The 115,343-nt window shown below is 56.4% G+C and carries 97 protein-coding genes, 1 tRNA gene, 12 pseudogenes and 1 CRISPR repeat array; of the genes and pseudogenes, 63 read left to right on the top strand and 47 right to left on the bottom strand.

Annotated features, from left to right (window positions below; translation table 11 throughout):
- Positions 1-32: 32 nt before the first annotated feature.
- A pseudogene (locus DEQ92_RS19330) lies at positions 33-371 on the top strand (site-specific integrase); the annotation flags it as partial.
- A gap of 98 nt (positions 372-469) precedes the next feature.
- Positions 470-1,057 (top strand): isoprenylcysteine carboxylmethyltransferase family protein, encoded by a 588-nt coding sequence (locus DEQ92_RS19325; RefSeq protein ID WP_115821389.1) that lies wholly within the window; start codon positions 470-472, stop codon positions 1,055-1,057.
- 77 nt (positions 1,058-1,134) lie between these two features.
- On the opposite strand, the gene DEQ92_RS19320 is transcribed toward DEQ92_RS19325, so the two are convergent.
- Positions 1,135-1,962 carry a hypothetical protein gene (locus tag DEQ92_RS19320; RefSeq protein WP_115821387.1) on the bottom strand — a complete coding sequence of 276 codons (828 nt, stop codon included), beginning with the start codon at positions 1,960-1,962 and terminating at the stop codon, positions 1,135-1,137.
- A 101-nt stretch (positions 1,963-2,063) separates the two neighbouring features.
- Between DEQ92_RS19320 and DEQ92_RS19315 the strand changes: the two genes are divergently transcribed.
- Both DEQ92_RS19315 and DEQ92_RS19310 read left to right on the top strand, forming a co-directional pair.
- Positions 2,064-2,429: a CopG family ribbon-helix-helix protein gene (locus DEQ92_RS19315; protein WP_115821484.1), complete on the top strand. Its 366-nt coding sequence runs from the start codon at positions 2,064-2,066 to the stop codon at positions 2,427-2,429.
- 12 nt (positions 2,430-2,441) lie between these two features.
- The gene (locus tag DEQ92_RS19310) at positions 2,442-3,263 is read left to right on the top strand and encodes an IS5 family transposase (protein WP_089781030.1); all 822 of its coding nucleotides are present in this window, start codon (positions 2,442-2,444) and stop codon (positions 3,261-3,263) included.
- Between the two features lie 18 nt (positions 3,264-3,281).
- Here DEQ92_RS19310 and DEQ92_RS19305 read toward each other — a convergent pair whose 3' ends face one another.
- Positions 3,282-3,476, bottom strand: a complete 195-nt coding sequence (locus DEQ92_RS19305; RefSeq protein ID WP_089781031.1) for a hypothetical protein — start codon at positions 3,474-3,476, stop codon at positions 3,282-3,284.
- 325 nt (positions 3,477-3,801) lie between these two features.
- Between DEQ92_RS19305 and DEQ92_RS19300 the strand changes: the two genes are divergently transcribed.
- Positions 3,802-6,336, top strand: coding sequence for a cation-translocating P-type ATPase (locus tag DEQ92_RS19300; RefSeq protein ID WP_199522933.1), 2,535 nt, complete (start codon positions 3,802-3,804; stop codon positions 6,334-6,336).
- Between the two features lie 63 nt (positions 6,337-6,399).
- Here the strand turns inward: DEQ92_RS19300 and DEQ92_RS19295 are convergent, their stop codons facing one another.
- The 7 genes from DEQ92_RS19295 to DEQ92_RS19265 form a co-directional block, all read right to left on the bottom strand.
- The gene (locus DEQ92_RS19295) at positions 6,400-6,582 is read right to left on the bottom strand and encodes a hypothetical protein (protein WP_103428022.1); all 183 of its coding nucleotides are present in this window, start codon (positions 6,580-6,582) and stop codon (positions 6,400-6,402) included.
- A 48-nt stretch (positions 6,583-6,630) separates the two neighbouring features.
- On the bottom strand, positions 6,631-7,842 hold the full coding sequence (locus tag DEQ92_RS19290) for a hypothetical protein (protein ID WP_115821385.1): 1,212 nt from the start codon (positions 7,840-7,842) through the stop codon (positions 6,631-6,633).
- A gap of 128 nt (positions 7,843-7,970) precedes the next feature.
- Positions 7,971-8,390 carry a hypothetical protein gene (locus DEQ92_RS19285; protein ID WP_115821383.1) on the bottom strand — a complete coding sequence of 140 codons (420 nt, stop codon included), beginning with the start codon at positions 8,388-8,390 and terminating at the stop codon, positions 7,971-7,973.
- A gap of 40 nt (positions 8,391-8,430) precedes the next feature.
- Positions 8,431-8,505 (bottom strand) — tRNA-Glu (locus DEQ92_RS19280).
- A 70-nt stretch (positions 8,506-8,575) separates the two neighbouring features.
- Positions 8,576-8,806, bottom strand: coding sequence for a hypothetical protein (locus DEQ92_RS19275; protein WP_199522932.1), 231 nt, complete (start codon positions 8,804-8,806; stop codon positions 8,576-8,578).
- 93 nt (positions 8,807-8,899) lie between these two features.
- The gene (gene cydB / locus DEQ92_RS19270; protein ID WP_115821379.1) at positions 8,900-9,904 is read right to left on the bottom strand and encodes a cytochrome d ubiquinol oxidase subunit II; all 1,005 of its coding nucleotides are present in this window, start codon (positions 9,902-9,904) and stop codon (positions 8,900-8,902) included.
- The gene (locus tag DEQ92_RS19265; protein WP_115821377.1) at positions 9,897-11,321 is read right to left on the bottom strand and encodes a cytochrome ubiquinol oxidase subunit I; all 1,425 of its coding nucleotides are present in this window, start codon (positions 11,319-11,321) and stop codon (positions 9,897-9,899) included. The genes cydB and DEQ92_RS19265 overlap by 8 nt, the downstream gene beginning before the upstream one ends.
- 187 nt (positions 11,322-11,508) lie before the next feature.
- Here DEQ92_RS19265 and DEQ92_RS19260 point away from each other — a divergent pair, with 187 nt between their 5' ends.
- From DEQ92_RS19260 to DEQ92_RS19250, 3 genes are all read left to right on the top strand, one after another.
- On the top strand, positions 11,509-12,093 hold the full coding sequence (locus DEQ92_RS19260; protein ID WP_115821375.1) for a plastocyanin/azurin family copper-binding protein: 585 nt from the start codon (positions 11,509-11,511) through the stop codon (positions 12,091-12,093).
- A 343-nt stretch (positions 12,094-12,436) separates the two neighbouring features.
- Positions 12,437-12,949: a hypothetical protein gene (locus tag DEQ92_RS19255; protein WP_199522931.1), complete on the top strand. Its 513-nt coding sequence runs from the start codon at positions 12,437-12,439 to the stop codon at positions 12,947-12,949.
- A 92-nt stretch (positions 12,950-13,041) separates the two neighbouring features.
- A complete protein-coding gene (locus DEQ92_RS19250) occupies positions 13,042-13,227 on the top strand; it encodes a hypothetical protein (RefSeq protein WP_115821371.1) in 186 nt (61 codons plus the stop codon).
- Between the two features lie 206 nt (positions 13,228-13,433).
- Here DEQ92_RS19250 and DEQ92_RS19245 read toward each other — a convergent pair.
- The 3 genes and pseudogenes from DEQ92_RS19245 to DEQ92_RS23265 form a co-directional block, all read right to left on the bottom strand.
- A pseudogene (locus tag DEQ92_RS19245) lies at positions 13,434-14,588 on the bottom strand (multicopper oxidase domain-containing protein).
- A 167-nt stretch (positions 14,589-14,755) separates the two neighbouring features.
- Entirely contained in the window at positions 14,756-15,334 is a 579-nt protein-coding gene (locus tag DEQ92_RS19240; RefSeq protein ID WP_199522930.1) for a CPBP family intramembrane glutamic endopeptidase, read from the bottom strand.
- A gap of 196 nt (positions 15,335-15,530) precedes the next feature.
- Positions 15,531-15,764 (bottom strand): hypothetical protein, encoded by a 234-nt coding sequence (locus tag DEQ92_RS23265; protein ID WP_147299506.1) that lies wholly within the window; start codon positions 15,762-15,764, stop codon positions 15,531-15,533.
- Between the two features lie 204 nt (positions 15,765-15,968).
- Here DEQ92_RS23265 and DEQ92_RS19235 point away from each other — a divergent pair, with 204 nt between their 5' ends.
- From DEQ92_RS19235 to DEQ92_RS19215, 5 genes and pseudogenes are all read left to right on the top strand, one after another.
- The gene (locus tag DEQ92_RS19235) at positions 15,969-16,931 is read left to right on the top strand and encodes a transcription initiation factor IIB family protein (protein WP_115821368.1); all 963 of its coding nucleotides are present in this window, start codon (positions 15,969-15,971) and stop codon (positions 16,929-16,931) included.
- Positions 16,932-16,991: 60 nt separating this feature from the next.
- A complete protein-coding gene (locus tag DEQ92_RS19230; RefSeq protein WP_115821366.1) occupies positions 16,992-17,219 on the top strand; it encodes a transcriptional regulator in 228 nt (75 codons plus the stop codon).
- Positions 17,220-17,370: 151 nt separating this feature from the next.
- Positions 17,371-17,748 carry a helix-turn-helix domain-containing protein gene (locus DEQ92_RS19225; RefSeq protein ID WP_115821365.1) on the top strand — a complete coding sequence of 126 codons (378 nt, stop codon included), beginning with the start codon at positions 17,371-17,373 and terminating at the stop codon, positions 17,746-17,748.
- Positions 17,745-18,023: a hypothetical protein gene (locus tag DEQ92_RS19220; protein ID WP_115821363.1), complete on the top strand. Its 279-nt coding sequence runs from the start codon at positions 17,745-17,747 to the stop codon at positions 18,021-18,023. Before DEQ92_RS19225 ends, DEQ92_RS19220 begins: the two co-directional genes overlap by 4 nt.
- A pseudogene (locus DEQ92_RS19215) lies at positions 18,020-19,342 on the top strand (arylsulfotransferase family protein). The gene DEQ92_RS19220 and the pseudogene DEQ92_RS19215 overlap by 4 nt, the downstream one beginning before the upstream one ends.
- A gap of 1,962 nt (positions 19,343-21,304) precedes the next feature.
- Here DEQ92_RS19215 and DEQ92_RS19200 read toward each other — a convergent pair.
- A complete protein-coding gene (locus DEQ92_RS19200; RefSeq protein ID WP_115821359.1) occupies positions 21,305-21,940 on the bottom strand; it encodes an IS6 family transposase in 636 nt (211 codons plus the stop codon).
- 779 nt (positions 21,941-22,719) lie between these two features.
- Positions 22,720-22,983 (bottom strand): hypothetical protein, encoded by a 264-nt coding sequence (locus DEQ92_RS19195; RefSeq protein WP_115821357.1) that lies wholly within the window; start codon positions 22,981-22,983, stop codon positions 22,720-22,722.
- 180 nt (positions 22,984-23,163) lie between these two features.
- Here DEQ92_RS19195 and DEQ92_RS19190 point away from each other — a divergent pair, with 180 nt between their 5' ends.
- The 4 genes from DEQ92_RS19190 (at position 23,164) to DEQ92_RS19170 (ending at position 29,063) form a co-directional block, all read left to right on the top strand.
- The gene (locus DEQ92_RS19190) at positions 23,164-25,800 is read left to right on the top strand and encodes a heavy metal translocating P-type ATPase (RefSeq protein WP_115821355.1); all 2,637 of its coding nucleotides are present in this window, start codon (positions 23,164-23,166) and stop codon (positions 25,798-25,800) included.
- A gap of 2 nt (positions 25,801-25,802) precedes the next feature.
- Entirely contained in the window at positions 25,803-26,162 is a 360-nt protein-coding gene (locus DEQ92_RS19185; RefSeq protein WP_115821353.1) for a hypothetical protein, read from the top strand.
- A 12-nt stretch (positions 26,163-26,174) separates the two neighbouring features.
- Positions 26,175-27,107 carry a cation diffusion facilitator family transporter gene (locus DEQ92_RS19180; RefSeq protein ID WP_115821351.1) on the top strand — a complete coding sequence of 311 codons (933 nt, stop codon included), beginning with the start codon at positions 26,175-26,177 and terminating at the stop codon, positions 27,105-27,107.
- Between the two features lie 444 nt (positions 27,108-27,551).
- Positions 27,552-29,063: a hypothetical protein gene (locus tag DEQ92_RS19170; protein ID WP_115821349.1), complete on the top strand. Its 1,512-nt coding sequence runs from the start codon at positions 27,552-27,554 to the stop codon at positions 29,061-29,063.
- A 62-nt stretch (positions 29,064-29,125) separates the two neighbouring features.
- Here DEQ92_RS19170 and DEQ92_RS19165 read toward each other — a convergent pair whose 3' ends face one another.
- From DEQ92_RS19165 to DEQ92_RS19155, 3 genes are all read right to left on the bottom strand, one after another.
- On the bottom strand, positions 29,126-30,196 hold the full coding sequence (locus DEQ92_RS19165) for an iron transporter (protein WP_115821347.1): 1,071 nt from the start codon (positions 30,194-30,196) through the stop codon (positions 29,126-29,128).
- Positions 30,197-30,425: 229 nt separating this feature from the next.
- On the bottom strand, positions 30,426-31,487 hold the full coding sequence (locus tag DEQ92_RS19160) for an iron transporter (protein WP_115821345.1): 1,062 nt from the start codon (positions 31,485-31,487) through the stop codon (positions 30,426-30,428).
- The gene (locus tag DEQ92_RS19155) at positions 31,474-32,781 is read right to left on the bottom strand and encodes a Tat pathway signal protein (protein ID WP_115821343.1); all 1,308 of its coding nucleotides are present in this window, start codon (positions 32,779-32,781) and stop codon (positions 31,474-31,476) included. The genes DEQ92_RS19160 and DEQ92_RS19155 overlap by 14 nt, the downstream gene beginning before the upstream one ends.
- Before the next feature lie 862 nt (positions 32,782-33,643).
- Between DEQ92_RS19155 and DEQ92_RS19150 the strand changes: the two genes are divergently transcribed.
- A complete protein-coding gene (locus DEQ92_RS19150; protein WP_115821478.1) occupies positions 33,644-34,843 on the top strand; it encodes a tyrosine-type recombinase/integrase in 1,200 nt (399 codons plus the stop codon).
- A 381-nt stretch (positions 34,844-35,224) separates the two neighbouring features.
- A CRISPR array of direct repeats spans positions 35,225-37,873; the repeat unit is 30 nt; unit sequence GCTTCAACACCAGCTTGGTTCGTCTGAAAC.
- 47 nt (positions 37,874-37,920) lie between these two features.
- Here DEQ92_RS19150 and DEQ92_RS19145 read toward each other — a convergent pair.
- Positions 37,921-38,428: pseudogene (locus DEQ92_RS19145) on the bottom strand (hypothetical protein).
- A 610-nt stretch (positions 38,429-39,038) separates the two neighbouring features.
- Here DEQ92_RS19145 and DEQ92_RS19140 point away from each other — a divergent pair.
- Both DEQ92_RS19140 and DEQ92_RS19135 read left to right on the top strand, forming a co-directional pair.
- Entirely contained in the window at positions 39,039-39,965 is a 927-nt protein-coding gene (locus DEQ92_RS19140; protein ID WP_115821342.1) for an HTH domain-containing protein, read from the top strand.
- Positions 39,962-40,804, top strand: a complete 843-nt coding sequence (locus DEQ92_RS19135; protein WP_115821340.1) for a DUF6036 family nucleotidyltransferase — start codon at positions 39,962-39,964, stop codon at positions 40,802-40,804. Before DEQ92_RS19140 ends, DEQ92_RS19135 begins: the two co-directional genes overlap by 4 nt.
- A 428-nt stretch (positions 40,805-41,232) precedes the next feature.
- Here the strand turns inward: DEQ92_RS19135 and DEQ92_RS19125 are convergent, their stop codons facing one another.
- Positions 41,233-41,553, bottom strand: a complete 321-nt coding sequence (locus tag DEQ92_RS19125) for a hypothetical protein (RefSeq protein ID WP_115821476.1) — start codon at positions 41,551-41,553, stop codon at positions 41,233-41,235.
- A gap of 246 nt (positions 41,554-41,799) precedes the next feature.
- Here DEQ92_RS19125 and DEQ92_RS19120 point away from each other — a divergent pair, with 246 nt between their 5' ends.
- The 3 genes and pseudogenes from DEQ92_RS19120 to DEQ92_RS19105 form a co-directional block, all read left to right on the top strand.
- The gene (locus DEQ92_RS19120) at positions 41,800-42,345 is read left to right on the top strand and encodes a hypothetical protein (RefSeq protein WP_233516896.1); all 546 of its coding nucleotides are present in this window, start codon (positions 41,800-41,802) and stop codon (positions 42,343-42,345) included.
- A gap of 5 nt (positions 42,346-42,350) precedes the next feature.
- Positions 42,351-42,836: a hypothetical protein gene (locus DEQ92_RS19115; protein WP_115821336.1), complete on the top strand. Its 486-nt coding sequence runs from the start codon at positions 42,351-42,353 to the stop codon at positions 42,834-42,836.
- Positions 42,837-43,535: 699 nt separating this feature from the next.
- Positions 43,536-43,819, top strand: a pseudogene (locus DEQ92_RS19105) (restriction endonuclease); the annotation flags it as partial.
- A 100-nt stretch (positions 43,820-43,919) separates the two neighbouring features.
- On the opposite strand, the gene DEQ92_RS19100 reads toward DEQ92_RS19105, so the two are convergent.
- Positions 43,920-44,960, bottom strand: coding sequence for an NAD(P)-dependent alcohol dehydrogenase (locus DEQ92_RS19100; protein ID WP_115821334.1), 1,041 nt, complete (start codon positions 44,958-44,960; stop codon positions 43,920-43,922).
- A 183-nt stretch (positions 44,961-45,143) separates the two neighbouring features.
- On the opposite strand from DEQ92_RS19100, the gene DEQ92_RS19095 reads away from it, so the two are divergent.
- The 6 genes and pseudogenes from DEQ92_RS19095 to DEQ92_RS19065 form a co-directional block, all read left to right on the top strand.
- The gene (locus tag DEQ92_RS19095) at positions 45,144-46,205 is read left to right on the top strand and encodes an amidohydrolase family protein (protein ID WP_115821332.1); all 1,062 of its coding nucleotides are present in this window, start codon (positions 45,144-45,146) and stop codon (positions 46,203-46,205) included.
- Positions 46,205-47,053 carry an iron-sulfur cluster assembly protein gene (locus DEQ92_RS19090; RefSeq protein ID WP_115821330.1) on the top strand — a complete coding sequence of 283 codons (849 nt, stop codon included), beginning with the start codon at positions 46,205-46,207 and terminating at the stop codon, positions 47,051-47,053. Before DEQ92_RS19095 ends, DEQ92_RS19090 begins: the two co-directional genes overlap by 1 nt.
- A 410-nt stretch (positions 47,054-47,463) precedes the next feature.
- A pseudogene (locus DEQ92_RS19080) lies at positions 47,464-47,582 on the top strand (IS1595 family transposase); the annotation flags it as partial.
- Between the two features lie 536 nt (positions 47,583-48,118).
- Positions 48,119-48,994: a ParA family protein gene (locus DEQ92_RS19075; RefSeq protein ID WP_115821326.1), complete on the top strand. Its 876-nt coding sequence runs from the start codon at positions 48,119-48,121 to the stop codon at positions 48,992-48,994.
- Positions 48,991-49,401 carry a hypothetical protein gene (locus DEQ92_RS19070; protein ID WP_115821324.1) on the top strand — a complete coding sequence of 137 codons (411 nt, stop codon included), beginning with the start codon at positions 48,991-48,993 and terminating at the stop codon, positions 49,399-49,401. The genes DEQ92_RS19075 and DEQ92_RS19070 overlap by 4 nt, the downstream gene beginning before the upstream one ends.
- 527 nt (positions 49,402-49,928) lie before the next feature.
- Positions 49,929-50,366, top strand: a pseudogene (locus DEQ92_RS19065) (aldo/keto reductase); the annotation flags it as partial.
- Between the two features lie 20 nt (positions 50,367-50,386).
- Here DEQ92_RS19065 and DEQ92_RS19060 read toward each other — a convergent pair.
- The 4 genes from DEQ92_RS19060 to DEQ92_RS19045 form a co-directional block, all read right to left on the bottom strand.
- Positions 50,387-51,361 carry a DUF2255 family protein gene (locus DEQ92_RS19060; protein WP_233516895.1) on the bottom strand — a complete coding sequence of 325 codons (975 nt, stop codon included), beginning with the start codon at positions 51,359-51,361 and terminating at the stop codon, positions 50,387-50,389.
- Positions 51,362-51,426: 65 nt separating this feature from the next.
- On the bottom strand, positions 51,427-52,470 hold the full coding sequence (locus DEQ92_RS19055; RefSeq protein WP_115821320.1) for a zinc-dependent alcohol dehydrogenase family protein: 1,044 nt from the start codon (positions 52,468-52,470) through the stop codon (positions 51,427-51,429).
- 549 nt (positions 52,471-53,019) lie between these two features.
- On the bottom strand, positions 53,020-55,023 hold the full coding sequence (locus DEQ92_RS19050; RefSeq protein WP_115821318.1) for a beta-galactosidase: 2,004 nt from the start codon (positions 55,021-55,023) through the stop codon (positions 53,020-53,022).
- Between the two features lie 163 nt (positions 55,024-55,186).
- On the bottom strand, positions 55,187-55,936 hold the full coding sequence (locus tag DEQ92_RS19045) for a hydroxypyruvate isomerase family protein (RefSeq protein WP_115821316.1): 750 nt from the start codon (positions 55,934-55,936) through the stop codon (positions 55,187-55,189).
- 461 nt (positions 55,937-56,397) lie between these two features.
- Here DEQ92_RS19045 and DEQ92_RS19040 point away from each other — a divergent pair, with 461 nt between their 5' ends.
- A complete protein-coding gene (locus DEQ92_RS19040) occupies positions 56,398-57,036 on the top strand; it encodes a bifunctional 4-hydroxy-2-oxoglutarate aldolase/2-dehydro-3-deoxy-phosphogluconate aldolase (RefSeq protein WP_115821314.1) in 639 nt (212 codons plus the stop codon).
- On the top strand, positions 57,033-57,989 hold the full coding sequence (gene kdgK1 / locus DEQ92_RS19035) for a bifunctional 2-dehydro-3-deoxygluconokinase/2-dehydro-3-deoxygalactonokinase (protein ID WP_115821312.1): 957 nt from the start codon (positions 57,033-57,035) through the stop codon (positions 57,987-57,989). The genes DEQ92_RS19040 and kdgK1 overlap by 4 nt, the downstream gene beginning before the upstream one ends.
- A 22-nt stretch (positions 57,990-58,011) precedes the next feature.
- Here kdgK1 and DEQ92_RS19030 read toward each other — a convergent pair whose 3' ends face one another.
- From DEQ92_RS19030 to DEQ92_RS18995, 8 genes are all read right to left on the bottom strand, one after another.
- Positions 58,012-58,803 (bottom strand): SDR family NAD(P)-dependent oxidoreductase, encoded by a 792-nt coding sequence (locus DEQ92_RS19030; RefSeq protein ID WP_115821310.1) that lies wholly within the window; start codon positions 58,801-58,803, stop codon positions 58,012-58,014.
- On the bottom strand, positions 58,797-59,951 hold the full coding sequence (dgoD, locus tag DEQ92_RS19025; protein WP_115821308.1) for a galactonate dehydratase: 1,155 nt from the start codon (positions 59,949-59,951) through the stop codon (positions 58,797-58,799). The genes DEQ92_RS19030 and dgoD overlap by 7 nt, the downstream gene beginning before the upstream one ends.
- A gap of 60 nt (positions 59,952-60,011) precedes the next feature.
- Positions 60,012-60,917 carry a carbohydrate ABC transporter permease gene (locus DEQ92_RS19020; RefSeq protein ID WP_233516894.1) on the bottom strand — a complete coding sequence of 302 codons (906 nt, stop codon included), beginning with the start codon at positions 60,915-60,917 and terminating at the stop codon, positions 60,012-60,014.
- Positions 60,918-60,929: 12 nt separating this feature from the next.
- The gene (locus DEQ92_RS19015) at positions 60,930-61,850 is read right to left on the bottom strand and encodes a carbohydrate ABC transporter permease (RefSeq protein WP_008572640.1); all 921 of its coding nucleotides are present in this window, start codon (positions 61,848-61,850) and stop codon (positions 60,930-60,932) included.
- Between the two features lie 6 nt (positions 61,851-61,856).
- A complete protein-coding gene (locus DEQ92_RS19010; protein ID WP_233516893.1) occupies positions 61,857-63,254 on the bottom strand; it encodes an extracellular solute-binding protein in 1,398 nt (465 codons plus the stop codon).
- A 160-nt stretch (positions 63,255-63,414) separates the two neighbouring features.
- The gene (locus tag DEQ92_RS19005; RefSeq protein ID WP_115821304.1) at positions 63,415-64,599 is read right to left on the bottom strand and encodes an ABC transporter ATP-binding protein; all 1,185 of its coding nucleotides are present in this window, start codon (positions 64,597-64,599) and stop codon (positions 63,415-63,417) included.
- A gap of 356 nt (positions 64,600-64,955) precedes the next feature.
- Complete coding sequence (locus DEQ92_RS19000) at positions 64,956-66,293, bottom strand: sulfatase-like hydrolase/transferase (protein ID WP_233516892.1); 1,338 nt, start codon at positions 66,291-66,293, stop codon at positions 64,956-64,958.
- Between the two features lie 97 nt (positions 66,294-66,390).
- A complete protein-coding gene (locus DEQ92_RS18995) occupies positions 66,391-67,176 on the bottom strand; it encodes an IclR family transcriptional regulator (RefSeq protein WP_115821465.1) in 786 nt (261 codons plus the stop codon).
- A 323-nt stretch (positions 67,177-67,499) separates the two neighbouring features.
- On the opposite strand from DEQ92_RS18995, the gene melA reads away from it, so the two are divergent.
- Complete coding sequence (gene melA, locus DEQ92_RS18990) at positions 67,500-68,852, top strand: alpha-galactosidase (protein WP_115821302.1); 1,353 nt, start codon at positions 67,500-67,502, stop codon at positions 68,850-68,852.
- 997 nt (positions 68,853-69,849) lie between these two features.
- Here melA and DEQ92_RS18985 read toward each other — a convergent pair.
- The 3 genes from DEQ92_RS18985 to DEQ92_RS18975 form a co-directional block, all read right to left on the bottom strand.
- Positions 69,850-71,106 (bottom strand): Cdc6/Cdc18 family protein, encoded by a 1,257-nt coding sequence (locus tag DEQ92_RS18985; RefSeq protein WP_115821300.1) that lies wholly within the window; start codon positions 71,104-71,106, stop codon positions 69,850-69,852.
- A 988-nt stretch (positions 71,107-72,094) separates the two neighbouring features.
- Positions 72,095-72,364: a hypothetical protein gene (locus DEQ92_RS18980; RefSeq protein WP_115821298.1), complete on the bottom strand. Its 270-nt coding sequence runs from the start codon at positions 72,362-72,364 to the stop codon at positions 72,095-72,097.
- Between the two features lie 253 nt (positions 72,365-72,617).
- Entirely contained in the window at positions 72,618-74,003 is a 1,386-nt protein-coding gene (locus DEQ92_RS18975; protein WP_115821463.1) for an ATP-binding protein, read from the bottom strand.
- Between the two features lie 337 nt (positions 74,004-74,340).
- Here DEQ92_RS18975 and DEQ92_RS18970 point away from each other — a divergent pair, with 337 nt between their 5' ends.
- On the top strand, positions 74,341-74,754 hold the full coding sequence (locus DEQ92_RS18970; RefSeq protein ID WP_115803475.1) for a MarR family transcriptional regulator: 414 nt from the start codon (positions 74,341-74,343) through the stop codon (positions 74,752-74,754).
- A 5-nt stretch (positions 74,755-74,759) separates the two neighbouring features.
- Here DEQ92_RS18970 and DEQ92_RS18965 read toward each other — a convergent pair whose 3' ends face one another.
- On the bottom strand, positions 74,760-75,164 hold the full coding sequence (locus tag DEQ92_RS18965) for a winged helix DNA-binding protein (RefSeq protein ID WP_115821297.1): 405 nt from the start codon (positions 75,162-75,164) through the stop codon (positions 74,760-74,762).
- Between the two features lie 403 nt (positions 75,165-75,567).
- Between DEQ92_RS18965 and DEQ92_RS18960 the strand changes: the two genes are divergently transcribed.
- The 14 genes from DEQ92_RS18960 (at position 75,568) to DEQ92_RS18895 (ending at position 92,513) form a co-directional block, all read left to right on the top strand.
- Entirely contained in the window at positions 75,568-75,942 is a 375-nt protein-coding gene (locus DEQ92_RS18960; RefSeq protein WP_115821295.1) for a helix-turn-helix domain-containing protein, read from the top strand.
- A 165-nt stretch (positions 75,943-76,107) separates the two neighbouring features.
- Positions 76,108-76,644: a helix-turn-helix domain-containing protein gene (locus tag DEQ92_RS18955; protein ID WP_115821293.1), complete on the top strand. Its 537-nt coding sequence runs from the start codon at positions 76,108-76,110 to the stop codon at positions 76,642-76,644.
- The gene (locus DEQ92_RS23485) at positions 76,641-77,168 is read left to right on the top strand and encodes a hypothetical protein (RefSeq protein WP_158547634.1); all 528 of its coding nucleotides are present in this window, start codon (positions 76,641-76,643) and stop codon (positions 77,166-77,168) included. The genes DEQ92_RS18955 and DEQ92_RS23485 overlap by 4 nt, the downstream gene beginning before the upstream one ends.
- Before the next feature lie 462 nt (positions 77,169-77,630).
- The gene (locus tag DEQ92_RS18945) at positions 77,631-77,879 is read left to right on the top strand and encodes a hypothetical protein (protein WP_004967632.1); all 249 of its coding nucleotides are present in this window, start codon (positions 77,631-77,633) and stop codon (positions 77,877-77,879) included.
- A gap of 4 nt (positions 77,880-77,883) precedes the next feature.
- Positions 77,884-78,297 (top strand): hypothetical protein, encoded by a 414-nt coding sequence (locus DEQ92_RS18940; RefSeq protein WP_115821292.1) that lies wholly within the window; start codon positions 77,884-77,886, stop codon positions 78,295-78,297.
- Positions 78,298-78,321: 24 nt separating this feature from the next.
- On the top strand, positions 78,322-80,058 hold the full coding sequence (locus tag DEQ92_RS18935; RefSeq protein WP_115821290.1) for a hypothetical protein: 1,737 nt from the start codon (positions 78,322-78,324) through the stop codon (positions 80,056-80,058).
- The gene (locus tag DEQ92_RS18930) at positions 80,055-80,921 is read left to right on the top strand and encodes a hypothetical protein (RefSeq protein WP_115821288.1); all 867 of its coding nucleotides are present in this window, start codon (positions 80,055-80,057) and stop codon (positions 80,919-80,921) included. The genes DEQ92_RS18935 and DEQ92_RS18930 overlap by 4 nt, the downstream gene beginning before the upstream one ends.
- A gap of 2 nt (positions 80,922-80,923) precedes the next feature.
- A complete protein-coding gene (locus DEQ92_RS18925; protein ID WP_115821286.1) occupies positions 80,924-81,985 on the top strand; it encodes a hypothetical protein in 1,062 nt (353 codons plus the stop codon).
- Between the two features lie 2 nt (positions 81,986-81,987).
- Positions 81,988-83,109: a hypothetical protein gene (locus DEQ92_RS18920; protein WP_115821284.1), complete on the top strand. Its 1,122-nt coding sequence runs from the start codon at positions 81,988-81,990 to the stop codon at positions 83,107-83,109.
- On the top strand, positions 83,102-85,306 hold the full coding sequence (locus DEQ92_RS18915; RefSeq protein WP_115821282.1) for a VirB4 family type IV secretion system protein: 2,205 nt from the start codon (positions 83,102-83,104) through the stop codon (positions 85,304-85,306). The genes DEQ92_RS18920 and DEQ92_RS18915 overlap by 8 nt, the downstream gene beginning before the upstream one ends.
- Positions 85,299-89,132 carry an ATP-binding protein gene (locus DEQ92_RS18910; RefSeq protein ID WP_115821281.1) on the top strand — a complete coding sequence of 1,278 codons (3,834 nt, stop codon included), beginning with the start codon at positions 85,299-85,301 and terminating at the stop codon, positions 89,130-89,132. The genes DEQ92_RS18915 and DEQ92_RS18910 overlap by 8 nt, the downstream gene beginning before the upstream one ends.
- Complete coding sequence (locus DEQ92_RS18905; RefSeq protein WP_115821279.1) at positions 89,129-90,010, top strand: DNA primase; 882 nt, start codon at positions 89,129-89,131, stop codon at positions 90,008-90,010. Before DEQ92_RS18910 ends, DEQ92_RS18905 begins: the two co-directional genes overlap by 4 nt.
- On the top strand, positions 90,007-91,530 hold the full coding sequence (locus DEQ92_RS18900) for a primase-associated protein (RefSeq protein WP_115821277.1): 1,524 nt from the start codon (positions 90,007-90,009) through the stop codon (positions 91,528-91,530). Before DEQ92_RS18905 ends, DEQ92_RS18900 begins: the two co-directional genes overlap by 4 nt.
- 542 nt (positions 91,531-92,072) lie before the next feature.
- A complete protein-coding gene (locus DEQ92_RS18895) occupies positions 92,073-92,513 on the top strand; it encodes a hypothetical protein (RefSeq protein WP_115821275.1) in 441 nt (146 codons plus the stop codon).
- Positions 92,514-92,868: 355 nt separating this feature from the next.
- Here the strand turns inward: DEQ92_RS18895 and DEQ92_RS18890 are convergent, their stop codons facing one another.
- Positions 92,869-94,164, bottom strand: coding sequence for a DUF4365 domain-containing protein (locus DEQ92_RS18890; RefSeq protein ID WP_115821273.1), 1,296 nt, complete (start codon positions 94,162-94,164; stop codon positions 92,869-92,871).
- 227 nt (positions 94,165-94,391) lie between these two features.
- Between DEQ92_RS18890 and DEQ92_RS18885 the strand changes: the two genes are divergently transcribed.
- The 6 genes and pseudogenes from DEQ92_RS18885 to DEQ92_RS18865 all read left to right on the top strand — a co-directional run bounded on the left by DEQ92_RS18885 (position 94,392) and on the right by DEQ92_RS18865 (position 96,887).
- Positions 94,392-94,682, top strand: a complete 291-nt coding sequence (locus DEQ92_RS18885; protein WP_115821271.1) for a hypothetical protein — start codon at positions 94,392-94,394, stop codon at positions 94,680-94,682.
- A pseudogene (locus tag DEQ92_RS24145) lies at positions 94,682-95,016 on the top strand (hypothetical protein). The gene DEQ92_RS18885 and the pseudogene DEQ92_RS24145 overlap by 1 nt, the downstream one beginning before the upstream one ends.
- Before the next feature lie 50 nt (positions 95,017-95,066).
- Positions 95,067-95,660, top strand: a complete 594-nt coding sequence (locus tag DEQ92_RS18875) for a helix-turn-helix domain-containing protein (RefSeq protein WP_115821270.1) — start codon at positions 95,067-95,069, stop codon at positions 95,658-95,660.
- Positions 95,657-95,800: a hypothetical protein gene (locus tag DEQ92_RS23480; RefSeq protein ID WP_158547633.1), complete on the top strand. Its 144-nt coding sequence runs from the start codon at positions 95,657-95,659 to the stop codon at positions 95,798-95,800. Before DEQ92_RS18875 ends, DEQ92_RS23480 begins: the two co-directional genes overlap by 4 nt.
- Positions 95,801-95,868: 68 nt before the next feature.
- Complete coding sequence (locus tag DEQ92_RS18870; RefSeq protein ID WP_115821268.1) at positions 95,869-96,129, top strand: HalOD1 output domain-containing protein; 261 nt, start codon at positions 95,869-95,871, stop codon at positions 96,127-96,129.
- A gap of 509 nt (positions 96,130-96,638) precedes the next feature.
- Positions 96,639-96,887: a hypothetical protein gene (locus DEQ92_RS18865; protein WP_115821266.1), complete on the top strand. Its 249-nt coding sequence runs from the start codon at positions 96,639-96,641 to the stop codon at positions 96,885-96,887.
- An 82-nt stretch (positions 96,888-96,969) separates the two neighbouring features.
- Here DEQ92_RS18865 and DEQ92_RS18860 read toward each other — a convergent pair whose 3' ends face one another.
- Positions 96,970-97,782, bottom strand: a complete 813-nt coding sequence (locus tag DEQ92_RS18860) for a DUF6036 family nucleotidyltransferase (protein WP_115821264.1) — start codon at positions 97,780-97,782, stop codon at positions 96,970-96,972.
- Positions 97,779-98,702, bottom strand: a complete 924-nt coding sequence (locus tag DEQ92_RS18855) for an ArsR family transcriptional regulator (protein WP_115821262.1) — start codon at positions 98,700-98,702, stop codon at positions 97,779-97,781. The genes DEQ92_RS18860 and DEQ92_RS18855 overlap by 4 nt, the downstream gene beginning before the upstream one ends.
- A 140-nt stretch (positions 98,703-98,842) precedes the next feature.
- Between DEQ92_RS18855 and DEQ92_RS18850 the strand changes: the two genes are divergently transcribed.
- The 4 genes and pseudogenes from DEQ92_RS18850 (at position 98,843) to DEQ92_RS18835 (ending at position 100,436) form a co-directional block, all read left to right on the top strand.
- Positions 98,843-99,202: a helix-turn-helix domain-containing protein gene (locus DEQ92_RS18850; RefSeq protein ID WP_004061479.1), complete on the top strand. Its 360-nt coding sequence runs from the start codon at positions 98,843-98,845 to the stop codon at positions 99,200-99,202.
- A pseudogene (locus tag DEQ92_RS18845) lies at positions 99,199-99,539 on the top strand (PemK-like protein). Before DEQ92_RS18850 ends, DEQ92_RS18845 begins: the two are co-directional and overlap by 4 nt.
- Before the next feature lie 81 nt (positions 99,540-99,620).
- Positions 99,621-99,923 (top strand): hypothetical protein, encoded by a 303-nt coding sequence (locus DEQ92_RS18840; RefSeq protein ID WP_115821259.1) that lies wholly within the window; start codon positions 99,621-99,623, stop codon positions 99,921-99,923.
- Entirely contained in the window at positions 99,924-100,436 is a 513-nt protein-coding gene (locus tag DEQ92_RS18835) for a hypothetical protein (protein WP_115821257.1), read from the top strand.
- A 54-nt stretch (positions 100,437-100,490) separates the two neighbouring features.
- Here the strand turns inward: DEQ92_RS18835 and DEQ92_RS18830 are convergent, their stop codons facing one another.
- Together DEQ92_RS18830 and DEQ92_RS18825 are read right to left on the bottom strand one after the other, a co-directional pair.
- A complete protein-coding gene (locus tag DEQ92_RS18830) occupies positions 100,491-101,696 on the bottom strand; it encodes a pyridoxal-phosphate dependent enzyme (protein ID WP_394338714.1) in 1,206 nt (401 codons plus the stop codon).
- A 554-nt stretch (positions 101,697-102,250) separates the two neighbouring features.
- Positions 102,251-103,642, bottom strand: a complete 1,392-nt coding sequence (locus tag DEQ92_RS18825) for a PAS domain S-box protein (RefSeq protein ID WP_115821253.1) — start codon at positions 103,640-103,642, stop codon at positions 102,251-102,253.
- A 139-nt stretch (positions 103,643-103,781) separates the two neighbouring features.
- On the opposite strand from DEQ92_RS18825, the pseudogene DEQ92_RS24470 reads away from it, so the two are divergent.
- The 4 genes and pseudogenes from DEQ92_RS24470 to gdhB all read left to right on the top strand — a co-directional run.
- Positions 103,782-104,187 (top strand): annotated as a pseudogene (locus tag DEQ92_RS24470) (hypothetical protein); the annotation flags it as partial.
- Between the two features lie 200 nt (positions 104,188-104,387).
- Positions 104,388-107,267, top strand: coding sequence for a bacterio-opsin activator domain-containing protein (locus tag DEQ92_RS18815; protein ID WP_115821252.1), 2,880 nt, complete (start codon positions 104,388-104,390; stop codon positions 107,265-107,267).
- Between the two features lie 117 nt (positions 107,268-107,384).
- Complete coding sequence (locus DEQ92_RS18810) at positions 107,385-107,528, top strand: rubrerythrin-like domain-containing protein (protein ID WP_115821250.1); 144 nt, start codon at positions 107,385-107,387, stop codon at positions 107,526-107,528.
- Positions 107,525-108,832, top strand: coding sequence for a glutamate dehydrogenase GdhB (gene gdhB, locus DEQ92_RS18805; protein ID WP_115821248.1), 1,308 nt, complete (start codon positions 107,525-107,527; stop codon positions 108,830-108,832). The genes DEQ92_RS18810 and gdhB overlap by 4 nt, the downstream gene beginning before the upstream one ends.
- 162 nt (positions 108,833-108,994) lie before the next feature.
- Here gdhB and DEQ92_RS23975 read toward each other — a convergent pair whose 3' ends face one another.
- The 3 genes and pseudogenes from DEQ92_RS23975 to DEQ92_RS24545 form a co-directional block, all read right to left on the bottom strand.
- Complete coding sequence (locus DEQ92_RS23975; RefSeq protein WP_199522928.1) at positions 108,995-109,189, bottom strand: hypothetical protein; 195 nt, start codon at positions 109,187-109,189, stop codon at positions 108,995-108,997.
- 621 nt (positions 109,190-109,810) lie between these two features.
- Positions 109,811-110,086: pseudogene (locus tag DEQ92_RS18790) on the bottom strand (MFS transporter); the annotation flags it as partial.
- Positions 110,087-110,123: 37 nt separating this feature from the next.
- A pseudogene (locus DEQ92_RS24545) lies at positions 110,124-110,283 on the bottom strand (sulfurtransferase); the annotation flags it as partial.
- A gap of 88 nt (positions 110,284-110,371) precedes the next feature.
- Here DEQ92_RS24545 and DEQ92_RS18780 point away from each other — a divergent pair.
- Positions 110,372-110,836 carry a nucleoside deaminase gene (locus tag DEQ92_RS18780; RefSeq protein ID WP_115821244.1) on the top strand — a complete coding sequence of 155 codons (465 nt, stop codon included), beginning with the start codon at positions 110,372-110,374 and terminating at the stop codon, positions 110,834-110,836.
- Positions 110,837-111,361: 525 nt separating this feature from the next.
- Positions 111,362-112,390 carry a nitrogen regulation protein NR(II) gene (locus DEQ92_RS18775; protein ID WP_115821242.1) on the top strand — a complete coding sequence of 343 codons (1,029 nt, stop codon included), beginning with the start codon at positions 111,362-111,364 and terminating at the stop codon, positions 112,388-112,390.
- 471 nt (positions 112,391-112,861) lie between these two features.
- Here the strand turns inward: DEQ92_RS18775 and DEQ92_RS18770 are convergent, their stop codons facing one another.
- The 3 genes from DEQ92_RS18770 to DEQ92_RS18760 all read right to left on the bottom strand — a co-directional run.
- Positions 112,862-114,040 carry an ABC transporter ATP-binding protein gene (locus tag DEQ92_RS18770; protein ID WP_115821240.1) on the bottom strand — a complete coding sequence of 393 codons (1,179 nt, stop codon included), beginning with the start codon at positions 114,038-114,040 and terminating at the stop codon, positions 112,862-112,864.
- 2 nt (positions 114,041-114,042) lie between these two features.
- Entirely contained in the window at positions 114,043-115,041 is a 999-nt protein-coding gene (locus DEQ92_RS18765) for a carbohydrate ABC transporter permease (RefSeq protein ID WP_115821238.1), read from the bottom strand.
- The coding region (locus tag DEQ92_RS18760; protein WP_147299504.1) for an ABC transporter permease subunit at positions 115,041-115,343 on the bottom strand (303 nt) is incomplete at its 5' end. The genes DEQ92_RS18760 and DEQ92_RS18765, both read right to left, overlap by 1 nt.

Here is a 115,343-nt window from a genome sequence, read left to right as displayed (position 1 = left end):
AACCGCTTTTTCACCATGTCGTAGGCGAACACGAGCGCCGAGATGAGTTCGCTCGCGACCTCCTGCTGGCACTTGAAGAGGACATCCGACCGCCGTCAATCACGACAGATGGGGCACGGTCAATTCTGCAACGCCTCTCTGAAAACGGAGAGATCGACATCGACCACCCGAAACACGACTATCTCGCTCCTCACGGTGGTCGACGAGGCATGGGAGTGGTCCTCGTCAGAGCGTTCGGCTACACGGTTGCAGCTCGATATCTCGACAACTCGGAGGAAATGGTTCACGAGCGGTACTCACATATTGAGGCTGGGGAACTCGGGGATGTGGCGACTGAGGCCCTCCAAGATGTGGATCGTATCGTCGATTAATGCCGTTGGGAGCCGTAGCCCGCTAGTGAGCTGCCGGGAACTGCGTTGTTCTCATCATCTGGGTGGGATTTATCTGACTCTTTGCAAAACAATTGACTATGTCCTCGCGTGCAGATCGCGCTCTCCTCGCGACCGTCATCGCGGATGTCAGCTTAATCGTCGGATATATCGTGAGTGCCCTCCGTCCCGACTACCGCGTGTGGCCGATCGGTGAGCATTCGTGGAGGTGGTGGTTCAATTGGTCTGCACTCTCGGTCGTGTTTGCTGGGTTCCCTGTGCTGGCTACACTTGACCGCGATCCGTTCGTGTTCGATAGTCTTCGAAGCAAGCTTGCTGGAGGTGTTATCGCAACGCTTGGGATGGGATTTGCCCTTTCCGCGCTCTTCGAACTCGGATGGATGGAGAGCAGCGGGCGAGAAGGTGAGCTCCGTACTGACGGCATTTATGAGTACACCCGAAATCCGCAGAGTGTGGGATTCATCCCGTTCGTCGTCGGCACAATTCTCGCGACGAACTCGTGGAAACTCGCCATCCACGGCATATTGACCATCGTCATCTACGTATTGTTCCCGTACGCTGAAGAGCCATGGCTGCGTGACCAATACGGCGAGACCTATGTCGAATACTGTGAACAGACGCCTCGATTCTTCAGCCTGGAGTCGCTGAAAGATCTCCTTCGCTCGTAGGGACCGTTAGTGTATGGAGAGATCTATCCTCGACGTGAGAAATCTGGCCTCCCAATACCGGGAAAGCTCTCAGCTGGTTAGAAGATGCCCAGGATGAACCCGAATCCCATAACGATGAGAATTGTGGCGGTGAACGCTGGCAGGTATTCTGCGTAGTCTTCGAGGCGGTCTTCGTATCGCTGGTAACCAGCCACGAGTACCAGCGTCACACCGACGAGTGACGTGATGACGGCCAGCGAGTAGAGGAGCATCAGCTCGAGACAATAGGTCGAACCGGTGCAAATCGCGATGATATCGAACTCCTCGTTGTGCGTGAACCCGAGGGCGAACGCGAGAGCTGCCATTCCGTAGAGCCCACGATCTGCCGTCTCATCGATGTGATCGTGGGAATGTGAATGGTCGGAGTGGCCCACGAACGGAACTATTCGCCGGACTCGAGCAATCCATCCTTGGCTCTCGTCGCCGTGGTCGTGATGGTGGTCGGAGGCGTGAGAATCGTTGTGACTGTGATGGGTGTGATCGTGGTCGTGGCCCTCGTGAGCGTGATCATTGTGGTCGTGATGGCCACTGTGGTCGTCACCGTGATCCGGGGCAGCATGGTCGTGTCCATTGAAGTATTGCCAGATCCCGAGGGCGATGAGTAACGTCCCGGCGACGTAGTTCATCCAGGGAATCTGGGTGAGGCCGAAATACGAGAGTGCCCAGAAGTACACGAGCACCATCGCGATGCTACTGATGAGATGTCCGATACCGAGAATGAGGCTCGATGCGGCCGCGTAGAACCATTTGTTCGGCTTGTCGAGCGCGTAACTCGCCGCGATCGCCCATCCGTGGCCCGGGGCGAGTCCGTGAGTGAGACCGAGAGCACTTGCCCCGAGTGCGAGTCCGAGAACTCCGTTCGCCATATACTCGATAAGGGTACTGACTGATTCATACAGGTTGTTATGGTCCGATCCGGGTGTGCGTAATAATGATACTCTTGAGGAGCGCCGTCTATGGCTTCCGTATGAGAACGAGTCTGAATATCCCTCAAGAGGTTCTCGAGTCGTTCGATGCGACGTGGCAAGAGGAAGAATTAGAATCGCGCTCCCGTGCCGTCCGCGAGGCGATTCACGAATACATCGAGCGCCATACGGAGCTCGAAGGCTTAGAAGGCCCCGCAGTCGCGGCACTGGCGTTCGATTACGAGCACACTCTCGTCATCGGCAAACTCCATACCGTCCAGCACGAATTCGAGGATATCATCAGCACAACGCAACACATGCACCAGGGGGAGTGGTGTCTCGAGACGATCTTCTGTCAAGGTTCAGCAGCACGAATCCGGGAATTAGTGGCTCTGTTGAAATCCTCAGAGAGTTACAGGTTCGTCTAGTAGTCTGAACGGATGGAGGCCCTCCCGAAGTCGCGGTTACTCCGGTTCGTTGAGCAAGCGATGCACTTGGCTAGGCGAGCGGTCACTCGATACTCCTCAAAGTTCTCGAAACGGCGGTACACACTTCATCAACACATCGTCTTGCTCTGTCTCAAGGTTCGGAAGAATACGACGTACCGGACGCTTCTGGACGAACTTATCGAGATGCCTCGGGTTCGGAGCGCTCTCGATCTTGAGGAGCTCCCCACTCCTTCGACGTTGTGTAAAGCGTTTGAACGGCTCGATATGGCCGTTTGGCGGGTTCTTCTCAATCTCTCAGTCACGCTTCTCCCGACCAACGGTGTCGTCGGGATCGACGCCTCCGGGTTCGACCGGAGTCACGCCTCAAAACATTACACGAAACGAACGAAGCTGACGATTCAGCAGTTGAAAGTCACACTTCTCGTGGACACGAGGGTGAACGCAATCATCGACTTACACGTGACGACGACCAGAAAACACGACTCGAAAATCGCGCCGTCGCTCATCGAGCGGAATACCGGTAAAGTAGCGATTCTCCTCGGCGACAAGGGATACGACGACCAGAAGATTCGCGCGTTAGCCCGTGAAGATGGCATTCGTCCCCTGATCAAGCACCGAGAATTTTCGCCGCTCCACAAGGCGTGGAACGCTCGGTTGGACGCCGACCTCTACGGGCAACGTAGTCAGAACGAGACGGTGAACTCTCGCCTGAAACGGAAATATGGCACATTCGTCCGCTCACGACGCTGGTGGAAGCAGTTTCGTGAACTCGTTGTTTGCTGTCTCACTCACAACATCGACAAGGCATTCTGAACGTTCGATATAGGGGACTCAGTTATCGACCAGTTCTACCACAATATCTGCGATAATATATGCCGGTGCGAGAATCATCACAGCAAAGGAGACAATAAATGCTATAGAACCAAATATGCTGGCTGGGAACGTGAGCGACGAGAGATCACTCGTTAGCGTCATCATCGCCAAAAGAAATAGTCCGATGACGTGGTAAAGTTCAGTTCTATCCACAGGCGAACTCGAACGGATTTACCGAAGACTGTTTCGATAAGTTCGCATATCTACCTAGCGCCTGTTGCAGCGAGAAAGTTGTCGAATCAATAGGATTTCAACAGAGCCGAATTAGTGTATCGACTCCGGGATTTCGATGCGGTCGGCCGCGTGAACGTCATGTTCCTCCAACCGGAACTCTCCGAGAAGTCTCTGGATTGAAGCGGCTTCTCCGAACAGCATTAATATCGATGCATCTGTACCGCCAGTAATGGCCGTTCGACTGAGGTCGGTACCCATGTTCCGCGGTCGATGCTGTACCTCTTCTCGCCGGTGGTGATCAGCTATGCCTCCATCTCATTCTTCACCTACCACGTGCACGCTCTGTGGTGGCGTCGTCCCCAATGATCGAGTCGCGGCTGAAGACGGCGGCGTCTATTGTTCTACGGGGTGTCGGGATGTCCAACGCGTCCTCGGTGACAGGGAGTATTCCAGTCGCTCGGAGACGATACACGGACCCACGGGCGGAATCGACACTGACGGTGACGCTGGTGAACGCGAACCAAACACACTCGGAGAGCGGGCCGAGTCACGGGTCTTTCTCCAGGTAGATGGGATGCACTGTGCGACGTGTGAAGCCTTTCTGGAATCGATTGCCGAAGACCGTGCGGGCGTCACCCACGCTGCAGCGAGCTACGTAACCGAGACGATCCGCGTCGAGTACGATCCCACGAGCATCTCGGTGGACGACCTCTGTAACGCGCTGAGCCCGCTGGGCTATACGGCGACGCGTCGTGACGGTGGTCGTGATAGTCCGATAACTGCTGTTGGCCAGTCGCGGCAGCAAGACGAGACAGGTGGCCGAGACATCGACGAAGTGCTCGGGTTTCGCTACGCAGCGGGCGTTATTTTCGGGACGTTCATGCTCCTGCCGTACGCGGTGCTCCTCTATCCAGCGCAGCTCTCGTCGTTCTTCGGCGATGGGACGCTAGACATATACGCGAGTGCATCCGGGATTGGCGGTGGAGATGGCCTGTTGATCTTGCCGCTCTTTCTTGTCCTGACGGGTGTGGTCCTAGTGTTCACCGGCCTTCCGCTTTTACAGGGTGCGTATGTCAGTCTAAAGATGCGACAGCCGAATACGGATCTGCTCGTCGCACTCCCCGTCGTGAGTGCCTACGTGTACAGCACGATCGCGTTTCTCCTCGGGCGGATCGACGTCTTCTACGACCTGACGATCGTGGTTGCCGCGAGTGTGGTCGCTGCGATCTTCTACGAATCACTGAGCAAGCAGCGGGCGATGGACTGCCTGACGGACCTCACCATCTCGCGGGTTACTGACGCCCGACGATATGACGCCGATGGGACCACGACGACGGTCGGTGTGAGCGATCTCGAACCAGGAGAGAGTGTGCTCGTCCGTGAGGGCGAACGTATCCCGGTCGATGGGGTGCTTGCCGAGGGCGAGTGTACGGTTGACGAGGCGGTCGTGACGGGCGAATCGCTCCCGGTGCTGAAGCGAGCGGGTGACGACCTCGTCGGCGGCGCGGTCGTCACGAACGGCGCCGCTGTCCTCACGGTGAGTGACAGTGCATCCAGCAGTATCGACCGCCTCATCACGTCGGTCTGGAATCTCCAGAGTGGGGACCACGGCGTCCAGCGACAGGCCGACCGGTTCGCGTCGTTCGTCATTCCAGTCGTCGTGGGTGGGGCTGTTCTCGCCGGCGTCTGGTCACTCGTGGTGGGGGCTGGCGTCCCGATCGCCGTCCTGACGGCGTTGTCAGTGCTCTTGGTCGGGTGTCCATGGGCACTCGGACTCGCAACGCCGCTTTCCGTCGCAACGAGTATCGAGGAGGCAGTAGACCGCGGCATCGTCGTGTTCGACGAAACCGTCTTCGAGCGGCTTCGGAACGTCGACGTCGTCGTCTTCGACAAGACAGGAACCATCACGACCGGTCGGATGGAAGTTCTTGAGGCGGATGCACCGGCAGATCTGTTGGCCGCCGTCGCAGACCTGGAGCAGCGAGCATCGCATCCGGCGGCGGACGCGATCGTGACCGCATTCGCTCAAGAGGAGCAAGCCGGCGAGGATCCCAGAACCGATGGTGGGATCGCGAATGAGGACGACCGCGAGCGAGCACGTAACATCTCCGAGTTCACGAGCCACGCGACCGGCGTCGAAGGGGTTGTTGATGATACGCGAGTTCTCGTGGGCAATCTTGATCTCTTTACGGATCTGGAGTGGTCGGTGAGCGACAGCATCGAAACCCGGGCGACAGCTGCTCGTGACGTCGGGCGGCTTCCGGTCATCGTCGGTCGTGATGGTCGTGCGGAGGGTGTCATCGTCGTGGGCGACGAGCCACGAGCGGGCTGGGACGACACACTCACGCAGTTGAGTGCTCGTGACATGGAGATCGTCGTACTGACTGGCGATGACGAGGCCGCCACTGACTTCCTCGGCACTCACCCCGGAGTCGACCACGTGTTTGCAGGGGTTCCGCCGGCGGGCAAGACTGCGACGATTCGGCGGCTACAGTCCCGTGGACAGGTCGCGATGGTCGGTGATGGAACGAACGATGCTCCGGCCCTTGCGACGGCCGATCTGGGTATCTCGCTCGGCGGTGGGACCGCGCTCGCGTCCGATGCCGCGGATATTTCTATCGTCGATGACGACCTTGCGGCGGTGGAGACGACGTTCGACCTCGCAGATGCGGCTCGTCGACGTGTGAAACAGAACAACGGGCTAGCACTGCTCTATAATGGGATCACGATCCCTCTTGCGGGGACGGGGTTGCTCAATCCAGTGTTCGCGATGGGAGCAGTCGTGGCGACCGGTGGTCTTCTCGCGGCGAATTCGTTTCGAGCCCTGCTTACCGAGTAGCGACTCCAACCCCGCGAAGCGGTAGATACCTGCTGTAGCCGGGTGAAGACGGTTCCTATCGAATCATTCGAGAAATTCGAAGGTTCCGAGGCCCGCGTACCCGACCGCAAAGCCCGCGACGATGATGCCTCCAGAGAGGATTTGGTAGAACGGGGTCGACGGGAGGAAGCCGGTTCCGAGTGTGCCGACAACGATCAGTACCGCTGCTAGTCCCAAAAACACGTACTGTCGACGTTGCCCCTTCATATTGTGAGACGTTCGCTCAAACCCCGTTCTCACGGCAGATCCGGCATTTCAGTCGGCCGGGATGATGGCAGCCGATTGATCGGGCTGTCGGGCTGTTTGGACCGAGTAGAGCAGACTGCCAGTAAACAGAAGCAGGCTCCCGACGATGAATACTGCACTGAGCGGCGAGGCCGAATCGACGAACACCCAGTAGAGGGGGGCGGCAATCGATGGCCCGGCAGCAAGTACCGCGATCTTTGCGACGAGTGGCCCACAGCACCCACAGGTACACGTCCCGACGATTGCAGCACTTCCGGCGGTCCCTTCGGTCATGCCGGCTCGTTCCTCGACGCGCCAGTGACGAGCAATGAGAGCGGCGTTCAGCCCGATGAGTGCGCTCAGCATCCCGACGACGATGACCTGGCCAGGTGACAGGGCCAGGAAGAACGGGATATGTATGAGCGGGAGATGCGGAATCGCGATTTCGAGGGTGGGCCACGATACCAGCTGATAGATTGCGGGCAGAACGACGACCGTCACCTTCTGGGGGAATCCTTCCTCGGGGAAAAACGAGAGGTAGCCCGTCACGGTAACAAAAAAGAGCGCTAACACGACACCGACGCCGATGCCGAAGCGACGCGCAACCGGATCACGCATGACTGCGCGAATGACACCCCCTGCGTCCTTCCAGATGACATAGCCAATCAGAATTGGCGTTCCGAGGACGATAGCGTACCCAAGTGGATGTGTATCCCCTGCCAGTTCTGGGAGAAGGTAGGGGTACGAGATCCACAATCCCATGAGGATGCCGAGGAACGTGTACCGTGGACGGGATGGCCAGCGGAGCCACCCAACGACGAAGCTCGCGACCATGATGCCCAAGCCACTCAGCAGCGCCAGTGGCTGATACCACGCTCGGGGGAACGGCATCGAACTCGCAGTATATGTCGGATCCGGCGAGAGTCCTTCGAAGAGAACAGCTCCGAGTGCAGTGATTGCGATCCCAACGAATACGCCGTACAGAGCCGTTGTTGGCGTGATACGATCCGTCCGTTTGAGAAGGATGAATCCGCCGAGGATAACGGCACCGACGAGAGCAAGAATGACACCGTGTCCTTGCGAGAGTCCACCGCTTCCGGTTGTACCGTGGGCGGACGCGACGGGAACCTGAGTGAGCGTAACAATCGCTGCGAGAAGTACAGAGAGTGGCCGAATAGATCCGATTCGAGAGGTCTGTCCACGGGAGGAACTCTCCCGTGGTTGAGGCTCTTCCGGTGACATTATTCGGTCTTGGACAGGGAGCCACTTCTACCTGACTGATTCACTTCTTACATCCTGGATTTGACTGTCGTTGGATCATGCTGGGTGTGGAAATATCCTCCTCCGAAAGTATGACCGGCACAGTGAATTCACTCGCCGTCCAGAAACACGAGGAACTGTATATGCTTGAGGAACCAGACCGGAAGAACGGCTCCAATCCCTGCAGCGAGTAGGAGACTATTTGATGCTGTCCACATGATCTGTCCAAGTACGGTTCCGATAATCAAAACGCCGTTGTATGCGATCGCATTCACCGCTAAATCACCTCTTGACTCAGGCCGGGGCCACTTGATGAGACTGGGCTTGACTGCTGATGTCCGGCCGGAAGCTACTGCGACAAGAAGTCCGAGTAAGCCGGATACAAACCATCCGAGTACAGCCGGTGGCCAGCTGTATACGACCGTGGCGGTGGCAAGAACAATCAGACATGGGCTGGTGATTGTACCGATCTCTACGGAGGTATAGCGGGTTAAAATGTGTTCCTCGGTTCCTTGTTGTGCGGTAGACATCTATCAGGGGTATGAGAAGAGCAGTGGAACGGATCAGGGATGCTCCGTCGAGGATTTGAACCTCGGTCCTCGGCGTGAGACGCCGAGATGATTGGCCGAGCTACACTAACGGAACATCTTGTAATTGCTAGCGAATCCAGTTAAGCCTACTCCCTTCGCGTAACTGAACTCGCCACACACCGACACTACGTGGTGTCTCCATCGGGAGCAACCCACTGTTTGATGAGTTCGTTCATGTTGTAGAAGAGGATTCCAACTGAGACGAAGGTTGTGATGAAATAAATAATCAACCCTGCTGGACCACCAATCGATGTACCAATTGCACCTCCTCCAAACCCGACAACCGTGAGCTCAACCCACGTCACTACGATTCGGGATAGCAATCGAGGCTCCGAATTGGACTGTGCTGATGTCACTGTCTCAGACCACCATATTCACGAATCGATGTTGATTTTCCAGCTGACTCTGTCCTCGCAATCTAACGACACGCTGTTGTCTGATGGTGTGACTCATCTGTAGGTTTCCTCGGTATCGATCGGACCGCTGAACGCCGAGTAGAGTACGACGAAGTACATCAACACGATTGGGAGCAATACACTCGTCATGATCGACATGAGATTGAGCGGAAGCGTGGAGATAATCGCATCTCGGATCGTGAGGCCGGCGGTCCGATCGACGTAGGGGAACAGAAGGGTTGCGACGAGTGCCACGAGTCCGAAGACGAGTGCGGCTGTCGCCGCGAACGCGGCGTAGTATCGGTTTCTACGGAGCGCGACGACGTAGATTCCTATCAAGGTGGCAGTAAGGATCACAAGTGCGACAATGAGGGGTGATCGGAACGAGGAGCGTAGTGCTGGTTCGGTCACGTATATCGCCCCGAGAGTGATGATCACTCCCCCAAGATACCCTACGGCAGCCCGGACACCGCGGTTCCGCATGTCGTCTCGCAGCGCGCCGCGAGTTTTCAACCCGAGGAAGGCTGCCCCGTCGACAACCGTGAGGACAAGGACTGTGAGACCCCCGAGGACCCCCACGGGGGTGATGATCCCAGTCGCTCCGATCAGCCAGTTCATGACAAACAGCCCCAGCAGAAACGGCGTCACGGTACTCCCGATAACGAACGAGTAGCCCCAGAGTGTCCGCCAGCGGTCGTCTTCGCGTTCCTCGTACATCTCTGGGGCGAGCCCCCGGAGGCCGAGTGCGGCGAGAATCGCGAACATCAACAGATAGTATCGGCTGAAGAGATTCGCGTAGACGGACGGAAACGCTGCGAACAGTGCACCACCGAAGACGACGAGCCAGACCTCGTTCCCGTCCCAGAACGGCCCGACAGCCGCCAACAGCTGTTCTTTCTCGTGATCATCGGTACGGGTCGCAAACAGGACGCCCACACCGAAATCGAAGCCGTCGAGAAAGAGGAACATCCCGAAGATGAAAAACAGCAGCGCGAACCAAAGCTCGGCGAGCGGTAATCCGAAGAGCGGCTTCGTAGCCAGCGATCCGACGTTAGTCACCGGACGTCACCTCCGACTCTCGGACGTGGACAGTATCACTCTGCGTGAGCTCGTCTTTCGATGGCGGCCCCTCTCGGATGATACGACCAACGACATATGTGTAGAGACTCAATAACATGATGTACCCGGTAACGAATCCGAGGAGTGTGAACGTCGCTTCGGCGCCTGTGAGATTCGGAGAGACGCTGGCACTCGTCTTCATCACCCCCTGAATGACCCACGGTTGTCGCCCGACTTCGGTGACAATCCAGCCGACCTCCACGGCGACGAATCCCAAGAGAGACGATGCCATTAACGCCTTATGCAGTAGGTCATCCTCGAAGAGTTCGCCACGCCACCACCGATAGCCCCCCCAGACGGCCAGCAGAATGAACCAAAAGCCGAGGGCGACCATAATCCGGAACGCCCAGAAGACGATCGCCACTGGTGGAGATTTCGTTGAGAAGGATTCGAGGCCACGTATTGTTGCCTGTGGGTTTCCGCCACTCGCAAGCCAGGATGCGCCACCCGGAATGCCTATGCCGAAGAGTTCTTTCGTGCGTGGGTTTAGCAGGTCATTGACGTTCGCCGGGAACGCAACGATATACTCGGGGACGTAGGACTCGGTTTCCCAGACGGCTTCCATCGCGGCGAATTTCTGGGGTTGGGTTTCAGAGACATGGCGAGCATACTCATCGCCCTGAATCACCTGTAGTGGGGCCGTAATTAGGAGGACGACGAGCGCAATTTTCAGTGACTTCTCCCAGACATCGATGTGTTCAATCGGGTATCCCCAGACGTGGTGTCGGAACACGTAGTAGGCGGCAACGCCGGCCATGAAGAGCGCGACCGACTCGACGGCCGCGTTCTGCATGTGGATGAACATATACGGAAACCTCGGATTGAGGTAGGCTGCGAGCGGGTCGGTAAGCTTCACAATTCGCTGGCCGTTCTCCACGGCCATTTCGAACCCACGTGGTGTCTGCATCCACGAGTTTGCGATGAGGATCCAGACGGCTGAGAGCCAGGTGCCGAGCCCGACGGCGATACTCGACAAGAAGTAGAGCCGGTCCGAAACACGATCGCGGCCGAAGACGAAGATACCGAGGAACGTCGCTTCAAGCATGAACGCCATCATCCCTTCGAGAGCGAGTGGACCACCGAACAGCTCCCCTGCGGTCGTCGAGAACGCGGCGAAGTTCGTTCCGAATTCGAACTCGAGGACGAGTCCGGTCACCGTTCCAACGACGAAGCTGACCGCAAAGATGCGGGTCCAGAACCGACGGAGCTGTTCATACACTGGCTGTTTGGTGCGAATCTCTTTCCATGTGAAATAGATGAGAAACGGTGCAAGTCCCATACTCATCACTGGGAAGATGATGTGAACGATCGTGGTGAGCGCAAACTGGAGTCGGCTCGCTAGAACCGGATCAACCACCGGTCTCACCTCGACAGATGGCGCTATTGGTTTGAACGATGGTTCGTAGATTGGGTGAAAAATGGACCGCTGTCGGATAGAATGCCATCACTCCGACTTTGCGACTTCGGTACGTCAAACGAAGGCGGTGTCCTATGTATTGGGAATCCGCCTTCGACCCTTATATCGGGGAGTTTGATAAGTGGGTATGGAGCGTCGACAAGTCCTCAAGACAGCCGGAATTCTCGCAACAGGTGGCGTAACCAGTCTCGCAGGTTGTAGTTCTGGAAATGGTGATGGTAGCGGTGAGCCGACTACGACTGAGACAGAGGAGACGACCGGCGGTTCGGGAGGAGAAACGGCCGGTGGCTCGGGGGGATCGAACACGGTTATGATGGTCACCGAAGGGAGCGAGTACTATTTCGATCCCATCGGTCTGTTCGTCGAATCCGGGGAGACAGTCACGTTCGAAATCCAGAGTGGGAGTCACTCGGCAACTGCCTACAAACAAGGAACGAGTTCAGCAGAGGTGACGCGGATTCCCGAGGGAGCTGAAACGTTCAATAGCGAAATCCTGAGTGAACAGGGCGCAACGTACGAGCATACGTTCGAGACTACGGGCACGTACGATTATTTCTGTATCCCGCACAAGTCCCTGGGGATGGTTGGTCGGATTGTCGTTGGCGAACCCGGCGGTCCCGCGGAGGGGAGTATGCCGCCGGACGGAGACGTTCCCGAAAGCCAGACCATCGTCGATCAAGGCAGCGTTTCGTACAGTTCCTTCTCCGGGTAGACGGACGCGTATACTGCGAGCTGTGCGCTCCGGAATCGCTTGTACACCATATGGCCGACATTGATTCTGCTTCGGACTTCCAGTATGGAGACATACACTTCCGATGACGCTCGCACAAGGCTCGTGGCCGACATACACAGATGCTGCCCTCGATAGTGTTCGGCGAGAACGACGCGAGGTCGAACGCGAATGTCGAGCGTTCCAACGGTTTCGCCAGCGTATTCAGACCGTCGAAACACAGGATCCACGGTTCGAACGGTCAGTTGTTGGAGTGAATCAGAGCCTTACATCCGCAGAGAAGTCGGTTCGCGATACCATCGAGCCGTGGTATCGTGAGACTGTGATGGCAGTCGACCACTACGGCGACGTGTACGGTGATTCGTTTGAGGCGAGCCTCAGTGCCGAATTCGGGATGGATGTGTTGCTCCTGATCTCAGAAGCGACTACGTTCTCACCGCTCATCAAACAACGACTCCTCGAGGCCACACAGCAGTGTATTGACAACCGGCGGGTCTTTCTAGAAACTCTCGAAGACGAATTCACCACGCTCAAAGACGCGCAATCCACGGTTCAGGAGATTCGAGAGGCGATAGCAGAACTTGATTCGACGGAATTACAGGCCCTCTCAGATACTGAACTGATCGACCGATACGACACCCTTCACACGTTGAATGATAAATGTCAGAGCTGGATCCAGCAACGGCAGGAGGAAATCCACGCTCATCGAATCGATCGGTCAGCAGATGCGGATGCCTACACTGATCTCTGTTCGTATCTCTATGAGGATCTGGAGGTTGATTATCCGGTATTGGCGACGTTTGTCGATATCTTGGAAATCATTTCCCAATATGAGTAGTTCCCTCTTTCACCTCCTACTCAGTCGTCAGTGCCGGTTTCCAGCAAATCTACTTTGTTAACGGTTTTGTCTATCCGGTCACAACAGTACATATGGAATTCGACTTTGTGCGCTCGGTGGCTCCCCTTGTCGTAATTGTCGCCGTCGCGTCGATTGCGCTCACGACCGTGATGACCTCCTCGACAGTCTTCATGATGGTTCTGCCCTCGATGATCGTCTTCTCAGTCATCGCGTTCTTCTTCGGAATGAAACACGGCGAATTCCGCGCCAGTCCGTAACAGGCCGACCCAGTCGGCGAAATTTGCTGGGTTTCGGTCCATGCTAGCCCCCAGCTGGTGCTGATTCAGATTTATTTCGATGACCGGTTCGCAGTCCTACCGACGGCTGTTTCAGCGGGACGGTGTCGAACCAACAGGAGTCCACCAGGGGCGGTTAACCACTATCGTTCAGTTAGATCCAGTCCTGGTTGTCGTATAGAACGTCTCTACGCGGTGTAGCCGGCGTACTCCATAAGCTGGTTGAAGATGTCCGTATCCATGACGGACCGATAGACCACGCCGGTGAGCATCCCACCAGGATAGAACGTGCCGTTCATGACGTGGTTGACCTTGTGGCAGTGCATCAGGTAGATGCCGGGGTCTGCATCGGCAGTAAACTCGATCGTGTGTCGTTCAGCGGGGGCGACGTTCGTGACGTCCATGTCGTGGCGGGCAGCCTCCGGAATCGTCCCGCCGTCCTTTTCGACACGCTGGAAGCGGTGGTTATGGATATGCATCGGGTGCGACATGTACCCGCCGTTGACGAGGTGGATACGAACTGAGTCGCCCTCGTCGACGATGATCGGGGACCCTTCTTCGGGATGCAGCGTCCGGGGCGCGCTCTTCCCGTTGACGGTGAATACGTCCGGATTTCGACTTGCCGAATTGTAGGTGAAGTCCGCCTCACCGGCCCACTTCCGTGGAACCCGTTAATCCCAGTCCTTGATCGTCATGAAGTATTCGCGGTCCGCGGGTCCGTAGCCTTCGGGATCGACTCGGTAGATCCCGTATATGCCCATGTCGATATGCCGGTGGGTCTGGAAGTGACAATGGTAGAAATGCGTTTCAGGGACGTTCGTGGGAATCTCGTAGGTGTGTGTCTCCCCTGGCGGAACCTGAATGCCGGTCGTCGTCGGGACGCCATCGTTCTCCCACGTCTTGCGAACCCCGTGGAAGTGAATCGTGTGGGGACGTCGGCCATCGGTGTTGTCGAGTGTCACCTCCATCGCGTTACCCTCGGTCGTTCTGAGAATTGGGCCGGGGACGCTGGGGTCGTTGTCGTCAGCCTGGAACGCCCAGACGCGTGGGAATTCGACGGGGCCACCCATTGTATCGAGCGGGTGGACGGCGTGGCGGGCCTGCTGAGTCCGCATCGTCACTTCGCCGCCCTGCTCGTCGACGTTGACGACTGTTGGAGGGCTGGTGTAGGGGAGATTAGGCGAGTCAGTTTGTGCCTGCGTGGGCGTGTCGCTCGTTGCTGCTGGCTCGTTGGCTCCGCCCGCAGAACAGCCTGCTAACGAAGCGAGACCAGTCGCGCCAGTTGCCGCGAGAAACTCACGCCGGGACAGTCCGGTTCCGGGTGCGCCGAAACGTGTAGTCATAATACACTCGGAATTTTGGTTGGCCTAAACATAGGGCGACTGCGGCGTCCCAATCCACGGGACAGCGAGTGGAGATGTTCGGCACAAGCTGGTAGGCATAGCGGGAACTTCTCTAAGTTTGAATATTCAATGCTAGGCTGAAGACACGCGCGGAATCAGGAGAAGTATCAAATCCCACCCGTCGACGTCAGGTACGCGCCCGCAAATTGGGCCGCGTTATATGTTGCGTGCATAAATGTCGGAACTAAAATATTTTCCGTATATTCGTACGCAATCCCGAGTACGAGCGCCAGAACGAACGCTGTTCCAATATACACCAGTTTCCCTTCGCCGGTCAGAGAGAAGAGATGAATCGAGGCGAACAACGCACTGGCGAGGACGATGGCACGGGCTGGATAGAAATTTTCGCGGAGCTTCCCCTGAATAAGCCCTCGGTACAACAGTTCTTCCCCTGGTCCGACCAAGAGGAACTGAAGCGGAATGAGAAGGAGAAACACGACTGGGTTCTCTTGCCCAACCGCAACGATCTGATTCTGTGCTGAGCTTAGGCCGAGGGCTGAAATCACCGACGAAGCCACATAGAGGAGACCTAGGAGCGAAATACTCCCCCCGGCAATCACTGCACTATCGTGTTTGTCAGGTAGATTAACAGGAATAAATTCGGATCCGAGGTCATAGCGTTTGAGATAGAGGAGGGTGATTCCCCCGAAGGTCACTCCCTGCAAGAACACCGTGACTAGGAACATTCGGAGGATAGGACGTGATGAAAGATCAACGCCAAGCAGTCCAACACCGGTCACGATAGTGAGAATCACGACGGAACCAACGAGGTACGTTCCATACGTGAGGCCAATTGCCGTGGCGACAGATCCGATCCGAGATGTCGAAGACATTAATTATATTGAAATGTTGGAACTCACACTACAAGCCAGCTTTGATAGGTCAAATTCGGCGCTTTTCGTTTCGGAGTGGATTGACCGTCGTGCCATCGATGAGGAGCGTGGGTGTGGCGTCGACACCGTGTTCCACTTTTGCACCTGCCGAACGGCCGTTTCCCCTCTGAACCCATGGATTGAACGATTCGGACTTACTCCGTGCAGCCTCTATATTCAGCACGCTACTCCTGTCAAGACCTGTGGGTTTCAACAGGGCCGAATCCTTGAAATCGTGGTCCACAAATCGTGCCAGCGGCGTCGGGTTTGAGACATACTATTTGGGTAGGGATTCTAACTCCCGGTGTGTTTGGTTGATTTCTTGGAGACAAAGTGTTAGGCCGAATTCCCAGTGAGTGGGACATCGCCAACTATTCATTGGGGAGCAGTCCCACGATGCTCTTAACGCGATCTATGGTTTGTAGGGAAAACCCTATACGCCGATATGATGAGATCTCAAGAACATACCCAGGAACGATCAATAGATGAACGCGACCGTGAGGTGAAGCCTGCTAACGACAACACCTGTCCAGAGTGTCAGGGCCATATTACCCTGAATAGCGACAGCGGTGAGGCGACCTGCGAAAGCTGTGGGTTGGTTTTTGAAGATGATCCAATTGACCACGGCCCGGAGTGGCGTGCTTTCACGTCTGACGAACGCGATGAAAAGAGTCGGGTCGGTACTCCGACGACGCAGCTGATGCATGATAAGGGCCTGAGTACGACTATTGGTTGGCAGGACAAGGATGCCTATGGACAGGCTGTCTCCGGTCGCAAACGTGCTCAATTACAGCGCCTCCGGACGTGGGACGAGCGGTTCCGGACGAAGGATGCCCACGAGCGGAATCTCAAGCAAGCGCTCGGGGAGATAAGCCGCATGGCTTCCGCTCTGGGACTGCCGGAATCGGTTCGGGAAACTGCAGGCGTGCTGTACCGGCGTGCTGTAGAGCAGAACCTGCTCCCAGGTCGTTCGATCGAGGGTATGTCGACGGCGTCGTTGTACGCGGCTGCTCGACAGCATGGAATGCCACGGCCGCTGACGGAGTTCGCCGAAGTTAGCCGTGTCGAGAAAATCCGGATCCAGCGAGCGTACCGATATCTGTCCCGAGAACTTGGGCTGGAGATCGAGCCGGAGGATCCCATGCAATATATACCACAATTCGCGTCATCGCTTGACGTGAGCGACGAAGCAGAACGGCGCGCTCGAGAACTGCTTGAGGTAGCTACAAATAATGCCGTCCACAGTGGGAAAAGTCCAGCCGGGTTGGCGGCTGCCGCGCTATATGCTGCGACCCACCTCACGAACGAGCAGCTCACACAGGAGACGGTGAGTGAGGTCGCCCACGTCAGTCGAGTCACAATCCGAAACCGATACCAAGAGCTTCTCGAGGTGTATGCGCAGCATGACTGACCGGATAGCCCCTGCCGGGCGAAATTCGGCCACTGATTGGGTCGTAACACGATATTTACCATGAGCGAGTTCTCAATACAGACCAAGGTCGAGGTATTGGAGCTGCTCGTGGAAGAGTCACCGTGCCATGTGATGGAGATCACTAACGCCGTCGATGGACATCCGATCACCATTGACCAAACGTGTGCTCACCTCCATAGTGAGGGCTGTATTGTTCCACTGGGGAGAGGTCTCTACGAGATCACAGACGTAGGCGAACAACGACTCGAAATTCAGGACGATTCATAACCGCTTCACAACTGTGTCACTATGTCTTCCCTCTTTCGATGGATCGACCGTCATGACTCTGGAACCACAATCCCGACTGCATTCGTGGGACCGATGGGATGCCTCTCCAGCAATCGGACACCATATCCCGAGGACCACGTATTATCGAATAATGGGAGATAATTCAGTGTCGTCCGAGGACACTCCGGAGGTACAGGATGTCCTTGATGCGCTGGATGATCCCGCGTGTCGGGCTATTCTCCAGGAAACTATCGAACCAATGACTGCGAACGAACTCCTCAACGCATGTGACATTCCCAAGTCGACGCTGTATCGAAAATTAGAACTCCTCAGTTCCGCTTCCCTCGTTCGAGAACAGGAGACAATTAACCCCGGAGGTGGACGGGTCACCTACTACGAGCGGTCGTTCGAGGACGTCACGATCTCGATGGACGACACAGGGACGTTTTCGGTGAGCGTCGATCGGCCGCCGCAATCTACCGACGAACGGCTTGCAGATATCTGGTCGATGATGGGGGACGAAGTATGAAAGGCGTCATCACGGCGATTGCAGTCGTCAAGTTTGTAATCCTGCTTCTCGGTGGCGGGATCACCTACATTGCATTTAAAGCCTATCGACGGACGGGTGCGGACTCGCTACGCGTCCTTGGTGTCGGGTTCGGTATCATCACACTCGGGGCAATCCTGACTGGCGTGGCCAATCAGTTCTTTTCTGTCGGATTGGCCCTCGGCGTGCTCATCAACAGCCTGTTTGTCGCCCTTGGCCTCGCAGTCATCATGTACTCGCTGTATATCCAGAAATGAACCCCGTTCCGAATGTTGCCGTTCCTGATCTCCGTCGGGGTAGCTACCTAATCCTTTTCGGCGTGGTTCTGTTCGTTCTCACGCTTGTTAGCAGTGCAATGCTCGCCCCTGCGATTGGGACGGTTTCGGAGACAGACCAGACGTCCCGAACCTTGGTCGGGTCTCAGGGGGGTGGCCCAGGCTGGCACGAATACGGCAGCGTCTACCTCCTCAACGGGACGAACACTACCTGGCGTGAATCGAGTGCTGATAGCTATTTTGACGTCACGCAAACGGCGAACGGAACAGTGTTAGCCGGGTTCATGGACAGCGGGTACGCTTCGTGCGGACCGTACGAGTCTCCCTGTACCCGAACGGGATTCCGAGTCATTGACCCTGGGAAAGACCCGCAAGTGCTTTCGGAGTATAGCTTCCCAGTGCGAACGAACAAGAACAGCGAAGTCCACAATGTCGAATGACTCGAATCGGGAGAATACTTGGTCACCGATATGGAGTACGAGCGTATATTTACTGTCAAGAACGGCGAAGTCACGTGGCAGTGGAATGCGAGTTCGTTCTACGACGCCCCACAAGATCCGACGACGACCGACTGGCTGCACATCAACGACGTCGACGTCATCAGCACCGGACGCTATCTCGTCTCCGTACGGAATGCCAACCAACTTCTCGTCATCGGGCGCGGAGAGGGTGTCGTCGACGTCATCAACGAGGACACGACCGATTCAAACGATGCCAACTGTCGGAAATCAGATCAGCTAGCCGACTATGATAGTGATGGCGATATTCGGTGTGGTGACCCCGACGTGCTCAACCACCAGCACAACCCGCAGTGGCTCGGGGATGATGCCGTCCTCGTCGCTGATAGCGAGAACGACCGGGTCGTCGAACTCCACCGAATCGAGAATGGGAGTTGGGAACCAGCGTGGGCGCTCGACAGTGCTGGCGATATTGCGTTTAATTGGCCTCGAGATGCTGATCGTCTTCCAAACGGGAACACCTTAATTACGGACACGTTGAACCGCCGACTCGTCGAAGTAAACGAATCAGGAAGGGTCGTCTGGAGTGTCCAAACCGACCGTATTCCGTATGAAGCAGATCGTCTCTCTGTGGGTGAGCCTGTCGGGGGACCTCGGTACACGAGCGATGGTGGTAGCGCCGAAACTCCCGACAAAGACGTACCGGTTCTCTCGTTGCTGCTCGTCGGGCTTCGTGCTGTCATTCCCTCGACGCCCTTCTGGTTTCGGGAACCACAACTCGGAGTGACATTAGTTTCCGTACTCCTCATCGTCGTCGGTGGAGTTGACCGTCGTCGGACCTAGTCAATCAACGGTGTTGTTCTCAATCACGTCTTTGAAGTATTCCAACTCGACGAGGGAGTGTTCGTAGGTTTCCAGTCGATGTCCTCAAAGAGGGCCAGCGCCGCTTTAGTAACTTTCCCTAACTACGAGAGTCGGCCACGCTGCTCGGGTTACCATATCGATGAACTCCTTGAAACGCCTGTTCTCTCAAATGGTGTAGTACATCGTTTTTCTGCCGTTGAATCCCGACATAGGGTTGCAGTGTTTTCGGGTTAGTCAGACGGAGATTCCGACGATTCGACAGGTGGACTCACATTTTCGAGATGGAATCGGCTATATCCGACTCCGAGTAGTAGAAGGACAAGACTGAGCACTCCGGCGATAGCGATAGATTGGCCCCGAATCGTCGCTCCGATTTGCTCTTGGAGGACTAGTACAGCACCGATTCCTACAAGCGCGATTCCCTGAGCACCAATCGACCGAGCAGGATGAGTGACGTATCCCGATTCGGCGAGAACCCCGGCGACCGATCCAACAAACAGCAATAGACCCCCTACTGAAACGGGCCGGAGCGCGAATAAGATGCCCACTTCGGACAGAACCAATCCGAAGGCGATGAACATCGGCCACGGACTTGACCCGGTGTTCAATGTTTTCGTTTTTGACTCCTCACTCATCTTGATTCACCTTCGGGTTGGTTTGGATCGTGGGCTCGTTCCGGTTCATTTGCCCGAGATAGGGTGGTCCAGTGTTTGCCGCTCGTTCGCACTTTCATCATCGACGTATTTCCCCTACACGCACAATAAACTGGCTACCGGCCGAGCTGATTGTCTTATATAATCCGAGCAAACTATAGTAGCACCTGCACGTCTTTACTCACTAGATCGCACGACAGCGTTCGGTCGGGTGAGCAACTAGTTGCAAACGCTACTATAGTTTCCAAGAACTTCCTTCATCGATGGAGATGCACCAGTTGTAGGGCCGATATCTGTCGTTTGAAACACCCTATGTGATCAATTCCCTCGGTCTGAATCCGGTTATTTCGCTCACGGGGATCCCCGCAAACCCTGAAATTTGCTCTCTCGCTTGTATTCTGGTACCTTATCGAAGCCTTTCATCGTTAGAGAGAATCGCCAGTGAGTCGTGTTTTGATTTCGATGATACCCACCAGTCTTCGATCTCGATCCGCAAACCCACTCAACACTAACAACAGCACGATTCCGAGTAAGGTGTGAACTTTTCACGAGTGTTCTCCGGAGCGGAACGTGAAATGAGAGTCCATTTTCCGAAAAGGAGGAGGGTGAATCTTCAACGATCTTCGCTAGTTACTTGTAGAAGAGATATCTGCGTCTCGGTATGGCCTTTGAGGACATCCTAACGCCAGTGATACTCGTACTGCTGTTCGGTCTGGTCGGTTTCTACGTTAGGAATCCGACGACGGAAGGGACGGCGCCTCTCATTGGCTCGGCCGTGATCGGTGCGATCGTTGTTCTGCAAATAGTACAACATATCCTAGTCGGCCGCCGCTCAGCGGAATAGGGAAGTCTCACAGGTACTGTTTAGTAAGGAATGAAATCGGCTTGAACGGGATAGAGAAGACGGTGGAAGCCCCCCTGGTCTCGATTCAATAGGCTTCCTGTAGTCTTCTGCGCTCGCGGTATTCGCTGCGGTCCTTGCGTCCCCACTCTTCGACGAGACCGCGGCCCTTTCCACTCTTGATGGACGCGTCGCCTCTATTAACCCCCCGCTTATTGCACTCGCGGGACCCCACCCAACCGCGTTTTCGGCCGTAATCGCTTGACTAAACACGACCGTGGGGGGGTCTACTGTTGGCTAGTATCTACTTTGTATCTGTGTACTATGTGTTATTATTTCCCAGACAGTGTAACACCACTTTATTAATTACTGTTAGTATTTACCCACATCGTATAATAATATCGCTATCTGTATTATTACAAACTTATGCCTGTAACGGGGTAGTGTTTAGTTAGGAGCATTGAGCCAAGCAGCAAATGCTTGGAGCCACTTTTCGGCGGTTTGCGGCTCAATATGGCTGAAACAGTTTGAGAACGAGGATGTTCGGCGTTTGACTTCTCGGAAAATTCGCTTGATGGCATTCCGATTTCCAGTCCGTTCAGTTTGAAATCGGAGCCCGGCTCTGGCCAGCGCAGTTTGGAGGTGTTGAGCACCATTGACCAGAAACACGGCGGATTCGATATCGTGTTTCTGGCGGAGTTCTCGCAGAAAAATCTCTGTTAATGCGGTCGCTGTCGTTGCAAAGAGTCGCAGATGTAGCAGATCGTTTGTCTCGGGATCAGCCGCTGCGTAAAGCCAGAATTGCTGGTCATTGATTCGAATCACAGTTTCGTCGAGCGCAACGTGATTCGGGCTTCGGCCGTCTGCGGGCCGTAGATCGGCTTTTTGGATCCAATCGTGGATTGCTTTGCGTGATCGCTCGACACCCAATTCTTCGAGGATCGAGACGGTATTCGACAGCGACAGCCCCGCTAACTGGAGTTGAATACCGAGCTTCATCGCGCGCTCGGGTGTCCGCTGTCGCTCCACAAAATCCAAATCAATCCAGTCTGTACATCCGTTGAGGCGGGCGATTTCTGGCATAGGCACCAAGAAATTCTCCCGCCTCACCCTTCATCCTTAACTAAACACGACCATATTGTATTTCCACGACGTCTTGTTGACGGCGACAGCACCGGCAGTGACGTTGTTCCCGCTCCGAGCGGGTCCGACGCCGGACAGACTGAGATTCGTGATGGCAGTCCGTGGCGACGTAATGGTCATCACTGTACCCGTCCCATCACCGACAAGGTGCGTTCGGTTCTGTCCCGCTCCTCGGATAGCCACTGGTTTGGTGATACTGACATTGGAGACGTTATACGTCCCGGCTGGGACTCGGATACTCGTGTTCGGCGGAGCGCTCCGTACGGCGTCAGCGAGCGTCGGCGCGTCTTCCCCGACGACGACGGAGACGGGTCGGTCAAGTAACGTTCGCCGCGCGGTCACGATGGAATCTGTCTGTACCTCGCGTTCAGCCGTGATCCGTTCCCACTCTGCGGTCGTGTGTCCGATTGGTTCAGTCTCACGAGATCGTACCTCGTCCCACTGGGCAACCTGTCCGCCGTACTTGGACGCAAACGCGATGGCGTCGGTCTGGTTCGAGAACGGCACAATGACTGATTGGCGGGTCGGAACGTGGGCGCGACTCTCGCTCTTTTCTACGGGGCTCCTCGTCTGGACTCCGGTTTCTGCAGATACGTGACGTGCGTTCGCCAACCGTCCGAACCACATCGATATCGCCGGCTTCGTAAGGGTGTTGCTATTGATAACTGATCTCGCGGGAATGTCTCGCCTCGGTTGTGCTGGTATCAACTAAGATCTGATTACTGGACTGCGGCATCATCGAACCGCGAGAGGAGGAGGACAATTCCAACCACGGTACCCACCAGAACAGTCGAGGCGGTCGCTCCATAGAACGCCATACCGATCGGTGTCGGATGGAACGTGACGAGTTCGAGAAGCGCAATGTGTTGTATCTCGGTACTCGTACCGATGACTAATCCGAGAACGGCTCCGATAACGACAGCGATAATCAAGACGGAACCGAATACGAACCGTCCGCTCATCTTTCGAGCGGTCTCTTCCATATCCTCGTCTACTGTCCGGTAGCACTAAACCACTGCTATTCTATGCGTCAGATACGACACTTGTCTCCGATGCACGATCCAGTATTAACAAATAATCCAGGATAATTTGTTAATCTATCCCATCTAAACGCCGTTTAATAGCAGTCAAATTAATAACTCCGGCTCTCCTTCTCTCTCATAATGACATCCTCGGATCGCGAACCCGATGACTCAGGGGATCCACACGACCACGACCACGATCACGATCACGACCACGACCACGACCAGGAACTGACCGAACCAACCTCGAAATCGGTGGACAGTGGAGGTGTCGCAGAGTTTTCTGTCCCAGAGATGGATTGTCCCTCCTGTGCAGGGAAGGTCGAGAGCAGCGTCCAGAAACTCGACGGTATCGAGGACGTAAACCCGCAGGTCACGACGGGAAAACTCAGCGTCTCCTACGATCCTGAACGAACTAACCCCAAGTCGATCGGCGACCGGGTGGAGAGGGCTGGATACAGCATCGAAGGCGATGGAGAACTCACTGTGAAATTCACCGTGCCGGAAATGGACTGTCCCTCCTGTGCCGGTAAGATCGAGAGCGCTCTGGACCGTCTCGATGGCGTCTCGACGTACTCGACGCAACCCACGACGGGAAAGGTGGCGGTCACTTACGACGAGTCCTCTATCGACGAGTCAGACATCGTCGCCGCCATCGAGAGCGCGGGCTACGAGGTTACCGAAACGGACACGGGCCGTGAGACGAGCGCTGACGAAGACGAGTCCCGAGAGAGTATTTGGACGAGCACTCGCGCCATCAAGACGTGGGTCAGCGGTGGATTCACCGCACTCGGTATCCTGTTCGAATTCTTCCTTGTCGGGCAGAACCTCGAACTCGCGACCGTCGTCGGACGCGAACTCCTCGTCGCCGACGTGTTGTTCCTGATCGCCGTCGCCTTCGGCGGGCAGACCATCCTCCGCAACGGCTACTACTCTGCCCGCAACCTGAACCTCGATATTGACTTCCTGATGTCCGTCGCGATCATCGGCGCACTCCTCGCGAGTCTGGTGTTCGGCGAAGCGCTGTACTTCGAGGCGGCGACGCTCGCATTCCTCTTCAGCGTCGCGGAGCTACTCGAACGCTACTCTATGGATCGTGCTCGCAACTCCCTGCGAGAACTGATGGACCTCTCTCCGGACGAGGCAACCGTCAAGCGGGACGGTGAGGAGGTGACGGTCCCCGTGGACGACGTGGTCGTCGGCGATATCGTCGTGGTCCGTCCGGGTGAGAAGATACCGATGGACGGTGAAGTCGTCGACGGCGAGAGTGCCGTCAACCAAGCCCCCATCACCGGTGAGAGCGTCCCCGTGGATAAGACGGCGGGCGACGAGGTGTACGCCGGTACAATAAACGAGGAGGGATATCTGGAAATACAGGTCACGAGCCAAGCGTCGGACAACACGCTCTCCCGAATCGTCGAGATGGTCGAGGATGCCCAGTCAAACAAGACTGAACGCGAGCAGTTCGTCGAACGGTTCTCGGCGTACTACACCCCGGTCGTCGTCGCGTTCGCTGTTCTCGTGACCGTCGGCAGTCCGTACGTTATCGGCACACCTTGGTCGACCGCTGTTGTCTATGGTCTGACGCTGTTGGTCCTTGCGTGTCCATGTGCGTTCGTTATCTCGACGCCTGTCTCGGTCGTCTCTGGCATTACGAGCGCCGCGAAGAATGGCGTTCTCATCAAGGGAGGTAACCACCTCGAAGCGATGGGTGCGGTGGACGTCGTCGCCTTCGACAAGACGGGCACCCTCACGAAAGGCGAGCTCACGGTGACAGACGTCGTTCCCTTGAACGGCAACAGCGAGCAAGACGTGCTGAACTGCGCGCGCGGCCTCGAACAGCGCAGCGAACATCCCATCGGCGAAGCCATCGTCGCAGAGGCGAACAGCGCTGGCGTCGGAGAACGCGAGATCGAGGACTTCGAGAGCATCACCGGCAAGGGCGTTCGTGCGACCCTCGACGGGGAACGCCACTTCGCGGGGAAACCCGGTCTGTTCGAGGAACTCGGGTTCGACCTCTCGCACGTCCATGCGACGACTGATGGCGGCGTCGTCACGCAGACCGCCCAGCAACTCTGTGACCGCCACAACTGTCTAGACTTGCTTGAAGACACCGTCCCGAAACTCCAATCGGAAGGCAAGACCGTCGTACTCGTCGGAACCGAAGACGAGTTAGAAGGCGTTGTCGCCGTCGCAGACGAAGTCCGTCCGCAGGCGAAACGGACTATCGCTCGGTTGAAGGACCTCGGCGTGAAGAAAACTGTGATGCTCACCGGAGACAACGAGCGCACCGCGCGGGCTATCGCCGAACAGGTCGGCGTCGACGAGTATCGGGCGGAGCTGCTCCCGGATGAAAAGGTGTCGGCGATCGAAGGGTTCGTCGACGCGTACGACGGAGTGGCGATGGTCGGCGACGGGGTCAACGACGCGCCGGCCCTCGCGACGGCCACTGTCGGGGTCGCGATGGGCGCGGCTGGGACCGACACGGCGCTCGAAACCGCCGACATCGCGCTGATGGCCGACGATCTCTCGAAACTGCCGTACCTGTACGAACTCGCCAACGACGCGAACAGCGTCATCCGACAGAACATCTGGGCGAGTCTCGGGGTCAAGGCGGCACTCGCCGTCGGCGTTCCGTTCGGTCTCGTACCCATCTGGTTAGCCGTTCTCGCGGGTGACGCCGGGATGACAGTCGGCGTGACCGGTAACGCGATGCGGCTCTCCCGCCTGCAGCCGGAGGGGACTGAGAACACGGAAACTGAGGGGGTGGAACTGTAACGATGAATACTCAGACACAGCCAGCCGATTCCGAGGATGAATCGGACGAGGAAACCCGCCGATACCCATTCGGACTGCCCTCTCGATTATCGTTCCTCGTCGTCGTCACGATCGGGTTGATCGGACCCGGGTTCGGGGTATACATCCTCGAGGGTGCGGATCTGTCACTCGCAGCCGATATTGTGTGGATCATCGGGTACGGGACGACGATATTCGTCGTGTGGTACGTCTGGATCCGACCCTTGGAACTCTTGGGCTCTAGCGCACAGGACTGGTCGGAGTTGGAGGACGTGGACGCGGATACTGAACGTTCGCCGGACGGGGATTCCTCGAACGTCGAGAACCGGGAGTCTATGTCCTAAATTCTGATAAAGATGGCTGTACACGATCACGACTCCGACGAAACGAACGGTGCAGAGGGGGGATCGTCCGGCAGGAGTACGAAGACGCTCGCTGTCGTCGCGGCGATCAATTTTATCGGGTTCGTCGTCGAGCTGGCCGGAGGGCTGTTGTTCGGGTCGGTCGCGCTGATCAGCGACGCGATGCATATGCTGTTCGATATGATAGCGTACGTGATGGCGTTCAGCGCGAGTTACACCGCAGAACGGTTCGAGGGCGGGGAGAGGTGGTCGTACGGGCTGCACCGACTGGAACCCGTAGCCGCCTTCCTCAACGGTATCCTCCTCGTCCCGATGGTGGGGTACATCCTCTGGGAGTCTTATCAGCGGTTTCTCGATCCAGTGAGCATCAACCCAACGATGACACTGATCATCGCAATTGGAGGGTTGCTTGTCAATCTCGGCTCTGTCTACGTGTTACAGGGCGGCGATATGAGTCTCAACGAACGGGGCGCGTTCTACCACCTCCTCGGTGACGCCGGCGGGTCGATAGCGGTGATCATCTCGACGGCCGTAATCGCGGTTTTCGACGTGCCTATCGCAGACCCAATCGTCGCAGTCCTCATCGCCGTCTTGGTACTCTGGTCCGCCGGTAAAGTCCTCTGGGAGAGTTCCTCGATACTGTTAGCACGCAGTCCGACCGATACGAATCAGTTGCGCGATGAACTGCTGACAATCGACGGCGTCGAACGGGTCGATGATCTCCACGTCTGGCAGGTGTGTAGTCAACTAACCGTTGCGACGGTTCGTCTCAGCGACGCCGCCGAGACGTTCGAAGATCAGCAGATGATCCGTCGACGGGCACACGAACAACTCACTAGGGGCGGAGTAGACCACGCGACTGTCGAACTTCTCGGGACGGCGGATGTGAATGCAGAGTCGACGACTCGCACGAGCCACGCGCACTAACGGACATCACGATATCGTACGTGAGGAATGTGATACGGTGTTCAATGTTGACATTAACGGAGCGCAGAGCATCCGCCCCCACCTGAACAGAAATAACTCCAAGTCTGCAAATGCTCTCTGGGAGCAATTCGAACGTCAAACCAGAACAGTTTCAACAGTGAGTGACAGATGAGCGAACAACAGCGTTCGAGCTTATGTCATACGAAGGCACTACGGTTCCACGGCGTGACTCACCTGCAGGTAAGTGTGATTACTGTGGGCATCCGTTCCCTACGACCGACCGCCTCATCCTCCACAAAGGCTTAGAACATCCCCAAGATTTGGATACCGACGAGAAAGACGCATTCCTCTCTGCTCGAGCAGATGAAGAAGACGAGTTACGTACACTCCAGCTGAAAGCACTCGGAGCTCTCGTGCTCCTGTATTTCGGTCTTCTCAACATATATGCCATCGTCACCTGACACAGACACGGTCTCGGTCGCATATGGAGATGAAGATATAGATCCCTACCCCGCATCGAGGCTTTGTGATTGGGTTGTGTCGAATACAACGTTAAGACTCCTTGTCCTGTTTGTAACCTGGGTCTCGGTATTGACGCTGTTTGCCGAAACAGTCGCTGCCGGGAACGGAATGACGCTCTCGAAGCAGCCACGGGATACACTTGCCATTCCCCGATGGCTGTATCTCGCCACTGGCGGCGCTACGATTGGCGCCTCTGCCCTGCTTGCAAGTTTCGTCACTGATCGGGCGTTTATCCGTTATCTCCACAGCTGGTCGTTTCCTGGTCCAACAATTGATGACTGGCGAACACCTATTGTGTGGATCGGACGTGGACTCGGGATCGTCGTCCTCGGACTGGCAGTCTACCTCGGAGTGACGGGCCCACAACTCCCGACAGCGAGCTTCACCATCCTCGTCACGTTCGTCGTCGTTCGTGCAGGCTTGCCGATGCTCACGTATCTCGGAGGCAATCTCTGGCCAGTGCTGAACCCCTGGCGAGGAATCGTCTCGCTACTCCCAACTGGATACCGGACGTATCCAGAAGAATTAGCCCGATGGCCAGCTGTTGGTGGCCTATTACTTCTCGTGTGGGTTGAGGTGGTTTTCCCTGTCAGCACGATCCCGTCAACTCTTTCGATTGCGATCCTCGGCTACAGTGTCGTCACAATTGCAGGCGCTGTACTCGTCGGTCCCAACGCATGGTTCGGGAACGCAGATCCGTTATCCGTCCTGTTCCGATTCTTCGGGGCTGTCGCTCCTGTAAAACGGCGGGATGGGAAGCTCACCGTAAAACTGCCCGGTAGCGACCTGACTGATTCAGACTTAATCACGGACACCTCCGATGTCGCGTTCGTCATTGCGCTAATCTGGGAGCTCACGTACAGCGGCTTCATCACGACGCAGACGGGCGCAGCAACTATCGAGGCACTCGTCAGCCTCTCTAATATTGGAGTGGGAGCCGTACAGATTCGTGCGATTCTCATCTACACACTCCTTTTCGTCAGTGGCTACGTCGTTTTCTTCGCCGCATATTGGTATGCTGGTGTACTCTCTCGGCGACGGACTGGGACATACATTACAGCAAAACGCATCGCCTTTCGGTTTGCACCCTCGCTATTGGCCATCGCAGCGGGATATCACCTCGCTCACTACACCGGACTGGCCGTATCCCTCAGTCCAGCCCTAGGGATGGCGATTGTCTCCCCACTGTCGCCCCCAGCGAATCCCCTGACATTATCTCCACCTGGATGGTTCGAAGGCTTGAGTATCGCCTACGTGCTCGTCGGGCATCTCCTCGCTATCTGGGCAGCGCACGCGACCGCCTACGAACTCTTCTCGAGCCGTCTCGTCGCGATCCGGAGCCAGTACCCGTTCATTATTGTGATGATCGGTTACACCGTCATTAGCCTCTGGATTCTCTCACTTCCCGGAGCGACGCCCCCTTATCTACCCTGATTCTGGTGGTTTCGAGGGGACCACTGGTCACACACTATGGTCAGAGCGTGACCAGAAAGGGATCACTCGACAGTGAACTCAATCGGCTCCATATCGAGGAACGCGGTTTCGTAGCCATCGTGCCGCGCCAGTTGAGGTGGTGTCTCTACGGTGATTCTGACCGTATCGCCCGTCTTGAGTTCATCAAGACCCATCCCATAGAAACTCCCGAGGTCGGGATCGAGAGACGCTTGGAGTGTCCCTTGTGTGATTGTGTCTCCTCCTCGGTTGAGTGTTGCTGAAAGAGCCATCCTCGGGAGCATCACGCGATTGTAAGGTGTTCGAGGAGAGACGATCAGGAAGGGACCGTCACTATCGCTAAACCGATGGTCACCGTCAACGAGAGCAACGACTATCGTCGCATCACCGGATTGCCCTTCATGGAGAAGTCGACCAGGAAGGTCGGATTTTGTCGGTACGACCGGTTCAGGGACCATTTCCATGTCCATTAGATCAACTGTCCCACGGGTGCCTGCTTTGTCGCCTAACCGGCGAATCTCCAAATTGTACGTCTCATCCGTATCGAACGTGAACTGCATCGTGGCAGACTGTCCCTCTGTAAATCGCCCATGGAATGGATTCGTACGAGCTGTCTGCAAGGGGCCGACCTGGAGCGTCACATCGTACTGTCCTTCCCCCGGGAGAGCGATATTGTCGCCGTAGTGGAACCCCATATTCGGCGAGATCATCGGCCAGAGGTTGGTCGAGGACACTCGACCGTCGCTGTTACTGATTTCGACAGAGACGTCGACCGGGAGTACGGTCTCCGTCTCGGTGTCCCAGACACTCGCCATCAGATGCACCGAATCATCCGACTGAACGACGACTTTCGTCTTTCGTGAGCCAGTGAGGTTCCAGAAACGGTGCGGGAAGGAGTGCATCAGTGCAAATCCGAGACTGCCTGCCGTCGTCGTTCCGTACATTCCCATCCCTTCGATGATTGCCGGATAGTAGACCGCGTCAGGTCGATCCTCCACGAGCGGAGGATCACGCCATGCAGACTGCGTCTCGAATCCGAGCCGCCCCAGGCAACCAGACAGCACTAGGCCCCCCGAGAGAGCAGTCCCCTGTTTGAGAAACGTTCGCCGATTCATATGCCCCTCTGAGATACTATGTTTGGTAGATTCATTGAGTCGACCTCGCTGTCGTCAACCGGGAGTTTCTGTAACTGCCAGCCTCGGCCATTCTGTGACTGTCTACGCCAGGCGAACGACGAATCCGGTGAGTACCAAGAGTGAGACAACGCCAAGTAACGTCACCAGTAGGAGGTGCTTCTCTTCCATAGGTTTGGCTTCGGTTGGGATTCTAAAGACACCTTTGAAACTACAACGTCACCTGCACATCTGGCATATCAACGAAGGCTGTCTCGTACCCTTCATGGCGAGCTGTTTGTGGGGGCGAATCGACCGTGATCGTAAGGTCATCACCCGACTGGACGTCCGAGACGACGGCGCCGTAGTGATACCGTAGGTCGGGATCGATCGTCGCCTGCAGAATGCCGTCGAATACCGACGTACCGTTCCGCCGCAGTCCCCCCGATAGCGACATCATCGGCAGCATCGTGCGATTGTAGGGCGTGCGTGGTGATACTGCAAGATACGTCTGTTCCTCGTCACCACCGAAACGTGACTCGTCTTCGAGGATCGTAACCACGAACTTCGCATCCCCACTCATCCCCGAACCACGAACGTCCCCAGGGAGCGCGTCAGGTGTCGGCACTTGCGAGTTCGGTAACATCTCCATGTCCATCAGGTCGACAGCACCCTCCGTGCCTTCCCTGTCGTCGGGGATGTCCGTGTATGAGATCTCGTTGAGCGCCGATTCGCTGAACTCGAACTCGAACGTGAACGATGCGTTCCCCTGATTCTCGGCCAGCGACCCAGTCCGTCGCGTCGACGGCTCGCCGATGCTCACCTCGACAGTGTACGTGCCGTCGCCCTGGAGTTGTGCGTTATCACCGAAGTGAAAACCCATCGGCTGGGAGAGCATCGGCCACGGCGCGAACTGATCAATCGACTCCCCGTTCTGTGTAATCGTGAGCTGCGGGTTGATATCGGGTGGGATAATCCCCGTCTGTGTCTCCCAAACGACCGGCATGAGATGTATCGAGTCCTCGAGTTGAATCTCGACCTTCGTGATTCCATTCGGCTTCATCAGCCAGAACCGGTGCGCATACGAGTACGTGAGTGCACACTTGTACCCGCCCTGTTCTTTCATTCCAGGCATTTTCATGCCCTCGTAGTGGGTCGGATAGTAGACTGCGTCCGGGCGGTTTTCGGGGAGCGGTGGCGCCTGCGCTGATCGCGTCTCGAACAGGCCGGTACAACCCGCGAGCCCCATGAGTGACGTGCCCCCGACCGCTCGAAGTACGTCACGACGATTCATGCGTCACCTCCTGTGCGTCCCCAGTCGGCTGGGCAGGTGGCAGCGCGCGCAACGACCGCGGAGGGACGAGAAAATTACCGCGCCGCTCAGTACGGATGTACTGTAGGATGCCGTTGTTGTTCCGTTGACCGACGGCTGACTGCTCGGTGACATCAGTTCCGTTCATCGCTTCTCTCGTGTCGACGAAATCGGTGATCCCTCGCTGGAGCGCGAGGAAATGGAGGCTGGCAGTTCCACCATCAGTTGAATCGAAGTCGCGCCGCAGGATGAGGGGCGAATCATCATCGTCGCGAGCGCGGGCAGATTTCTGGGAGTGACCGACGACGCCCATCTCGCGGGCCGTCTCATCCGTTGGCTGACAGTCGTCGATTTTGCTACTGTCGCCGAGATTGTCGCCGGCACCTTCAATAACGTCGTTCTCGGCGTGATACGGGCAGAACATCTTCGCCTCACGCTGCCAGCGGTCGTCTTGGTTGTACCACTGGTTGAGGTTCAGTCGGAGCTTGGAGATATGTTGAGTCGTGCCACCGGTGAACGGTCCCGACTGGATCGTCACGCGATCTTCACTGGCCTGGTTCTTTTTGAATCCCGATTTGAACCCCATAAACAGGGGTGCGTCCTCCGGGACTTTGTCGGCCGGAATACCCTCCGCATCGTCTGCATTCTCCGCCGGGAGTCCATCCCCGACGAATCCCGTCCGTCGATCGACCACCTTGAACACGTCCGTGAGCGATGCATCGGGTTGATCGACACCATTGAGTGTCGATTGGTTCCCTTTGAGGGCTTCTTCGGTACCCAATACCACCTGAGCATGGTTACTCGCTATGTGAACGACTGCGTCCGGCGTGTCGAGTTCGGGGTTCTCGAATGGAGCCAGCGCCTCGGGCCGCTGGAGATCAACGCTCTCCGGCAACCCGCCATCGAAGCGGTCGAAATACGCCGGTGAGTAGCTCATCGTTAGCAACAGCCCGTTTCCGCTTCGCTCGTACGCGTGTTCGACACCTTCGAGCGCGGTCTCGATCGTCGTTCGGTCCTTTTCAGTCGGTTGGCCACGTTGGGTGTAGTTCAGGTACAGAAGGACGCGATGGCGAGGGGCGACGACGTTCCCGTGGTCATCTGTGGGGAGGACATCGTTCCAGGCGTGCTGGCGCTTGGGGAAGGAGGACAGGTCGTCCGGGCCGGTTGGGACATCAACCTCCTCGCGCCCTAAACACGCGCTGAACGCCGCCGCACCACCGATTGCGACAGCTGATCTCAGGAACGACCTCCGTGGAATTCCACGACTATCGGTCATTACGCCCGAGTTGGAACGTCCGTGAAAAAGCGGTTCTGGTCGGGATTTCGAATCCTCGCGACCTCCAACTCAATCGTTGTCAGATTCTCAAAAAGGACAACCGAGCGTTAGGCGGATGAACAAACTAGTTGACAAGGTCGCTCAAATCGCCATAGTATCCGTTACAACACGAGGATGCTGCCTTTCTCAAGATGATCACAGTCCCTATCTCTATGATGGGGCCAGCCATTTAGGCTGTGACAGATGTAATCACACTGACTATGTTCTCAGCACTCCCCGTCGATCGAAGGAGACTCACGGGGGATAAAGGTTTGACACATTGTTCCAGCCGTGTTCGCAATGAAAATGCTCATAAAGAGACCAGCACCGAGACCCACTGTGTTCGTTCGTCTGCAGTCGGTGCGTCCCTGATGAACGCTGGCCGTGTTCTAGCCAGGGTTGACGACGGCATAAGACATCTCATTATCTGCCTTCAGAATATAACGCTAACCAAATTAAATGAATTCTTAAATTTGGCATTGATATAAAGGCACGCATCATTCCAACCTCCGAGATTGTGTTCTTCGGTCCTCACGGGAATAAATATAGCGAGATACAGTATATCCCGTAATCGGCAATCTACTACTCAATATTACTAATCAGCGTTGTGTAGAGTCCACTCCAGCATAAGCCGAAGTATTAACTCACTGTGAGAAAGTCAATGAGTAATGAAAATCTTACATTCAGAATTACCCCAACACGGAGCGAGCGGGTTACTCCCCGGTGAGCAGGCGTGAATCAGCAGTCTGACTCCCAGAGTTTGGACGCGGAAGATACGGCTTCAGAGAGTGAGACGAGAGAAAAGCGCTACAAGTGGTCCCAGATGAGTCTCGACGAACTCGTCGACGTCTACTGGCAAGACATCGCACCGAACCGTTACCGCGATGGATTCGACGAAGACCGCGACGTGCCGACCTACGACTGGCTCACCGAACACGGATACAGTGGCATCGCGTACGCGCTCCGCGAGCATCACGACCTCACGCCCAAGCAGTTCTTCGTCGACGTCGTCGGCCTCGAAGACGGGGAGACGGACGGGTGGGAATGGAACGTTGACCACACCGCTACTGTGGACGCCCTCGAATCGTATCTCACGTCGATAGAGACCCGTGGTGAACGAGCAAAAAGTACCGTCGAGACCCACCGGACGCGACTGGCGAAGTGGGTTCGGACATATCGAGAGTTGCACGGGGCGGATGCGCTGCTCGAACCGCTGTCCGATCTCGACAAGCAACCGGGAGAGATAGAACGCTGTCTTGCTGTCCTCGACGTGTTCGACGAGGAGCTATCCACCGACCGGTCGAAGCTCGAGTATCTGCACGTCGCCAGGGCATGGTACGCGTTCGTAAAGCGACGGAAGTACGCGAAGTACAATCCACTCGCCGAGGCCGGTGAGGAATTCGGCTGGGAAGCCAGCGAACCGGACCCACAGGCACTGTCGGCGTCGCAGGTGCGTCGAATCTACGGCGAGGTAGACTCGCCCGAATCAGAGTTGCTCGTGGTTGCGCTTGCTGGCTGGGGGTTACGGCCCTCGGAGGTCGCTGCATTACACGTCGAACAGGTGATCTTGGATGCCGAAGACCCACATTTGTCGTTCGGTGATGGCGAGCGGAAGAACGGGCCTGGCGAGGTGACGTTATTGTATGGGGTCGATGTCGTCGCTGATCGGATTGATGCGCTTTCCGACCGCGAGACGTGGAGAGGGTATCTATTCCCGTCTCGTTCGTCGTCGACGGGCCACGTGTCTGTGAGTACGATACGTCGTCGGTTCAAACAGCTTGCTGACCGGGCTGGCGTCGTTGTTGATGGGGATACGCCCACACCGAAGATGGGCCGTCGCTTCTGGTACTCGGCGTATCAGGAAGCTGTTGGAGAGGTTCTGGAGGGGTTGGAGGGAGTTGCTGAAGACCAGGGGAGTTCGTCGACGGAGGTCGTTCTTCGTAACTACCTGTCGAGAGAGCAAGAGCGGAAAGCTCGGCGAAGAAGGATGTATGAGAAGTTGGAAGCGGCATTTGAGCGATAGAGTAGCAATGCTGTGAGGCAATTAGGATAATCGGGGCAAGACAGTGTAGCGTTCCTTCTTGCCTTCAAGACGTGGACGTGTCGGTGTTCGAGGGGGGGGTGTGAAGCGCACCAAGTGTCGAGTTCGTCAACGGGGACGTGCTGATAGCTTGCGGCGAGTTAGTGAAGAAGGCGTCAATTCAATTGAAGACGCACGAGTCGTGCTCTTGAAAATTGTGCGGGGGCACGAGCGCTAATGATGGGTGAGTTGCGGCCGCTGTACTTGGAAGCGCCTGATAATGAACGGACGGCACGGTCGATTCGGCGTGACCTGCGGAAGCTTGCTGATTATAATCTGGGTGATTCGGCGAGAGGTGAGACGATTGAGCAGGGATATGTGGAGTTGTAAATATCAGCTTGGTTCGTCTGAAACACATAATGCCAATCGTTGTCACCACTGAGTTCCGCTTCAACACCAGCTTGGTTCGTCTGAAACTCGAAGACCGCGCCCGTGAAAGACCGTTCACCGGACTCGCTTCAACACCAGCTTGGTTCGTCTGAAACCCTCTGGCAGGTCATCCCACTCCGAAGACAGGAGGCTTCAACACCAGCTTGGTTCGTCTGAAACGTCTGGCGTCGCTGGCGATGCTCCCGGATTCCTCGCTTCAACACCAGCTTGGTTCGTCTGAAACAGTGCCCGTCTGGGACTTGAAGCGCGGTCTGGAGTATCGCTTCAACACCAGCTTGGTTCGTCTGAAACAAGCTCCCGACGTCAACGTTGACCGACGGCTCCTGGAGCTTCAACACCAGCTTGGTTCGTCTGAAACAAGCTCCCGACGTCAACGTTGACCGACGGCTCCTGGAGCTTCAACACCAGCTTGGTTCGTCTGAAACCCGACTCGAAGAGGTCGCGGTGCTCGTCGACGGTGCTTCAACACCAGCTTGGTTCGTCTGAAACCGCTGTCGACCGCGGGCTATCGACCCACTTGTCGGCGCTTCAACACCAGCTTGGTTCGTCTGAAACGCGTCAGGAAGTCCATGCACGAGGCGATGGAGAACGCTTCAACACCAGCTTGGTTCGTCTGAAACTCTCGGAGATACCCGAACGCCAATGGTACCACATGGAGCTTCAACACCAGCTTGGTTCGTCTGAAACATGAGTCGATATCGTTGGGTCCCGCTTGGAGAGAGGTGCTTCAACACCAGCTTGGTTCGTCTGAAACTGGGTACCTCCGTCCGTCGGTGGGTGGCTGTTATAGCGCTTCAACACCAGCTTGGTTCGTCTGAAACTCGGGAGGCGGACCATCCGTCGCCGGAGAACATCGCTTCAACACCAGCTTGGTTCGTCTGAAACGCTCGAATCTGTCGAAAACGGGACGCTGATACTATGCTTCAACACCAGCTTGGTTCGTCTGAAACGGGCGTTTGAGGCGGTTGCCTCGGGCTGGTCGAGAGCTTCAACACCAGCTTGGTTCGTCTGAAACCATCGGCGCGAGCGAGGGCATATCGCAAGTCGCGGCTTCAACACCAGCTTGGTTCGTCTGAAACACGCCGCGAAGAACACGCCGATGAACCCGATGGACCGCTTCAACACCAGCTTGGTTCGTCTGAAACCGCTTTGTCGTCGATCACACAGCCGATGGCCTCGCTTCAACACCAGCTTGGTTCGTCTGAAACATCCCGAGCGCCCTCGGGACGAGCGACGCTATCGCTTCAACACCAGCTTGGTTCGTCTGAAACTAGCGTGAATCGTGTTTGGCACGACAGCGCAAGTGAGGCTTCAACACCAGCTTGGTTCGTCTGAAACCGGCCTCGTCGACGGTCGTCCCCCGACCGAGCGTGCTTCAACACCAGCTTGGTTCGTCTGAAACACGACGATAAACGAGACCGCACCGTACTACGCGAAGCTTCAACACCAGCTTGGTTCGTCTGAAACATGCACATTCTGTGACAGTAATGCGTTCGGCACCAAGCTTCAACACCAGCTTGGTTCGTCTGAAACCCTCGAGCACCCGGACGCCTGTGAGCGACTGTGGGGAGCTTCAACACCAGCTTGGTTCGTCTGAAACTCCAACGAAGATGGTGATGGGCCTTCTGACGGTGAGGGCTTCAACACCAGCTTGGTTCGTCTGAAACACGCCGATATTGTCGAGACGGGGTCGTCGATGTCCGCTTCAACACCAGCTTGGTTCGTCTGAAACTGCCGGTCGCTTTCTCGTGCCAGATACTCCGACGCTGCTTCAACACCAGCTTGGTTCGTCTGAAACTACCCTGTTCGAATAGCGAACCGGGGTTCTTTTTTAGGCTTCAACACCAGCTTGGTTCGTCTGAAACCCGGTCCAAGCGGTCATCGGAACGCGAAAGCATCCCGCTTCAACACCAGCTTGGTTCGTCTGAAACTGTCCCTACTCGCGAGATTCGCTCGGTTCGGAGTGCTTCAACACCAGCTTGGTTCGTCTGAAACTGGTCCGGTTCCTCCCAGTGGAGATCGAGAAAGTTGCTTCAACACCAGCTTGGTTCGTCTGAAACTCGGTCGACACGTCCGGGAGCCCGACCGTCACGGCGCTTCAACACCAGCTTGGTTCGTCTGAAACAATCGGCCTCGGTGGCGACTGTCCGAAGGTCTTGATTGCTTCAACACCAGCTTGGTTCGTCTGAAACCTTCTAACTAATCTGAACCCCTAATTATATGTGAGCTTCAACACCAGCTTGGTTCGTCTGAAACCATCGCTGAGTGCGAGTCCGCCGCCGACACCGAGGCTTCAACACCAGCTTGGTTCGTCTGAAACACCGTATTCGGCGATATGAATCATTTCGACTCTCCAAGCTTCAACACCAGCTTGGTTCGTCTGAAACTCCGCTTTTCTCCTGACTTCTGACCGCTGAGCCTGCTTCAACACCAGCTTGGTTCGTCTGAAACACGATGTTCTCCGGCGGGACGATAATCTCACTCCCATGCTTCAACACCAGCTTGGTTCGTCTGAAACGACTCGATTGCGACGGGAAAGCTGGGGTATTGGAGGCTTCAACACCAGCTTGGTTCGTCTGAAACCCCGTCGAAAATCACAGACTCAGGCCGTATATGTGTTGTTCATCAGCCTAATTTCCCGTCAACCTCCAGTAGCGGGTCCATTTAAATAGGTCGATGGAAAGTGTTTCACAGCACTGTCTAGTCAACTGGCGGACGCTCAGACAACTGCCCATCCATGAATCGTGGAAACGGTCAACTCGCATCTTGAACGTGTGGAACCACTTCTCAATCAGGCATCGATCTGTGTAGTCAACCCGACTGTTCACACCTAATCGAGAGAAGGCAATTCGATATTCGAAGGCATCAGCCAGAAACACCGTCTCTGAACAGTCGTGTTTCTCACAGATTCCGTGAAGAAATGCAGCTGCTGGATCCGTTCCATGACGCTTGAACAGCGCGACGTTAAGAATTACTTTTGTGTCGAGGTCAATCAGCGTGCAACCAAGAACACTCGCCGTTGATTTCGACAGCGGTCTCATCGACCGCGACCCACCACGGCGTCGCCGTCCGCCCGCGCTGCCAATATTCAATCGTAGCAGTGGCTAAACTCTCTTTGAGCAGTTTTGAGAGTATCATAGATTACTAGCTCTTCAATCTGCTCGTTCCTTATCTAGACAGTACCGCCCACAATTTAACACAGATAATTCTACCATTTTTTGAATAATAAGAACTTATTCAATAACTACTGATTCTTACAGATTGTATTAAGTGGATGTCCTCATCGTGGAGAGAGTTTGTTTACAATCCGGTCGAACCTTCTGACGACGAAGAAAAGCCAAATTTACGGACTACTGAGCGGGGTCCTAGAGGGTGTGATACTCTTCCAAAGCCCAATTTGACTCGAGACGAAAACACCTCGGAGAGCTTGCTTGCGAGATACGCTCTCTCCCCGTTTTAGTCCTGAGCCGGAAGTAGATCGAGAGTGCCGACTAAAAAAAAACAGTCCCTTTGACCGTAGAATTGCTTCGGAATAGTCGTCAACAGCCACACCCTCACTTTTCCACCTAAGCGAGGCAATTTGGACACGCTCAATTTCTTTGTTGGACGCAATTCCAGTGTCACACTATTGTCCTTGAATACACTATTCTCTCTACCGCAGAGATCCATCGAATTTCTCAACAATCTCCACCAAAAGTCTCATATCCGATGTAGTGCTTTATTACAAGTACATCCAATTTGAGACACTATGCTAGAGGAGAATGAGTTGCGAATCATGGCGACACTTGATTCCCCTAAAAAGCGCCGAGCACTTGCTACTGAGCTCGGATATGAGCCGGGGACCATCACGAACGCTGTGGTACATCTCGAAAAATTGGGATTGGTCACCCGTGAACGGGTGGGAAACGAGACGATAATACACCCAACGTCTGCGAAGTGCCTCGAGGTGTACCAAGACCTCACGGCAACCAACTCCCACGTTAACTTCCCGAAATTGCTGACGTCGTCGATGCTTCGTGTCCTCTATTATCTCCCCGCGGATGAACCAGTGTCGGCAGCCGAGCTTGCCCAACGAACCGAGGTGTCACGGGCAACTGTCTATCGGACGCTCAAGACGCTTACAAACCGGGCAATAGCTGTTAAGCAAGGAACGAGATACTGCCTCACCGAACAGTTCTCAGGACTTCACAAGTTCGCTGTGGAGCTCCGGCACCAACACCACCGTACGCAAGTCCAGACCGACATCGGGAGTGGAACACTTCTGTGGGAATCTTATGACGAGTTCATTGTGCGAACAGACGAGGGTGTTGACGACAGTCAGTACCTGCTGACAGGACTCGATGCATTCAGCGAATACGGTCTGCAGTTCTTCACGCGCTCGGGGAACTATTACTTCTACTCAGAAAGCCGAGAGTCACTCTCACCGGCCGAGTTGGTCTGTCACCTACTCCTCATCGAGAACGACGCTCGCCACCGAAAGTACGCTATGCTTCTCATTACCGCAACCAACACATCCCACGAAGACGTTCACGAAGTCGCAACATCCTACGGAGTCGAAGACATCATCTCACCTCTCTTGACGTACCTACGAACAGAAGGCGAACAGACCTCAGGCCAAACCCCACCCTGGTCTGAAATGGAATCGCTCGCTCGTGACTACGGGGTAGAAATATGACCCGCGAGTCGACGTTGGAATACACGGCGATCCGAGAACAATTTCACGAACTCGCGAACCTGATCAACGAGCCAATTACGGTGTTCCTCATTGGAGGTGGCGCTCTTACGCTCCAGGAGCTCAAGAACGCGACAAAAGACATCGACCTCATCGTTAGAGAAGAGTACGAACTCAAGCAGCTTTGGACAGCACTCACCGCAGCGGGATATGAGCCGCCAGAAGACCTCGAACAAGAGTATGACGAACTTGACGCGGCGTTCATCCTCGAGAACGGTAAGCGTCGATTCGACGTCTTCCACAGACAAGTCGCCGGCGTACTCATGCTGAGTGACGACATGGAGGCCCGAAGCCAGCACCTCTTCGAAGACGGACCGTTGACTGTCCGGATGGTGTCACTCGACGATATCTTCCTCTTCAAATCGGTCGCAAATAGAGACGATGACGTCGACGACATGGTTGTACTCGCACAAGCAGGAATCGATGAGGAGTTAATCGTCCAAGAGGTGCACACCCAGTTGTCGCTTATCGGTCGAGACGAGTTTGTCGGTGCCATGAAGCACAAACTCGCCCGTCTCCAAGAGCAAGGGTACTCATTCGACATCCAAGATGAGATCGAACGTTTGCACTCGCGAACCATAGACGGTGAACGGGTCGCTCAGTGTATTCGACTCCTTTCGGAAACCGAATACGATGACGACCTATACAAAGGAGTTCCCGAACGGGCGGTTGAATCGAAGCTTGGTGAGGAGACAGCTACGTCCGGTATTGAGTGGCTCCACCAGATCGGAGTCGTCAGATACGGTGAGGACGGGTCACTCGTCCTCCAAGAGAAAATTTGATACCCGAATGGTAAAATCCAAACATCGTTTCCTCGTACAATCAGTTAATGAGTGAGCCAAAAGACGCGGACACGAGACCAAAAATATCAGTTGCAGTTGTAGATAAGAGCCACACGAACGAAATCCCAGACAATATTGACTCTGAATTATATACGACAACAAGGCCTGAGTCATCGTTGGTTGAGTTTGCGGCCGACCCTGACGGAGAGTTGGCAAAGGCACTCAGGCGAAACGGATTCGACGTCTGAGCTAATCCACTTACACACCTACCAAACAGCTATTCCTGCAAAAAAGTCGTAGAAATACTAGGATTTCAACAGAGCCGAAAAATGCTATCCCTACGCGAGAGCCCTTCATCACCAGACTTCTCTTCCTCAATTTTTCATCTTTCACACGGGTGCTGAACCGTACTTGCGCGTGTCTCTCATTCACCTGCCCGAATTGACTGGGCCTTTATATTTCGACTTGATTTTGTCTCCCTCTCGCCACTGCCAGTAGTAGTATCGGTTGTCGTTGATCTCTTTGACAGTGATCGTCGCCTTCGTGGGGACATCGTCTGGAAGGTCGTCCGACCGTTCTTCGAGCTCGCCTTCCGGTGACTCGTCCTCGAGACGAGCCTCGCGCTCCTTGTGTTCGGCCAGTGCTTCGGCATAGTGGGCAACGTCTCGAAGGCGGGTCGGCCCCAACTCATTGAGAGCGTTGACGACTTCCGTGGGGAGGTTCGGCGGCGTCGGTGGTTCGTAGGACATCGGCAGCTGCCTCGCATTAACCAACACAAGTCGCTATTCAAAAGTTTTGTTGGTTAAATCAGTGCCGCGAATCGTATCCAAGACTCAGAACAAACCCACACAGCCTCTTTTCAGCTCACCATCCACGGGTCAAAGCGCCAAACCAGGATTATCGTACAAAGTATCATACCCTAGATGGTGTTATCGCAATTGCAAACATATCTTAGCACCCACAAACTAATATGAGCGCAATCCGTCTCTAGGACAATGACTGAGGATACGCCGTCTCCGCCGGACATGAATCTGGCCGGTGAGTGGGACAAAGCAGTCGAGAACCGGACGGTCAAAGATCGTGTGTATGAAGCAGTAACGACGCTCACGTCGCCGACCACTGTTGCAGATGTCGCAGAACGTGCTGACTGTACAAAAGAAGGCGCACGTCCTCATCTCGAGTGGTTCGTTGACGTCGGAGTGCTCGAAAAAGTCGCCGACAATCCTGCGCTCTTCGTTCGCAATGAGGCCTACTTTGAGTTCCGTCGTATCACGGAACTGACCCGGGAGCTCAAGACACCAGAAGCGGCCGAGGAAGCAATCGACGAGTACCGAGCCCGAGAACAGGAGCTCTCGAGTTACTTTGAGGAATCCTCGCCTGAGGCAGTTGTCCTTTCCGAGACGACGTACGACGATCTCGATGAGGCGTACGATAGACTGAGTGAATGGCGAACTGTCACTCGCCGCCTTCGTGAACTCCGAGAAGCCAAACTCCGTCTCGAATCAAATGTCAGTGGAAGTCCTGCCTCCTCGTTCCCCTAACCTCGATGGGACGCACAGATGACCTCAATGAAGAACGGATGCGAATTCTCGGTGGCCGCCTCGCAGACCTCTCGGTAATCGAGACCGTCCAGTACTTCCCATCTGGAAAGGAAGACCGTGTTGTTGCCACTCTTCGGTCGAATTACTACCCCAACGTCGTGGATACTGCGACTCTCGAGATCCGCCTTCGACTGAATGGAAAGTTCAACATTCAGTATGTTGAGGAATGGGCTGGTGAACGCTGGTCGTGTCGATGGGACCGCCACCCAAATACGCACAACACACGCGACCACTACCACGTACCACCCCAGCCGCGAGAAGAGAGTGCGGTCGATGCAGTCTACCCAGATGATCCGAATGACGTGCTTCGGGTCGTTCTTCAGACTATCGAAAAACGAATTAACGGTATCTGGGCGACAACAGATCCGGTCTTCCCGTCAGAATACGAATTCGAGAAGGAACACGGCGCAGACTACCTCGTGGACACGTAGCGCAGTTTGTCACTCTGGACGGACGACTTCGTCGCATGAATAGCACTCTGCGAACACGCCAGTTGTCCCATCGCCATCTTCGAACTCAATAATCGACTGATAGGCTTCGATCTCTTCGCCGCAGTCAGGGCATCGACCAAGCGCCGTCGAATCACTCGTCATGGGGGATTGTGGAGACGTGTGTGACACAGATTGTCTCCACTAGTGTCCACGCGATGCCACAGCAAAGATGTTTGGCCAGTTCGCGAAACCCCTGGTTTTGATTTCCGGAGCTGTGGTCGATACAGGTTATTGAGATCTCGAACCGCGATAACCAATTTCAGAATGGGGGTTCTGTTGAAATCCTCAGCGTTGACGTTGGTAAGAACCACTCTGCCCACCGGGGGCCAAAGCGGTCCACAAACTTGACTGCGATGTCGAGATCAGACGCTGTCGTCGCCTCACGTAACCTATGAGCCAAATGCGACCACGAATTTGAGATCCGAGTCGGAGCAGGCTGTCTCTTCGGGGGCAAAAAGCACCTGCGAACGTCCATCTCCTGATTACATGTCTAAGTCGTGGTGTATCGTCACAAAAGGATCCACTGACAGAGATAAGACGACTCACCGCATTCACATCGAGGAAGGGGTTACGGCACCTAGTGACAGGTCGACAACTCACTAATAGATACAGTACGTCTAGCTGTCAAGTAGAATTTTTATGCCACTCTTAGACGATTTCTCCGGATTCGAATTTGAGGACTTGATGGAGGATGTTTTTCGGAATCTTGGGTACGAAGACGTTCATCAAGCACACAGAACCGCCGACGAAGGACGAGACATACTCATGGAGGAGGTCATCAACGGAGCACGGCGTGGTATCGTCGTCGAATGCAAACACACCGGGACTGTCGGGCGACCCGTTATCCAGAAACTCTCCACACCGCCATCGCGATGTACGACTACGACGGCCCGAAGCGCGGCATCGTCGTCACGGCAGGACAGTCGCGAGAATTGTCTCTCGGCCGCCAGATCATCTGCTGGAGAAGGTTGTCGATCGGTTCTGTTCGGTCCTCGTCCACACTGAACAGGCGAAGGAGTTCGCCTACGGCGTGATTACGGCACGCCCATCGATCTCGCGATGCTCGAGCTTCTCGGCGACCTCGTTGACCTGATCGAGGTTGTACCGGCTCGTGTGGAGGTCGACGTCCCCCTGCTCAACGAGCGCGACCAGCTCTTGCAACTCGGCGTACCGACCGACGATGTTGCCGACGAAGGAGAACTCGCCGTTGACGAGCGCCTGTGCCGGTTCGTGGATGTGGCCGCCGTAACCGATGATGTGGTGGTCGCCACCGGCCGCGGTGATGTCGGGTGCGTACGCCGTCGTCACGTCCTCACCGACGAAGTCGAGGACCTGTGCCGCACCGTTGCCGTCCGTGATTGCCTCGATCTCAGTGGGCACGTCGTCCTCCGAAGGATTCACGAGATGGTCGGCGCCGTAGCCATCCGCCAGGTTCAGTGCTGACTCCTTCAGATCCACCGCGGTGATCTTCGCCGCGCTCATCGCCTCGAGACACTGCAGGCCGATGTGACCGAGTCCCCCAACGCCGATGACGACCACGTGATCGCCAGGGTTCAGTTCCGTGACCGCCTTCTTCGCGGCGTGGTAGGCGGTGATCCCGGCGTCGGCGTGGGGGGCGATGTCAATCGGTTCGACCCCCTCAGGTAGGGGAATCACCGAGCGCTCGCTCGTGTGGAGATACTCGGCGAAGCCGCCGTCCGTCGTGAGGCCATTGAACTTGTCGTTCTCACAGTACATCGTCTCGCCGAGCCGACAGGGACGACACGTACCGCAGGTCTGGACTGGGTGACAAATCACCGGGTCGCCCGGCGAGACGATGTCGACGTCTTCACCCGTCTCGGCTACCGTCCCCGCGTTCTCGTGACCCAGAGTCAACGGGAGCTCTTGCGGAACGTATTCTGCCCACATCCCCTCGATGATGTGGTTGTCAGTCTGGCACCAGCCGGCACCCTCTACCTCGACTATCACGTCGCTCGCGCCCGTCGCCGCCGGGCGGTCGACCTCGTCGATCGACAGTCCTTCGCTCATGTCGTCGGTGTACTCGTGCAGTCTCGCAGCTTGCATGTGACATATTCTCTCGCATCCACCGACATAAACATTCGTTATAGATTCTATCTGGCCGCCGCTACAGGTCACACAGAAGCGAACGGATCGGGATGGAAGAGCAGGGCGTGAATCGGCGATCGAGGAATAATCTACATGAACGTTCCTAATAGTTATGTGTGAACAGCCCACACAAATATTTGCATGTACGAGAAAGACGGCGAGGAGATATTCGTCATCGACGGCCACGTCCACCTGTGGGACGCGCGGCAAGAAAACATCATCCACGAGGGTGGCGAGCAGTTTCTCCAGTGCTTCTACGACTACCACACCGGGTTCACCCCGGAGGAGGAGCAGTGGGATATCGACACGTACCGACACTACGGCGCTGACAAGATGACCGAGGACCTGTTCGGGAATGCGGCGGCGGACATGGCCATCTTCCAGCCGACCTACCTCGACGATTTCTATGACGAGGGTTTCAACACGACCGAACAGAACGCCGAGCTCGCGGAGAAGTACCCGGAGCGGTTCATCCTCAACGGAAGCTTCGACCCTCGTGACGGTGAAGAGGGACTCCGCTACCTCGAACACCTCAAAGAGGAGTACGACATCCCCGGCGTGAAGCTGTACACAGCCGAGTGGCGCGGCGAGTCGAAGGGATGGCGCCTCGACAGCGACGAGGCCTTCGAGTTCTTAGAGAAGTGTGCAGAGCTCGGTATCGAGAACATCAACGCGCACAAAGGACCGACGATTCGCCCGCTCAACCGGGACGCATTCGACGTGAAAGACATCGACGACGCGGCGTCGTCGTTCCCCGAACTCAACTTTATCGTCAACCACGTCGGGCTTCCGCGGCTCGACGACTTCTGCTGGATTGCGGCCCAGGAGCCCAACGTGTACGGCGGGCTCGCGGTCGCCTCCGCGATGTCGACCCACCGCGAGCGGAAGTTCGGTGAGATCATGGGCGAACTCCTCTTCTGGCTCGGGGAGGACCGCATCCTGTTCGGCTCCGACTACGCACTGTGGAACCCGGACTGGCTCGTTGAGCAGGTGATGAACGCTGAGCTCACCGACGAGCAAAAAAAGGAGTACGGCGTCGAACTCGACGTCGAGACCATGAAGAAGATCATGGGCGAGAACGCCGCAGAACTGTACGACATCGACATCGAGGAGAAAAAGCGGCAGTTCCGCGACGACGACATCACCGAGCGCTTCGATCTACAGACCCACTACGGAGACGACGCGGGGGCCGCAGCGGACTGATGGCGGGGAGTCGCAGCGACGCCGGCGGTCACGCGGAACGCACGGCAACCGTCAGAGAGCGGTTAGACCGCGTTGAGGACCCAGAGCTGGCCCGGTCCATCGTGGAACTCGATTACATCGACGCCGTCGATATCGACGGCGGCCGTGTCGAAGTCAGGTTCACACTCCCGACGGCGTGGTGTTCGCCCGCCTTCGCGTGGATGATGGCGACCGACGCGCGCGATGAGGTTGAGTCGCTCGACTGGGTCCGGATGGCACGGGTCGTGCTGTGCGACCACATGCACAGTGAGGAGATAACGACCGGGGTGAACGCCCGGGACAGCTTCGGCGAGACGTTCCCGGATGCAGACGGCGACGTCGCGGCAGTTCGGGCTGCAATCGCTGACAAGGCCCGTGTCTCGAGACAACGCGAGGCGGTCCATACGCTACTCGACGCCGGGGTCGATCCCGAACAGATCGTTTCGCTCGTCCGTGCGGACCTGACACTCGCGGGTGAGGAGGCGCACGTCGACGTCGGCGGGTTATCCATCGTTGTCGATGCCGAACCGATCGCCGACTACCTCGACCGCGTCACGACGAGCGGTCACGTGACCGACGACGGCGACACGCTATTCCTCACACCGGAGGGTGATCCGATCCCGGCAGACCAACTCGACGTAGTCCAGAAGCGTTCCCGGCTCGCGAGCGTGAACATGGGCGGACAGGGTGCCGTTTGTGACGCGCTCCACCGCGCTCGTCATGGCCCCGACGGGCCGGACGGCTCTGGGACGCCGACAGTCGACCGGTCGACGTACGACGGCGACGTCAACGAGTTCACCTCGACGTGGACGCTCAGCGGCGACGATTGAGCCACTGTTGGCACGGCTGCCTGTCCTCCATTAGCTGATCGGCCCCAGCCCTTCTCATCCCGCCACTGCCGGAGACACCGTCATTCTCGGGTTCGCCGTGTCCGTCCTTCTCCAGCCCGTTCCGACCGTTTGCGGCCCACTCGTCTCTGTCCCAACCACACTCTGGACACTCACCGTCGCCCCAATCGAAGGGCTCACCGCAGCCGAGACACGCATTCTCCGTGTTTATAGTCAACAGTACACAAGAATAGGGAAAAGTATTCACTTCTCCTCAATAGAGGGCGTCATTCAAATCACCAGTTCAAGGATCTCGGTGGCCAAGCGACGACAGTACGTCCCGAATGATTTCAGTGCAGCGAGCGATGCTCGTGCTTGGACGTGGTCGGCGTTCAATCACCGAGACAGGAGGTGTGAATCGCGCGTACAACACGGTTCACACAGCAATTCGTGACCTGGAAGCCGCGCTCAAGCACGGCTTGCCGTTCGTTTGGAACCGTCTCAAACGCCGCACAGCGGCCCGCTACAAATCCCTATTATCAATGTGTAAAGTCTTTTTTGCGGGCAGATCAAAGAGCTAATCAGGGTCACTCTGGTCGAACCACGTCATCACACGAGTAGCATTCCGCGAACACGCCAGTTGAACCATTTGCTTCTTCAAACTCAATCAGCGATTGATGCAGCGTAAGCTCGTCACCGCAGTCAGGACACCGACCAAGTACTGATGAATTAGTTGTCATGGGGGATTGTGGAGACGTGTGTGACACAGATGTCTCCGGTAATAGCTACATGAGTCGACAGCAACGATATTTGACCAACATGAGTGTTCATTCATGTTGTTCATGGCTTGTATTCATTAACATTGTTCATTAATGCTCGGATACTCCGCTACTCTCCCTGTAACCACGAATAATTGCAATCTCACCACACTAATATGTTCATTCTAAATGTTCACTACATGTATTCATCAACAACATTCATCACTAGACACACCCAAAGAACACAACTGTTGAACACCATGGCTACATTCACAGAAGATTCAAGATGATGGTTCATCATGAACACAGTATGCTCACATATTCGACCTACAGCGAGGCAGGCGGGGTCGGGAAGACGACCACCGCAGCAAACTTGGCGGTTGCGCACGCTCGGGCAGGGTTGAAACCGCTCGTCGTTCCACTTGACCCACAAGACGGCGATCTCTCACGTCTCTTCGGTGTTGACGACCGGCGAACGGATTCAGTCGATAACATCGTACGGCATATGATTCGACGCCCCAACGGCGACTTTGAAGACCTCATTCGAACCGTCGAGGGTGTCGACATCGTTCCGGAACACAATATGCTCTCAGATTTAGCCGATTTTCTCCAGCGAGAGAAAGATCAGGCGGAAGCCATGGGCGAAGCATTCGGGATGCACGCACAGTTACTCCGTGTGCTCCGCGAGGCCGGCGTCCCGGAGGAGTACGACGTACTGATCTGTGACCCGCCGGCAACTGAAGGGCCACACCTCTACAACGCGATTCACGCGACGCGGTCGCTTGTCATCCCCGTCGAACCAAGCGCAAAGGGCCGTGCAGCAGTTGAGGGACTTGAAGCCCTCGTCGCCGGATTTGAAGACCAACTCGAGATTGACGTTGGTGTGCTCGCCGCCGTGCCAACTGGATTCAAAAACACACGTGACCAACGGCAAGTACTAGCTGAAATCGACTATCCGATCCCAGAGATCATCAGCGAGCGTGCCTCCCTGATGGAGGGTTGTTGGATGGAGCAATGTTCGGCGTTCAAATATGTTCGTGAACACAGAAATCGCCGCCGTGACTACGAAATCGAGACGCTTGCCCAGTTCGACCGCATCGCAAGGCATCTCGAAGAACAGGTTGGTATCGAAGCGCCAAACCCCCCGGAACCGGGTGACGTCGACCACGAGGTGGTGACGGTATGACTGGCATGAAAAAAGGAGCTGGTGAAGACCCGTTTGCGGATGACTCGTCGACTGATTCGGCGACCGATACGGAGCCCCAAACGAAGGAACCAGAGCCTGAACAGGCTGAAGAAACGGATTCGAACCGAGCTGAGGGCGAAGACACCCAACAATCTCGCCAGCAAATCCAGATTCCATACAAATTCCGCCGCGATGGCGTCCAAGACGGTCGTGACCGCGTCCCGCTGTTCTTACAGAAGGAGACAAAAGTCGCAGAGAGAGACGCTCTTCGTGAGTTCGAAGACCGGTTCGAAGAGAACGTCTCGCTCACCGACCTCCGTGAAGCGCTCATGAAGGTCGGCCTGCAGCATCTCAATGAAACAGAAGAGTGCCTCGAAGAGTGGGGCTACGGAATGACGTTCGACTAGCAAAGAAACGCGCTTACAGCAGTGTGGGCGCGAAAACCGACAGTTGGCAGTCGGCCACGGTCCGAACTTGGAATCCGCTGGGTAGTTTGTTGACCAAGAGAACGAGCGTCGCCTCCCTGGTAGTCCATTCTAAGGACCAAGGAGTTCGAAGGTAGCGTAATAATAGTATATTTCTTACATTCTCAATTACCTCATTGTCTCTGCGGGACAACGAGGATTAGCAAAATATCGGCCAGTTATCGAGCTTTGACGATGAATCCCATTTCGCTATATCTAATCTCGCCCAAGCCTCACACAGTTTCGGAGTTTGACTTCTGTTGCGTGTCTTATTTTCACGTGGAATCGCGTTGATTAGGCCCTTATCTCGCGTTTTCGAATTCGCCACGGTGAGAAAACTTGGAAAGGTTTTCTGAGAGTCATAACGTCGAAATCGATAGACTGCTCCTATTTCAGTCTCGATATGCTTGAACAGAAGGCACGCAACACGTCCATCCTCCGAAACTGTGTAGTTCAGAGATCGGAGTGTCCCAGTCGAGGAGTCGGTCAGACCAATGGATGAGCTACAAGAGGCAGGGCATGTCCAACATATCGGAGTGAGGAATTTCTCCGTTCGGCAACTACACGAAGCCGAAGCAGTATCCGATACGCCGATTGTTACGAACCAGGTCGAGTATCACCCGTTCACAGACCAGTCGCAACTCTTGGAACACTACGTGGACAATGGCGTGATTCTAACCGCCAACAGTCCGTTGGCCGTCGGGAGAAAACTCGAAAACGAAACCCTGATTCGAATCGGCGAACGGTACGGGAAGTCCCCGGCACAGGTCGCGCTTTGCTGGCTGATACAGCGGGAGAACACATCTACCATACCGAAAGCATCGAAGCTGAAGCACCAAGAAGAGAAGATTGATATTTTCGACTTTGAGCTAACTACTGCCGAGATAGATGCGATTTTTAACCTCTGATCTGACTATCAGGACATACATTACAGTTCTCTGACTTCTTCTGCCGGCACCCCCGCGACGACAGTGTTGGCAGGCACGTCGTTCGTCACTACGGCACCGGCGGCTACGACCGAATTTTCACCAATCCTTACGTCGGGCAATATCGTCGCACCGGCACCGATCCACGCATTGCGTTCGACAACTACCTCCCCTGGTACCATCGTCTTTCGACGATCCGGGTCCACAGGATGACTTTCGGACGTGATATTCACCCTCGCACTAATCATGACTTCATCCTCAATGGTGATACCCCCCAGGTCAAGGAACGAGCAGGCGTGATTGATGAACACATTGCGTCCTAAGCTGGTATGTTTTCCAACGTTGATGTGAAACGGCGGAAAAATCGTGGTGCTCTCGTCGACTTCTTCGCCGATTATCTCCCCTACGTAGTGCCGTATCTCGTCGACGTCTGTCGCTGCATTCAGCTTCTTCGTCAAGCGTATCGTTCGATTGACTTCCTCGGAGACCTTCGCATACTCCGGGTCGTCCAGTGGGACCGGCTCACCGGCTCTCAGCCGATCGAAGATACCTCTCGGTCGGACCCGGACCGTCGCGGACCGGGCACGTTCGCTGATCATCGAGTCAAGGTACGGGCTGCCTTCGTACTTCGCGCGGTACGCTTCGTCAATGTGGTCTTTCAACACCTCGTCCTCTACAGACTCGAACGAGACTTCCTTCGTCATCCCGGCCGTCTCGATCTGCCCGGCGGTTTCCCGAACGGCAGCCTGGTACCAACTCGAATCCTGACCATTGTAGGCGCGCACGTAGAGTTCGCCCTCTACAGCGACGCTCCAGATCCGTGTTGGTGTGCCGTAGGTTTCACCGTCCTCACGGAACGGTGCAATATGCAAATCATCGGACTCGGTAATCTCACTTAGTTCGTCTTCTGGCCATCGATTCATTGTTGACATCTCCTCGAAATTGATGGAAGCATACTCGGATTCGGTCTCAGTCATAGTGTCGGAATAACTATCTCACACCCAGTCGTACATACTCTGTGAGTTAGCGGGTGTGTGGCGCTCTATTCGTCGATCTTGACCATAACCTTGACTGCCTCGCGCTCGTCCATCGCCTCGTAGCCCTCTGAAACATTGTCGAGTCCGACCGTCTTTGTGAAGATGGGTGACGGATCAAGCGTCCCCTGGAGAACATCCTCCATGAGTTCCTCAGCGTAGTTCCGAACGTTCGCCGGGCCCCCAGTAAACGAAGCGTTCTTGAAGAACAACTGCTCAACGAAGTCGGCGTTGTCAAGGTGTGGGACACCGACGTAACCGATGTTCCCACCAGGACGGACCACTTGCGCAGCGGTCTCAAGCGATGATGCGGCACCGACGCATTCGAGGACGTGGTTCGCGCCACCGTAAGTGAGCTCCTGCGCTTCCTCGATCGCATCTTGTCCACGAGCGGCGACGGTTTCGGTCGCACCGAACTCCCGAGCGAGTTGGAGACGGTCTTCGTGATGACCCATTGCGATGATACGCTCGGCGCCGAGTCGTCTCGCCGCAAGAACGCCACAGAGGCCGACTGCACCGTCACCGACGACGATGGCTGTGTCACCCGCTTCCACATTCGCACTAACGGCGGCATGATGTCCCGTTGCCATCACGTCCGTGAGCGGGAGAAGCGATTCGAGAACGTCTTCGTCGTCGGCATACCGATCGGGGACGCGAACGAGTGTACCGTTGGCGAACGGGACACGCAGTTTCTCGGCCTGTGCGCCTGTCGTGCCGTGTGGGCCTAAGAACTCCGCGTTTACACAGGCAGAGTGGAGCCCCTTACGACAGAACTCACACTCTCCGCAGCTGATTGAAAACGGAGCGAAAACCCGGTCGCCCGGCTGGACGTGGCGGACTTCCTCACCGACCTCCTCGACGATACCCATCGGTTCGTGGCCGACGAGAGAGCCCTCATCGTGCTCCTCGGCGCCGCGGTAGAACCAGAGGTCCGACCCGCAGACGGCAGTATATGTTATTCTAATGACAGCATCGGTTGGTTGTTCAATCTGGGGGCTGTCTTTTTCTTCGATTCGAATATCGCCCGGTCCGTGATAAACTGCTGCTTTCATCGTTCGTACGTTGTTAGTGCCTGAAGCTATCTAAATCAAACCCTATCTGAACAGGATCTTTAAGTCGTTGTGTGAACTTGTTGGTGCAGACTCTAGTCCGAATTGGAGAACAGTACGAGAGATCACCGGCACAAGCTGCGCTCCACTAGCTGATACAGCAGGAAAACGTGTTTGCCATACCGAAAGCTGTGAACCAGCAGCACCAAGAAGAGAATATTAACCTCTTCAACTTCGAATTAACTGCCGCCGAGATGAACGCTATATTCGAACTCTAAGGTGAGAGTGGCTTAATCCCAGATGGTCCTTGCCGTTTGTACGTCCGACTGAAGCCGCCTCTACAGAGAAAACAAGGCGAGTGCCTCGGGGGTTGACCCCGAGGCAGTTCACTTGACAGACGGGTGCAATTTTACAAGCTCAACGGGTGGGATGAAGGGTGACTGGATGGAGAATTCGACAGTAACTGTCATTGCGTGAAATCACACTATGTTCGTTAATAGAAGTGGTGCACTCCCTCCATTCACTCCAATAGTATAGCCTTGACTTTTCAGCCTACAAGGCTTCCCTCGAGATGCTGATTTGGTGTGGTACCGTAGACACAACCACCACATCATACGCACCCAGCGTCCGTCCTCCGATCACAATATCTTTCGTTGGCACATCTATTTCGAACGTACTACTAGTGAAGTTCGTGATCCACGTCAGACCATCACGTTCATTGAGTCTAACTCCATCCGGAAGCCGGGAGGTGAATTCGATTCGACCACGGGATAGCAAGTCAGTCACGAGTTCGTCAAGCAGTTCTGATTCCGGCCAGACACCACAGTACGTTACTGAGCCGTCGCCACGGTTCGTCCGGGTAACTGCCGGACGTCCAGCTCCCGGACCGGAGGTGTGCATCGCGACGACTGTCGTCTGTGGATCGGGGTTAAGCCACTCCGCCCAGACCGTGGCAGCGTACTCGTCGCCATCAACGTCCACGGTTAGTGTGATATCTTCCGGGAAGCTCTCGTGTTGGTCAACAACGAACCCGGTGAGGTCCGCAAGTGGACCCGGTGCAAGCGTCTCGTGCAACTGGTTGGCCGGCGTCTTCACGCCTGAGCGTGCCCCGACGAGTAGCTGTCCGCCCCGGTCGACGAAGCTAGTAAGGCGGTCCGCAAGTTTGGTATCGACGAGGTGAAGCCCAGGTGCGACGACGGCGTCGTAGTCCTCCAGCGGGGTGTCCGGATGGACGACATCAACCTGAACACCGCGGGCTCTGAGTGCACGATAGTAACATCGGAGGTGTTCCCAATAATCGAACTCAGGGGCGTGGGGCTGTGCACCGATAGCCCACCAATTGTCATAGTCATGGAAGAGCGCAACAGAGGCGTCAACGTGGCCAGCATCAACTGCGCTGAGTTCCTCGGCTGCAGTTCTCGCATCGCTGTAGCCGCGGTCCAGCGACCCGTCTTGTTTCAGGAGCCCAGCGTGGTACTGTTCTTGTCCCTCCAGACATCGCCGCCAGCGGAAGTACAAGACTGCGTCAGCTCCGTGGCCAACGGCGTGGTGTGCCCAGAGTCGCATAGCACCGTTGCCTGGTTGTGGGCAGTGAGACGGCCAGTTGACGTCGCCAGGTTGTTGCTCCATCACCCAAAAGGGAGCATCATTTGTCGCCCGACAGAGGTCGTGATTCAGGCCGACTTGGTCGGGGTCACCCGCGCGGAGTTCGTCCATTGATGGATCGCCCGCGCGGCGGTCCTGAACGAACCCTGTCGGATACGAGTCCCACGAAACCAAGTCCAAATCAGTACTGACCTTGTGCATGTCGAGCGTCTCGAAATCCCCCATGAAGTTGTGCGTCACAAACCAGTCGCCATGCTCGCGGATAATATCAGCGTGGAGACGGTTGTAGCCGACGACGCTATCGGTCGCAAAGCGGTAGTAGTCCAGTAGACGTGAGGGGTGGTGGTCTGCCGGCGTCGGTCGCGGTGGGTCGACGGCTTCGAAAGAAGTGTACTGTTGACTCCAAAACGTCGTTCCCCACTGTTCGTTGAGGTCGTCAACGTCGTCGTACTTCGCCGCGAGCCATTCAGAAAAGGCGGAGGAGCAATCCTCACAGTAACAGCGGACCGTCTCATGACAACCAAACTCGTTGTCGGTCTGCCAGCCGACAACAGCCGGGTGGTCCGCGTAGTGGGCTGCCATCGATGAGACGATACGCCGCGTCTCCGCTCGGTACCGGGAGGAGTTGAAACAGTAGTGTCGCCGCGAGCCGAAGTTCCGGGGAGTCCCGTCGGCGTCGGCCTGCAGAATTTCGGGGTAATCATCGACGAGCCACTTCGGTGGCGTTGCCGTTGGTGTACAGAGGACGACTTTCAAGCCGTAGTCTGCCAGTAGGTCGACTGCCTCGTCAAGCCACGAGAAGTCAAGGTTCCCGGGTGTCGGTTCGATAACCCCCCACGAGAACTCAGCCAGACGAACGTACTCAATGCCGGCCTCAGCCATCTGCCGTGCGTCAGATTTCCACTGTTCGCGTGGCCAATGTTCTGGAAAGTAGCAAACACCAATTGACATCTTCTGTGATATGAGATGTGGCACCACGATAAAACCCCGGTCAGCCAGGTAACCTTAGTCACCAGTTCGACAAGGGTAATAACTATTGAATGACCTCCGCTGTTGGAAACATACAACCTCTTCCAGTCATGCGTCATACACCTGTTCTACACACTGCTAGGGCTCAAGCGAGATCTATCACGTCCCGTACCGACTGATCGGGGTCGCCCGTCGGAACGAACTCACAACCAACGTATCCGTCGTACCCCGTATCGTCGATCGCGTTGAATATGTTCTCGAAGTTGAGCTCGCCAGTCCCCGGTTGATGGCGCCCTGGTACGTCAGCGAGATGGAAGTGCCCGATAGAATCTATGTGGTTAGTGAGCGTCGCGATAATGTTGCCTTCAGAGATCTGCTGGTGATATAGGTCGTACAGCAACTTCACGTTCGGAGACCCGACGGCATCGACGATCTCGAACCCTTCGTGGCTTGTCGTAAGAAAGTAGCCGGGATGATCGACAGCCGTATTTAGTGGCTCGACGACGAGTGTAACGTCGACAGACTCGGCGGTTGGTCCAACTTCCGAGAGGACGTTGATGATGTTCTGGCGCTGCGCATCCCGGTCGAGACCCTTTTGATCCGGGCCAGTCGTGACAATGAGCGTCGAACAGCCTAATCGATTAGCGGTGGTGATCGATTCCTTGATGGTATCAATTGCATCTTCAGCGACTGCCGGATCAGTAAGCACTCCCCCAGCAGTACAGGCGGCGAGTGGAATGTCTGCGTCTTCAACCGCAGACGTAACCGTGTCAAGGTCTTTCTCACGCCAGCCCCAGAACTCAACCGCATCAGCGCCCACTTCAGCGGCCCGTCGGATCCGGTCAGGAAACGGCCCATTGTAGACCATCTCGACGCAGACAGACACGTTAACCATCTATCTCACCCATTGTCTCAGGACTGAAGACAGTAGTCTCTATACTCACGTGGAACAGGTCGTTTGATTCAGTATCTCTGCTGAGCGCTGTAACTGTATGCGCCATCATAGATATGGTCGATCAACTAGGTAATAGTGATTCCGCTCCCGTGAATGGACATATCGCGTGGATTACTGAAGTACGAACCGGATCTCGAAAAACTCGGCACATAGTATAACAGTCGCAAGTATTGTCGAAGGGGTTAGTTCCCTATGTGACTGAAAAGTACGTTATGTTGCTTCCTCACGGAAGCGCCGCCGGCCAAGCGTTACAGTTCCGATGAGGAATCAACTGCGCCTCTCAGAGGGGCTGAACGCTTGGTCAGCATCAACCATTCGTACGACTGGAATCTGTCTTGAGTCCAAGTGGTGCCACCATCACAAGAAGTTATACTGGTCCACCCGGAGTCTTAGATGTATCCATGAGTGAAGCCTCGGTTCACCAGCGTATCGTCGATCCTGGAATCATCGCGATCGTGCGTGGCATCGATTCAGCCGTCGCACCCGACGTCGTTCGTGCTATCGCAGCCGGTGGCGTCAACGCAATCGAGATTACAGCCAATACACCGGGCGCGGTGGACATGATTCGAGAGGTCTCCAACAGCGTCGAGGATGTTGCCATCGGTGCCGGGACGGTTCTCGACCCGGAGACTGCACGGGCCGTCCAACTCGCCGGTGCTGAGCTCGTCGTCACCCCGACGGTGAACACGGACGTCATCGAGACCTGCAACCGGTACGACACGCCTATTGCGACGGGCGTGATGACGCCAACCGAGGCGCTCACCGCGACTGAGGCCGGCGCAGACTTCTGTAAACTATTCCCTGCGTCAGCTGTCGGCCCCAAGCAAATAAGTGCGATAAACGGGCCACTCCCGCAAGTCCCGTTGATACCGACGGGTGGCGTCTCGACCGACAACGCGGCAGCGTTCTTCGAAGCCGGCGCGGTTGCCCTCGGCGTCGGCAGTTCCATCGTCGACGGTGAGGCCATCGCCGCGGGCGACTTTAGTATGCTGACCGACGCAGCCAGCGAGTTCGTCGCAATCGCCGAGGAGTACCGATGACACCCGACCTCGTCACCTTCGGCGAGACGATGCTTCGGCTGAGTCCACCTGCGGGCGAACGGTTGGAAACTGCGACGGAACTCGACTTCCGAACGGCGGGGGCAGAGAGCAACGTTGCCATTGCGGCGGCACGACTCGGCACCGACGCCTGCTGGCTCTCAAAGCTCCCGGACTCGGCGCTCGGCCGCCGCGTGACGAACGAAATCCAAACCCACGGTGTTGACCCCCGAGTTGCGTGGAGTACGTCGTCACGCCAAGGAACATACTATATCGAGCAGGGAGCAGCACCTCGACCGACAACGGTCATCTACGACCGGGCCGACGCAGCCATCACCACCGCCGAGTCGGACGACCTCGATCGGGACGCGATTCGTAACGCCGACATGTTCTACACGAGCGGTATCACTCCCGCACTCTCGGAGACGCTCGAAGCGACGACGGCCGAACTACTCGCTGACGCACAGTCGGCGGGAACGACGACCGCGTTCGACCTCAACTACCGGGGAAAGCTCTGGTCGCCGGCTGAAGCGAAGGCAACGTGTGAGTCATTCTTTTCTGACGTCGATATTCTCGTCGCGGCCGAGCGCGACATCCGCCACGTCCTCGACCGCGAAGGCGACGCTCGAGCACTCGCCGGAGGGCTAGTAGACGACTTCGGTTTCGAGACAGTAATCGTCACTCGTGGTGACGAGGGTGCGCTTGCCCTCAACGGCGGAACGGTGTACGACCAACCGGCGTTCGAGACGGAGACGGTGGACGCGATTGGCACCGGTGATGCGTTCGTCGGCGCATACCTCTCACGACACATTGCCGGCGACACCGTCGGCGACGCACTCTGCTACGCCGCGGCGACTGCCGCACTCAAACGAACCATCGAAGGCGACCTCGCAGTCGTGACGCCGACAGAAGTCGAACGGGTGGTAGAAAACAGAGGAGGCGGTATCGCGCGGTAGGTCGGTTGGGGCGCAGTGACTGCTAGTAACGCTCTTTGTATTCGAGGTAGGTGTGGTCCTGCATGACTGCAGTCCGACCGCCGTCAACGAGGAGACTGGTCCCAGTCACAAACGACGCCTCATCGCTGGTCAGAAAGGCTACTGTCGCGGCAACGTCCTCGGGGACGCCGATTCGACCGACTGGGTGGATTGCCTCAACACGCTCACGGTCGTCTGCGCTCAACTCCGCTTGCGTGCGTTCGACCTCAACCCATCCCGGGTTGACGGTGTTGACGGTGATCCCGAGAGGACCGAGTTCGAGCGCAAGCGCACGCGTCATCCCGTTGATGCCCGCCTTGACAGCATTGTAGGGAAACAGCCCAGGCATCGTCAAGAAGGCGTGGTTCGAGGACATGTTGACGATTGACCCACCTACTGGCATGTGTTCGGCGGCGTGTTTGGCGCACAACCAGAACGAACGGAAATCAGTCTCGAGGACGAATTTCCAGTCTTCCATCGTCGCTTCAGCCGCCGTCGTCTCCGTCTGGACGCCGGCGTTGTTGACGAGCACATCGAGACGCCCGTAACGGTCTACAGTCTCTTCGATTAGTGCCTCGATTGCCGCAGGATCGCGCATGTCAGCCCCGACGAACATCGATTCGCCACCGAGTTCGCGGATAGCATTGACTGTCTCTTGGCCGTTGTCAGCCGAGCGCCCGTTGACGACGACGGTCGCACCCTCTCGGGCGAGGCGCTTAGCGACACCTGCACCGATACCTTTCGTCGACCCCGTTACGATGGCGACTCGACCCTCGTGTCGGTGTGTGTCTACCATTCAGCGACACTCCCATCGTCGTGTCGCCAGACAGGATTGTGCCAATCGACGTCGATTTCGGCGCGCTCGCGAACGTAGTCGATGTCGATGTCAACGCCGAGTCCCGGCCCGTCAGGGAGATCAACGTAGCCGTCATCGTAGTCGAAGACCGAGGGGTCTTCGAGGTAGTCCAGTACATCGTTGCTCTCGTTGTAGTGGATATCGAGGCTCTGTTCTTGGATGAGCGCGTTTGGTGCGACGGCGTCAACTTGGAGACAGGAGGCGAGCGCAAGCGGACCGAGTGGGCAGTGTGGTGCCATCGCCACGTCGTACGCCTCAGCCATCGCTGCGATTTTCTTCACTTCGGTGATGCCGCCCGCGTGTGACAGATCTGGCTGGATAACGTCGACTGACTGATCCTCGAAGACGTGTTTGTAGTCCCACCGTGAATACATCCGTTCGCCTGTTGCGATGGGTGTCGACGTCTGCGCCGCAATCTCTGGGAGTGCGTCGTTGTGCTCGGGGAGAACCGGTTCCTCGATGAAGAACGGCTCGTGTGGTTCGAGCGCCTTCGCCAGTCGCTTGGCCATCGGCTTCGTGACTCGCCCGTGGAAGTCGACGCCGATGTCGATCTCAGGACCGACCGCCTCCCGAACAGTCCGGAGTCGATCGACGGCGTCGGCGACAGCACTCGGGTTGTCCACCCGGCGAATCTCTGGCGTCGCATTCATTTTGAGCGCCGTGAACCCAGCATCAACTTTCTCCGCGGCAGCGTCGCCGACGGCGGCGGGCCGATCGCCACCCACCCACTGATAGACGCGGACACGGTCCCGAACCGGACCTCCGAGGAGTTCGTACACCGGTGCGTCGAACTGCTTGCCCTTGATGTCCCACAACGCTTGGTCGATGCCGGCGATTGCGGACATTAAAACTGGACCACCGCGATAGAAGCCGCCACGATACATCGTCTGCCAGTGGTCTTCGATTCGGGTCGGGTCCTCACCGAGCAGATACGTCTCCATGAGTTCCTCGACGGCGGCCCGAACGGAGTGTGACCGGCCTTCGACGACCGGTTCACCCCAGCCGACGATGCCGTCGCTCGTTTCGATACGGAGGAACAGCCACCGCGGCGGTACCTCGAACAACTCGTAGTTAGTGATTCGTGTCATAGTGTGTCTCGGAATGTCAGTATGTATTGTCTAGCTCGTCGAATGCGTGGCGAAAACGGATTACATCCCTTTCATTCCACCGCTGGCAAGCCCCTCGACGATGTAACTCTGGACGAACGCGAACAGGACGACCACAGGAACGATGGTAATCGTCGCGGCCGTCAGCAGCAGTTCCCACGCGACCGTGTTCTGCGACTGGAACAACTGGAGGCCAAACGGAAGCGTACGCGTTGCGGCCGTCTGCGACAGGATGGAGACGAGCAGGTAGTCGTTCCACGAGAGGATGAACGTGTAGAACCCCGCAACGGCGATGCCGGGGAGCGACAGCGGGACGATAATACGCCACAGGATATCCAGACGCGAACAGCCGTCCATCTTCGCTGCCTCGTCAAGTGAGGTCGGGATATCGTCGAAGTAGCCTTTCAACAGCCAAGTCCCCAGCGGAATCCCACCGACAGAGTGTGCAATGACAATGCCGAGATATGAGTCGATGAGGTTCAGCGAGAACATCAGCAGGAAAAACGGGATGAGGATGAGCACCAGCGGGAGCATCTGTGTCGCGAGGAACGACAGCAGAATCGACTGCCGACCGGGGAACTCGAATCTGCTCAGTGAGTATGCCGCCAACGTCCCGACAACAAGCGTCAGGGCGGTCGTCGAAACCGCGATGACGACTGAGTTGACAAAGTAGCCCTGGAATGCACCCGTCTGCAGTACGATGAGGTAGTTCTGGATGGTGAAGTCACCGAGCGACGGGATAAGTTGTGTCGAGTAGAGGAACTCCTGGGACGTGAACGTCACGAGCAGCATGTACGCCACAGGCAACAGAAGGAAGACAAAGTAGAGGCTGAGGACGGCGTACACGCCAGCGAGACGGCGCGGCGACATATCGTCGGCTAGCCACGCGTCGAAGCGTTGGGTTAGCGAACGGTTCGAAGACGAGTGTGTGGGTGAGTCAGTTGCCATTGGTCTGTTCGGTTAATCGCGAGCCTCCAGCCTCACGTACACGACGGTGAAGGCCATCATGATGATGAGCATCACGAGTGCCATGCTCGCCCCGTACCCGAGGGCGTACTGTTCGAACGCCTGCTTGTAGATGTACGTCGCCATCACCTCGGTGTTCCCGAGCGGCCCGCCGCCGGTCGAGAGATAGACGATGTCGAAGTTGTTGAACGTGAAGATGACGTGCAGCACGATCATAATCATCGACACGTACGATATCTGCGGGAGGGTGATGTACCGGAAGGCCTGCAACGGTCCTGCGCCGTCGAGTCGGGCAGCCTCGTATTGGGTCTCCGGGATGGACTTCATCGCCGCCATGAGCGCGATGGCATAGAACGGAACGTTACGCCACACGTGCATCACTACGATGAGCGGGAACGCGACACCTGGCCGGCCGAACCAGTACGTCGTCTCCATCCCCAACTTCGCGAGGACGATGTTGGCCGGGCCGAAATCGGGTTGGACGAGAAAGCGGAAGATGATGACCATCACGATGCCGGGAAGCACCCACGTGATCATCGAGGCGCTACGGAAGAAGCCAGCTCCGGGCACCTTCTCTTTGAGCGCCAGCGCTAATCCCAACCCAAGTAGGTACTGTAGCGAGACAGCGACAGCCGTCAACAGGACCGTGTGCCAGAGTGCCGACCTGAACGTCGCGTCGGACAGCATTTGCCCGAAGTTTCCGAGGCCGACGAACGTCATCTGCTCGGGGTTCAAAAGTGACACTTCGAAGAACGCCAGTTGGATTCCCCGAAGCGTCGGATAGACGATGATGACGCCGAGCATAATCACGGCCGGGAGCACCATAGCGTAGCCCAACCACGTGTCCGAGGCGAACTGCTTGAACTCCTCTACGTACGGCGAGAGTGGGCTCGACGAGATGTCTTGTGCGGCCATGGCGTTCTACAGTTCGCTTTCGAGTGCCGTTAGCTCTTCGTGGAGTTGCGTTCCGGCCTTGTATGGGTCGGTCTTACCGTAGGAGACCTCCTGCATGAGGCGGTAGAACGGCTCACGGACGGGGCCCCATCCGACCTTTGCGAGTGCGCGTCCGGTCTCGAACACGTCGACGAACGGTTCCCAGTTCTCGTTATCGATGGTCGATTCAACCTCGTCGTGGACGGGTGTCATCGCGTTTCCTGGAGCGTCCTCACCCATCGCGTTCATCGTATCAGGGCTGGCGAACGTGGCGATAACGTCCCACGCGGCGTCCTTCTGTTCGCTGTGTGAGTTCATCATTATCGGTTTGACTTCGAGGAAGGTTCCCCTCGAGCCGCCGTCACCGTAAGGGAGGTGGCCGACACCGGTGTTCTCGTTGAGGAGCGTAGTCGTCGCCTCGGTATCGTTGATGTTGGTCCCAGTCGTCCAGCTACGGAGCCACGTCCCGCACTCGATGAAGGCGAACTGGCCGTTGAGATAGCCGGGGTCATTGACCTGCCATCCCGTCCCGAGTTGGTCTGGGTTACCGAGCGGTTCGTCGGCCGCCCACACTTGGTAGTACCAGTTGTCGAATATCTGACCGATCGTATCGGCGTCGATATTCAACGCCCACGCGTCTCCCTCAGGAACGTAGAGCTGGTCCGTGTGTTGGTAAACGTGTGACATCCACTCTTGGAACGCCCGGACGCTGCCATCTTTCGTACAGTTGTGGTAGGCCTGAACACCGTCGACTTCCTTGTTGATGAGTCGGCCAATCTCCTGAAACTCCTGAGCGGTCTCTGGTGGCTCCTGTCCCAGTTCTTCGAGAATGTCCATCCGGTAGATGAGCGCCCGGCCGTTGCCCATGTACGGAAGGCCGTAGAGCTTCCCCTGGTACCGCATCGCGTCGAGCGCGGAGTCAACGAAGCCGTCGAAGTAATCAAGTTCTTCGACACGGTCGTCAAGCGGTTCGAGGTGTCCGGCCTTGATATATTCTGTTAGGTGAGCGAGGACGCCCTCAATGACATCGGGGTCACCGGTTCGAGCACCTGTGAGGAACTTCTGTCGAAGGTCTTCGTATGAAAACCGTCCGATGGTCAACGGTGCGTCACCTCGAGAGTTGTAATTCTCTTTGAACGCGTCCTTCCAGATGGGGGGAGAGTCGTCGTTGGGGAACGTGTACTCCCAAAAGAGCACCTCTTTTGTAGCACCTTCTCCGCTACTGTTACTTTGATCGGTAGCGGTATCCCCATCGCTCCCACCGAGTTGTCTGTCGCCTCCGCTATTACCGCCACCCGTACATCCCGCGAGTGCGACGCCTGCGCCGATACTGAGGCTTTTCACGAGTGAACGTCTGCTCAAACTGGATGAGTTACTCTCTGTCATGGGGTGAACCCTACACCACACATTAGACCACCATTATTTATAATTTACTAATGGTCACATTATCGGCGGCGGCGTTAGCTACCCTATCGGTGAAGAGAAAGTTCGGTCTGGACTACGACGCTTTGCTAGCCGAGTTGACTACAGACGGATATCCTGCACGTCACTCGGCACCGACCTCAACGCTACCAACGTCGTTGTCGAGGCCAACGAGCGCGTCGATGTCGCTGGACTCTGGCGGTTCACGGTTCCGGAGTGTCTCGCCCGTCTTCCCGTCGAAGAGGTGAATCCGGTCCTGCGGAAATTGAACGGTAAGCTTCCTACCTGGTTCGATAACGATGTCGCCTTCGAGCGTCGCAGTATACTGCTCGCCGTCGATTTGGAGGTAGACGTAGGTGACGTCACCCAGCGGTTCGGTTACCTCCACCGCCGGTGATAACGCGTTGTGTGTATCGGCTGGTACCGCTTCGATATCTTCAGGGCGGATACCAAGGGTGAACTGACCCTCCGAACGTCCGATATCTGTGTATACGTCGTCGTCCAACTCGTAGCTAAAAGCGTCGTGAACGAGCGTCGGTGTCTCGCCGCTCGTGTCGAGTTCGACATCGAAGAAGTTCATCGAGGGTGAACCGATGAAGCCGGCGACGAACTGGTTCTCTGGCTGGTGGTAGCATTCCAACGGAGTCCCAATCTGCTGGAGTTCACCGTCGTTGAGCACGGCGATGCGGTCAGACATGGTCATCGCTTCGGTCTGGTCGTGTGTGACGTAGATGGTCGTCACGTCGAACTCTTGCTGAATCTTCTGGAGTTCTGTCCGCATCGTCGTTCGGAGTTTCGCGTCGAGGTTCGAGAGTGGTTCGTCCATCAGGAACACTTCTGGTTCGCGGACGATAGCACGACCGAGCGCGACGCGTTGTTGCTGTCCACCGGAGAGTTCACCTGGCGTCTTACTGAGTAGGTCACCGATACCCATCATCTCAGCTGCCTCGTGTACCCGCTCTCGAATCTCGTCTTTCGAGAGGTCAGTTGTCATCTTTAGACCAAACGACATGTTTTCCTCTGCTGTCATGTGCGGGTACAACGCGTAGTTCTGGAACACCATCGCCATGTTCCTCGCCTTAGGCTTTTTATCAGTAACTGCCTCGCCGTCAAGTACTAACTCGCCGGATGTTGGTGTTTCGAGCCCTGCGATACATCGAAGTGTCGTGGACTTCCCACAGCCAGAGGGCCCAACGAGAACGATGAACTCGCCATCTTCAATCTCCACATCAAAGTCGTCGACAGCAACGATGTCTCCACTATTGTCGTGGAACACCTTCTTGAGGTGCTGAACGTCTAGCTTACCCATGCCACGACCAAGATTGTTATTCGTGTTAAATCTTGCTCTCGCAAAGATTCGTTCGTTGAGGACTCTCGACAGATCTCAGTAGGAATAGAGCAGTCGAGCAACTCGAGAGGTAACACCAGCAGACAACGGGCCGACCTGACGGCAGATCCCACTCCAGAACACCGTCTATGATACATGAAATTGCTAAGATTACCAACAACCCACTCGTGGAGATTCGACGCCTGTGCCCGTCTCCAGTAAATACCGACGGTATTTGAGATTTCACATATCATGAAATCGTTCTGATCATCATCTAATAGACCGGACAGTAGGAGATGTCGAGACGGAAGAGCACTATTCCCAACGGAAAGAGAAAGTCAGTAGTCTTGATACCCTGGGTTGGAGACCGGGTCGATAGTCGGGTCTTCACCCTCGACATCACGGATATACCCAAGCAATCGGTCTCTGAGCCGTTCGAAGACGGCCCTGTACTCAGGTCGACCGACGAGGTTGATCCGTTCTGCGGGATCGCGCGCGAGATTGTATAAGTACCTCTCGACGTAGTGGTCGCTCGACTTCTCCGCTTTGCCCCCGCGCCAACCGGTCAACGTCGGTGCAGAAACCCCAAGCTTCCAGCGATCCGTTCGGATCGCTCGGCCGATTTCGGAGCCGCTGAGCTGGATGAACGCCTCACCCGCTCGGGGGTGTTCGTCGTCGAGTAGGCTGTGGCCGTACATCGACTCTGGAACATCGTTACCGGCGGCGTCGAGGATTGTCGGTGCCCAGTCGACAAGGCTGACGGTTCGCTCGACGACGCGTCCAGCGTCGATTCCCGGTCCAGTAAGGACAGCTGGAACGTGGATTGACGCCTCGTGGCAGGTACGCTTATACTCGCCGGGCCGACTGCGGAAGTGACATCCGTGGTCGGACGTGAATGCGACTAACGTCTCGTCGCGGATACCCCGGTGTGCAAGCGCTTCAGTAAGTCGGCCGATACACTCGTCAACACGCTTGACCGTCCCGTAATAATCTGGCAGTTCGCTATACCAGTTTCCTGGCCGGTCACGGAGGTCCAACGGAACGTACGGGTCGTTTCTATAGCGTTCTGCGTACCCCTCAGGGGCGACAAACCTTTGTTGGTCATTCTGGTCGTGTGGTTCTAAGAAGCCGACCGCTAAGAAGAACGGCTCTGAAAGCGTCTCGATTGCTTCGATAGCGAAATCAGCGAAAGCGTCCGCACGATACTTATCGAATGTCACAGGCTCACCGTTCTCGTCGAACAGTTTCCCCTCCGTAGGGTGAGTCATGAACTCGGGAACGTCGGCTCCAATCCAGAAGTCCTCGTAGCCACCGCGGAGTGATGGTGGCACCGGTTCGTCGAATGTCCCTGCCAGGTGCCACGACCCAACGAAACCCGTCTCGTACCCCTTCTCGCTGAAGTGGTGTGCGAGCGTCCGCTCCCCGTCAGCAAGCGGAAGTGAGTGGCGCCAAACACCCGTCTCAGTTGCATATCGACCGGTCTGGATAACCGACTGCGACGAGCCACAGACCGGTTGCGGGGTAACTGCGTTGTCAAACCGAAGGCCGTCGGCAGCTAGTCGATCAATGTTCGGTGTGAGATCCATCGGTGAGCCGTGGGCGCCGACCGTATCCCAACGGTGTTGGTCGGTCACAACCATGAGGACGTTCGGTCGGTCTATTGTGTCATTAGTCATGCCTCTATTTTCGCCAGTTGGGATTATATATGTGTGGGCATTCCCAGAATCCCTATTCGGATGGGAATTACAGACATATACCTGTAATTTGATTCAGCTACCTGAGTCGTAGTTTACTCTCGATAGAACTCACTGTGCTCCCGAGCAGGTTCTTGAATTCGGACATATCCGATGAGTCTGAATCAGGGTCGACGGGTTTCTTGATACTCACCGCACCGATAGCTTCGTCGTTGTCGTCCGTAACCGGAGCGGCGACTTCGTGCCACTCTTCGAACTGCTCACGACGCGAGTGTGCGGCTCGACGGTCCCGCACAGACTGTAACTCCGACCGTAGCTCCTCTTGGTCCGAGATGGTGAACGGCGTCAGTGCCGGTAGTGACCGACTCTCCAGCCACGACTCGACAGTCTCTGTAGGCTGGTAGGCGAGAATCACCTTTCCCCCAGCGGTCGCATGAAGGTGGGCCCGCTCACCCTCTTGATGTGGCGGATCGGTCGCACCCGACGGGACAATCTGGGTGAGATAGACACCGTACCCGTGTTCTGGAACCATGAGCGTCGTCACACCGCCAGTCGTCTCGGCCAAGCTTTCGAGCGAGCCGTACGTCTGCCTGTAGAGATTTCGCTGGGTGCGGGCAGCAATGCCCAGTTCGAGAAATCCAAGACCGAGACGGTACTCGGACCCGTCTTTGTCGACGTACTGAATCGATTGAAGCGTGTTGAGATGTTTGTAGACAGTTCCTGAGGCGAGTTCTAACTCGTCGACGAGTTGCGGCACCGTCGCGCCCTCGTGGCGTTTTAGAGCTTCGATGATGCGGAAGCTCGTAACGGTCGTCGTCGCCAGATACCCGTTATCGTCGTCCACATCAAAGCGGTCGGTTGTCATGGTTGGACCCACGGTATCGTCGCACATAGGCTTTTTCATGATACGTAGAATAGATGCTGGTGGGGTTTTGCAAGCATTCCGCCGCCTCCAGTACACGAAAATCAGTAGCTAACCGTATTCTTCACCATTTATGTTGGCTAATTATTTCACGTATCATGAAACAAAGTCGTCATTCGACCCACCACGAGGAGACTCGGGGTAATCAACGTTGAGGCACGATAGGACAGCTAACTCGGCGCACGCGCGCCTGAGTACGGCGATAGAGTGGAGTCGAGACCTGAGTGGCGAAATACTTATACCATACCCTGAGCCATGTAGTAGCAATGCCAAAGATTGCCCTAATCGGAGCTGGGAGTATGGTATTTGCAAAGAAGCTTATCGGCGACATCCTCTCGTTCGACGAGTTGTCCGATAGCCATATTGCGTTGATGGATATCGACAAACACCGACTCACACAGACTCACCGCGTCGCTGAGGCGATGGTGGAAAACGAAGGACTCGACACGACTGTCTCGGCGACGCTCGACCGGCGCGAGGCACTCGAAGAAGCGGATTATGTTCTCAACATGATCAACGTCGGTGGGACCGAACCTTTCGAAAACGAGATTCGCATCCCGGAGAAATACGGAGTGAAGCAATCCATCGGTGATACGACTGGGCCGGGCGGAATCTTCCGCGGTCTTCGGACGATTCCGACAATGCTTGACCTCGCGGACGACATGGAGGAGTTGTGTCCTGACGCGCTCCTACTCAACTACACGAATCCGATGGCCATCCTCTGTAAGGCTGTCTTTGACGCGACAGACATAGAGGTCGTCGGACTTTGTCATTCAGTCCCACACACCGCGGAGGCGATAGCGGAATACACGGAAACGCCACAGGATGAACTCGATTACTGGGTCGCCGGAATTAACCATATGGCCTGGTTCCTCACCTGTGAACACAACGGTGAAAGCCTGTATCCGGCACTTCAAGAGGCCTACGACGACGAAGAGACATACCGTAAGGACACAGTCCGATTTGAGATGATGAAGCACTTCGGTGCATTCCCCACGGAGTCAAGCCACCACATGAGTGAGTACATTCCGTACATCAGAACAGATGATGAGCTCATCGAGGAGATGGCTGGGACTAATTTCGCCGAGCGGATGCCGACAGCGACGTATCTAGAAGGATGGCTCGCGCGCTCCGAAGAGCGCGACGACCCGGAGCTAGACGTCGACCTCGACAAGGTTAGTGTCGAACGTTCCGAGGAGTACGCATCCCGGCTCATCCATTCGTTGGAAACGGGTACTCAGCGCCGATTTAACCTCAACGTGTCCAACGAGTCGAATACTATCGAGAATCTCCCAGGAGACGCCTGTGTGGAAGTCCCAGTCTTCGTTGACGGCACCGGACTTCACCCGGCCTCAATTGGAGAGTTGCCGACGCAACTCGCTGCTCTGGATCGCCAACACTCTGCAGTCTATGAATTGGCCGTCAAAGGTGCCTTGGAAGGCAACCGCGAGAAGATTCACCAAGCAGTAAAACTTGACCCCCTGTCAAGCGCCGCCTGTTCACTAGACGAACTATACGAGATGACCGAAGAACTCATCGAAGCAAACGCAGACTACATCCCGACTCTGGAGTGGCCCAATGAACAAACCCCAGAGAGAGCAGTTCCTGCGGATGACTAATCGAAACACAGCGTAACAGCGCCGAATCAGAGACGACACACCGCTGACCCGAACAATGTCTGCTCGGTGGAACGTGTCATCTCTACGCATCGATTCCGGTTCGGAACCTAGTCCTTTGATGTGGGCCACGACAACGGTGTGTCCCTCAGTTCGTTGTTCAGTCTGACTGGTGGGATAATTCCGTCAGCGCCACCGCTACAGATTAGCCTACCGAAATCGACGGAACAACTCGTATACGGTGAAATTTTCTGAGAATGGTGTACTGATCGAGCAGACACCAAATTTCTCGATAGATACTGTCAAGTCGTTTGTCCGATGCCCATATCGCATTGAGACGGGACGAACTGAAGCGACTACACGATCGAATAGGAATCTCTATCCTCACAATTCCTGGGCAAACAGCCGGATAGTCGTTGAACGATGTTGTTAAAAATGAGCAATTCTAAATGAATGACTACTCCCCAATGAGGAGATATGCGAGAACATAATAAATCTGTCTAAAACAAGTCTAACTAGATATAATCACCTACAATCCCCCATATAAAATTAGAAAATTAAAGATTTATATCGATAGTAGATGATATTTATCTTCAAGGTGAAAATAGAAGGAGTGAAGTGGCCATTAAATCCACGACGTATATGTTTGATTTGTACATTTCTACTCGTGGCAAATTTGATAAACGCTCTTACCTTAGAACAGAGGGGCATGGTCTTATCCAGTATTTCAAAGAGAACCGAGGCCATGGGAGAGTGTATTTTCTGACGCCGTATCGAAAGATGTGTTCTAATCATTTATCCGATAGCTCGTCAGACACACCACTCTTGCCAGTAAAACCAGTAGACATCAACGGTATTGAGTATACTGGCAACGGAGGTCTAATCTGAACGTATCATATTTTAGATATAGAATCAAAACAGATATCAGAAGATGAAACTGGCAACAGTGGACAGGGTATTGGCAATACTGGCAACGGGGGTCCATCCCAGAATAAAGCGGCTAGTCTAACGTACCGTTCTTTTTCGCAAGTTCACGGATGCCTTCTAGATCACCAAACTCACTCTCCAGCGCATCTAACGCCGACGACAACGAGACATCCAAATCGTACTCGTTGTAGTTTCCTCGACCGCCACTTGAGTCTACTAACTGCAACACACCATGGAGATTCAGGTCCGACAGGTGGTCGTGCACACGCCGACGCTTCAATGGTTCTTGCCCATTCTTCCGCGCAACCTTCTGGTACCGGCGATAGATCGCCTTTGTCCGTTCGGGTGTTTCTCCCCGAGCCGCTAGCTGGCACACCGTCAATAACACATGCTGTCCATGTTGCGTCAACGAGTGCATACCTTCAACGACTTGCTGGCGCTGAATCTGGAACTCTCCCTCGCGAACATGTTCCTCTGTTACAAACGCGTCACCACCGGCTCGTGCTTCTGACTCTGCAATATCGACTGCCTTCCGCAACAGCCGAAGTGCCTGCCGAGCCGACCCAGAGTCTCGTGCTGAAAACGCGGCACACAACGGAATCACATCATCTTCCAACACATCATCATACAACGCAATCTCCGCTCGCTCACGGAGGATGTTTTGGAGTTCGCCAGCATCGTACGGCGGAAACAAGATCTCTTCCTCACAAAGTGTGTCTTTAACTTTCGGGGACAGGTTATCGCGAAATTTGAAGTCGTTACTAATACCGATGACGCCCAGCTTCACGTCCAGATCTAATTGTGAACGTGCCCGCGGGAGTTCGTACAGAATATCATCATCCGATCCGATATTGTCGATCTCGTCGAGGACGACCAATACTGTCCCTCCGATATCTTCTAGGTCAGCATAGAGCTCACGAAACACGCGCTTTTGTTGATAACCAGTCTCACTAATTGGCGCTCGTGAAGACGACACATTTGTTAGTGGGTGATTTGGCTCTCGAATTTCGTTCACGAGGTTCACCGCAACCTGATACGACGTATTGCAGCCAGTACAATTCAGTTCAATAATATTCACGTCGACGTCGTCGTACTGGTCAGCCGACTCCTGAAGTTCTTTGAGTAGATCGTGTGTGGCCGCAGTCTTCCCGACGCCTGTGACCCCATACAGAAACACGTTGTTCGGCTGCCATCCTTGGATTACCGGCCGGAGAGCTGCCGCGTATTCGTCGAGTTCTGCGTCTCGTTCCTCAAGAGTCTCAGGCTGGTAGTCGTCCCGCAACACGTCGTTGTCTCGAATAATGAATGACTCCCGAGTGAACCGGCCCATAGATTGGACGATGTTGCTATATGTGATAAAACCACGGATGCCAGTATGACCAGTAACCACACCCCCGTTGCCAGTACCACCAGTATCTCGGGTGCTTATAAAAGACACTCTCTCCACTATTGCCAGTATTCCCTCGTAGATGAGTACTGGAATTCAAGACGAGACGATTAACAGAATTATCGAACTATATCTACAGTTGTACTTTACTAATTCTTTTCTATTACGGGTTTGGTTTTACCACTATTAATATAAATCTATCGTATAAATGCTGTTGGCGTGAGTACACCCGGGTTCGTTCGAGTGGTTTTACTGGCAAAAGTGGTGTGTGTGTGTTATTTAAATGAGGCGAATACTGGCAGTACTGGCAACGGGGGTTCTCTGGGAACGAACTTCCCCGCGAATCTATCCCCCAATCAGAAGTCCCCACGTTTGCACCAGCTTTACTGGCAATAGTGGACTGGTTATTGGCAGTACTGGCAACACCGGTTCCTCAATCAGCTAACACAATACGTCTGCGGGACTACCAAAACACAGCCGAGGCAGTCGACGCGAAGATTCTGGGCGAACATCGCGTCTCTGAACTGCTGAAGGCCACGTGTTTCTTGAGGTTATGATATCGGACCGGTGGGTGGTGGACAGGAACAAGTGAGTTATCTTGAACATCGACTGGCTCTTGATTCCGGTATTGTACCGAAGTCCGTGCTCCGAGATAACCGACTGGAAGACCTCGCGTAGTCCGCGTTCTTCTCCCGACTACACACCCCTGATCACGAGTGTAAGTTCTGACTTGTTGACTCTGGGAGCTCACACCCCGTGTACAAAGTGTAAATATGCGATATTCATACGAGAGAGCGCTCAATGAGCAGTTGAGTATTCAATTATTCATCTCTCACACAGGGTGTGGTATCCTTCGAACCCACGAAAGTTGCCTTTCTTACGTATCGGGGTTGACTGGGCCTTTATATTTGGATTTGATTTTGTCACCCTCTCACCACTGCCAGTAGTAGTAGCGGTTGTCGTTGATCTCTTTGACGGTGGTTGTCGCCTTCGTGGGCACGTCGTCTGGTAGGTTGTCGGGCCGTTTTTCGAGTTCGCCTTCCGGTGACGCTTCCTCGAGACGAGCCTCCCGTTCCTTGTGCTCGGCCAACGCTTCGGCATAGCGGGCAACGTCTCGAAGACTGCTCGGTGATGATTCATTGAGGGCATTGACGACTGCTGTAGGGAGGTCCGTCGGTGGTGTCGGTAGTTCGTAGGACATCGGCTGTTAACTCGTGTTAACCAACTCACAACACCAATCAAAAATTTTGTTGGTTAAGATGGTAATATCGACTTCCTGTTTTCCGTTGTTTTTGACATCCTCCCTGCGCTGATGCGCGAGTCATGTCCGGACACAAGCCTACATCTCCTCGTGGATAAGTAGCGCCAGTTCGCTACTCGGGCGGACGGTCTCGTCGCACGAATAGCACTCAGCGTTCGGAATGCTTGCACCCCGAACTTCCAAGAACTGTGAGTTACACGCTATTGGTTATGTCATCTAGCCCAAACAGCTGCAAGTCATCTCGGTTTGCAACTGCCTCTTGAACAGTCTGGGTCGCTCCGCTCCGAGTGAACAGTGCATACTCTTTGTCGATATCTCCGCCACTGTCAGGGGTCCATCTGATCTCTTCTGTGTGTTCTTCGAGTGACGCAAGCGCACTATAGTCGAGCGGGGCGTTCGTGAATTTACACTCGCCGACGACCATCGTCCCCTCCGTAGTGAAACCGACGACGTCGACTTCGTGTTCTTTGTACCACCACCGGCCGATATCTAAGAACGTTTTATCCGGGTACAATCCAGGAAGCGCATCCTGGCAGAGGACTTCAAACTGTGAACTCACGAAGTCAGGGAGCTCAGGCTCGATGACTGCCTCATACGCTTCGTCGCCCAATCGCTCGTATCGATCTTCGTTCCCGTAGACAAATCGGAACCAAAACCGAAATAGCGGGTCGAGAATACGGTACCGGCCACGGCGGGAGCGAGCTTTCTCTTCTGTGAGTGGGACTTCACGTTCGATGAGCCGAAGGCGCTCTAGCTTCTGGGTGTAGGTCGAAATCTGTTTTCCGTCGATCCCAACCATCTGTGCAATCTCGTTTGACGTGGTATTCCCTGCAGCGATGGCCTTGAGAATCGCAAAGTATCGATTCGGCTCAGTTAACTCAGTTCGGAGGACGTACTCCGGTTCGTTATGGAGATATCCCCGCTGTGAGAGGAGGGAGTCAGAAATCACGGTTCCAAGGTCGTGCTCAAGGTCAATGCCATCGAGATAGTATGGAACACCACCGAAGATGCCCCATGCAAAAATTCGGTCTTCAGGCTTGTAGCTGTCCGGGAAGAACTCCTGGGCAGCAGCAAATCCGAGTTGTCGGAGATCGATTTTCTCGGTGAACCGCCCGTAAAGTGGGCTGTTTCCTAACAGGGTTGCTTCCTCCATCATGCTAATCGATGATCCAACGAGGATGAGTGTTCCACTCGTGTTCTGGAGGCGTTGGTCCCACAATCGCTGAATCACCGAAGGGATGCTCTTGTCGGCGTCGATGAGATATGGAAATTCGTCGAGTACGACAATTCCGCCTTGTTCGACAAGATATCCGAGTAGTGACTCCCAATTCTGTTTGATGTGTTCGATTCCAGGGAAGGAACCTGAAGCGACGTCAACGAATTCGTCGAGTTGCACCTGTGGTGTCGTCTGCGTCGCTTGGTATACGACGGCATCATCTCGCTGCGTGAGTGAGTGTTGAACGAGTTGTGTCTTTCCGAGGCGACGCCGTCCAAAGATGACAATCATCTCTGGGCTGTTGGACGCGTAGGACTCTCGCAGCCGAGATAATTCGATTTCCCGATCCACAAAGCGTTCCATGAACCACATATATTCTCGCAAGAAGTTAATCATGCCGAATAACCAAATACAGAATAGGCTATTCTGAAATAGGCTATTTTCAATTACCCTATCAGACACACCACTCTTGCCAGTAAAACCAGCATCCATCAACAACCGCTATGAAGACGTGATTTGGAACCGATAGTGACCCGGCACTCACACAGTAGTAATTCGGTCGAGAATGGCGATTCCGTTCCTCGTCACGGGAGTTCTCCGGACACATCAACTAAGTCACCCATTCAGATTCATTTTGGTTTACTTCAGAGTAATTTACTCAAGGGTAAACTACTTTGCGTCAGAGTGTGAACTGTGATGTATGAGTACCGATCTGGGAACCGCTGGTGGAGAGAGGTCCCGTGAACTCATCCATTTCGTCACCCAGCAGACGCGGTTCGCGCTTGTCAATAACATCCTCCAGCATCCCAAGCAGCTGCCTTCGATGTACGAACTCGAGGAGCTCAACCCCAGCGTCAGCGATGCCACCGTCTACAAGCACATCCAGAAGTTGATCGACGCCGGCATCGTCAAAGAAGTCGCACTTGACGACGACCAGCGCCGACAGGGCTATCCCTGGAAGTTCTACGGCCTGACCGAGGACGGTCGAACATTCCTTGAGGAACACAATCTGCTCGCCGCTGAGGAGACGCTCCAGCAGATCTACGAGACTATCTCCGACAAGCCCGAGAAGATGGTCAAGTACGAGAACGCGCCCCGTCCAGAACAGCAGTAGTCAAGCTACTCCTGTGCAGCGACCTCGGTATCATCCGCCTCAACGCCAAGGTCGTACTCAACGTGGATGTCGCTGTACCAGACGACCGGCCGCTTTGATCGGCCATCCTGTTCAAATTCGACAAGTCCGAGTTCTGCGAGGTCGTTGACCGCGGTCGAGACGTTCTTGATGTCACGATTAACGAGTCGTGCGAGTTCGCGGAGACTCTTCGGTTCTTCGCGGGCAGTAGTCCGGATAAGTTCGAGATTTTTTTCGCTCAGAACACGTGCAAGTGCAGCCTCGTTTGGAAGTGAGACGCCAGTGTGGTCACCAGTCAGTTCACCAGCGTCGGTTTTCGCTGCGGCTTCAAGTGCACGGTCGAAGAACTCGTCGTTCGATTCGACACGGACGGTGAGTGTGTTTTCGGTCATGGTTTGTGGTGGAGATGATTCCTACTGGTATTCCGGTGCATTTCTACAGGCAGAGCAGTCCAACCGTTCTGTGAAATTGAGTTCCGCTGCATCTTGAATCTCCCCGAGAATCTCGCAGAGAACTTTAGGCCAAGAGTAGGCGACTCCCCCCTGACAACGCCCATTGATGCGGATACTGTGCCGTCTCTGGCTTTCAACAGTCCCTCGCTAGATAACTCGCCGCTCTGCGGATACTCTGTCAGACACACCACTCTTGCCAGTAAAAACTAGTATCCCCCAACGACTTCAGATACATCGCACTTCTATTGGGAGAACGCGTCGATCGAGACTTTCCAGCGTCCAAAGAGTACTCTGGAACAACTACTCGGGCAAGTCTATTACTCCCCGTTACATACTGTTACATATGCCCATTGATTTCGAAAACTACCAGCCATCGGATCTTCCAGGACCGAATACGAATGGATGGACCATTCTTCGCTTCCTCGCAGCGACTCCAGAAACAGGCTATCGAGCGGGTGAGATTGCTGAGGCGCTCGACATCCCACGAGGAAGTGTTGGGACGACACTCAGCAGACTCCACGACCAAGGATTTGTGCGTCACAAGGGCGAGTATTGGGCGATCAATCCCGACGCCTACGATGCACATACTGCGAGCTTGATTGGCTTGGCTGCCGTGAGCGAGCAGTTTGAGGGCGACTACTACGACGAGAATCCGGACTGGGATGCAAATCTCCCAGACTTCGATGAGTATGAAGATGCAGACTCGGGTGCGGAGTGAACCATCTCGGGGCCAAGCCCGAGGCACTCGCCTTGTTTTCTCTGTAGAACAAGAATGGGGTGGTGCCGCAGCGAGCGACTGGCCTTCGGTGAGTGGCAAGTTAGTTTCGAGCTTTGGCCCTTCGCCGGAAGTCTTATCACGAATTATGGATAATTCGTAATTGAAATGGCGCAATCACCTCCCCGGTCAGGCCGCCCACCAATTCAGCAGCTTCAGACGGTGGCCGACCTCCTCGACACACCCACACTTGCTCGGCTGTATGCCCATATCTTACAACACGGACCGGTCACCGTGTCCGAGTTGGTCGGCAAACTCGATATTCCACAGGGAACTGCCTACGACTATATGCAGAACCTCGAAACAGCTGGGTTAGTAGAGAAAGTCCGTGAGCAGCGTCCGTACGAATACGATGCCGAGTCGATCGCACTTACGCTCTCGACAGACGGTGAAACCCAAACGATCACACCAGCACTTATCGCCGCTGTTGCCCGCCGCGACCAGGACGAGGACATCGACATCTACATCGAGCGACATGGTCTCGACGGGCTTGCTGTCGCCCTCGAGTACGCTTCCGAGTACGTCGACGGGACGGTCAACCATCGGATTGCGGCCCGGGAACTTGACCTTTCACCGCTTGAAGCCGAGATCATTCTCCAGGCGCTGGAACCAGTTGCCACTGAGTACGCCGATTCCGGTGCATGAAGACGGTGTATATCGCTGATACCGGTGTCTTCGTTCGGTGTGGTGGGCCAGACAAGGACAAGTTTCAACGGCTCCGTCGAGCACTCCAACAGGCTGGTGTCTCATTGCGTGTCCCCCAACGCGTCTACGAAGAACTCGGTGGCGATCCGGCAGCAGACGCGTATCCCTCGGGAAATATTCCCTATCCCGATGGATTCGAGGAGGGCTGGATCGTGGTTGCCGACGAACTTGACTACACCAACCCGCTTGTCTCGACGGTGATGGACGAAGCCCGCCGGTTTATCGCTAACGAGACTGGCCGTGACGAAGATATCACCGAGAAAGCGGACACGGCACTCGTGGGGCTTGCTGCTCAGGTACTCGATACAGAGCAGGCGGATCACGTCGTTCTCTTGACGACCGACAAACCGGCGGGTCGGGCGGCCGAAACACTCCTTCCTCAACATGGCTTCAGTGACCGTCTTGAATTCCGATATGTCAGCGTTGAGTATCTCGAGACGATCACGGCCAATGAATTTCGATAACACAGCAACGAGGTGAGGACCGATGAACGACGATCATCCTTCCGTTCCAAAACAACTCTCGCCGAAGCTTTGAGCATTACCCTAGAACAGGGGATGACGTCGCGGTGGTGACGACAGGAACTATTGACGCAACCCTCTCATGGGCTGGCGGTTCTCCGAGTGGGCCGCTGGTGACCACTGATGATGACTAGACGGCAATCGTATCCGACGATGTTTACCGAGAACTCGCTTCGAGGATCTCAACGCGTGCGTCTTCCCAGAGTACGCCTGGCAGTCAGGTAGGAATCAAGGACTCAAGCAGAATACGATACAAATCTATCTGCCTTCGAGATTTCTTTTGTGAATTACATCTGATTTGGCATGCTACCACACTTCATGTTGGCCAGTAAATATATAATATTCCGGAAATCTGGTTGACATGTACGCACCGCAAGACAATCGGTGTGGAACGATACCGAACCCATGATCTCCCGCTCAGTCACCGTCGAAGACATCGATGAGTTGTTCCTCAGGTGGAACGACCATCTCAACGCATCGGCCCTCTATCGGCAAGCCCTCCGCGACGAGATGCAACTTCGCGACGTTGAGCCGCACGAACTCCGCGCACAACTCTCCGAAGCCCGAGAGTTGGGCTACTCGCTCGATGAGATTGCAACCATGACGAGTCGCTACGCCGACCTCCAAGCGCTCGTGTACGACCACACCGAGTGACCCCATGTCTGACTCACACTCCCCTACTGACGCTCGCTCCACTGACCAGCAACGGCCCTCCCGATCCATCTTCCGACACGTCGCGATCGGGAGCATCCTGTTCGCGCTCGTTGCCGTCCAGCCAGTTGCCGCACAAGACAGCGTGGTCTGCAGCGCTGAGAAGTTGCCGGGGATGGTCGAGGGGTTCTTCCAGATTACGACAACGCTCGGCTTCATTGGGTTAGCAGTCATCTGGCAGGCCGACTCCCTCGCTGAGATCTTCACGGCCAGCCCCGAACAGAAAAAGCGACTCAAAGTCCACAAGCGCGCAGCACTCAAGTCCGCCCTCATCTTGGCGGTGCTCGGCCCGCTGTATACCGTCGTAGCGTCGATCATGGGCCTCCCACTTGGGGACTGTGTGAACCTCGCTCCCTGGTAAGCGCACCGCCGACTCTGCCCTCCCATGGAGCACCGAGTGCCCTCCGTACTGGTAGCCGCTTTGCTCGTGTCGAGTTCCATCATCGGCCTCGCCACGGCACAGCCCCCGAGACCAGGGACTGAAACAAACGGCCTCACGGAAAACGAGTCGGCAACGCTCTGGTCTCGCGATAGCGACCGCTACGTCAGCCAACAGGCCTACCAGCAGCAGTATGGCGACGACCGAACGGCACTCCACCAGCTCGCCAACGGAACTGATATCACGTTCACGCGCCCGCCGGAAACAGCCGCGACGTGGACGCGAAACGACTTCGCTGATCTCGACGCCGGCGGGCCTGACACGTCGACGTACCCGCCCCACGCGTCACTCGAAGATGGGACGTTCATCGACGATGCACACGCGACGATATTCGCGGTCACGCCCTCGACGCGTGGACATCTCGACGCAGGTGAGACACCGCTCTATATCGCTCCCAATGGGACAGTTCGCGGCCTTGTCGATTATCGTGTTCGCGTTCCAACCGGGAACGAAACGGGTAACCGGACCGTCGACTGGGAACTCGTCTCCCACGAGATTGAGAACATCCGTCTGAAAATCGACGGCATTCCGGTTGCCTCGACTGCAGGCACTCACACGCCAGAATTACAGTATCAGACCACTCACTCGTGGAGCGCGAATCTCACGCTCGAAGCGACCATCTCCGTTCGCCTCAAGAAGACCGTCGAGACAACGGTTGGTGGCGAATCTGAGACGACAGTCAACTACCGGACCGAGACACGAACTGTCTCGGACACACTCGATACCGAGATTTACGACCTCGCGGCGTACCCCTACTACGCGCAGTACCCGAACGGGGATACTGGCGTCGCAATTTTCCAATCTCGGCCGTGGCAGGGCTATACGCTCACCGACGATGAGAGCTCCCGAGTCCGTGGTGTCTGGCGATTCTACACCGCTCGGAACACGAACTGGGACACCCTCGTCACATCGACCGGCGCGTCGACGACCACGGCACAGTCGGATGCGATTCCCGTCCGAGTTCACGCGTATCCTTCACAGATCGGGCCGCGAGCAGAGCCGGTTCGCGATGGCCCGGATATCATCGACATGTGGGGGGCTGACCGGGCGTCTCCCCGTGAGACGATCGGCGAGAACGTGACTGTCGAGGTCGTCAACGAGTCGTACACGCCGACCTATGGTCTGGCCATCCGTGCGAAGACCGTCGACCGGGAGGCGCTTCGAGTCGGCGGGATCGTTCGCGGGGTGAATGCCACGATTGTCGACCCCCAAGTCGGGTCGGCGCGACAGCTTCGCGAGAGTAACCTTACTGTCGAGGTCGTTTCGCAGACGACGTCGAACGCGACCCTCCAAGTCGAGTTGCGCGATAACCAGACGGGCGCGCCGATCGCGTCGAACGGGAGCGACCGACAGTATCCGATTGGCGGATCGGCACACAGCGGCTACATCTCAGTAGGTGACCAGCGCGTTGAGACCAACGAAAGTGGCATTGCGATCGTCACCCTCGACGAGCCGGGGATCTACACCGCCCGCTACCATCCCGGTACGTGGCTTGGCCACGACCCAGCGTATGTGGGCGATACGGCGTCCGTTCGCTGGCACCCGCTCGGAACTCTCGAGGGCTGGGTTGCGTTCGTGTTCGAAGTCGGCTGGCAGGCGATCCCGTTCGTCGTGACGTTCTACGCCGGCCGTCGACTCCTCCGCATGTTTGGACCGACAGATAGCTCCTATCGAAACCAATGATACCGACCGATTCACCGATTGACAGACGTACCGTCCTTCGAACACTCGGCGGGGCCGCACTCGCCAGCGTTGCTGGCTGCCTCGATGGTAGTCGCGGCTCCGGAACAACGACATCTGACCAGACGCCGGCGGCGACCGAACGTGCGGGCCCTCTTTCACGCATTGCTGTTGAGGGACAAACCATCGTTGTCGAGATCGACGCTGACGCGCCCGTTGAGCAGGTGAACCTCATACAGCCGAATGGAGAACTGTTCGGGAAGCGTGGGCTTGCCACCGGCGCACGACAGGTTTCGTTCGAAATCGGGACTGCCTACGAACCCGGTGAGTACCGTGTCGTCGCGTTGGATGGTGAAGAGACGGTTGCTGAAGGCTCACTTTCGATTCAACCGGACCTCAACATCGTCGAGATGGGAATCGGTAGAAACCAACCAGAGGAGATGTGGACTACCTCGAGCGACGAGGTTACTGATGAGGCGTTTGTGACTGTTGAGAACCGTGGTATGGGGCCAAACGCAGTCACGAAGCTTCTCTTCGTCGGGGATGTTCCGTACCCCTCCGATGAAGAGGGGACTAATTACGCTGATGCCGATGGTGTGAGTGGTATCTACGATCCAGATGCAGATGCTGAAACAACTGCAGTAACTGTTCCTCCTGGTCAGAAACTCACTCTATACAGCTACCGGTCCCCATTCGCGTTCATTCGAGCTGAGGGGACCTCGTGTAAAGATGAACCCCAAGCGGGAGAATTTGAAGTTGTTTTAGAAACACGAGTTGACGCAAAGAAAGTCTCTGAAACATACCAAGTCCAGTACTCTGCTTCAGACGAGTTCGACGACTGCGAGATTACGATTAGCGAGGTATAGCGATGGTTGACCTGATTGATATCGTCTTAGAGGGATTCAAGAAGATCGTTGCTTGGGTGACGTCTCTGTTCATGCAGGGTGTAAATCAGGGGTACGAGACGCTTTCTACTGAGATGTTCGGAACCCCGACTCCCGAAACTGATGGTGTGTTCGTTTTCGGGACACCAACGAATGGTGCATGGCCGGCCATTCAAGATGCTCTCGTCGGCGGCGAGATCATGTTGATCTCGCTACTCCTGTTGGTGATGTGCGTTCAGGGGCGACACACGATGCGGATTTTCAATGTCGGGAGTGAGTACAAAGCCAGACGCACGAAGAAGACTGCCTGGGTTGGGGCGTGTCTTATTGTCAGTTGGTACTGGGTGAGCGTCCTCGGTCTGTATATCGTTGATGGGTTTACAATCGCCCTTCTACCGAGTTTGAGTTCGCTAGGCGATGTCATGCTAAATTTCCTCCGAGAAACAGTAACCAACCCCGGGCTCAGCTTACTCTTCGCTGTCATGGGCGGTCTTTCGATGTGGGTGCTTGAAGCGCTCTACTACATTCGAGAGGTCTTGGTTTACGTCTATGTGTATGGAATGCCGATCGCGTTTGCTATTGCCTATGGCAATCTTCCGGTTCTTTCCGACATCGCTATGGGCTTCTGTAAGCGGTTTGTTCCTCTTGCAGTTCTCCCTCTCCCCGCAGCAGTCGTGTTCAAAGGATACGACTTGCTCTATTCTGAAGGCGTTCTCACCCCTAATAGTCCATTTTTGAAGTATCTTGTAGCAACATCGCTCCCGGTGATCGCGCTCTATCTCACCTGGAAGACGTTCACGTATGCGACGCCCCTCACCGCGAAGGTCATCGGCGGTGCAACGCGAGGCGCAGCCCTCATCGGTGGCGTCGCAGCCGGCGCGTATGTCGGCGGCGCTGGCGTTGCAACGACCGCCGCCCGCTGGGGGCCGAAAGCCGCCGCCGGCCAAGCACTTGCCCAGCGAGCAGCCGCCCAGCGTGACTCGACTGATGACAGCGATGGACTGCCGTCGTACCGGCGGACCGAAAACGAACCTCGAACCCGCTAACTATGTCGACAGACCAAGACACAGCCGCTCGGCGCATCATGGACCAGTTCGGCGAAGCGAGTCGCATCCCCTACCTCAACATCGAAGAGGGCGACGTTGGCGTCCTCATCGCCCTCCCAATCTGTGGGTTGCTCCTCGCCGGCCTCACCGGCGTTGAATCACTCGCCGTCCCGCTTATCGCAAGCGGCCTCGGGATGGGTGCGGCCATTGTCTATGTCGCACCCGACCATCTGAACGCGTGGACGTGGACGAAAGACGTCTATCGCTACGTCAAACGGCCCCGCATCACGGTGAGTGCGCCAGCCCACTCGGACAGCCAAACAAACGAAACTGTGCGCAACGAGGGTGGACTCGCGAACTACACACCGTTCACGCCAGACGAGCGAACCCAAGACCTCACGAATATCGAGCGAGCGTGGCCCGGCGCCGGCGCGATTCAGCGGGCCGACGGCGCCATGGAAGCGTTCATCGAAATCGACCCGGGGAACATGGACTTCGCGATGGCCGACGACTGGGCCCAACTCCAGGATGCAGGCGCCGAGTTCGCCAACAAAGAACTCGACTCGAAGCTCAAGTTCCACGCAACAACCCGGTCATTTCCGGTCGAACAGATCACCGAGACAATCGAGGAGCGACTCACCGACGAAGACGTCACACAGAACCCGATCTTCCGGGAACTCCTCGAGGAGTATCGGGAGACGCGGCCCAAAGAGATGCGCGACCGCGGCATTCAGCAGGTTCGATACTACATCGGGGTGGAAGTCTCGCCACTCGAAGTCTACGACCGATACCGCGACGAAGGAACGCCGGCTGAAAAGCTGACGCAGTTCCCCGTGATTGGGATTCTGTTCAACCCGTTTGTCACCCGGCGTGCGGACCTCTCAGACGCGGAGCGTCGCGCCCAGATGTTCGAGAAGTTGGACGACCGTATCGCGGATGTCCGCTCTGAGTTCATCCAGCAGGCATCCGGCTGGTCTGCCCACCGACTCAGCACGGTCGAGTTGTTCGTCCTGAACATGGACTTCTGGAACGGCGAGGAATACGATTTCGAGACCGAAGCAGACGTGATTCGCGAACAGCCAATTCTCAGCCGCTCACGCCGCGAGGAGGCGTTCGATGCGTAACCTCCCGTTGCAGGCGAGCCGCGGTGTCCTTACCCAACTCACCCAGTGGGCCCAACAGCCGACGTCACCCGAAGGTGCGGCGCTCTATCTGGGGACTATTGTGGTTCTCGGCGTTAGTGGAGCAGCCCTCTGGCAACGATATCGCACCGACGACGAGCCGGAAGTCGATTTCTCGGACGTCCTCGACGAGGAGACGCTTGAAGCGGGCGACGTAGAAGGCCAGCTCCTCGACGACATCTCGGAGTCACACAAGACGGCGACAGCACCGGCAGCAATCGAATGGGAGACGCGAGCTGCCCGTGTCGGTGAGCAATGGACGTCGACGCTGTACATCGCTGACTACGCCGACTACCCGAACGACGGCTATCTGAGTGACCTCTTCGAGTTGACCGACGTCGAGTTCGACCTCACAGCGCACATCACGCCGAAGAACCAGCAGCGCGCACGAAACGAACTGCAGGATATCGCTGACGACCTGCAGGTTGACGCCGATTTAGAACAGAGCGTCCGAAGTGAGTACCTCCAAGAGCGAGCCAACGAAGCGGCGGCGACGTACAAGGCCGTCGAGAGTGGCGCGAGCGTGTTCGACCAAGGCCTGTTCGTCACCGTCCGTGCCGACGACAGGGACGACCTCCAAGATGCCGTCAGAGCAGTCAAAAGCGCGCTCCGTGACGAACCGGCGAACCTCACGCCGAAGACGGCTATCTGCCGGCAGGACCTCGCACTCCAGTCCGCCGCGCCAATCGGCGACAACGTCTTTGGTCGGGAGTCGATTGCGCTCGGTGGCGCTGTTGGTTCCCTCCTAGCGTCGCCACACAACGCGACGATTCTCGAAGAAGGAGGCGTCGAGTTCGGAATCCACAAGGACAACCAGAGTCCGGTCGTCATCGACCCGTTCGCCCGCGATAACGGTTATGCGATGTTTACAGTGGGGGATACCGGCTCTGGCAAATCGTTCGGTGCGAAGGAGAACTTCATCCGATCGATCGAACAGAGCAAGGATCGCATCGGAATCATTCTCGAACCGCTCAACAACTGGGCGGGCGTCTCCGAAGCGCTCGACGCCAAGCGAATTACCGTCGGCGGGACGCTCGGGCTGAACCCGCTCGAAATCCGCCAGACGCCCGAACACGTCCAACGGGCAATGGGTGAGGACGCGAGTCCGTTCAACGAGAAACTCGACGACGCGATGAGCTTCCTGACGAATTTCTTCGCCCTCCGGGGCATCTCACTCGGTGACCGTCGGACGACACTCGAACTCGGACTTAGACACGCCTACGAGCGTCATGGCATTATGGATGATATCACGACGCACGGTAACCCGAGCCCGACGATTCGAGAAATGTTAGACGTCTTCGAAGAGATGGTTGACGACCCCGAATCGTTCGTCGTTCGGTCGGACGCAGAAGCCGAGAAGCTTAGCAACGATGCGACGTGGTTGATCGACCAACTGCGGCCTTTCGAGGAAGCGGGCCGCTATGCGAATCTCGGGAAAGAGTCGGAGTTCGACATCCGCGACGAGAAAGTCATCTACCTTGATCTCGCCCAGCAAGAAGGCAGCGTCGACAGCAGTACGGCACTGACGATGCAGTTGCTCATCTCGCTCGTCTACGAGCGGGCGAAAGAGACGGACAAGGAAGTCGTGTTCGTCATCGACGAAGCGCGGTACATCATGCAGGACGCCGCGAGTCTGGTGTTCCTCGAAACGGTGTTTCGGCATCACCGCCACCACGACCTCTCGATTCGACTGGTCACCCAGACCGTCGACGAGTTCTTCGAGCACGCTGAATCCGAAGCCATCCTTGACCAGTGTGCCGTCAAGCAGTTCCATCGCTTGGATGGGATGGACAAGGAATGGGCCGACGAGTTCGGCCTGAACCACGCCCAGATGCGGTACGTACAGGACGCAGTCCCCGGAAACGAAGACGCCGGCTTTTCAGAAGCCTTGGTCGGTGTCGACGGCGAGTGGCGTGGTATCAGAGTCGAAGCGATGCCCAAGGAAAAGCAGGTCATCGACTTCGACCCGACCGAGCAGCGGCGGGCGTCGCTGCCCGGGGCTGGAGAGACAGCAGTTTCAGCGGATATTGAGGCCTTTCGGACGGAGTTAGCGCAGCACGCAAACGGAGAGTCACAAGACATGCAGACTGATTCAACAGCAACTGACAACGGCCAGCTTGGAGGTACCGACGATGCGTGAGCGTGAGTATCTCCGCGTGACACCCACTTCAGAGGAAATTACTCCTCGTGGCATCCCGAAAACGCTCGAGAGTCTCCACAAACTGACCCCTGACAGCTCGGGCCTGCGGTCGAAACTCAACCCGTTTACATCCGCGACACCACCGCGTTTCGAGTTCCTTGCGCTTAGTACGGGGCAAGACGCTCCGGTTGAGTTCTACTATGGTGCTGACGACTATCTCGGAACACTCGAAGAGCGGCTTCGGTCGATCTATCCGACAACGTTCGACATCGAGCGTGTCGAAGTGGACGTCGCGTCGAAGCTGATTCATCCGGTTGCATTGTCCCACGAGGAGTTCGTCGAGCGGTACCAGCAGGGTGACCTGCAGTATGAGTTCTCTGACGACGAACAGTATTCGGCTGCAGATGTCGACGCCGGCACAGCGCCAGACGGCGGCACAACCACAACACGTGAGTCTGAGGGTTCACCGACGGACGCTGCCGACGTGGGTGGAAGAACGGCGGACGGGCTGGTGTCGGTTGGAGAGACAGTTGTCAAACTCGAAACGACTGATTCGCTCGCTGACGAGGTTCCACCCACGTCGGTCGAGAAGCCGACAGTAGCCGCAGACGGGACGATTCTCGCCCGCCCCGCGGCCGACGCCGTCTCACCACGGGGCGTGCGGTGGTGTGGATCGGCAGTTCGGAAGCAGGACTGGATGTCGTCGTTGACTCCGCTGACGGCGACGCCTGACGAGAGCACGCTGCCGGCGGTCGACGAACCGGGAGCTGTGCTTGCGTCGCTGATCGACCACCTGAATGATGCTCGTGAACCGCTCGCGTTCCAAGTCGTGTTTCAGCGCCGGGAGAGCTGGCAAGCGGATGCGGAACTCCGCAAAGAGGACTTGGATGATGGCCGGGATACGCTGTCGCAGAAAATCCTTGGCGACCTGCTCGACCCCGAACTGGAGTACGAACGTCGCACCCGTGACGAATTGAGTGATATCGTGGTCAAGCGGCTTGATGCGATTGATGCAGTCAATCCTAAACGCTCGTACACGACGAACATCCGGGCAATTGGTGTGCCAACGAGTGAGGCTGGTCGCGACGCCCTTGATGACCGCCTGTCGTCACTGGCACCAGTATTCGACCCACTTGATGGCCCGTTCTACGAGATCGAAGCGACGCGACTTCGAGATCGTGGCTTCCGACAATCGAAGAAAGAACAACACGCGCGAGCAGCGCTCCAGCGACTCCTTTCGCGGGAGGTAACGACCGGGCGCGGTAAGACCCGGCCGGAGTTAGTTCTCTGTGGCGCTGAGCTTGCGAACTTCATCTTGGTTCCATCGTCGGACCAACTGACAGTCGAAGGAACGCGAGGGACGCGTGCTGAACAGCAGAGTCGTGATCCGCTTCCGTGGCCCAACCCGGACTTAGTCCAGCAGTTTCGGGAGGGAATGGCCATCGGGTATGCACTCGATGAGAACGGTTCGCCGCAACAGCGTCCGATTCGGATTCCGCCGAAGCTCCTGACGACACACTACGGTCGGTTCGCCTCGACTGGAAGCGGGAAGTCGAAAGCAATCATCAACGATGCGCTGTCGCTCCGTGAGACGACCGGCGGGCCCGTCGTTATCGTCGACCCGAAGGGCGATGGGATGTGCGCCAACTACCTTCGGAGTCATTACGAGCGCTTCAACGGGCTGGACGATGTCTACCGGTTCCGTGTTCCCGAGACGATACCCGCATTCTCCTTTTTCGATATTCGGCCGGCACTCGACGCTGGACGGAATCGGGCGGACGCGATACAGGACAAGGTCGACCACTTCCACGATATCATGCGGATGATCATGGGCCGCGAGCAGTATGGACAAGCGTTCGTTGCCAACGAGATTCTCAGCTACCTCATCAAGGCGCTGTTCGACGAGGAGTACGGAAGCGACGTCTTTGGGTTAGACGACCTCTTTGCGGCCGCACTCGAGATGCAGCGGGAGCGAACTGTGCCGCCGGTTTCGGCGGACAACCGGAGCATCGAGGAGTCGCTTACACGGCACTTCGCGAAGGACGACCACCAGTTCCAGGTATCGATGGACGCCGTCGGGAACCGCCTCGACAAACTCAGAGAGGATGCCCACCTGCGACGGATCTTCAGCCATGTCCCGGAACAGGATGACAACGGCGAATACGTCGACAACCGATTCGACTTCCGCGAGTTCCTCGACGAAGACGCCACGATTCTGTTCGACTTAGGTGACCTCCGCCCGGAGGCACAGCGAGCGATCACACTCCTCCTGTTGAGTAATCTCTGGGACGCGGTGCAGGTGCGTCGACGTGACGGGAACACGGACTACGAGAACCTCACCAACCTCATCATCGAGGAAGCGGCCCCCGTCGCAGCAACGAAACTTGTCTCCGAGCAGTTGCTTCCACAGGGGCGGTCGTTCGGCTTGAGCATGGGACTGGTGATGCAGTTCCCCGGCCAGGTTCGAAATCGGAACGAACGCGCCTACGACGAGGTCCTCAACAACATCAAGACGAAGCTCATCGGAAACATCTCTATCGAGCGTGGCCTCGCTGAATCGCTGGCCCACGAAGACCTGAGTCCGACTGACCTCCGAAACCGGATCAACACGCTCCCCAGCGGAGAGTGGATCGCACAACTGCCGAGTCCGTCATTCGGGGAGACGGGTCCAGCCCCGTTTTCGGTGAAGCCGCTCCCGATAGCTGCTGGCCATCCTGAAAGCGACGAACCGTTGTCTGTCGAACAGGCGGACCACTTCGAGACCGTGGCCCTCCCGCGACTGTCGGAGCGAACCCAGACTCAGTACGGGCTTGGTGAGATGAGTGAATCGACCCCGGTCCGAGATGAGTCTGATTGGGGGTCAGGTGCCGATACAACAGTTACCGCTGATCGCAATCGCGTGGAAACAGACTCTACACAATCCTCGTTCATCGGACAAGGGACACCAACCACGTCGTCGATATCGACCGGAACGAGTGATACCAATGCTGAGCCACAGGAGAGTACCTCGTTGTTCAACATGGTGACTGAGGTCGAAGAGGAGTCACTGGGAGACGGGAACGGGCCTCCGGAGACTCGTTCATCACCCATCCAAGCGAGTGAGGTCTCTGTCTCCGATGATGAACTTCGGAAGCGTGGTCTCAGCCATGATGATGTCCACTTCCTCAGCCACGTCCTTGAGGTGATGAACCGCGAGGCTACTGAGTACACTCTTATCAACTCGATGCGCCCCCTCCGAGACGAGTACGAAGACCTCCACTTGGAACGCTTGACGGAGCAGAACCTCGTCGAGGACGCGTCTGCAGCCGGTCAAAAGTACTATACTGTCCTCCCGGCAGGGCGGGAACTACTCGGACAGAAGCTCCAAGTTGGCCCTGGCCAAGGCGATATCGGGGAGAAAACACCACACAAGGTCGGTGTTCGACTCCTCGAACGGTGGCTCCAACAGCAGGACGATGTCGTTCGCGTCGAACCGTACTACGAATACGACGACAGGACGGTGTTCGACGTAGCTGCGTTCAACGACGCTGGAGAACTCGTTTGGGTCGGCGAAGCTGAACTCCCGAGCAACAACAGCCACGCACCGGTCGACGACTACGACAAGCTTAGCGCGGTGGATGCCGACGCGATTTGGGCATTCAACAGCCGCCAGACCGCTATTGAAGTGCTTGATACACTTGCTGAAGCGGACCGAATCGAGGAAAGCGTCAGCGGGCGGGCAGCACGGTCGTTCTCGAACATCAAAGACGCAATCAGCGAACTTGATGCCGAAGGCATGGCCACCGTTCGCGGCTTCACAAATCTCAAACAGGAGGTCGACTCATGACTTGGCGACAGGCAACTCGTGAAGAGGTCTACACCTATTATGCCGAGGAATTCCCCAGCTACGTTGCCGACCTCCCTGAGTTCATCACCGCAAACGGGCCGAAACAGTATGCCGTCGCTTTTCGAGACCCACACCCCGTTCGCAAAGACGACATCCCTGACAGGGACTTCATCCGCCGGGATACGTGGCAGACAGACCGGTCCGGTGAGCCGACGACACCCGCGTTCAACGAGTTCGAGGATGTTGTGGGGTTCATTCGGGACCCCGCTCGCAACGATCCCCTCGGTCGGAGCAACTTCGCACTCGCAGATCCGTCGGTTCTCGAGAAGCCAAACCCACGCCCTGATGCCGTCTACTATGCGTTGGATCACTGGGAACGACCATGGGTGCTTCTCGTCGATATCGACGCGAAAGAGATCGCTCGGAAACGAGCCTCGGATACGGTCTTCGAGGATGACGACTGGGACAACGAGGCACTCCTCGACGCCGCCGGTATTCTCGACGCCGAACCCGCGGGCTATCCGTATGCCTTCGAGGATATCGACTGCGCTATCGAATACGGATTCGCGGTGCGAGACATCTTTGAGGAGGACTTCAACGCCGAGGAAACGATGGTCGTGTATAGTGGACAGGGCGTCCACGTCTACCTCCTCGATACGGACCTTGCACATCGATACGACGAACAGAGTCGCGAGGTGTTGAACGACCTCCTCTTAGAGACCTATGACATCCCCATCGATCCCGTCGTGACAGCCGACCGCCGGCGTGTCGCACGCCTGCCTTACTCGCTGCACGCCGATGTCTGCAGTATCGTTCAACCCATCGAGAGTCCGCATTTCGACGTTCGGTCGGCGACGCCGGAGGTGATTACGGAATGAGTCAGAATACACCCACCGACGACGAGGAGATGGCGTATCGAGTTGCGGCACTTCCGCCTGAGTACGGTGACATCCGAATCAACCAACTGTTCACGCGTGGCTACAATCGATACGTTGTCGACGGCGAAGAGCAGCCCGCGGACCTCGTGAACGACATTGAGCGGTTTGGGACGGCCGCGTTCAAAGAGCAGGTTCGTGCCGACGCTGCCAAAGAGCCGTTCGTTGACGAACCGGCGACACTCGCCGTGCTTGCGACGCTGAGTGCGATCTGTGTGAAAGCACATCCGAAGTTTGAGCACGCGTCGACCCGGAACATCCAGGTGCTCTACGACATCCGAGAGCTGTACGTCAATAATCTCGCATCACTCCTCCGAAACTACGGTGATGGAACGCTCCAGCAGGACATCGCCGAGGTGCTGTACAGTAAGGAACCGGGTGAGGATGGGCCGCATCCCGGACGTGTTTGTACGGGAATCGAGGAGATGCCGGAGTTCGGAGACGGCCTGTACCTCGAAATCCCGATGGCGGCGGCATCACGCAAATGTCTCGTTCGGAAGGGTGGGGAATCAACGAAGACAGACGACGGCGGAGAGATACTGACGCGAGTCAAAGACAACAACCTGTACGTTCCAGTCGGTGATTTTGACAGTAAGTATCGGGACTACGCTGAGCAGGCGTTCAAGAAGCTCCTGCGGGTGCAAGAAGACGGGCTCTCCGACGACCAGCTGACGTGGCTGACCACGAACGAGTCCGCGATAACGGAGCGGATCGACCGCTTCCTCGAGACCGGCCACCACGAGCGAATCTGGCGGAACTGGGACCGTGGCGAACGGACGATTCGCGTCCTCCGGCGGGCCCTAAGTGATGCGCCCGACGACGTCGCGCAAACGGGCGAATTCCACACGGCGAAAGAGCTCTACCGAGCGGTTACGGCGTACGACGCCGAGGACGACTGGGAATCCTCAGTGACAGACTGGATCTCGAGTCCGAGCAGTCTCGCGAAGACGCTGGCCGACCACGAGTCCCACTCGGCCGTCACGATCGATCGCGACGGGCGCGTCAATACGTACCGAATCGGGCGAGCCGGCACCGGCGCCGAACAGATCGAGGTCCGGGAGATCGAGGACCTCTTCGAACTCCCCTGTATGGCGAATATGGAGGAGCGACTCCACGAGAAGAAGCCGGTTCGGAAGGATCTCTACAACTTCGCGCGGATGGTGATGTGGCTGCCGCAGTACCAACACAGCAGCCTCGACGAAATCGTCGCGGACCTCAAGGACGTCTTCTCCAGGTGGCCGTGGTACGACGAGCAAGAAACTGAGTACCAAGTCCGCTACGAGTTCTCGAACACAATCGACGGCGACACGCCGTTGCCGATGAACTGCGATAACGACGATCTGCAGCGCTACTGCATCGGCCAGGACCAGTGTCCCTACTCGATCTGGGGCAGTCTTCCGTTCCCGGATGAGATGTACGAACAAGTTGACGAGGAATCAGCTGGTCCCTCAGAGCAGTTCTAAGGAATAGACTTCCCCTCAGATTTTCGAGGTTCGTGTTGCAGACCAAAGCCAGTCTTTTCAGAATCCCCGTCGAGCAATTTTCAGCCGCTAACACAACCGGAATCGAGGGAATCGGGGTGTTTCACGATTCGAAGTACTGAGTCGGGGAGCCTCGTGAAATTCAGAACAGGTGATGCAGCGGCCCGATGAAATTTAGATACGTCCGAAATCACCTTCATTACCCCCTCGTCGAGCAAATTTTGGGGCTCCAGTATCATTCCCGAACTCGTCGAGGTGTTTTCTACCGCCTTAAATCGGCCCGACGGGGCTCTTCTTCGATTTGAGGCCGTCGTATCGTCTTGCATATCGCGGATTTCGTCCAAAGAAAGAGGCGATATGCAATGTGCGAAGGCCGCCGGCTCTCTCAGGCCAAGGGGCCGTCACCCAGAGTTTGGACTCAGTAATCTGTCAGATTTAGCGCATAGGTTGAGCGGGTGTGTGTCGGTGGTGTCTGTCGCCCCCGCGAGGGGGTGGCGGGGTACATCACGTGCCCCCGATTGACGATGGCTTCGGAACAACTCAGCGAAACACAAGCAACGCATCAAGCATCAAGTACTCCTGACGGTCACGCGCCGTGGGCAGACCTCAAGGTGACGGTTCCGACCGACCGGGATCACACGTCAGTCGTCGCGCTCGTGGAGTGTGCTCTCGTCGAGCTCACGCACGAGGCCGTGGGCGCCGTCTTCATCTCCCGGCAGGTTGGGCGCTCGACTCGGACGCAGTACGTCGCCGCAGACGACGTCGGCGAGCAGTTTCAGAAGCGGCACTTCGACGACCGGCTGGGCTGGCACGAGGCAACCGTCCCTCGACGAACCGTTCGCGACGAACTGATCACCCAGCTCACGCGGTCGGCATCGACGTCGGCAGAGTGGGCTGGTGAAGGAGCAACCAGCGAGCCGGACACCTTCGTCGTAAAACCAGTTCGAGATCTCCGAACGCCGTAGTGGCTAGACTTAACCAACATCCCCGGCTGAAACCGGCACTTGGTCTTTTCAGCTATAATGCGATACCGGGTGCGCCCGCTGGAACGACCATCATTGTCAGGAAGACTGGCCTATCGTGAGTCTCTCGTTGTAACCTGAAAAGACCAAACTATGTTGGTTAACATTAAGGCTGGTCCACTCCCTCGTCCCCGCCCGCCGCCCTGATACTCGAGTGAGTGAATCCTAGTGAGATACAACATCGTCGCGAAGAAACGGGACTACAACGGGTTCTGTTGTGGGTCCTGTGCTGGTTCATTGTAATCTAGTCCCAGTCTATGTTATCACATGAGAATTCATACGTCTGGCCTGGCTAATTCTACTCGGTTACACAATCAGTGCAGAGACGCTCATGTCGTCCATCTTGAAGGTCGTATTCGATGGAGCCACAGCGATTACAGACTTCTGGGACGCTTTGTTCAAGCCATTCACTGAGTACTCCGTGTCTTAGACCACACCGTGAACACTTTGCTGCTCGCGAGTACTCTCGTAGATCGGTGATCGAAAAGTCGTGTTCGCCCTCTTCACATGCATCTGAACGAGGGTTCGTGGAACTCCCTGATTCAATCAATTCGTACTCATCATTGGCGGATAGCGCTCCAGCCCTTTCCATCTCGAGATCACCCATTGAGTCTTGTATCGTGGCTACTGGTATGGTGTCCGGTCCATCTCCTGACCCTCGAAAGACAACCTCTAATACAAGGCACTCGCGTCCGGATTTCGTATGTAGATACCGTGCCCCGATGAATTCCTGTTTCAAGTATTCACGCGGGCTGTCGATGAGGTCCTCAATCAGCTCTTGAACATCAGGTTCGTCGTATGAGTTCGCGAGAGCAAGACCGTGATTCGCCAAACGGAGTTTCGCGAGAGCAATATCCGGGGCCGTCGTGACTCGAAGGGCGAGTAAGTAGCAGATCGCATCAAGCCGCGGCCGATCATCCTCCGGTAACTGATAGACGTACATCACTCGGCTCAGAGCCCGGTATAGATGGTCAGCAATGGCTAACCGGTGTGCATCTTCGACCAGTTCGCGTTTGTGCCTCCGAACCTCTTCAGTCGACGCAAGTTGGGTTCCGGGAGGGTTCGCAAAGGTCCCCCGTCGTTGCGACGCAATAGATGACCGCATCGTGATTCGGCGTTGAGCCTGAGACACAGTCTGCATCAGCCGCTGCATCCCTCCAGGAGTCTCGAGTGGCTCTCGATCGATCTGGATCTGAACATAGGTTTGGGATCGCCACTCTGGGTTCTGTTCATCAAGCACGTCCCAACAATATGATTGCAGGATGCACCAGTAGAACTGGTCGGATGACCGTTCATAGATACAGAGCACGACTGGTATCGACGCCGAAAGGCAGTCTCCGATAAGATAGCTTGTTTGAAATTGCCACCTGGCTACCTCGGAGCCATCGAATTTCTCTGTCGCTTTCAGCTGAACGAAAAATGGAGACTGTCTGACTTCAGAATGGTTGACGAACTTCCCTGTTGGGCGAACCTCGAAATCAAATGCATAATCTGCCTCAACAAGGGAATTGACGACCCAATTAGAAAACCGGGCCAGGAACATTCCACGAGAGTACTGTTCGAGTTCGTGATTCGGATGTCTCTCCTTCGTCATTGATCATACCGCAAATATTCACTTCGATTCATTTGTATCAATGTCTTTCCAAGAGTCTTGTTCTATAGACATATTCAAACTAGCGTCCGTCCCTCGATACTTTAGAGGAACTAGTGAGTACTCAGCAGGCAGAACGCTCTGCGTTCTAGTGTGCAGACGAGAAACAGCGTTTCTCGTGCACGCCGGGAGGCGTGCAGCGCGCAACAGCGTGCGCGGCGTGACTCAGCATGCTTGGTCCCGATCCGCACGACGACACGAGTCGCGACTACGAACAGTTCGAGAAAGCACTGCTCGCCCAGGACCGTGACGCCGCCGGCGTCGACACGACGGATGTCGGCGACGCGACTGCCCAGAACCTGGTCAAGGACCTCATCGACACGGACGTCGTCACTCCGGTTCCCGAGGACCAAGTTCTGGTTCACGAACCGAGCGGTACCGCGTTCGACTCATCGACGCAGCTGGCCGTCTTCCACCGTGGCTGGACGGCCGGCCGCGACGCCGACGCGGAGGGTAAGTGATGCACCAGACCCTCGTCGGCTGTGCGTTCTGCAACGCCCCGCCCGGTACCGAGACTGGCGAGGCCCATATCTGTGGACAGGACGAGCGGGTCACTCACCCGATCTGTGTCGACTGCGCGATTCAGACGGAGCCAGCTCCCGACGAGCGCAATCGCTACGCCTGCGACGGATGCGGGCTCGTCGTCCATACACTTGCAGGGCTCACCCGGTTCCGGATCGGACTGGGGCATCTGGAAGCCCGTTACAGCTGTGCGCCCGCTGTAGTCCGGGTGGCCTTGCGACGTACTGGACGCCCGACCTCAAGGAGTATCTCGTCGCGACGCCGGCAGAGTGATCCCAAATACTCTTTACTGATTCGCTGTAAACTGTAATCAAGGACGGTCCATGTCACGCACCCCAAATCGCGCCGACGGCGACATCGTCCGCGAGTTCCTCTCGGTCGCGGACTTGCTGGAGGAGCCACAGCTAGCTCAGCTGTACGCGTATTTCGCCCAGGAGGGAGAGGCAACCGTCCAGGACGTGATGGAGGACCTCAACCTCGCCCAGGGAACGGCCTACAGCTACGTGAACCGGCTCGTCGACACCGGCGTCGTCGAAGTTACACAGGACGAGCAGCCCCGGCAGTACGCCGCCCGCGCAATCGACCTGACCGTGACGACGACTGCCGGCGACCGCGAGTACACGATCACGCCGGCGCTCATCGACGCGGTCGGCCGCCGGGAGACGAACGCAGATATCGACACCTACATCGACCGTCACGGCGTCGCCGGCCTCGCGACCGCGCTCACCTATGCGGTCGCCCGCGAACGCGGCGAGGTGACCCACCGACTGATGGCCGACGACCTCGACATCTCCCCGCTGGCCGCGGAGATGATTCTGCAAGCGCTCCGGCCCGTCGTCCACGAGCACTACGATATCGAGGAGGCTGGGGCAGGACTCGGTGAGTTGGACATCGGCGACGGCACTGACGACACGTGAGCCGGCTCCACATCGCCGACACCGGCCTGTTCGTCGCGATGGGACAGCCGTCGAACAGTCGGTATCAGGCCGTTCGGCGGTTCGCTCGCCGAAACGAAATCGCCTTCGTCCTGCCCGAACGGGTGTACGAGGAACTGTAGAACCGTATCGCTTCTGTGGGTGACTCCTAACGTTTTAAACGCTAGTCAGCTTCATAGTAAGTGTACAGATGCAATCCCCACCAACAGGCAGTTCAGGTGGATCAAGCGACCTCCTCGTTGAAATCGTCGAGACACTGGAGGCATGTGGACTCGATGACGACGCCTATCAACTCCACGAGTACGTCGACCCCGGTGCGCTCGAACAGTTGATCGCTTCCGCCGATGAGACCATCGCTGTTCAGTTTACTGTCGAAGGGATTCCGCTCGGTGTCTCACCGGACGGTGTTGACGTCATCATCGAGGACGAACCGCAGTCCGTCGGCGAATAACGACTTGCGGTTCCGAGACAGGGATCGTTCCTGAAAGCCCTCGGCCGCTTGACGCCCTGCGACCACGTGAGACTACGTCTCGCTTGTTCCCGTTCGCTTCGTCGCCGGCGCAGAGCGCCGGCTTCCAGCGGGACCGAAGGTCACGCACGGCTCACGAGGACGCCGCTGCGCGCCTCACCCCTGCAGTGCTTGCGGGGTCGGGGGACGTTCACGGCGCGAAGCGCCGTGTGCTCGGGAGACGCAGTCTTCCGGTGACCGAGGCGGCCTCGCCCTTTCTGAGTCCGCCAGGATGTCGGCTGTGTTACTGAGCGTCGAGAGTGGTTGAACGGTGTTTCTCTACGGCCCGCCCCGCTCGCCGCTGCCGCCCTCCGCGTCGCTCGCGACCGACCATTCGTAGAGGGTTCGATGTAATCGCCAAGTTGGCGACAGTTTTTCACAGCCGTGCTGAATACAGAGCGCGAGTCGGTCACGGGGAGAAGTTTAATTTCCACAACAACTTACTCAACGATATGGCGGATACCCTCACAGAACTCTCCCAGCGGAACGAAGCGTTCTGGATTGGTTTGGCCCTCTTTCTTCTCGGGGTGATTACTCCCGAGTCTCTCCTCCTCGGCGGAATTGAACTCTCACGGGTTCTCATCTGGTTTGGTGGTGGGATTCTCATAGTCAGAGTTCTCGTTGGAATATACCGAATCCTGAGAACGACGGTTGAGGCAGGCGTATTTGGCTATCGTGAAGGGAAACAGAACGACCGATAGACCCTCTGAGTGTGTCACGCATTTCCTGTCAAGGTTTGATGATTTCAGCGTAGCCTCACGGCCTCACTTCCTCCCCTCACGGTCAGATCGTCGTTGAGCGACGTTCGACGCGCCCATCGGTTACCGCGACGGTGTCTTTCTCTTCCAAACGTCGCACAATCTCCTGTACGTCCGCTGCAGGCCAGTCAAGCTCCTGTTGCAGGTCAGCCACCGACTTCGGTTCGTCAAGCGCGTGCAGCACTTCGAGCTCCTCGTAGACGCGCTCAGTGATCTCCGCCACGGGGTCGTGCAACGGCGTCGTCACGTTGTGTTGTTCGGTGAGATTGGTCAACGCTTCGTTGACGTACGTCACGAACAGCTCTTGCTCCAAGAGTTCGACCTGTGTCTCGAGTTCCGCTTCGACGACGTCGAACTCGAGGCTGGTCTGCATCAGCGAGAACATATCCTCGATGTCGTCCACCCGACCGGCAACCGCTTTGAACAGGAAGATATCTTCTGGACTCACGAGCTCGACCACGAGATTCCCCGGGTCGAGATAGCGTTCGCTCCGCTCACGAATGCCTGGAGACAGAATCAGCTTGCCAATCACCTGCTGGTTGAAAACGTCGATGCGACACCCATCATCGTTCTCGAAGATGCGCTGGGCACCAAGTTCTTCGTACTCTTCGTCCGGTTCCCGGACGATATCGTAGCCTAGCTCAAGGAGCACCGCTTGTAGCTGACTCAGATCGTTGCCGGAGGAGACGATGAGATCGATGTCTTTGGTCGTCTCTTTGAGTCCGCGAAACGCCATCGACCCACCGCCAATCAAGAAGACGGTGAGTGGGTTGTCCAGCTGCTGGCCTATGCGCTCGAGTTCCGACCGGATGTAAGAGCTATCGAATCGCGCCCTCATAGCGTCACCTCGTACTCCTCAGCCAGTTCCTGGAAGTCCTCCCACCCGGGAAGTCGGGCCGTCCGCTGGGCACCGCTGGTGTCGAGATATGTGCAGAGGTTGTCGACGACGTCGTCGACGCCGTACTTGGTGGCTTGGGCTCGGAGTTCATCGCGGACGATGTCGACGTGACTGAGCAGGAGCAGGCAGTATGACTGCGTTCGTGCGCCCGAATCAATCACGAGCATGTGACAGCACAACATCTCCGGGGAGAGCTCGCTCGTCGCCTCCGAATAGAGGTAGTACCGACGGTCACGTGCCAACAGCGGGAGGCCGTATTGCTGGAACTGGTCTGGGCCTGTCGGAATGAAGTGTTCGTCGGCGATCTCAGTCGTCGTCTGTACAAGGAACTCGTCAAGCGATTCCCACAGAATCGTGTACGTGTCGGTCTGTGCTTCGACAGTCTGGCGGTGACCGTGATGGGCAAGCTCACGAGCGACTGCACTCAGCTGTTCGAAGCCGTCGTTCAGTGCGTACGCCCCGTCGTCAGTTTGATAGACGATTCCGCGATGCTGAAGCGGGGCAAGCGTACGGTGGACGGTGCTTCGGTGGACGTCGGCGCGGCGTGCGAGTTCGGTCGCGGTCCGCGGGGTGTCGAGGTAGTAGCACACTCGGAGGGCTGCCCCTGACAACAGCTCTGACCAGTCGATGTGTGAATACTGCTGCGTGAGGTCCGTGAGTAACTCGAGTGCCTTTGCGTCCGACAGTCGAATCTGCTTTGTTTTCCCCTGTCGGCGTGCCTCGACGAGGCCGGTCGTTTCGAGCCGCTCGACGAGTTCTGACGTGTAGCTGAGACTCCGATCGAGATTCGTTGCAAGTTCAGAGACCGTCTGCTCACCGTGGAGGGCAGTAAGGGCGCGAACCTCACCTTCTGTGAGCATACTGTTGCATACTAGCGAACCAATATATAAATCAATTCGGGATTTTGCAACACTCGACTGGCACAGTCGAGATGGAAATACTTCAAGCAATAAAACAAACACACCAAACACCTATTTTCCAACAGTCCCAACACTAGCCTATGTCGAGCGGCACCATCGATATCGACGAGTTCGAAAACGCCGATGCAGACGAATTCGAGGAACGCAACGACACCGAGCAGATCGTACTGTTCCTCGACGACCACGACGACCGTGCGTGGAAGGCAGCGACGATCGCCGAGCGACTCGGGTTGGACACGGACGCTGTTAGTGCAATCCTGTCGCGATTGAAGGAGCGCGGTCTCGTGCGGCACAAGCGCCCGTACTGGGCGATCACGGACAACAAGGAGCGACTTCAGTCAGCGTACCGGCTTCACCGACACCACGAGAGTGCAGCCGAACAATACGGCGAAGAGCGTCTCGAGGATCTCCGAACCGACCAGATGGAAGAGGTACAGTGACTGCGTTCGAGGATCTGGAACGCGGCGACATCGTCTGGGGGCCGATCCGCTCTCGGAGAAAGGTCGGCCGCTGCTCATTACAGGGGCCCCTCAGTTCCCGAACCATGGCGTGCAGCTCATCACTGTCCTGATCTCCACGAAGACGTACCACGAGGAGTCACTCACGCTCCGGGACGACGACTACGCGGGCGACCCACTCGGGGAACGAAGTCACGTGCTCCCGTGGCCGCTTGCGACACTCAACAATGCTGCCGACGTCGAGTACTATCTGACCTCGCTCGTTGACGACCGCACAGAAGATGTAGTGGGCCAATTGATTGGCTACATCACTGACTGATACCTGCCTTGTCCGGCTCGTGTGAGGCTCACATCGTACACACGAAAACGGCTAAGTGCGTTGGCTCACAATGTACACATCATGAGCACCGAGAAGAAGCGCGTGCAGTTTCGGGCCCCCAATCGGCTCATCGACCGGGCTGACGCACTGGCCGCAGTCCTCGGCGAAGACCGAACAGACGTCCTCGTAACCGCGCTTCGAGAGTACCTCCAAGACGCCGCTCACGACGACACGCTCGTCCAGGAGATTGCCGCCGCCTACTACGACGACGAGATTACCTTCGAGCAACTGAAAGCACTCGTCGGCGCCGAAGAGGCGGCAAACCTTCGCGTGTTGAAACAGCAGTTGGATGAGGACTTCATCGACGAGGTCGCTGACGCATAGATGCCGCAGCTAATCGCAGACGCCTCCGCCCTTGTCAGTCTCGGGATCGTTACTGGCGACGAGCCCGATCCACTCGCACTTTGTCTTTCGCAGTACGACGTCGTCGTCCCAACGGAGGTCATCGATGAACTCCGTGAGATTGCTTCCTATGATGACGTCCACGGGAACGCTGCGTCCACCGTACTCGACCGAGCGGAGTTATTCACGACACAGTCGATCGACCTTGATGTGGAGTTTCCGCTCGATGATGGTGAAAACGCGGCGGTCACCCTCGCGAACGATCTCGGTGCCGCGCTGTTTCTCTGTGATGAGTTCAACCAACTTGGCTTGATCCACGCCTCACTCGCTGATACCCGACTCGTCACGACGCCGACGCTCCTCTCGGTACTTGTTCGAACTGAACACCTCTCAGCTGCCGATGCACGCCTGCTCCTTAATGAAATCAGCGACGCTCGTAGCTGGGGTGCGAACAGCTATGTGCAACGCGCTCGCTCGTTGCTCGACGAGCCCTAATTCTATAGAATTCAACTGTAACTGAACTATTTGTCTCGACCCGAACCGCGAGCGCTACGGGGCGAGCAGCGATTCGAGCCGATCCCGAAGTGCGTCCCTGTGGATCGCCTCGGCCGTGACCTTCGCCTTGCCGGTTCCCATCTCCTTGAACCCCGTCCCGGTCGGCACGAGAACAACGGACTCATCAGTGGCGATATCGCCGCGATCCGCGAGGCGCGACACGCCTGCTAGCGTCGTCGCGGACGCCGGCTCAACGCAGAACCCGCCGTCGACGGTGAACCGGCGCTGAGCGGTCCGTATCTCGTCGTCGGTAACGGAGACGACGGCGCCGTCAGTGTCGCGAACCGCGGCGAGCGCGCGGGCGCCGCTCGGTGGGTCTGGATTACCGATCGAGTGAGCGATCGTGTCGCCGGTCTCGTCGGGCGACAGTGGTGTCGGGTCCGCCTCTCCGGCCTCGAACGCCCGCGTTAGCGGGTCGGCGGTCGCGGTCTGGACGAGACACAGGCGCGGCGGATCCTCGATCAGTCCCGCGCGCTCGAGGTCCCGGATGCCGAGCCAGACCCCCGAGGCGAATCCCCCGGAGCTCGCAGGCAGCGCGATCACGTCGGGCACCTCTGGCGCGAGCGACTCGTAGATCTCGAACAGTGCTGTTTTGTACCCGCTGACGCGCGTGGGTGCGTCGCTCACGAGCACGTCGATCGGGAGGTGCTCGGACAGGTCGAGCGCGTCTCCGTACAGCTTCCCGTAGTCGCCGGCGACCTGTACGATGGTCGGCTCGTACTGAGCGATGAGTTCCAGCCGCACTGACGAGGTCTGCTCCGGGACGAACACGACGCACTCCCGATTGAGGCTCGCCGCGTGGGCAGCGGTGCTGATCGCCATGTTCCCGTATGAGACTGTGCCAACGACGTCGTCACCAGTCGCGACCGTGTGAGGAACGGCCACCGCGCTCCCGCGGTCCTTGTACGCGCCGGTTGGATTCTCGCCCTCATCTTTGACGAACACCCGAGCGCCCGCGGCGTCGTCGAGTCCGGGGCTCCTGACGAGGGGCGTGCCGCCTGCAGCCCGTGCGACGCCCTCGGGCCGGTCGATCGGCAACAGCGCCTCGTACCGCCACATCCCGTCCCGATCTCGACAGTCCCCCCACGAGAATGGCGTCGGGTCCGTATCGACCCAGAGCGGTTCCCCGCAGGCGCACCTGACTCGGGTGCCATCGTCGTAGCGCTCCCCACAACGGTAACAACTCCACGAGAGAGACATAGCGACGCTGCGGGGGCCGGAGACATATGCGTTCGCTTGCGGTTTCGAACGCCCAGGTCTGAACAGATGCAGTCGCGGTGAACTCGATTCTGTGAACAGAAGGCCTCCTGATGACTCGTCGCTTTCTTCGAGGAGAGCGACACACGAGGCGACGAGATGAACAGCACCATCAAACAGTGGAGCGACGGTCGTGTCGCCGGGGTTGGATTGACGTCTTCGTCTTCTTCCAGGCAGTACTGAAAATCTTGCGAGAAACCAACGTTGAAACTGGCGTGGCCTCCAACCGGATACGTGTTCAGCAGGTGTGCCTGCCGTGCGAGCGAGATGACACGGTTGGTGTGGTTGACGTCGACGACAAGGACAGTCCTCGTCGCGACGGAGTCGGGCCACCGCGTCACCCGCCATCCTAGTTGCGACGACGTCGCTGTCGTCGGCTATTGCGACCCGCGAGCAGACTGATGCTGGGCACTCTTCATCACAGTGCTGTTCAGTCTCTTACAGCTGCTTGCTGACAATGAAATCCACGTAGACCATCGATCGTGGAGTTATTCGGGTCATCCCTTATGGAGATTAATGGTCACGACACTCCCCCGTGGGTCGTTGTCTGTGGCTGTGATGGTCCCCTCAGAAAGTCGAACAACCCAATACACGAGGACGAGGCCGAGGCCAGAACCGTGCTGCAGTTCATCGATCTCCTTGTCCAACTGGAGGTAGCTCTGCTCAATCTCTGGAATGCCGGGTCCGTTATCCGTGATACGGATGACACAGTTTTCTGGCGTGGCGTCTTCGACTTCTACCATCACCTCGGGAACCTCGGTGTCGTTATGGATGATTGCGTTCTCGACGAGTTCTCGAACCGCTATATCGAGTTCTGCTATTGCATCGGCGTGGAACGACTCCATTGTGGGGACTGTGATGTTCGCGGCGGGATAGTCCTCGCGTGCATCGTTGATCACCTTGGCCACGATGTCGTCGACAGCCACCGTGACGTGGGTCTGCTTTCGGTCCGTCTCGAGAAGCTGGATGATCCGTCGTTCGTGATCCGCTTGCTGAACCAGCGTATCCGTGTGCTCCTGGATCTTACGGGCACTCTCGGCCACATCGTCTACGCGGTCTGCCTGGATGTCCTCTGCCAGTCCCCTGATGATGGCCATTTTGTTTCGGATATTGTGCCGCAACCAGTTATCCAGCACTTTCAGCTGGCGCTCCCGTTCGATACGGCTTGTCTCGTCGATGGCGATCGCCTGCCCGATATCTGTTCCGAGGTATTCCCCAATTGCCGTAGAGACGCGGATATACCGGACGCTCCCATCATCGCGACGGAGTCTCATTCGCGTCGGTCCCACGGATTCTTTCTCCTTGATAACGGAGAGTATCTCCTCTTGAGCCCGTTCTCGGTCGTCAGGATGGATCATCTCGAGAATTGACCGTCCGAGGAATTCCTCTCGGTCACTCAAGCCGAACATCTCTACAACTGCATCGTTACACCAGACCGAACGCCCGTCACGGTCAAAAATGTTGATTGGTGCGGGAGACATCTCGATCAGATGTTTATATCGTTGATGTCCTTCCACTTCCTCGTCCATCAGCCCACTCAGTTCCGAGACGATGGCCTCAGGTGTAGTCTCATCGAAAACAGCACTCACGGTGGAGGGTCCCCTTCCCTGTACTGACTCGTTCGTAGGGGATAGCAAGAGAACAGGGAGGTAGGGCTTGGAGACCCGGATCGAACGGAGTAGCGTTGATCCGTCCATCTCGGGAAGGCCGTGCCGACTAATTACTCCATCAACCGCAGATTCTTTGACAAGCGCGATACACTCCGCTGCCGATGTCACCGTAAGGCTCCCGAAACCGGCCGACGTAAGTGCGTCCGAGAGATGTGTCTCAAGTCTCCCGTCTGGGTCGACAAGAAGTACTTGCGGTTCCTCTCCCGGAGAAGATTTCATACCATACCCATCGATTCAATGACTATTAATGTGACTCAAACTCTCTATGGCCATCTCAAAGCGATCTGAAATCTCGGGATAGTAAAGCTCTCCACAGACACAACTGATCTGTTACTGGAACACGTTCAGTCAGCTAGAACTGCGTTCCAATCAGGTAGCTATACTGAACGCGCGTCGCACCCAAACCTCACCCAAGGCGTTTCCGGACGATGCACTGGCGTCGATTCGGGAAGCCGTCGAGGCCGTCCCGGCCAGCGTCTTCGACGGCTCAACGAAACACACGGAGGTCGTCGGATTCGATGCCGCAATCGCCGACGGCCACAACCCGAACTGCAAGCCTGGTCGCATCTGGGTTTCAACTACAGCGTCGACCTCTACGCCGCCGACGAGCGCATCGCCATCTGAGGTCGAGAAGAGCGAGCAGAAGAACGTCAGCGATGACCTCCTCACGTTCCAAAGGGGTACCGTACGAAGAAGGACGGCCAAAAATCGAGTTCGGCTGTTTGGTGGTGCCGGTGAACTATCTCCGGCGGCATAACCTCTACTAGCACCGCCTGACTCGACAACCTCATCGGTTGGTACCTTGGTCATATCTAGCGGTTAAATAACAAATGGCTTTATCGAATAGGTGGTTAGATAATTAATTAGCAATGTATCCACATTCCAATCTGGGCCAGTACCGACGCTGGAGGCAGATTCGAATCGGCACCAAGTGGAATCGTAGTTGTCCCCCTGTGTTCGAATAATGGCCGCTTCTCCACCCATTCTGGATTCGTCGACTGTGTTGCTCGTCGGGATGAACGACTGGCTCACGCAATTTGCCACCACGCTCAAGAGACGGACCGATGCCAATGTACAACACGTTCGAACCAAGACAGAAGCCATTGGAATCGTCCGGAAGCAGCCTACGGATTGTCTCATTAGCGAGTACGCACTCGACGAGACGACCGGGCTCGACCTCCTCCGAGAAATTCGCGAGGAAACCAGTGCACTTCCCGTCCTCCTTGGGACTACTACCGGGAGCGAAGCCATCGCTAGTGAAGCCATTGAAGCGGGAGTCACCGATTACATCGTTCTCTCGGACCCGGCAGCACAGATGACTGATGAACTCACCGAACGAACCGGACGTGCGATTCGGGCTGCACAGCAATCGGCCACGAACCGGGAGAGGGCTAGGCAATTCGATGCGATGTTCAACGATTCGCGAACTGCGACGTGGGTGCTAGACCCAGAGGGCGTACTTGCCCGGGTGAATGAAACAGCACGAGAGATGGTCGATGACGATATCGACACAATCATCGGCGAACCGTTTTGGACGCTTCCGTGGTGGTCACAGGCCGGTGCGACGAATACGGATGTCCACCAACTCGTGGAGAAAGCACTCAACGGGTCGTTCGGCAAGGCGGTCGTTCCACAACCACCAGAGGCCGATGAACAGCGGGTTATCGACCTCTCTGTCCGCCCAGTTGAGAATGAGCGCGGTGATATCGTCTCAATCGTTGTTGAAGGTGTCGACATCACCGAGCGCGTCGACCTCGAACGGGATCTCCGGCAATCGGAGGAACTCCATCGCGTCACGCTCAACAACATGACCGACACCGTCCTCATCACGGACGAGGACGGTGAGTACACCTACGTCTGTCCCAACGCTCACTTTATATTTGGATACACGGTCGATGAGATAAGGGGGCTAGGAACGATCAATGACCTCCTCGGAGAGGATCTCTTCGACCGAGAGGAACTCGCGGAAGACGGGGTGCTCAAGAACATCGAAACCACGGCGACAGACAAAGCTGGACGTGAGCATACGCTCCTCGTCAACGTTCGCGAGGTTTCGATCCAGGATGGCACCCTTCTTTTCAGCTGTCGGGAAATCACGAAACGCAAGCAGCGTGAGGAGGCCCTCGCCACGCTCCACGAGACGGCCCGCGACTTCCTCTACGCAGAAACCCATCAGGAAATCGCCCAGCACGTCGTCGATGACACACCTGGTGTACTCAATCTGGATGCGAGTGCGGTCTATCTCTTCGACGGTGAGGCCAACACTCTTCGGCCCACAGCCCACTCGACAACACTCACCGATCTGAACGGTCCACTCCCAACTGTACACGCCGACGGTGAAACGCTCCCGAGCTACAGTTTCGTCGAAGACGAGGCGCTGTTCTTCGATGACGTTCACGATGCAGACCGGCTCGAAAACCGGGCTACTGACCTCCGAAGTGTGGCCTATATCCCGCTCGGCAACCACGGCGTATTCGTTGTAGGCTCGGACCAGATCGGTGCGTTTGACGAGGTGACGCGAGAGTTAGCCGATTTGCTCGCGGCCACTGCCGAGGCAGCGCTTAATCGCGTCACACGGGAATCACAACTTCGGGAACAGGACCGAACACTCCAGACGCAAAACAAGCAGCTTTCCGCTCTGAATCGAATCAACGAGATGATTCGGGAGATCGACCAAGCCCTCGTGCAAGCGGAGACTCGCGAGGAAATCGATCACACGGTCTGTGAGCTGTTGACTGCTGACGACCGGTTCCGATTCGCCTGGATCGGGACGAACGATCCGACGACCGACATTATCGACCCCCGAGCCTGGGCAGGCGACGAGCAAGGGTACTTGGATAGTCAGTCCTTCGCCGTTCGAGCCGCAGGTACAGAGCCAGCCGGTCAGACCGCCGCTACCGGCGATGTGACGATGGTGACGAATGTCGCTGCTGGGCTCCGTGACGAAGCGTGGCGGAAAGACGCTATCTCTCGGGACTACCTTTCGGTATTGAGTATCCCGCTCGTGTACAATGATCTCATGCACGGTGTGTTAACGGTGTACGCACCGGCCCAGCATGCGTTCGACGAGACGGCGAAGGCGGTTCTGGGGGAACTCGGCGAGACCATCGCGTCCGCGTTGAGTGCGATCGAACGGAAGAATGCATTGCTCTCGACGTCGATGACCCGCGTCGAATTCACCATCGAGGACCCGAAGTTTGTCCTCTCACGGCTTGCACAGGATGCGGAGTGTACTCTCTCATATCAGGGTGGTGTCCAGCAATCCACAGAAGGTAGCTACGTATTCGTGACCGTCGAAGACCGGGTAGTAAACGATGTAGCGGACGCCGCCTCGCAGTTGGTCGGGATCGACGAAGTGCAACAGATCAGTGCGGATGGTGAGGAGGGCGTTCTGCGGCTTCGACTCACACAGCCGTTTCTCGCTTTGGAGCTGGCTGATCACGGTGCCGTCTTCCGCGAAGCGACTGCTAATCCGACCACGACGACACTCATCATCGATATCCCAGAGAGCATCGATGTTCGAACGATCACACAGCTCGTCCGTGAGACGTTTGCTGGCGTGGAACTGCGCGCCAAGCAGACACTCGATCAGACTGCAGAACACAATCTCTATTCGGAGTTCCTGGATTCGGTGACAGAGCGGCAACTGGAAGTGCTCCAAACAGCATACTACAGTGGTTTCTTCGAATCGCCGCGAGAGAACACGGGCGAAGAGGTAGCGGAGACACTCGGCATCTCCCCACCCGCGTTCTACCAACATGCCCGGACCGTCCAACGGAAACTGTTCACTACACTATTTGAAGGAAACAATCTCCCAGTCCCCGCGCCTACTGATATGGTTTAATAATAAACCCATTAGTCACTCCAGTATTTGATAGTAAACAACCGAATATTCCCTTATACACTTATTACACCCTCATAGAGTGCGCCACTCCATCCCGGCAGCACTCGTGAACTTACAATGAGAGATGTCAACCCTGAATCAGACGAGAAAACTCCCTACGAGTGCTTCGAGTGTGGCAGTATCATCATTGCCGAAGATCGCCCTGCCCAGTGCCACGACTGTGGCGGGCCGGTGAGAAACCGCCGAATACCGCTCGAATGACTATGGCATCCGAATCCACTACGAACTCCGATAAGATGGAGAACTCGACAGTAGAATCTGCTGAGCCGGAATCAGCGCTCGAAACAGCCCGCCGCCAGCTTCACCACGCCGCCGACCACCTTGATATCGACCAGCATATCATCGAGCGTCTCAAGCACCCAAAAAAGGTCCACGAGGTTACCCTCCCGATCGAACGTGAAGACGGTACCGTTGATGTCTTCACCGGGTACCGCGCCCAACACGACAGCGTCAGAGGCCCATACAAGGGTGGACTGCGATATCACCCCGACGTAACCAGAGACGAGTGTGTCGGCCTGGGCATGTGGATGACCTGGAAATGCGCGGTTATGGACCTCCCGTTCGGAGGTGCCAAAGGTGGCGTCGCTGTCAACCCGAAGGAATTGAGCACGAAAGAGAAGGAACGGCTCACCCGACGGTTCGCACAGGAAATCAGGGATGTTATCGGGCCGAATCGGGATATCCCTGCCCCAGATATGGGTACTGACCCACAAACGATGGCTTGGTTGATGGATGCCTACTCAATGCAGGAGGGCGAAACAACACCGGGTGTCGTCACGGGGAAGCCGCCGGTGGTCGGTGGAAGTGAAGGCCGCGAGGAAGCACCCGGTCGGAGTGTGGCGATCATTACGAGACAGGCCTGCGAATACTACGACAATGACCTTGAGGGTACGACGATTGCCGTCCAAGGATATGGGAGTGTCGGTGCGAACGCTGCCCGCTTGCTCGACAAATGGGGGGCCACCGTCGTCGCGATCAGCGACGTGAATGGTGCGATGTACGACTTGGGCGGAATTGATACTGCCGTCGTACCTTCTCACGACGAGGAACCCGAAGCAGTCACGGAATACGCGGATACCGTGATCTCGAACGACGAGTTGCTTACCCTCAACGTCGACGTACTCATCCCTGCAGCCCTCGGAAATGTGATTACCAGCGAGAACGCCAATGAAATTGCTGCTGACCTCGTTGTCGAGGGAGCGAATGGTCCTACCACCTCAACAGCCAGTACGATTCTGGCTGATCGGGACGTCGCTGTGATTCCTGATATTCTCGCCAACGCTGGTGGTGTCACTGTCTCGTACTTCGAGTGGCTCCAGGATATCAATCGCCGGTCGTGGTCGCTTGAACGCGTGAACAATGAGCTCGAAACAGAGATGCAGGCCGCCTGGGATGCAGTTCGAGCGGAATTCGAGGAGCAAGACGTCACCTGGCGTGATGCAGCCTACATCGTGGCACTGTCTCGAATTGCGGAGGCCCACGAGGCGCGGGGACTTTGGCCGTAGGGAGATGGACTACCAACCATTCAGACGGGTCCGAAAGCCAACCACCCCGTTTGAGAGAGGTTTTCTTCGGCTGTATCAACTGGTTACTTCTGGAGCCATTCTTTGTACTATCTGCTTTCTCGGATACGTCGTTGTCGGCTTCAGTTTATCGTTCGTTGGGGTCTATGAACCAGCGTATTCCGTGATGGGTTTCACTGACCCGATTTTCACGATCCTGACATTTCTGACAGGTCTCTTCATCTGTGCGATGTCGGGGACGCTCGCAGTGCTTACCTTCCTCCTTAGCCCCAACGATTCAAAAGCTAATTTCGTCGTTATGGTGAGTTTGATTTCATTTGGGTTTGGGGCCGCTACCATGCGAATCACATTTGGAGCCGCCCAAATGTGGTTCTCTGAGACCGTAAGCACCTTGCTGTAACGACAAAACTATTTGTACAATGTAGAAAACACGGGTGATATATTAAGTGTTGGAGAACGCTCCATAAGGTCCAGACGCAGGGTCAGCTACCGATGACAGAGCGTTCTGTGAAAGATTCTGATCCATCTACGCCCGAATTCGTTCGAGCCAGATTGCCGATCCTCGATACACACAAGTCCAGCATCGACTGCCTCTCTGGCATGTCCCAGCCAACGATGGCTGTTCTTCGTCCTTACGACAACCGCATCATTGAGGGGGTTGAGTATTTTCAGTCACTCGATGTATCTCAATCCCAGACTCGATGTTGCCAATCGGCCCGACTAATCGAGTTCCAGAGCATGCGGACTACTGTGTCTTTACGAGCGAGACGGGTGTCGACCTAATTACGACAGTGGGGTGGGAACAGCGGGAAACCACTGTTTGTGCGGTCGGGAATCAGACTGCGACCGCTGTCGAATTCCCCCGGAGTGTACACGGTAGTGACGTACTGTACTGGTTCAAGGACTAGAAACAGCAGGCGCAGTTGCCAGTTACACAGCTTGCCGAGGCAACCGTTCGTCGAATTCGCGAAGCTCGACAGTGAATCTCGTTCTGTCCCGCTTGGGTTCTTCCAGCAACGTTATCCAAGGGAATGCCACGAGCAACGCGAGAAGGAAACACGTGAATGGAGCCGACCAGTCCAGTGTTACAAGTCCCCCACCGAGGAGCGGATAGTCAACTGAACCAACTGCGAGAATCGCCGCGTTCGTTCCGATCAACACGCGTCGTTGGTTACCGGTAAAGAGATCGCCAAGGAGTGTGACCGTGAGCATCACAATCGCACTACTCGCCGCGCCGACGAGTCCCGAAGAGTTCGTCTCCATCCCATTTATCCTACTCTCGCTTGATGGCCGCTCGCCGGTCTTTTTCGATGGGTGCGCCGACCGTGTCCCCCACTCAACCCACGACGGTAATAGTTCTGAACACCCTCGTCTCCGAGTACCTTGTGAAGAACAAACCACGTGAGTGCAGGCCGTTCACCAATGCGGCAGTGACAGGGCCAGTGCTGAACATTGTGAAGCCAGACAAATCACCGAGTGCCGTTCCAAACAAGTATCCCATCTACGAACTACTACGCAGTTGTGACTGCTCCCACGTTCGACAAATACGATCACGACGCACATCTGCGCGAGACTTTCGAACTGGCGCGTGAGGCTGCCGCTCGTGGCGACGAACCGTTCGGTTCCGTGCTCGTCCGCGACGATACAGTTATTATGAGCGATTCGAATCGCGAGATCACGGACGACGACATCCGGCGCCATCCCGAACTCCACCTCGCTTACCGTGCATGCCGGGAGTTTGGTCCCGATGAACGCGCTTCTATGGTAATGTATACAAGCACCGAACCCTGTCCGATGTGTGCTGGCGGGATGGCAACAGCTGGGTTCGGACAAATCGTTTACAGTGTCGGAAGTGATGAAATCGCCGCGTTCACCGGAAATGAGCCCGCAGTCCGGTCCACAGAGATCCTTGCTGGAGTCAGTGACGTTGTCGGGCCGCTGTTGAACGAGGAAGGTCGCCAGATCCACCAGGAGTACGACTGGTGACTCCCGGTCTTCGTTTGATGAGTCCTGTTCTGTTTCACAATGCAAGGCTCCGATCTATATCTCAAGGATAGGTAAACCGCCAAGTTGAATACGGTCATAACTGACTAGAATAGTGCTGAGTGCCTCTAAGCCACCAGCATTGGCGTGTCTCAGGATGCCCGGCCTGATACACGTCGAAGGTGCCCCTTCACCTTTCACTCTGAAGTAGAACCGTCATTATTCTTGACTGATATCATGAGTTTGTCCGCAGACTTCTCGGCTACCCCAAATTGGAGCTGGCGGCGCGATTGAGGTTCTTGTGTGCCATTTCATCCCCCAGAAACCAGAGTCTGAGGGGTGGTTGTTGGAGTTGTTCGTCAACCCGTGGTTACTCGTCGATCGTCCAGATTGACGGCGGAACGTTCTTCATGGAGTCTGATTTGAGGTTACAGTAAGTGATTGGATAGACAGTTTGACGGGTAATAGTCGGTCTCGCCGCAATACCCTGAAGAACGTTTAACTACCGAAGAGTGAATGTGATATTATATGAATGGTTCTCGTCCCCCTCCAACCTCTGCCGATGATTTTTACCAAACACTAGTGGAAAATGCGGCAGAGGGGATGTTGACGATCGACTCGGATAGCAACATCGTGTATGCCAATCCAGCCGTTGAAGACATTCTCGGATATGCTCCCGCTGAGTTAATTGGGAGTTCAAAGATGAAAATCATCCCAGAGCGCTTAGAAGCAGTCCACGGGGCTGCATTAGCGTCGTATGTGGCGACAGGAGAGCGCAATATCGACTGGGATGGGATCGAGCTCCCGGCGTTGCACAAGGACGGACACGAGGTTCCGACGCTTATCAGCCTTCGTGAACACGAACACAATGGCGAACAGTACTTTACTGGCATTATTCGAGATATCACCGAGCAGCGAAAACGGGAGTCCCAGCTTCAAGACCAGAAGGACCGACTAAATGAGTTCGCCGACATCTTAACACATGATATTCGGAATCCACTTTCTATCGCCTACGGCTATACTGAGATCGCCCATGAACAGTCCGAGACCCCTGAGCTGGAGCGAGTTTTAGCGTCACTTAGTCGGATCGATAATCTCGTTAGCGACATTCTTGCCCTCTCAAAAAAGGGTGAAGTCGTTGGTGAGACCGAGTCGGTTGACATCCGTGAATGTCTCCGTGCATCGTGGAGTAGTGTTGAGACACAGCGAGCGACGCTTCAAGTTGAAGATGACCTTGGAGTAATAACCGCGGATAAGAGTCGTTTCCAGGAACTACTAGAGAACTTGTTCCGCAATGTCGTTGAACATGTTGGTGCTGAGGCGACTGTGACTGTTGGAAACCTCCCTGACGATACGGGACTCTATATCGAAGATGATGGCCCTGGAATCGCTGAGCCAATTCGGTCAAAGATATTTAAACACGGATATTCGACAACTGCTGACGGAACTGGTTATGGGCTTTCGATTGTCTCTCAAATTGTGGAGGGCCATGGTTGGGAAATCTCCGTTACAGATGGTACCGAAGGTGGTGGGGCACGATTTGAGATCATATGGTGAGCATCGGAGGTCACCCCTCGTTAACTTTATTCAACAGAACCGAATACTGAGTTGATCGACACTTATAGTTCAGCTGGTTTGAGAAGTGAGTGGGTCCGTCAATGAACCAGTCATGAATGATTCCTGTCATCCCCGATTTGTCATTAACTAATGAGTGAACAGCATTTCTCTCTCCGTCGTCAACCTACCCAGAATATGTGACGTGTGCCTGACCCACAATTTCCACTAATACACTTATACGATGAGAGGTAGCGGCTCTAGCCACCCATTCACCCCATGGAAAGTCAAGGCTAAAACTCTCCCTTTCAGGACGGGGTGGATGTCAACGCACCTCGATAGAAACTGCGGAACCCATCTGGGCTCGGCACGCTCTTGGTATGAGGAGAGGAGGCTTGAGAGAGCGGTCTCTTTCGGTGGCCTCCGGGAGTTACTGCGTCTTGCCGTCGCCGACAGCGAGGTTGCCGGGTCGCTTCAGTCGTCTGCGTCGGCTGTCGTCTCGGTCTCTAACTTGCCTGAAACGGGGGATAGGCCGTGGGCGAGGGCGTTCCCTGACGCCGTATCGAAGAGATGGACGTTCCCCCGGTCTATCACGACTTCGACGTCCGTGTCTTCCCGAATCGTCGAGTCGGGCTCAACGCTCATCAGCAACTGGTCATCAATCCCTGACTGGTCCATTGAGGTTCGACCTTCGCCCAACAGCATGTACGCGAATATCTCGTCACCCATCGGTTCGAGAATATCGACGCGCGTGGCGATGAGCGAAGAGGAGTCTTCGACTTCGACGCGCGCTCCGCTGGGATAGATGTCTTCGGGACGAATCCCGATTGTCACCTCGTCACCAACCTCAACAGCCTCGACAGACGCCGGATCGAACGCGAGCGAGAAGTTCGCTGTCGAGAGCGCGTCTTCTGTGACCGTCGCCTCGGCGAAGTTCATCGATGGCGAGCCGATGAAGCCTGCGACGAACAGGTTCGCCGGCTCGTTGTAACAGACCAGCGGCGGGTCTATCTGCTGGAGTTGGCCGGCGTCAAGGACGGCGATACGGTCCGAGAGCGTCATCGCCTCTTCTTGGTCGTGGGTGACGTAGATGATGGTCGTGTCCAGCTCCTTGTGCAGGCGCTGGAGTTCGGTCCGCATGTGGACCTTGAGCTTCGCGTCGAGGTTCGCTAGCGGCTCGTCCATGAGAAAGACGTCGGGCTCACGGACGATGGCGCGGGCGATGGCGACGCGCTGGCGCTGGCCGCCGGACATCTCGTCGGGCATGCGTTCGAGCATTCCCTGCAACTGGACGATTTCAGCGGCGCGCTCGACGCGGCGCTCGATTTCCTCCTTGTCGTAGTTGCGGAGGCGGAGCCCGAAGGAGATGTTATCGTAGACGTCCATGTGGGGGAACAGTGCGATGTTCTGGAACACCATCGCCACCCCGCGGTCCTTCGGCGGGAGGTTCGTCACCTCGCGGTCTCCAATGTGGATTTCACCCTCACTCGGCTTCGTGAGTCCAGCGATGCTTTCCATGGTCGTCGACTTCCCACATCCCGACGGGCCGACAAAGCAGATGAATTCGCCGTGGTCTATGTCGAGGTTCATGTCGTCGACCGCCGTTACGTCGTCGTAGTGCTTGCTTACGTGTTCGAGTCGTACTCGTGCCATTATTATTCTTTAAGTGCTCCTGCGGTCAGTCCGCTGACGATGCGTTCCTGTGCGATGATGACGAGAACGACGACTGGGATGACCCCTACAACACTCGCTGCGGCCATGAGGTTGTACTGCGTCGTGTACTGGGTCTGGTAGCTGAGAATCCCGCCGACGATCGGCGACCACTTGGACGCTTCGGGTGACGTCGCCATAATCGAGCTGAAAAAGTACTCGTTGTAGACGCTGATGAACGTGAGGACGCCCGCGGTCGCCACGCCGGGTGCCGAAAGCGGTACGATGACGCGGAACAGCGCGCCCAATCGGGTCGTCCCCTCCACCCGCGCCGCGTCCTCCAACCCGTCGGGGATCTGCCCGTAGAAGGTCGTGAGGATGAATATCGACAGCGGTAGGAACAGCGCGCTGAACGGCATGACCATCGACCCCGGGGTGTTCAGCAGTCGGGGCGGCGTGAATAGCGGGACACCTATGAACGGAATCGTTATTGGGGCGTTACCGGCGAACGCCTGAAACAGCGGGATGACGAACGCAGCGGGCGGGAAGTAACTGATGGCGAGGATACCGAGCATCAACAGCGCACGTCCGGGGAACTCGATTCGTCCGAACACGTAGCCTGCGAGGCTCGCGACGACGAGGACGATAACTGTCGTCGTGGCAGCTAGCACGAAGCTATTCAACACGTACAGGTGGAACGGGACCTGTTCGAAGACGGTAACGAATGCCGTCGGATTGAATCCTTTCGGAACGGGGAGCGGGAACGTGCCGCTGACACCGAACAGGTCGACTGTCGGGAGGAAACTCCCGGAAAGCAGGTTCCCCTGCGGCGTCACCGCGAGGACGAGTAACCAGTAGAACGGGAATACTGTCGTGACCATGAAAAATGCCATCGCGACGTAGAACAGCGCTCGATACACCCGTCGTGGGTTGTGGATCGCGTTCCGTGCCCACCGCGCGAGCGGACCGGCGTCGTCTGCCGTGCCGTCGGTTTCGCTGGACATTATATCGCGTCCTCCCCCTGCCACAGGATGATACCCATCACGACGACGCCGATGATGGCCGCTGTCACGAATGCGATGGCCGCGGACGTCCCCTCGTGCGTGTTGAACGTCGAGACGACCATGCAGGAGAGTGAGGGGACGACGGTACAGCTTGAGACCGTATCGATGATACCGTACACGCGCATCGCCTGCACCGAGCGGAATAATACTGCAACTCCGATGGTCGGCAGGATGAGCGGGAGCGTGATGTATCTGAACTGCTGCCACTTGCTCGCACCGGCGACGCGGGCCACGTCGTACAG

The organism is Haloferax sp. Atlit-6N (assembly GCF_003383195.1).
GTDB classification, from domain to species: domain Archaea; phylum Halobacteriota; class Halobacteria; order Halobacteriales; family Haloferacaceae; genus Haloferax; species Haloferax gibbonsii.
Note: the sequence above shows the minus strand (reverse complement) of the source record. Positions and strands in the feature narration are given on the sequence as shown.

What these genes read in the sequence shown, in the direction of transcription:
- DEQ92_RS18945 (WP_004967632.1), top strand. Translation starts at nt 77,631, where the DNA reads ATGATCTCCCGCTCAGTCACCGTCGAAGACATCGATGAGTTGTTCCTC.
- DEQ92_RS19220 (WP_115821363.1), top strand. Translation starts at nt 17,745, where the DNA reads ATGAAAGGCGTCATCACGGCGATTGCAGTCGTCAAGTTTGTAATCCTG.
- DEQ92_RS19230 (WP_115821366.1), top strand. Translation starts at nt 16,992, where the DNA reads ATGAGCGAGTTCTCAATACAGACCAAGGTCGAGGTATTGGAGCTGCTC.
- DEQ92_RS18865 (WP_115821266.1), top strand. Translation starts at nt 96,639, where the DNA reads ATGGCGGATACCCTCACAGAACTCTCCCAGCGGAACGAAGCGTTCTGG.
- DEQ92_RS19320 (WP_115821387.1), bottom strand. Translation starts at nt 1,962, where the DNA reads ATGGCGAACGGAGTTCTCGGACTCGCACTCGGGGCAAGTGCTCTCGGT.
- DEQ92_RS18925 (WP_115821286.1), top strand. Translation starts at nt 80,924, where the DNA reads ATGGTTGACCTGATTGATATCGTCTTAGAGGGATTCAAGAAGATCGTT.
- DEQ92_RS19240 (WP_199522930.1), bottom strand. Translation starts at nt 15,334, where the DNA reads ATGTTCCTAGTCACGGTGTTCTTGCAGGGAGTGACCTTCGGGGGAATC.
- DEQ92_RS18900 (WP_115821277.1), top strand. Translation starts at nt 90,007, where the DNA reads ATGAGTCAGAATACACCCACCGACGACGAGGAGATGGCGTATCGAGTT.
- DEQ92_RS19120 (WP_233516896.1), top strand. Translation starts at nt 41,800, where the DNA reads ATGACTGAGGATACGCCGTCTCCGCCGGACATGAATCTGGCCGGTGAG.
- DEQ92_RS19325 (WP_115821389.1), top strand. Translation starts at nt 470, where the DNA reads ATGTCCTCGCGTGCAGATCGCGCTCTCCTCGCGACCGTCATCGCGGAT.
- DEQ92_RS18885 (WP_115821271.1), top strand. Translation starts at nt 94,392, where the DNA reads ATGCTTGGTCCCGATCCGCACGACGACACGAGTCGCGACTACGAACAG.
- DEQ92_RS19125 (WP_115821476.1), bottom strand. Translation starts at nt 41,553, where the DNA reads ATGTCCTACGAACCACCGACGCCGCCGAACCTCCCCACGGAAGTCGTC.
- DEQ92_RS18875 (WP_115821270.1), top strand. Translation starts at nt 95,067, where the DNA reads ATGTCACGCACCCCAAATCGCGCCGACGGCGACATCGTCCGCGAGTTC.
- DEQ92_RS18860 (WP_115821264.1), bottom strand. Translation starts at nt 97,782, where the DNA reads ATGAGGGCGCGATTCGATAGCTCTTACATCCGGTCGGAACTCGAGCGC.
- DEQ92_RS18915 (WP_115821282.1), top strand. Translation starts at nt 83,102, where the DNA reads ATGCGTAACCTCCCGTTGCAGGCGAGCCGCGGTGTCCTTACCCAACTC.
- DEQ92_RS18870 (WP_115821268.1), top strand. Translation starts at nt 95,869, where the DNA reads ATGCAATCCCCACCAACAGGCAGTTCAGGTGGATCAAGCGACCTCCTC.
- DEQ92_RS19300 (WP_199522933.1), top strand. Translation starts at nt 3,802, where the DNA reads ATGCCTCCATCTCATTCTTCACCTACCACGTGCACGCTCTGTGGTGGC.
- DEQ92_RS19255 (WP_199522931.1), top strand. Translation starts at nt 12,437, where the DNA reads ATGGCAGTCGACCACTACGGCGACGTGTACGGTGATTCGTTTGAGGCG.
- DEQ92_RS18960 (WP_115821295.1), top strand. Translation starts at nt 75,568, where the DNA reads ATGCCCATTGATTTCGAAAACTACCAGCCATCGGATCTTCCAGGACCG.
- DEQ92_RS19150 (WP_115821478.1), top strand. Translation starts at nt 33,644, where the DNA reads ATGAGTCTCGACGAACTCGTCGACGTCTACTGGCAAGACATCGCACCG.
- dgoD (WP_115821308.1), bottom strand. Translation starts at nt 59,951, where the DNA reads ATGACACGAATCACTAACTACGAGTTGTTCGAGGTACCGCCGCGGTGG.
- DEQ92_RS23485 (WP_158547634.1), top strand. Translation starts at nt 76,641, where the DNA reads ATGAAGACGGTGTATATCGCTGATACCGGTGTCTTCGTTCGGTGTGGT.
- DEQ92_RS19185 (WP_115821353.1), top strand. Translation starts at nt 25,803, where the DNA reads ATGAATACTCAGACACAGCCAGCCGATTCCGAGGATGAATCGGACGAG.
- DEQ92_RS18895 (WP_115821275.1), top strand. Translation starts at nt 92,073, where the DNA reads ATGGCTTCGGAACAACTCAGCGAAACACAAGCAACGCATCAAGCATCA.
- DEQ92_RS19100 (WP_115821334.1), bottom strand. Translation starts at nt 44,960, where the DNA reads ATGCAAGCTGCGAGACTGCACGAGTACACCGACGACATGAGCGAAGGA.
- DEQ92_RS18975 (WP_115821463.1), bottom strand. Translation starts at nt 74,003, where the DNA reads ATGGAACGCTTTGTGGATCGGGAAATCGAATTATCTCGGCTGCGAGAG.
- DEQ92_RS18940 (WP_115821292.1), top strand. Translation starts at nt 77,884, where the DNA reads ATGTCTGACTCACACTCCCCTACTGACGCTCGCTCCACTGACCAGCAA.
- DEQ92_RS18955 (WP_115821293.1), top strand. Translation starts at nt 76,108, where the DNA reads ATGGCGCAATCACCTCCCCGGTCAGGCCGCCCACCAATTCAGCAGCTT.
- DEQ92_RS19000 (WP_233516892.1), bottom strand. Translation starts at nt 66,293, where the DNA reads ATGACTAATGACACAATAGACCGACCGAACGTCCTCATGGTTGTGACC.
- DEQ92_RS18840 (WP_115821259.1), top strand. Translation starts at nt 99,621, where the DNA reads ATGAGCACCGAGAAGAAGCGCGTGCAGTTTCGGGCCCCCAATCGGCTC.
- DEQ92_RS19055 (WP_115821320.1), bottom strand. Translation starts at nt 52,470, where the DNA reads ATGAAAGCAGCAGTTTATCACGGACCGGGCGATATTCGAATCGAAGAA.
- DEQ92_RS19155 (WP_115821343.1), bottom strand. Translation starts at nt 32,781, where the DNA reads ATGACCGATAGTCGTGGAATTCCACGGAGGTCGTTCCTGAGATCAGCT.
- DEQ92_RS18965 (WP_115821297.1), bottom strand. Translation starts at nt 75,164, where the DNA reads ATGACCGAAAACACACTCACCGTCCGTGTCGAATCGAACGACGAGTTC.
- DEQ92_RS19005 (WP_115821304.1), bottom strand. Translation starts at nt 64,599, where the DNA reads ATGGGTAAGCTAGACGTTCAGCACCTCAAGAAGGTGTTCCACGACAAT.
- DEQ92_RS18850 (WP_004061479.1), top strand. Translation starts at nt 98,843, where the DNA reads ATGTCGAGCGGCACCATCGATATCGACGAGTTCGAAAACGCCGATGCA.
- DEQ92_RS18815 (WP_115821252.1), top strand. Translation starts at nt 104,388, where the DNA reads ATGGCCGCTTCTCCACCCATTCTGGATTCGTCGACTGTGTTGCTCGTC.
- DEQ92_RS19040 (WP_115821314.1), top strand. Translation starts at nt 56,398, where the DNA reads ATGAGTGAAGCCTCGGTTCACCAGCGTATCGTCGATCCTGGAATCATC.
- DEQ92_RS19190 (WP_115821355.1), top strand. Translation starts at nt 23,164, where the DNA reads ATGACATCCTCGGATCGCGAACCCGATGACTCAGGGGATCCACACGAC.
- DEQ92_RS19225 (WP_115821365.1), top strand. Translation starts at nt 17,371, where the DNA reads ATGGGAGATAATTCAGTGTCGTCCGAGGACACTCCGGAGGTACAGGAT.
- DEQ92_RS19180 (WP_115821351.1), top strand. Translation starts at nt 26,175, where the DNA reads ATGGCTGTACACGATCACGACTCCGACGAAACGAACGGTGCAGAGGGG.
- DEQ92_RS18985 (WP_115821300.1), bottom strand. Translation starts at nt 71,106, where the DNA reads ATGGGCCGGTTCACTCGGGAGTCATTCATTATTCGAGACAACGACGTG.
- DEQ92_RS19090 (WP_115821330.1), top strand. Translation starts at nt 46,205, where the DNA reads ATGGCGGGGAGTCGCAGCGACGCCGGCGGTCACGCGGAACGCACGGCA.
- DEQ92_RS19095 (WP_115821332.1), top strand. Translation starts at nt 45,144, where the DNA reads ATGTACGAGAAAGACGGCGAGGAGATATTCGTCATCGACGGCCACGTC.
- DEQ92_RS19075 (WP_115821326.1), top strand. Translation starts at nt 48,119, where the DNA reads ATGCTCACATATTCGACCTACAGCGAGGCAGGCGGGGTCGGGAAGACG.
- DEQ92_RS18890 (WP_115821273.1), bottom strand. Translation starts at nt 94,164, where the DNA reads ATGACGAAGGAGAGACATCCGAATCACGAACTCGAACAGTACTCTCGT.
- DEQ92_RS19070 (WP_115821324.1), top strand. Translation starts at nt 48,991, where the DNA reads ATGACTGGCATGAAAAAAGGAGCTGGTGAAGACCCGTTTGCGGATGAC.
- DEQ92_RS19135 (WP_115821340.1), top strand. Translation starts at nt 39,962, where the DNA reads ATGACCCGCGAGTCGACGTTGGAATACACGGCGATCCGAGAACAATTT.
- DEQ92_RS18770 (WP_115821240.1), bottom strand. Translation starts at nt 114,040, where the DNA reads ATGGCACGAGTACGACTCGAACACGTAAGCAAGCACTACGACGACGTA.
- DEQ92_RS18810 (WP_115821250.1), top strand. Translation starts at nt 107,385, where the DNA reads ATGAGAGATGTCAACCCTGAATCAGACGAGAAAACTCCCTACGAGTGC.
- DEQ92_RS19015 (WP_008572640.1), bottom strand. Translation starts at nt 61,850, where the DNA reads ATGGCCGCACAAGACATCTCGTCGAGCCCACTCTCGCCGTACGTAGAG.
- DEQ92_RS18980 (WP_115821298.1), bottom strand. Translation starts at nt 72,364, where the DNA reads ATGTCCTACGAACTACCGACACCACCGACGGACCTCCCTACAGCAGTC.
- DEQ92_RS19250 (WP_115821371.1), top strand. Translation starts at nt 13,042, where the DNA reads ATGGAATTCGACTTTGTGCGCTCGGTGGCTCCCCTTGTCGTAATTGTC.
- DEQ92_RS18835 (WP_115821257.1), top strand. Translation starts at nt 99,924, where the DNA reads ATGCCGCAGCTAATCGCAGACGCCTCCGCCCTTGTCAGTCTCGGGATC.
- DEQ92_RS19290 (WP_115821385.1), bottom strand. Translation starts at nt 7,842, where the DNA reads ATGTCACCGGAAGAGCCTCAACCACGGGAGAGTTCCTCCCGTGGACAG.
- DEQ92_RS19060 (WP_233516895.1), bottom strand. Translation starts at nt 51,361, where the DNA reads ATGACTGAGACCGAATCCGAGTATGCTTCCATCAATTTCGAGGAGATG.
- DEQ92_RS19140 (WP_115821342.1), top strand. Translation starts at nt 39,039, where the DNA reads ATGCTAGAGGAGAATGAGTTGCGAATCATGGCGACACTTGATTCCCCT.
- DEQ92_RS19050 (WP_115821318.1), bottom strand. Translation starts at nt 55,023, where the DNA reads ATGTCAATTGGTGTTTGCTACTTTCCAGAACATTGGCCACGCGAACAG.
- DEQ92_RS19195 (WP_115821357.1), bottom strand. Translation starts at nt 22,983, where the DNA reads ATGGAAGAGACCGCTCGAAAGATGAGCGGACGGTTCGTATTCGGTTCC.
- DEQ92_RS18775 (WP_115821242.1), top strand. Translation starts at nt 111,362, where the DNA reads ATGAATGGTTCTCGTCCCCCTCCAACCTCTGCCGATGATTTTTACCAA.
- DEQ92_RS18830 (WP_394338714.1), bottom strand. Translation starts at nt 101,696, where the DNA reads ATGTCTCTCTCGTGGAGTTGTTACCGTTGTGGGGAGCGCTACGACGAT.
- DEQ92_RS19165 (WP_115821347.1), bottom strand. Translation starts at nt 30,196, where the DNA reads ATGAATCGGCGAACGTTTCTCAAACAGGGGACTGCTCTCTCGGGGGGC.
- DEQ92_RS18930 (WP_115821288.1), top strand. Translation starts at nt 80,055, where the DNA reads ATGATACCGACCGATTCACCGATTGACAGACGTACCGTCCTTCGAACA.
- DEQ92_RS19170 (WP_115821349.1), top strand. Translation starts at nt 27,552, where the DNA reads ATGCCATCGTCACCTGACACAGACACGGTCTCGGTCGCATATGGAGAT.
- DEQ92_RS19260 (WP_115821375.1), top strand. Translation starts at nt 11,509, where the DNA reads ATGGAGCGTCGACAAGTCCTCAAGACAGCCGGAATTCTCGCAACAGGT.
- DEQ92_RS19315 (WP_115821484.1), top strand. Translation starts at nt 2,064, where the DNA reads ATGAGAACGAGTCTGAATATCCCTCAAGAGGTTCTCGAGTCGTTCGAT.
- DEQ92_RS18825 (WP_115821253.1), bottom strand. Translation starts at nt 103,642, where the DNA reads ATGAAATCTTCTCCGGGAGAGGAACCGCAAGTACTTCTTGTCGACCCA.
- DEQ92_RS18765 (WP_115821238.1), bottom strand. Translation starts at nt 115,041, where the DNA reads ATGTCCAGCGAAACCGACGGCACGGCAGACGACGCCGGTCCGCTCGCG.
- DEQ92_RS19160 (WP_115821345.1), bottom strand. Translation starts at nt 31,487, where the DNA reads ATGAATCGTCGTGACGTACTTCGAGCGGTCGGGGGCACGTCACTCATG.
- kdgK1 (WP_115821312.1), top strand. Translation starts at nt 57,033, where the DNA reads ATGACACCCGACCTCGTCACCTTCGGCGAGACGATGCTTCGGCTGAGT.
- DEQ92_RS19115 (WP_115821336.1), top strand. Translation starts at nt 42,351, where the DNA reads ATGGGACGCACAGATGACCTCAATGAAGAACGGATGCGAATTCTCGGT.
- DEQ92_RS19045 (WP_115821316.1), bottom strand. Translation starts at nt 55,936, where the DNA reads ATGGTTAACGTGTCTGTCTGCGTCGAGATGGTCTACAATGGGCCGTTT.
- DEQ92_RS18995 (WP_115821465.1), bottom strand. Translation starts at nt 67,176, where the DNA reads ATGACAACCGACCGCTTTGATGTGGACGACGATAACGGGTATCTGGCG.
- DEQ92_RS19010 (WP_233516893.1), bottom strand. Translation starts at nt 63,254, where the DNA reads ATGACAGAGAGTAACTCATCCAGTTTGAGCAGACGTTCACTCGTGAAA.
- DEQ92_RS19020 (WP_233516894.1), bottom strand. Translation starts at nt 60,917, where the DNA reads ATGGCAACTGACTCACCCACACACTCGTCTTCGAACCGTTCGCTAACC.
- DEQ92_RS18920 (WP_115821284.1), top strand. Translation starts at nt 81,988, where the DNA reads ATGTCGACAGACCAAGACACAGCCGCTCGGCGCATCATGGACCAGTTC.
- DEQ92_RS19310 (WP_089781030.1), top strand. Translation starts at nt 2,442, where the DNA reads ATGGAGGCCCTCCCGAAGTCGCGGTTACTCCGGTTCGTTGAGCAAGCG.
- DEQ92_RS18970 (WP_115803475.1), top strand. Translation starts at nt 74,341, where the DNA reads ATGAGTACCGATCTGGGAACCGCTGGTGGAGAGAGGTCCCGTGAACTC.
- DEQ92_RS18935 (WP_115821290.1), top strand. Translation starts at nt 78,322, where the DNA reads ATGGAGCACCGAGTGCCCTCCGTACTGGTAGCCGCTTTGCTCGTGTCG.
- DEQ92_RS19285 (WP_115821383.1), bottom strand. Translation starts at nt 8,390, where the DNA reads ATGTCTACCGCACAACAAGGAACCGAGGAACACATTTTAACCCGCTAT.
- DEQ92_RS19235 (WP_115821368.1), top strand. Translation starts at nt 15,969, where the DNA reads ATGAGATCTCAAGAACATACCCAGGAACGATCAATAGATGAACGCGAC.
- melA (WP_115821302.1), top strand. Translation starts at nt 67,500, where the DNA reads ATGCCAAAGATTGCCCTAATCGGAGCTGGGAGTATGGTATTTGCAAAG.
- DEQ92_RS19295 (WP_103428022.1), bottom strand. Translation starts at nt 6,582, where the DNA reads ATGAAGGGGCAACGTCGACAGTACGTGTTTTTGGGACTAGCAGCGGTA.
- DEQ92_RS19200 (WP_115821359.1), bottom strand. Translation starts at nt 21,940, where the DNA reads ATGCCAGAAATCGCCCGCCTCAACGGATGTACAGACTGGATTGATTTG.
- DEQ92_RS18905 (WP_115821279.1), top strand. Translation starts at nt 89,129, where the DNA reads ATGACTTGGCGACAGGCAACTCGTGAAGAGGTCTACACCTATTATGCC.
- DEQ92_RS19030 (WP_115821310.1), bottom strand. Translation starts at nt 58,803, where the DNA reads ATGGTAGACACACACCGACACGAGGGTCGAGTCGCCATCGTAACGGGG.
- gdhB (WP_115821248.1), top strand. Translation starts at nt 107,525, where the DNA reads ATGACTATGGCATCCGAATCCACTACGAACTCCGATAAGATGGAGAAC.
- DEQ92_RS23975 (WP_199522928.1), bottom strand. Translation starts at nt 109,189, where the DNA reads ATGGTAGCGGCCCCAAACCCAAATGAAATCAAACTCACCATAACGACG.
- DEQ92_RS18910 (WP_115821281.1), top strand. Translation starts at nt 85,299, where the DNA reads ATGCGTGAGCGTGAGTATCTCCGCGTGACACCCACTTCAGAGGAAATT.
- DEQ92_RS18855 (WP_115821262.1), bottom strand. Translation starts at nt 98,702, where the DNA reads ATGCTCACAGAAGGTGAGGTTCGCGCCCTTACTGCCCTCCACGGTGAG.